This window comes from Sphaerospermopsis torques-reginae ITEP-024, assembly GCF_019598945.1.
GTDB lineage: Bacteria > Cyanobacteriota > Cyanobacteriia > Cyanobacteriales > Nostocaceae > Sphaerospermopsis.
This window is the reverse complement of record NZ_CP080598.1, coordinates 865,073-980,415: the sequence shown is the minus strand read 5'-3', so window position 1 is coordinate 980,415 and position 115,343 is coordinate 865,073. Positions and strand designations below refer to the sequence as shown.

At 38.5% G+C, this 115,343-nt stretch carries 109 protein-coding genes, 2 tRNA genes and 1 pseudogene (1 of these 112 cut by a window edge); 44 read left to right on the top strand and 68 right to left on the bottom strand.

Annotation, left to right across the window (positions count from 1 at the left end):
- Positions 1-18 precede the first annotated feature (18 nt).
- Positions 19-516, bottom strand: a complete 498-nt coding sequence (locus K2F26_RS04590; RefSeq protein ID WP_194057234.1) for a bifunctional nuclease family protein — start codon at positions 514-516, stop codon at positions 19-21.
- Between the two features lie 643 nt (positions 517-1,159).
- Here K2F26_RS04590 and K2F26_RS04585 point away from each other — a divergent pair.
- On the top strand, positions 1,160-1,816 hold the full coding sequence (locus K2F26_RS04585; protein ID WP_220610527.1) for a riboflavin synthase: 657 nt from the start codon (positions 1,160-1,162) through the stop codon (positions 1,814-1,816).
- Between the two features lie 35 nt (positions 1,817-1,851).
- Here the strand turns inward: K2F26_RS04585 and K2F26_RS04580 are convergent, their stop codons facing one another.
- The 3 genes from K2F26_RS04580 to K2F26_RS04570 form a co-directional block, all read right to left on the bottom strand.
- Positions 1,852-1,995: a hypothetical protein gene (locus K2F26_RS04580; RefSeq protein WP_220610526.1), complete on the bottom strand. Its 144-nt coding sequence runs from the start codon at positions 1,993-1,995 to the stop codon at positions 1,852-1,854.
- A gap of 27 nt (positions 1,996-2,022) precedes the next feature.
- Positions 2,023-3,639, bottom strand: a complete 1,617-nt coding sequence (locus tag K2F26_RS04575) for a peptidoglycan DD-metalloendopeptidase family protein (protein WP_220610525.1) — start codon at positions 3,637-3,639, stop codon at positions 2,023-2,025.
- An 88-nt stretch (positions 3,640-3,727) separates the two neighbouring features.
- Complete coding sequence (locus tag K2F26_RS04570; protein ID WP_096572149.1) at positions 3,728-4,528, bottom strand: biotin--[acetyl-CoA-carboxylase] ligase; 801 nt, start codon at positions 4,526-4,528, stop codon at positions 3,728-3,730.
- 77 nt (positions 4,529-4,605) lie between these two features.
- On the opposite strand from K2F26_RS04570, the gene pgeF reads away from it, so the two are divergent.
- Positions 4,606-5,382, top strand: coding sequence for a peptidoglycan editing factor PgeF (pgeF, locus tag K2F26_RS04565; RefSeq protein WP_096572868.1), 777 nt, complete (start codon positions 4,606-4,608; stop codon positions 5,380-5,382).
- Positions 5,383-5,611: 229 nt separating this feature from the next.
- On the opposite strand, the gene K2F26_RS04560 is transcribed toward pgeF, so the two are convergent.
- Positions 5,612-6,190 carry a Uma2 family endonuclease gene (locus K2F26_RS04560; RefSeq protein ID WP_096572148.1) on the bottom strand — a complete coding sequence of 193 codons (579 nt, stop codon included), beginning with the start codon at positions 6,188-6,190 and terminating at the stop codon, positions 5,612-5,614.
- 82 nt (positions 6,191-6,272) lie between these two features.
- On the bottom strand, positions 6,273-7,310 hold the full coding sequence (csaB, locus tag K2F26_RS04555) for a polysaccharide pyruvyl transferase CsaB (protein ID WP_220610524.1): 1,038 nt from the start codon (positions 7,308-7,310) through the stop codon (positions 6,273-6,275).
- Between the two features lie 230 nt (positions 7,311-7,540).
- On the opposite strand from csaB, the gene K2F26_RS04550 reads away from it, so the two are divergent.
- The 4 genes from K2F26_RS04550 (at position 7,541) to K2F26_RS04535 (ending at position 9,311) form a co-directional block, all read left to right on the top strand.
- The gene (locus K2F26_RS04550) at positions 7,541-7,876 is read left to right on the top strand and encodes a DUF2499 domain-containing protein (RefSeq protein WP_194057221.1); all 336 of its coding nucleotides are present in this window, start codon (positions 7,541-7,543) and stop codon (positions 7,874-7,876) included.
- Positions 7,873-8,166 carry a DUF3593 domain-containing protein gene (locus K2F26_RS04545; RefSeq protein WP_220610523.1) on the top strand — a complete coding sequence of 98 codons (294 nt, stop codon included), beginning with the start codon at positions 7,873-7,875 and terminating at the stop codon, positions 8,164-8,166. Before K2F26_RS04550 ends, K2F26_RS04545 begins: the two co-directional genes overlap by 4 nt.
- A gap of 110 nt (positions 8,167-8,276) precedes the next feature.
- Positions 8,277-8,741 carry a hypothetical protein gene (locus tag K2F26_RS04540; RefSeq protein WP_220610522.1) on the top strand — a complete coding sequence of 155 codons (465 nt, stop codon included), beginning with the start codon at positions 8,277-8,279 and terminating at the stop codon, positions 8,739-8,741.
- A 15-nt stretch (positions 8,742-8,756) separates the two neighbouring features.
- Positions 8,757-9,311 (top strand): glutathione S-transferase family protein, encoded by a 555-nt coding sequence (locus K2F26_RS04535; RefSeq protein WP_220610521.1) that lies wholly within the window; start codon positions 8,757-8,759, stop codon positions 9,309-9,311.
- A gap of 419 nt (positions 9,312-9,730) precedes the next feature.
- Here the strand turns inward: K2F26_RS04535 and K2F26_RS04530 are convergent, their stop codons facing one another.
- From K2F26_RS04530 to ebsA, 5 genes are all read right to left on the bottom strand, one after another.
- On the bottom strand, positions 9,731-10,222 hold the full coding sequence (locus tag K2F26_RS04530; protein ID WP_220610520.1) for a YajQ family cyclic di-GMP-binding protein: 492 nt from the start codon (positions 10,220-10,222) through the stop codon (positions 9,731-9,733).
- A gap of 133 nt (positions 10,223-10,355) precedes the next feature.
- On the bottom strand, positions 10,356-10,775 hold the full coding sequence (locus K2F26_RS04525) for an MAPEG family protein (RefSeq protein WP_220610519.1): 420 nt from the start codon (positions 10,773-10,775) through the stop codon (positions 10,356-10,358).
- Positions 10,776-10,913: 138 nt separating this feature from the next.
- Complete coding sequence (locus tag K2F26_RS04520) at positions 10,914-11,417, bottom strand: DNA recombination-mediator protein A (protein ID WP_194053021.1); 504 nt, start codon at positions 11,415-11,417, stop codon at positions 10,914-10,916.
- A 247-nt stretch (positions 11,418-11,664) separates the two neighbouring features.
- Positions 11,665-12,759: a phosphotransacetylase family protein gene (locus K2F26_RS04515; RefSeq protein ID WP_194053023.1), complete on the bottom strand. Its 1,095-nt coding sequence runs from the start codon at positions 12,757-12,759 to the stop codon at positions 11,665-11,667.
- Between the two features lie 255 nt (positions 12,760-13,014).
- Positions 13,015-13,383: a type IV pilus biogenesis protein EbsA gene (gene ebsA, locus K2F26_RS04510; protein WP_220610518.1), complete on the bottom strand. Its 369-nt coding sequence runs from the start codon at positions 13,381-13,383 to the stop codon at positions 13,015-13,017.
- Positions 13,384-13,958: 575 nt separating this feature from the next.
- Between ebsA and K2F26_RS04505 the strand changes: the two genes are divergently transcribed.
- Positions 13,959-15,362 (top strand): glycosyltransferase family 2 protein, encoded by a 1,404-nt coding sequence (locus K2F26_RS04505; RefSeq protein ID WP_194053026.1) that lies wholly within the window; start codon positions 13,959-13,961, stop codon positions 15,360-15,362.
- 124 nt (positions 15,363-15,486) lie between these two features.
- Here the strand turns inward: K2F26_RS04505 and K2F26_RS04500 are convergent, their stop codons facing one another.
- The 4 genes from K2F26_RS04500 to K2F26_RS04485 form a co-directional block, all read right to left on the bottom strand.
- Positions 15,487-15,774 (bottom strand): hypothetical protein, encoded by a 288-nt coding sequence (locus K2F26_RS04500; RefSeq protein ID WP_220610517.1) that lies wholly within the window; start codon positions 15,772-15,774, stop codon positions 15,487-15,489.
- Positions 15,737-16,096, bottom strand: a complete 360-nt coding sequence (locus K2F26_RS04495; RefSeq protein ID WP_220610516.1) for a DUF6972 family protein — start codon at positions 16,094-16,096, stop codon at positions 15,737-15,739. Before K2F26_RS04495 ends, K2F26_RS04500 begins: the two co-directional genes overlap by 38 nt.
- A gap of 122 nt (positions 16,097-16,218) precedes the next feature.
- Positions 16,219-20,808: a tetratricopeptide repeat protein gene (locus K2F26_RS04490; RefSeq protein WP_220610515.1), complete on the bottom strand. Its 4,590-nt coding sequence runs from the start codon at positions 20,806-20,808 to the stop codon at positions 16,219-16,221.
- Between the two features lie 87 nt (positions 20,809-20,895).
- Entirely contained in the window at positions 20,896-21,222 is a 327-nt protein-coding gene (locus tag K2F26_RS04485) for a hypothetical protein (protein ID WP_220611774.1), read from the bottom strand.
- A gap of 116 nt (positions 21,223-21,338) precedes the next feature.
- On the opposite strand from K2F26_RS04485, the gene K2F26_RS04480 reads away from it, so the two are divergent.
- On the top strand, positions 21,339-21,698 hold the full coding sequence (locus K2F26_RS04480; RefSeq protein WP_220610514.1) for a VOC family protein: 360 nt from the start codon (positions 21,339-21,341) through the stop codon (positions 21,696-21,698).
- Positions 21,699-21,967: 269 nt separating this feature from the next.
- Complete coding sequence (gene purH, locus K2F26_RS04475; protein WP_220610513.1) at positions 21,968-23,503, top strand: bifunctional phosphoribosylaminoimidazolecarboxamide formyltransferase/IMP cyclohydrolase; 1,536 nt, start codon at positions 21,968-21,970, stop codon at positions 23,501-23,503.
- 448 nt (positions 23,504-23,951) lie between these two features.
- Here the strand turns inward: purH and K2F26_RS04470 are convergent, their stop codons facing one another.
- Positions 23,952-24,635 (bottom strand): lipoate--protein ligase family protein, encoded by a 684-nt coding sequence (locus tag K2F26_RS04470; RefSeq protein WP_220611773.1) that lies wholly within the window; start codon positions 24,633-24,635, stop codon positions 23,952-23,954.
- A 107-nt stretch (positions 24,636-24,742) separates the two neighbouring features.
- The gene (locus K2F26_RS04465; RefSeq protein WP_220610512.1) at positions 24,743-25,222 is read right to left on the bottom strand and encodes a YbjN domain-containing protein; all 480 of its coding nucleotides are present in this window, start codon (positions 25,220-25,222) and stop codon (positions 24,743-24,745) included.
- A gap of 196 nt (positions 25,223-25,418) precedes the next feature.
- Between K2F26_RS04465 and K2F26_RS04460 the strand changes: the two genes are divergently transcribed.
- The gene (locus K2F26_RS04460; protein ID WP_220610511.1) at positions 25,419-26,492 is read left to right on the top strand and encodes an aromatic ring-hydroxylating dioxygenase subunit alpha; all 1,074 of its coding nucleotides are present in this window, start codon (positions 25,419-25,421) and stop codon (positions 26,490-26,492) included.
- 171 nt (positions 26,493-26,663) lie between these two features.
- Here the strand turns inward: K2F26_RS04460 and K2F26_RS04455 are convergent, their stop codons facing one another.
- Entirely contained in the window at positions 26,664-27,740 is a 1,077-nt protein-coding gene (locus tag K2F26_RS04455) for a PIN/TRAM domain-containing protein (RefSeq protein WP_220610510.1), read from the bottom strand.
- Between the two features lie 295 nt (positions 27,741-28,035).
- Here K2F26_RS04455 and hemW point away from each other — a divergent pair, with 295 nt between their 5' ends.
- From hemW to mtnA, 3 genes are all read left to right on the top strand, one after another.
- Entirely contained in the window at positions 28,036-29,205 is a 1,170-nt protein-coding gene (hemW, locus tag K2F26_RS04450; RefSeq protein WP_220610509.1) for a radical SAM family heme chaperone HemW, read from the top strand.
- A gap of 1,072 nt (positions 29,206-30,277) precedes the next feature.
- Positions 30,278-32,299: a cation:proton antiporter domain-containing protein gene (locus tag K2F26_RS04445; RefSeq protein ID WP_220610508.1), complete on the top strand. Its 2,022-nt coding sequence runs from the start codon at positions 30,278-30,280 to the stop codon at positions 32,297-32,299.
- A 563-nt stretch (positions 32,300-32,862) separates the two neighbouring features.
- Positions 32,863-33,900 carry an S-methyl-5-thioribose-1-phosphate isomerase gene (gene mtnA, locus K2F26_RS04440; protein WP_194053099.1) on the top strand — a complete coding sequence of 346 codons (1,038 nt, stop codon included), beginning with the start codon at positions 32,863-32,865 and terminating at the stop codon, positions 33,898-33,900.
- A 42-nt stretch (positions 33,901-33,942) separates the two neighbouring features.
- Here the strand turns inward: mtnA and K2F26_RS04435 are convergent, their stop codons facing one another.
- Positions 33,943-34,284 carry a type II toxin-antitoxin system HicB family antitoxin gene (locus tag K2F26_RS04435; protein ID WP_220610507.1) on the bottom strand — a complete coding sequence of 114 codons (342 nt, stop codon included), beginning with the start codon at positions 34,282-34,284 and terminating at the stop codon, positions 33,943-33,945.
- On the bottom strand, positions 34,274-34,540 hold the full coding sequence (locus K2F26_RS04430) for a type II toxin-antitoxin system HicA family toxin (RefSeq protein WP_220610506.1): 267 nt from the start codon (positions 34,538-34,540) through the stop codon (positions 34,274-34,276). The genes K2F26_RS04435 and K2F26_RS04430 overlap by 11 nt, the downstream gene beginning before the upstream one ends.
- Before the next feature lie 108 nt (positions 34,541-34,648).
- Here K2F26_RS04430 and K2F26_RS04425 point away from each other — a divergent pair, with 108 nt between their 5' ends.
- Positions 34,649-35,494 (top strand): hypothetical protein, encoded by an 846-nt coding sequence (locus K2F26_RS04425; protein ID WP_220610505.1) that lies wholly within the window; start codon positions 34,649-34,651, stop codon positions 35,492-35,494.
- Between the two features lie 184 nt (positions 35,495-35,678).
- On the opposite strand, the gene K2F26_RS04420 is transcribed toward K2F26_RS04425, so the two are convergent.
- Together K2F26_RS04420 and K2F26_RS04415 are read right to left on the bottom strand one after the other, a co-directional pair.
- On the bottom strand, positions 35,679-36,776 hold the full coding sequence (locus K2F26_RS04420; RefSeq protein WP_220611772.1) for an ABC transporter ATP-binding protein: 1,098 nt from the start codon (positions 36,774-36,776) through the stop codon (positions 35,679-35,681).
- Positions 36,777-36,924: 148 nt separating this feature from the next.
- On the bottom strand, positions 36,925-37,638 hold the full coding sequence (locus K2F26_RS04415) for a GUN4 domain-containing protein (RefSeq protein ID WP_194053054.1): 714 nt from the start codon (positions 37,636-37,638) through the stop codon (positions 36,925-36,927).
- Between the two features lie 351 nt (positions 37,639-37,989).
- Between K2F26_RS04415 and K2F26_RS04410 the strand changes: the two genes are divergently transcribed.
- From K2F26_RS04410 to K2F26_RS04400, 3 genes are all read left to right on the top strand, one after another.
- Positions 37,990-39,411, top strand: a complete 1,422-nt coding sequence (locus tag K2F26_RS04410) for an NADP-dependent isocitrate dehydrogenase (RefSeq protein WP_194053055.1) — start codon at positions 37,990-37,992, stop codon at positions 39,409-39,411.
- Positions 39,412-39,582: 171 nt separating this feature from the next.
- Positions 39,583-40,131, top strand: coding sequence for a Uma2 family endonuclease (locus tag K2F26_RS04405; RefSeq protein ID WP_194053057.1), 549 nt, complete (start codon positions 39,583-39,585; stop codon positions 40,129-40,131).
- Positions 40,132-40,200: 69 nt separating this feature from the next.
- The gene (locus K2F26_RS04400) at positions 40,201-40,776 is read left to right on the top strand and encodes a Uma2 family endonuclease (RefSeq protein ID WP_194053059.1); all 576 of its coding nucleotides are present in this window, start codon (positions 40,201-40,203) and stop codon (positions 40,774-40,776) included.
- Here the strand turns inward: K2F26_RS04400 and K2F26_RS04395 are convergent.
- The 4 genes from K2F26_RS04395 to K2F26_RS04380 all read right to left on the bottom strand — a co-directional run bounded on the left by K2F26_RS04395 (position 40,773) and on the right by K2F26_RS04380 (position 44,792).
- Positions 40,773-40,985 (bottom strand): hypothetical protein, encoded by a 213-nt coding sequence (locus K2F26_RS04395; protein WP_220610504.1) that lies wholly within the window; start codon positions 40,983-40,985, stop codon positions 40,773-40,775. The genes K2F26_RS04400 and K2F26_RS04395 overlap by 4 nt on opposite strands.
- Entirely contained in the window at positions 40,986-41,477 is a 492-nt protein-coding gene (locus K2F26_RS04390) for a PIN domain-containing protein (protein WP_220610503.1), read from the bottom strand.
- Positions 41,461-41,715, bottom strand: a complete 255-nt coding sequence (locus tag K2F26_RS04385) for a UPF0175 family protein (protein WP_220610502.1) — start codon at positions 41,713-41,715, stop codon at positions 41,461-41,463. Before K2F26_RS04385 ends, K2F26_RS04390 begins: the two co-directional genes overlap by 17 nt.
- Positions 41,716-42,338: 623 nt before the next feature.
- On the bottom strand, positions 42,339-44,792 hold the full coding sequence (locus K2F26_RS04380) for an AAA family ATPase (RefSeq protein WP_220610501.1): 2,454 nt from the start codon (positions 44,790-44,792) through the stop codon (positions 42,339-42,341).
- 504 nt (positions 44,793-45,296) lie between these two features.
- On the opposite strand from K2F26_RS04380, the gene K2F26_RS04375 reads away from it, so the two are divergent.
- On the top strand, positions 45,297-46,019 hold the full coding sequence (locus tag K2F26_RS04375) for a superoxide dismutase (RefSeq protein ID WP_220610500.1): 723 nt from the start codon (positions 45,297-45,299) through the stop codon (positions 46,017-46,019).
- A gap of 16 nt (positions 46,020-46,035) precedes the next feature.
- Here the strand turns inward: K2F26_RS04375 and K2F26_RS04370 are convergent.
- The 3 genes and pseudogenes from K2F26_RS04370 to K2F26_RS04360 form a co-directional block, all read right to left on the bottom strand.
- Positions 46,036-46,592: pseudogene (locus K2F26_RS04370) on the bottom strand (N-acetylmuramoyl-L-alanine amidase family protein); the annotation flags it as partial.
- A 192-nt stretch (positions 46,593-46,784) separates the two neighbouring features.
- Complete coding sequence (gene rsmG / locus K2F26_RS04365) at positions 46,785-47,534, bottom strand: 16S rRNA (guanine(527)-N(7))-methyltransferase RsmG (protein ID WP_220610499.1); 750 nt, start codon at positions 47,532-47,534, stop codon at positions 46,785-46,787.
- Between the two features lie 91 nt (positions 47,535-47,625).
- Positions 47,626-48,297: an ABC transporter ATP-binding protein gene (locus K2F26_RS04360; protein ID WP_220610498.1), complete on the bottom strand. Its 672-nt coding sequence runs from the start codon at positions 48,295-48,297 to the stop codon at positions 47,626-47,628.
- A gap of 330 nt (positions 48,298-48,627) precedes the next feature.
- On the opposite strand from K2F26_RS04360, the gene K2F26_RS04355 reads away from it, so the two are divergent.
- From K2F26_RS04355 to K2F26_RS04335, 5 genes are all read left to right on the top strand, one after another.
- On the top strand, positions 48,628-49,536 hold the full coding sequence (locus K2F26_RS04355) for a Sll0314/Alr1548 family TPR repeat-containing protein (protein WP_220610497.1): 909 nt from the start codon (positions 48,628-48,630) through the stop codon (positions 49,534-49,536).
- 119 nt (positions 49,537-49,655) lie between these two features.
- Positions 49,656-50,108 (top strand): DUF3531 family protein, encoded by a 453-nt coding sequence (locus K2F26_RS04350; RefSeq protein WP_194053068.1) that lies wholly within the window; start codon positions 49,656-49,658, stop codon positions 50,106-50,108.
- Positions 50,109-50,138: 30 nt separating this feature from the next.
- Positions 50,139-50,570 carry an NUDIX hydrolase gene (locus K2F26_RS04345; RefSeq protein WP_220610496.1) on the top strand — a complete coding sequence of 144 codons (432 nt, stop codon included), beginning with the start codon at positions 50,139-50,141 and terminating at the stop codon, positions 50,568-50,570.
- Positions 50,571-50,829: 259 nt separating this feature from the next.
- Positions 50,830-51,396: a Uma2 family endonuclease gene (locus K2F26_RS04340; RefSeq protein ID WP_220610495.1), complete on the top strand. Its 567-nt coding sequence runs from the start codon at positions 50,830-50,832 to the stop codon at positions 51,394-51,396.
- Between the two features lie 57 nt (positions 51,397-51,453).
- The gene (locus K2F26_RS04335) at positions 51,454-52,014 is read left to right on the top strand and encodes a Uma2 family endonuclease (protein WP_220610494.1); all 561 of its coding nucleotides are present in this window, start codon (positions 51,454-51,456) and stop codon (positions 52,012-52,014) included.
- Between the two features lie 79 nt (positions 52,015-52,093).
- Here K2F26_RS04335 and K2F26_RS04330 read toward each other — a convergent pair whose 3' ends face one another.
- The 3 genes from K2F26_RS04330 to K2F26_RS04320 all read right to left on the bottom strand — a co-directional run bounded on the left by K2F26_RS04330 (position 52,094) and on the right by K2F26_RS04320 (position 53,277).
- Complete coding sequence (locus tag K2F26_RS04330; protein WP_194053075.1) at positions 52,094-52,426, bottom strand: hypothetical protein; 333 nt, start codon at positions 52,424-52,426, stop codon at positions 52,094-52,096.
- Complete coding sequence (locus K2F26_RS04325) at positions 52,426-52,827, bottom strand: hypothetical protein (RefSeq protein WP_194053077.1); 402 nt, start codon at positions 52,825-52,827, stop codon at positions 52,426-52,428. The genes K2F26_RS04330 and K2F26_RS04325 overlap by 1 nt, the downstream gene beginning before the upstream one ends.
- Before the next feature lie 144 nt (positions 52,828-52,971).
- The gene (locus tag K2F26_RS04320) at positions 52,972-53,277 is read right to left on the bottom strand and encodes a small RNA NsiR4-regulated ssr1528 family protein (protein ID WP_220610493.1); all 306 of its coding nucleotides are present in this window, start codon (positions 53,275-53,277) and stop codon (positions 52,972-52,974) included.
- Positions 53,278-53,468: 191 nt separating this feature from the next.
- Between K2F26_RS04320 and K2F26_RS04315 the strand changes: the two genes are divergently transcribed.
- Positions 53,469-53,852 carry a hypothetical protein gene (locus K2F26_RS04315; RefSeq protein WP_220610492.1) on the top strand — a complete coding sequence of 128 codons (384 nt, stop codon included), beginning with the start codon at positions 53,469-53,471 and terminating at the stop codon, positions 53,850-53,852.
- A 128-nt stretch (positions 53,853-53,980) separates the two neighbouring features.
- On the opposite strand, the gene K2F26_RS04310 is transcribed toward K2F26_RS04315, so the two are convergent.
- The 3 genes from K2F26_RS04310 to K2F26_RS04300 all read right to left on the bottom strand — a co-directional run bounded on the left by K2F26_RS04310 (position 53,981) and on the right by K2F26_RS04300 (position 57,832).
- Positions 53,981-54,232, bottom strand: a complete 252-nt coding sequence (locus K2F26_RS04310; RefSeq protein WP_096572847.1) for a hypothetical protein — start codon at positions 54,230-54,232, stop codon at positions 53,981-53,983.
- Between the two features lie 130 nt (positions 54,233-54,362).
- Positions 54,363-57,392 carry a phosphoenolpyruvate carboxylase gene (ppc, locus tag K2F26_RS04305; RefSeq protein WP_220610491.1) on the bottom strand — a complete coding sequence of 1,010 codons (3,030 nt, stop codon included), beginning with the start codon at positions 57,390-57,392 and terminating at the stop codon, positions 54,363-54,365.
- A 215-nt stretch (positions 57,393-57,607) separates the two neighbouring features.
- The gene (locus tag K2F26_RS04300) at positions 57,608-57,832 is read right to left on the bottom strand and encodes a hypothetical protein (protein ID WP_220610490.1); all 225 of its coding nucleotides are present in this window, start codon (positions 57,830-57,832) and stop codon (positions 57,608-57,610) included.
- Between the two features lie 217 nt (positions 57,833-58,049).
- Between K2F26_RS04300 and K2F26_RS04295 the strand changes: the two genes are divergently transcribed.
- The 3 genes from K2F26_RS04295 to psbA all read left to right on the top strand — a co-directional run bounded on the left by K2F26_RS04295 (position 58,050) and on the right by psbA (position 64,057).
- Positions 58,050-61,076 (top strand): SGNH/GDSL hydrolase family protein, encoded by a 3,027-nt coding sequence (locus K2F26_RS04295; RefSeq protein ID WP_220610489.1) that lies wholly within the window; start codon positions 58,050-58,052, stop codon positions 61,074-61,076.
- A 98-nt stretch (positions 61,077-61,174) separates the two neighbouring features.
- Complete coding sequence (locus K2F26_RS04290) at positions 61,175-62,674, top strand: MBOAT family O-acyltransferase (RefSeq protein ID WP_220610488.1); 1,500 nt, start codon at positions 61,175-61,177, stop codon at positions 62,672-62,674.
- Positions 62,675-62,974: 300 nt separating this feature from the next.
- Positions 62,975-64,057, top strand: a complete 1,083-nt coding sequence (psbA, locus tag K2F26_RS04285) for a photosystem II q(b) protein (RefSeq protein WP_220610487.1) — start codon at positions 62,975-62,977, stop codon at positions 64,055-64,057.
- 268 nt (positions 64,058-64,325) lie between these two features.
- On the opposite strand, the gene murA is transcribed toward psbA, so the two are convergent.
- Positions 64,326-65,672 (bottom strand): UDP-N-acetylglucosamine 1-carboxyvinyltransferase, encoded by a 1,347-nt coding sequence (gene murA, locus K2F26_RS04280; RefSeq protein WP_246605516.1) that lies wholly within the window; start codon positions 65,670-65,672, stop codon positions 64,326-64,328.
- Between the two features lie 314 nt (positions 65,673-65,986).
- Here murA and K2F26_RS04275 point away from each other — a divergent pair.
- Both K2F26_RS04275 and K2F26_RS04270 read left to right on the top strand, forming a co-directional pair.
- Positions 65,987-66,068, top strand: a tRNA-Leu gene (locus tag K2F26_RS04275).
- A 57-nt stretch (positions 66,069-66,125) separates the two neighbouring features.
- On the top strand, positions 66,126-66,917 hold the full coding sequence (locus tag K2F26_RS04270) for a TrmH family RNA methyltransferase (RefSeq protein ID WP_220610486.1): 792 nt from the start codon (positions 66,126-66,128) through the stop codon (positions 66,915-66,917).
- Here the strand turns inward: K2F26_RS04270 and K2F26_RS04265 are convergent.
- Positions 66,914-67,165 carry a hypothetical protein gene (locus K2F26_RS04265; RefSeq protein ID WP_220610485.1) on the bottom strand — a complete coding sequence of 84 codons (252 nt, stop codon included), beginning with the start codon at positions 67,163-67,165 and terminating at the stop codon, positions 66,914-66,916. The two genes, K2F26_RS04270 and K2F26_RS04265, sit on opposite strands and share 4 nt — an antisense overlap.
- Before the next feature lie 417 nt (positions 67,166-67,582).
- Here K2F26_RS04265 and K2F26_RS04260 point away from each other — a divergent pair, with 417 nt between their 5' ends.
- Both K2F26_RS04260 and K2F26_RS04255 read left to right on the top strand, forming a co-directional pair.
- Entirely contained in the window at positions 67,583-68,152 is a 570-nt protein-coding gene (locus K2F26_RS04260) for a thermonuclease family protein (protein WP_220610484.1), read from the top strand.
- Between the two features lie 62 nt (positions 68,153-68,214).
- Positions 68,215-68,871: a polysaccharide deacetylase family protein gene (locus K2F26_RS04255; protein ID WP_220610483.1), complete on the top strand. Its 657-nt coding sequence runs from the start codon at positions 68,215-68,217 to the stop codon at positions 68,869-68,871.
- Between the two features lie 282 nt (positions 68,872-69,153).
- Here the strand turns inward: K2F26_RS04255 and K2F26_RS04250 are convergent, their stop codons facing one another.
- The 4 genes from K2F26_RS04250 to K2F26_RS04235 all read right to left on the bottom strand — a co-directional run bounded on the left by K2F26_RS04250 (position 69,154) and on the right by K2F26_RS04235 (position 73,064).
- A complete protein-coding gene (locus K2F26_RS04250) occupies positions 69,154-69,930 on the bottom strand; it encodes an ABC transporter ATP-binding protein (RefSeq protein WP_220610482.1) in 777 nt (258 codons plus the stop codon).
- A gap of 46 nt (positions 69,931-69,976) precedes the next feature.
- Positions 69,977-70,975, bottom strand: a complete 999-nt coding sequence (locus tag K2F26_RS04245) for a FecCD family ABC transporter permease (protein ID WP_220610481.1) — start codon at positions 70,973-70,975, stop codon at positions 69,977-69,979.
- Between the two features lie 164 nt (positions 70,976-71,139).
- Entirely contained in the window at positions 71,140-71,364 is a 225-nt protein-coding gene (locus tag K2F26_RS04240) for a type II toxin-antitoxin system HicB family antitoxin (RefSeq protein WP_220610480.1), read from the bottom strand.
- Between the two features lie 161 nt (positions 71,365-71,525).
- Positions 71,526-73,064, bottom strand: coding sequence for a phytoene desaturase family protein (locus K2F26_RS04235; protein WP_220610479.1), 1,539 nt, complete (start codon positions 73,062-73,064; stop codon positions 71,526-71,528).
- Positions 73,065-73,151: 87 nt separating this feature from the next.
- On the opposite strand from K2F26_RS04235, the gene K2F26_RS04230 reads away from it, so the two are divergent.
- Complete coding sequence (locus K2F26_RS04230) at positions 73,152-73,955, top strand: ABC transporter ATP-binding protein (RefSeq protein ID WP_220610478.1); 804 nt, start codon at positions 73,152-73,154, stop codon at positions 73,953-73,955.
- Positions 73,956-74,137: 182 nt separating this feature from the next.
- Complete coding sequence (locus tag K2F26_RS04225) at positions 74,138-75,739, top strand: MlaD family protein (RefSeq protein ID WP_220611770.1); 1,602 nt, start codon at positions 74,138-74,140, stop codon at positions 75,737-75,739.
- A 78-nt stretch (positions 75,740-75,817) separates the two neighbouring features.
- Here K2F26_RS04225 and K2F26_RS04220 read toward each other — a convergent pair whose 3' ends face one another.
- On the bottom strand, positions 75,818-76,114 hold the full coding sequence (locus K2F26_RS04220; RefSeq protein ID WP_220610477.1) for a DUF3288 family protein: 297 nt from the start codon (positions 76,112-76,114) through the stop codon (positions 75,818-75,820).
- Positions 76,115-76,359: 245 nt separating this feature from the next.
- Here K2F26_RS04220 and K2F26_RS04215 point away from each other — a divergent pair, with 245 nt between their 5' ends.
- Together K2F26_RS04215 and K2F26_RS04210 are read left to right on the top strand one after the other, a co-directional pair.
- Positions 76,360-78,810 carry an ATP-dependent Clp protease ATP-binding subunit gene (locus K2F26_RS04215; RefSeq protein ID WP_220610476.1) on the top strand — a complete coding sequence of 817 codons (2,451 nt, stop codon included), beginning with the start codon at positions 76,360-76,362 and terminating at the stop codon, positions 78,808-78,810.
- Positions 78,811-79,129: 319 nt separating this feature from the next.
- Entirely contained in the window at positions 79,130-79,768 is a 639-nt protein-coding gene (locus K2F26_RS04210; protein WP_220610475.1) for a histidine phosphatase family protein, read from the top strand.
- A 75-nt stretch (positions 79,769-79,843) separates the two neighbouring features.
- Here K2F26_RS04210 and K2F26_RS04205 read toward each other — a convergent pair whose 3' ends face one another.
- The 3 genes from K2F26_RS04205 to K2F26_RS04195 form a co-directional block, all read right to left on the bottom strand.
- Positions 79,844-81,700 carry an AAA family ATPase gene (locus K2F26_RS04205; protein ID WP_220610474.1) on the bottom strand — a complete coding sequence of 619 codons (1,857 nt, stop codon included), beginning with the start codon at positions 81,698-81,700 and terminating at the stop codon, positions 79,844-79,846.
- 54 nt (positions 81,701-81,754) lie between these two features.
- Positions 81,755-83,623, bottom strand: a complete 1,869-nt coding sequence (locus K2F26_RS04200) for an ArsA family ATPase (protein WP_220610473.1) — start codon at positions 83,621-83,623, stop codon at positions 81,755-81,757.
- A gap of 66 nt (positions 83,624-83,689) precedes the next feature.
- On the bottom strand, positions 83,690-84,370 hold the full coding sequence (locus tag K2F26_RS04195) for a GvpL/GvpF family gas vesicle protein (protein WP_220610472.1): 681 nt from the start codon (positions 84,368-84,370) through the stop codon (positions 83,690-83,692).
- 172 nt (positions 84,371-84,542) lie between these two features.
- On the opposite strand from K2F26_RS04195, the gene K2F26_RS04190 reads away from it, so the two are divergent.
- Positions 84,543-84,860: a gas vesicle protein gene (locus K2F26_RS04190; RefSeq protein WP_220610471.1), complete on the top strand. Its 318-nt coding sequence runs from the start codon at positions 84,543-84,545 to the stop codon at positions 84,858-84,860.
- Positions 84,861-85,032: 172 nt separating this feature from the next.
- Here K2F26_RS04190 and K2F26_RS04185 read toward each other — a convergent pair whose 3' ends face one another.
- The 9 genes from K2F26_RS04185 to gvpA (K2F26_RS04145) all read right to left on the bottom strand — a co-directional run bounded on the left by K2F26_RS04185 (position 85,033) and on the right by gvpA (K2F26_RS04145) (position 90,742).
- On the bottom strand, positions 85,033-85,425 hold the full coding sequence (locus K2F26_RS04185) for a gas vesicle protein GvpG (protein ID WP_220610470.1): 393 nt from the start codon (positions 85,423-85,425) through the stop codon (positions 85,033-85,035).
- A gap of 89 nt (positions 85,426-85,514) precedes the next feature.
- On the bottom strand, positions 85,515-86,255 hold the full coding sequence (gene gvpF, locus K2F26_RS04180) for a gas vesicle protein GvpF (RefSeq protein WP_220610469.1): 741 nt from the start codon (positions 86,253-86,255) through the stop codon (positions 85,515-85,517).
- Between the two features lie 52 nt (positions 86,256-86,307).
- On the bottom strand, positions 86,308-86,805 hold the full coding sequence (locus K2F26_RS04175) for a gas vesicle protein K (RefSeq protein ID WP_220610468.1): 498 nt from the start codon (positions 86,803-86,805) through the stop codon (positions 86,308-86,310).
- 109 nt (positions 86,806-86,914) lie between these two features.
- Positions 86,915-87,475: a gas vesicle protein gene (locus K2F26_RS04170; protein ID WP_220610467.1), complete on the bottom strand. Its 561-nt coding sequence runs from the start codon at positions 87,473-87,475 to the stop codon at positions 86,915-86,917.
- Complete coding sequence (gvpN, locus tag K2F26_RS04165) at positions 87,472-88,674, bottom strand: gas vesicle protein GvpN (RefSeq protein WP_220610466.1); 1,203 nt, start codon at positions 88,672-88,674, stop codon at positions 87,472-87,474. Before gvpN ends, K2F26_RS04170 begins: the two co-directional genes overlap by 4 nt.
- A 313-nt stretch (positions 88,675-88,987) precedes the next feature.
- A complete protein-coding gene (gene gvpC / locus K2F26_RS04160; RefSeq protein WP_220610465.1) occupies positions 88,988-89,662 on the bottom strand; it encodes a gas vesicle protein GvpC in 675 nt (224 codons plus the stop codon).
- A gap of 208 nt (positions 89,663-89,870) precedes the next feature.
- Entirely contained in the window at positions 89,871-90,086 is a 216-nt protein-coding gene (gene gvpA / locus K2F26_RS04155) for a gas vesicle structural protein GvpA (RefSeq protein WP_057178839.1), read from the bottom strand.
- A 112-nt stretch (positions 90,087-90,198) separates the two neighbouring features.
- The gene (gene gvpA, locus K2F26_RS04150; protein ID WP_057178839.1) at positions 90,199-90,414 is read right to left on the bottom strand and encodes a gas vesicle structural protein GvpA; all 216 of its coding nucleotides are present in this window, start codon (positions 90,412-90,414) and stop codon (positions 90,199-90,201) included.
- A 112-nt stretch (positions 90,415-90,526) separates the two neighbouring features.
- Positions 90,527-90,742 carry a gas vesicle structural protein GvpA gene (gene gvpA, locus K2F26_RS04145; protein ID WP_057178839.1) on the bottom strand — a complete coding sequence of 72 codons (216 nt, stop codon included), beginning with the start codon at positions 90,740-90,742 and terminating at the stop codon, positions 90,527-90,529.
- A 1,277-nt stretch (positions 90,743-92,019) separates the two neighbouring features.
- On the opposite strand from gvpA (K2F26_RS04145), the gene K2F26_RS04140 reads away from it, so the two are divergent.
- Together K2F26_RS04140 and K2F26_RS04135 are read left to right on the top strand one after the other, a co-directional pair.
- Positions 92,020-92,286, top strand: a complete 267-nt coding sequence (locus K2F26_RS04140; RefSeq protein WP_220610464.1) for a hypothetical protein — start codon at positions 92,020-92,022, stop codon at positions 92,284-92,286.
- Between the two features lie 277 nt (positions 92,287-92,563).
- Positions 92,564-92,713: a hypothetical protein gene (locus K2F26_RS04135; RefSeq protein ID WP_220610463.1), complete on the top strand. Its 150-nt coding sequence runs from the start codon at positions 92,564-92,566 to the stop codon at positions 92,711-92,713.
- A gap of 16 nt (positions 92,714-92,729) precedes the next feature.
- Here K2F26_RS04135 and shc read toward each other — a convergent pair whose 3' ends face one another.
- Positions 92,730-94,634: a squalene--hopene cyclase gene (gene shc / locus K2F26_RS04130; RefSeq protein WP_220610462.1), complete on the bottom strand. Its 1,905-nt coding sequence runs from the start codon at positions 94,632-94,634 to the stop codon at positions 92,730-92,732.
- A gap of 33 nt (positions 94,635-94,667) precedes the next feature.
- Here shc and K2F26_RS04125 point away from each other — a divergent pair, with 33 nt between their 5' ends.
- The gene (locus K2F26_RS04125; RefSeq protein ID WP_220611769.1) at positions 94,668-95,828 is read left to right on the top strand and encodes a glycosyltransferase; all 1,161 of its coding nucleotides are present in this window, start codon (positions 94,668-94,670) and stop codon (positions 95,826-95,828) included.
- 127 nt (positions 95,829-95,955) lie between these two features.
- Here the strand turns inward: K2F26_RS04125 and K2F26_RS04120 are convergent, their stop codons facing one another.
- The 3 genes from K2F26_RS04120 to K2F26_RS04110 all read right to left on the bottom strand — a co-directional run bounded on the left by K2F26_RS04120 (position 95,956) and on the right by K2F26_RS04110 (position 96,886).
- Positions 95,956-96,369 (bottom strand): hypothetical protein, encoded by a 414-nt coding sequence (locus tag K2F26_RS04120; protein ID WP_220611768.1) that lies wholly within the window; start codon positions 96,367-96,369, stop codon positions 95,956-95,958.
- A gap of 198 nt (positions 96,370-96,567) precedes the next feature.
- Positions 96,568-96,651, bottom strand: a tRNA-Leu gene (locus K2F26_RS04115).
- Between the two features lie 91 nt (positions 96,652-96,742).
- Positions 96,743-96,886, bottom strand: a complete 144-nt coding sequence (locus tag K2F26_RS04110; RefSeq protein ID WP_220610461.1) for an alpha-hydroxy-acid oxidizing protein — start codon at positions 96,884-96,886, stop codon at positions 96,743-96,745.
- Between the two features lie 238 nt (positions 96,887-97,124).
- On the opposite strand from K2F26_RS04110, the gene K2F26_RS04105 reads away from it, so the two are divergent.
- Positions 97,125-98,177, top strand: a complete 1,053-nt coding sequence (locus tag K2F26_RS04105) for a D-alanine--D-alanine ligase family protein (protein ID WP_220610460.1) — start codon at positions 97,125-97,127, stop codon at positions 98,175-98,177.
- Positions 98,178-98,496: 319 nt separating this feature from the next.
- Entirely contained in the window at positions 98,497-98,856 is a 360-nt protein-coding gene (locus K2F26_RS04100) for a hypothetical protein (protein ID WP_220610459.1), read from the top strand.
- Positions 98,857-99,384: 528 nt separating this feature from the next.
- Here the strand turns inward: K2F26_RS04100 and K2F26_RS04095 are convergent.
- The 3 genes from K2F26_RS04095 to K2F26_RS04085 all read right to left on the bottom strand — a co-directional run bounded on the left by K2F26_RS04095 (position 99,385) and on the right by K2F26_RS04085 (position 101,870).
- Positions 99,385-100,332 carry an alpha/beta fold hydrolase gene (locus K2F26_RS04095; protein WP_220610458.1) on the bottom strand — a complete coding sequence of 316 codons (948 nt, stop codon included), beginning with the start codon at positions 100,330-100,332 and terminating at the stop codon, positions 99,385-99,387.
- A gap of 70 nt (positions 100,333-100,402) precedes the next feature.
- A complete protein-coding gene (locus K2F26_RS04090) occupies positions 100,403-100,906 on the bottom strand; it encodes a DUF4112 domain-containing protein (protein WP_220610457.1) in 504 nt (167 codons plus the stop codon).
- Between the two features lie 70 nt (positions 100,907-100,976).
- Positions 100,977-101,870, bottom strand: coding sequence for a YihY/virulence factor BrkB family protein (locus K2F26_RS04085; protein WP_220610456.1), 894 nt, complete (start codon positions 101,868-101,870; stop codon positions 100,977-100,979).
- Between the two features lie 359 nt (positions 101,871-102,229).
- Between K2F26_RS04085 and K2F26_RS04080 the strand changes: the two genes are divergently transcribed.
- On the top strand, positions 102,230-102,748 hold the full coding sequence (locus K2F26_RS04080; RefSeq protein WP_220610455.1) for a hypothetical protein: 519 nt from the start codon (positions 102,230-102,232) through the stop codon (positions 102,746-102,748).
- Positions 102,749-102,793: 45 nt separating this feature from the next.
- Positions 102,794-103,375 carry a Uma2 family endonuclease gene (locus tag K2F26_RS04075; RefSeq protein ID WP_194057852.1) on the top strand — a complete coding sequence of 194 codons (582 nt, stop codon included), beginning with the start codon at positions 102,794-102,796 and terminating at the stop codon, positions 103,373-103,375.
- 84 nt (positions 103,376-103,459) lie between these two features.
- On the opposite strand, the gene thrC is transcribed toward K2F26_RS04075, so the two are convergent.
- Positions 103,460-104,551: a threonine synthase gene (gene thrC, locus K2F26_RS04070; protein WP_220610454.1), complete on the bottom strand. Its 1,092-nt coding sequence runs from the start codon at positions 104,549-104,551 to the stop codon at positions 103,460-103,462.
- Between the two features lie 495 nt (positions 104,552-105,046).
- On the opposite strand from thrC, the gene K2F26_RS04065 reads away from it, so the two are divergent.
- On the top strand, positions 105,047-105,235 hold the full coding sequence (locus tag K2F26_RS04065; RefSeq protein ID WP_220610453.1) for a hypothetical protein: 189 nt from the start codon (positions 105,047-105,049) through the stop codon (positions 105,233-105,235).
- Positions 105,236-105,255: 20 nt separating this feature from the next.
- Here K2F26_RS04065 and K2F26_RS04060 read toward each other — a convergent pair whose 3' ends face one another.
- The 6 genes from K2F26_RS04060 to K2F26_RS04035 all read right to left on the bottom strand — a co-directional run.
- Positions 105,256-105,579, bottom strand: coding sequence for a hypothetical protein (locus tag K2F26_RS04060; RefSeq protein WP_220610452.1), 324 nt, complete (start codon positions 105,577-105,579; stop codon positions 105,256-105,258).
- An 832-nt stretch (positions 105,580-106,411) separates the two neighbouring features.
- On the bottom strand, positions 106,412-107,611 hold the full coding sequence (locus tag K2F26_RS04055; RefSeq protein ID WP_220610451.1) for a 4-hydroxy-3-methylbut-2-enyl diphosphate reductase: 1,200 nt from the start codon (positions 107,609-107,611) through the stop codon (positions 106,412-106,414).
- Positions 107,612-107,832: 221 nt separating this feature from the next.
- On the bottom strand, positions 107,833-108,663 hold the full coding sequence (locus K2F26_RS04050) for an SGNH/GDSL hydrolase family protein (RefSeq protein ID WP_246605515.1): 831 nt from the start codon (positions 108,661-108,663) through the stop codon (positions 107,833-107,835).
- Positions 108,664-108,936: 273 nt separating this feature from the next.
- A complete protein-coding gene (locus tag K2F26_RS04045) occupies positions 108,937-110,304 on the bottom strand; it encodes an ammonium transporter (RefSeq protein WP_437441052.1) in 1,368 nt (455 codons plus the stop codon).
- Between the two features lie 510 nt (positions 110,305-110,814).
- Positions 110,815-113,049, bottom strand: a complete 2,235-nt coding sequence (locus K2F26_RS04040; RefSeq protein ID WP_220610450.1) for a CHASE2 domain-containing protein — start codon at positions 113,047-113,049, stop codon at positions 110,815-110,817.
- Positions 113,050-113,395: 346 nt separating this feature from the next.
- Positions 113,396-115,343 carry the 3' portion of a WD40 domain-containing protein gene (locus tag K2F26_RS04035; RefSeq protein WP_220610449.1) on the bottom strand. 1,613 nt of this gene lie beyond the right edge of the window, so 1,948 of the gene's 3,561 nt are visible here — the last part of the coding sequence; its start codon lies beyond the right edge, outside the window — the gene reads right to left on this strand; the stop codon is at positions 113,396-113,398.

Sequence of the window (115,343 nt, the reverse complement as noted above, 5' to 3'; positions counted from 1 at the left end):
CAGTCCCCAGTCCCCTATTTAACCATCACTATTACCGAATCGCTTGATTAAATCTTCAGGACGAAGATTAGAAACGAACTCCCGGAAAGCTTGTTGTTCAGCTTCATCAGCATCACGATCAACGGGAATAGAAGCATCTGCTACCACTTCTTCCATTACCCAAATCGGTGCATTTGTCCTTAAAGCAATGGCGATCGCATCACTAGGACGAGAATCTATTTCTTTTTTTACCTCTCCTTGCTGCACAATTAAAGCAGCGTAGAATGTATCCTTTTGCAAAGAATGAATTATCACCTTTTCTAAGGTCATATTCCATGCTTCCAAAACATTCACCATCAAGTCATGAGTTAAAGGTCTAGGGGGTTTTTGATGCTCCATAGCACCCATAATCGCCCTAGCTTGATCCTGACCGATATAAATTGGTAAAGCCCGACGATCTGAACTATCTTTCAGGAGTACAATCGGACTACGGGTTATGGCATCTAAAGCTATACCAGCGACTCTCATTTCAATCATTGGCCAACCCTCTAAAATCCTTTTATTGCTTGAGTGCTATGTGGCAAAAAATACCCTTGATTGGGTTTTTCTAGAACAGAAGTAAACATAGGGCTTTTCTTCTTTATAATCGCTTCTATTAAACTGCTACATAAAACCCAGATAATCTGGACTTTACTCCTGATTTTATTGGCAATATGAGAGCAGTGATCCCTCTTTCAGCTTAAACGCTTATCCTTTGGGAAGCGATTTATAGCCAAATACGAGCAATTATTGTCCGATATGTGGCAGTATATAAGGCTTTATCGGAATATAAATCTCCACCCGATGACTCCGAACTTGTAGTAAACACCAGAGTACGTCAAAATGCTCTCCTCAAATCATAATCGTCTTATCCAAGTATGCCTTGAGATTGATGTTAATGTGTGACTGTTCAGCAATCAAAAAAAAACTTCAGAAATTGTCTTTAAATGTTTTACCTTTTTGTGCGGAATTATCAGTTAATTTCAGCCAAAATTAAGCAATAGGTGATTGGGGACTGGTGATTGGGAACTAGTGACTGGGGACTGGTGACTGGGTAATTAATCATATTTTTCCCAATTACCCATTACCCATTACCAATTCTTAGCAAACTTGTAAATAGAGTTAATTTGGTAGAAAAATCATGTTTACAGGATTAATTCAAGGATTAGGTAAAATTAAACCCTTATCTAACAATTTGTGGCAGATTACTTTTGTTAGCCACTCGGATGCCATTATGCAAGATTTGACTTATGGCGATAGTGTCGCAGTAGATGGCGTATGTCTGACGGTGGAAGAAATTTTAAAAGACGGTTTTATTGCCACTGCTTCACCAGAAACCCTGCGTCGTACCACTTTAGGGAGAGAAGAAACCCAAGCCGGATATGTCAACCTAGAAACGTCGCTGCGAGTGGGGGGTAAGGTAGGAGGTCATTTTGTCATGGGTCATGTAGACGGGATGGGAGAATTAATTTCAGCGGAACAGACAGCGACCTCTTGGGAAATGACCTTTGTAGCACCGGAGGCGATCGCTCGCTATATCGTCCCTAAAGGTAGCATCGCCATCAACGGTATCAGTCTCACCGTAGCCACCTATCAACCCGAAAACTCCCAGTTTACCGTCGCAGTCATTCCCCTTACCTACTCGGAAACAAACCTGAGTTGTTTAAGTTCTGGTAGTTGGGTAAACTTAGAAGCCGATATCCTGGGTAAATACGTGGAAAAATTCATTTCCCCAGGCAAAACACCACATCAAGAGGACATTACACCCGCATTCTTAATAGAACACGGGTATTTATAGGCAGGAGTCAGGAGTCAGGAGTCAGGAGTCAGGAGTCAGGAGTCAGGAGTCAGGAGGCAGGAGGCAGGAGGCAGGAGTTCAGGAGAAAGAAGAATTGAAGAATAAAGAACTAATTTTTCTCCCCCTGCTTCCCCTGCTTCCCCTGCTTCCCCTGCTTCCCCTGCTCTCTTCACTGTCACCTGTCACCGTGGCGTAGCACCTGTCACCTACCTTGCCTGTGCTGTTCTGTTGTTGTACACCAAGTTATTCAGTCCTGCTTGTAACTTCACACCAGGGTCAACAGCAACCCAACCGTTGGGTGTGAGGTGGCGGACTTCAAAGTGTAGGTGAGGACCAGTGGAGTTACCAGTGCTACCCACACGACCGATCACCATTCCTGGTTCTACCCACTGACCAGGACGAACTAAGATGTCTGACATATGAGCGTAGAGAGTTTGTTGGGCAGAACTGTGATTAATAATCACGGTTAAACCGTAACCACCAATCCAGTCAGCGGTTTCTACTTGACCTCTGGCTGCTGCTAAAATTGGTGTACCTGTGGGCGCTCCTATATCTGTACCTGCGTGGAAACGGCGATCGCCAGTTATAGGATGTATCCGCCAACCAAATAAAGAAGTTACAGGCGCAGCAAAAGATAAGGGAAAAGCTACTCCCGAACTACCACCACGGTAAGCATAAGCAAAGGTGTTACTGTAAGGAACTTGTGGTAAAACCGCTGCCAGAGCAAAATCATAAGATACATTACTTGGACGTGGTGCTATATTATCCTCTGCCATTGGCGCGGGTAAACTGCCAAAGCTGGGGGCGATGGGTGTAGCATTGACGGTTGTAGTTGGGGAAAACTCGCTGGGTTGAGGAATAAACCGATTCGGACGATAGGCGGTTTTTGTAGAACTGCTAGTATTTGTTTGGGCAGTACGCCAACTTTGATTATTATTGACAGCACCAGCAACCGTTTTCACCACACTCTGGGGTTCTGAGTTAGACTGAGCAGCTACTGGTTCTGAGTTAGATTTAGTGGCTACTTGCGGTGTTTTTGGCGTTTTTTCTAAACTAGCGGTTTCACTTTTTTTGATCCAAGTAGGTGCTGATTTTTTGGGTGCATCAGCTACAGTAGGGGTATCAGTGGCTTTTTTACCACAAGCACCAGCAGCAATTTCTCTTTTAGAAAAAACCGCTTCACAACCGCTAGACCTTTCTGTAACAACTACAGAACTGGGTGGTTCATAGTTGCTAGTTGCAGTCCCATTGTATTCGGTGGGGTCAATCTGGGTGTTATTGTAATCTTTGGTTTTCCTCGCTGTGGCGCTGCCAGTATCCCCAGCATTATTATTTGCTGGTTTAGCTACTTCTGCGGGTTTCTCAGGTGCTGAGTTAACAGAAGTCTCTGGTTTTTTCACCTGTGACGTTTCCGCTTTCGGTTGAGAAGTTTTAATGATGACAACAGGTTGAGAATTTTCTGCTTTTGGTTGAGACTGTCTCAACGGTTCTGCTGTTTGGGAAACTTCTTTATTGTTGAGTTTCTTTTTCAGTCTGGCTCTGCGTTCAGCAAAATCTGGTGTTGATTTTACTGCTTCTGGGGCAGCAGTTTCTTTTGTTCCTGTCTCTGCAACTGCTGTCGGTTGGGAACTTTCAATAGTGGGAACAATGTTATCTACTGATGATTCCGTTTGAGCCAACACAAAACCACCACTTAACAGGCTAACACTACTCAACCAAGTCAGGGCTTGGGCTGGTAATGTAGAAGCAAAGCGTTTTGTTGTTAAACTTTGAGTTCGCTTATTATTCAAGCGGTTATGGGCAGATTTATGAGGCTGCGTCATTTTTTCTCTCAGTTGTGTGTAATAAGTTTAAAGAAGATGATGTGCTTAAAAAGTTAAACAGAAATTAAACAGAAATTAACACCGAAGATTAAGAGTAACCCAAACTGATTGTACCGGGTTCTACAGAAATTTCTGCTTTTATCAGTTCTGTCCTATTATATTCAGCCATTTGTAAGCGGAGATTTCCTTCGGGTGTCACCCCAACTACAGTGCCTAAGAGATTATTGACATACACATGATCACCGATGTTTGTCAGTAAATGCAGATAACGAGACAGTAGTATGCTTATTCCTTCGTTGTTTAGACACTCTAGACCGGACTGTATTCCCAGCAAAACTTGAGCAGTGAGCATTTCTAGCCCAGAAATAGCTTGATCATTCTGGGTAGTTTGCCAGGATTTTAAGTTGATGCCAGTTTCTGGTACTGGGTTAGCCCAGTTTATACCAACACCAATCACAGCTTGGGTAATATGCCCTTGAAAAACCCTGGTTTCTGTTAAAATGCCGCCTAGTTTGCGACGATTTAATACTAAATCATTCGGCCATTTTATTCCTACTGTTATGCCACACTTTCGTAAGTGTGAAGCAATTCCCCAAGCACTAGCTAAGGTTAGTTGATAGCTATTGGTGACTTCTAGTTGAGGAGCGATCGCCATTGAAAGGTATAAACCACCCGCAGGAGATAACCATTGTCTTCCCCATTGTCCCCTACCTGCGGTTTGTTGGGTGGCAATCACTACAGATCCTGGTTTTGCTCCTTGGGCGATCAAGTCCCATACCATTTGATTAGTTGACGGGAGACTGTCAAAAATGTGTAGAGAAAATGGTATACATGGTTGCTTACGCCCTAAGTGTAAGAAATTTTCTAAAAGTTGCCGATCAAATTCCACAGTTATTCCCCTAAATCCCGTTGATCAAGTTAGCATTGATTGGCGGTTTTGTATTTTTTGTTTGGGTTTGTTTGAAAATGCACACTTGGCACTGGCACAATTGGGAAGGTCTACCTTACCTGACTTGTAATCTTTTGACACCTTGGCCTCATGGTTTTTTTACCCAGCAGTTTTGGCCACGTCCACCGCAGGAGTTAACACAGGTACTGCAACCAGAAGCTGCTGCTTATCGTTTAAAACAAGTTCACGGTAATACTGTTTTGACTCCCCAAGAGGTAGATGAACATTTAAACAACAGCAATGATGAGTTGGCGTTAGCAGATGGTTTAATCAGTGAAAAACCTTTACAGGCTGTTTGGGTGGCTTCTGCTGATTGTACACCGGTGCTGATTGGGGATGTCAAAATCGGACAGGTAGCGGCTTTACACGCGGGTTGGCGGGGTACAGCAGCGCAGATTGTTCCCCAAGCCATTAAAAAGATGCAATCTCAAGGTAGCAAACTGGAAGATTTACGCATTGCTATGGGTCCTGCGATCGCAGGTGAAGTTTACCAAGTTTCCGTGGAAGTGGCTGCGGAAATTGGAAGCACTATTATACCACATAATGACCCAGAAAAAATAGTTGCTGCTTTACACGATTTACCTGATTCACCTTTATTACCGGATGCAGAACCGGGAAAGGTGCGTTTAGATGTGCGTCGTGTTAATGCTTTGCAGTTAGAGCAGTTGGGGTTTAGTGGAGAACAAATTGCGATCGCTCCTTACTGTACCTATCAATCTCCTGAACACTTCTTTTCTTATCGTCGAGAAAAGGAGAAAAAGGTGCAATGGTCAGGAATTGTTAGTTTATCTTAATTTCCTGTCAGTAGTAACATAATGTTTGATGTGTTACCGTTGTATTGAGCATGGCATTAGCATTTCTATTTAGGGTTTGCTGAAAAAGTTATCTGTGAAAGCTAGGTGACAGGTGACAGGTGACAGGTGCTACGCCACGGTGACAGTTTCAAGAGTTGGATAGGAACGATTTTTTCTTTAAGAGGGTTTTGTGTTACCCTGCTTTCTTCTCTAGTATCTGTCACCTAGTTTATCCCCAAACTATTTGCAAATTCAAAACAAACCCCGGTAAAACATCTTCACCTGATAATTCTTGAGGAAATTCTAATACTTCCACTGGTTTACCAAGACGATAAATTTCCACTTGACGCATTTTACGATTAATCAACCAACCTAATCTTACTTCATTATTGATATACTCCCGCATTTTTTCCTGAGTTTCTTCTAAACTATCACTGGGTGACATTAACTCTAAAACAAAATCGGGTGCGATTGGTGGAAACTTTTCCTGTTCTTCCAGTGTGAGTGCATCCCATCTTTCTTTTTTTATCCAAGCTACATCAGGAGAACGGTTTGCACCATTAGGAAGTTTAAAACAGGTGGAAGAATCAAAACAAACTCCTAATTTATTTTGACGATTCCAAAAAACAAAATCTGCCGAAATTTCAACATTACGTTTTCCTGTTCCTCCTCCTGTGGGTGACATAATCTGTATTTCTCCTTTTGCATTTCTTTCAAATTTAACTTCAGGATTTTCTCGACACAATTGATAAAATTGATGGTCTGTGAGTTGGATAATAGGATTTAAGTTGACGGTGATCGCTGTCATAATCATCTCTGGTTATATATATCAACTCGTATCTCAATAATAAATGAACTTGGTATGATTTGGTTATGCTATTTAAGAAAATTTACTTTAAAGCATCCTTTAATAAATCCCGATGCAAAAATGCCCCATTTACCAAAGATTGTATTTTTTCGGATGACAAAGCATTACCATTTTGATAAAAATCCAACCAAGTTTTACTAATTAAATCTACATCATCGGGGATATTTTCTAAATCCCATCCAGGTATTTGTAAATCTTCCATTAATCTGTTTATCTTGGGATCATAACTCAATGCAAAACAACGACAACCTTCACTAGCAGCCATAATTAAACTATGTAGACGCATTCCAATAACCATATCTACACCCTGAAATGCACCTTTTAAAATTTCCGGTGCTTCTAAACAAAGAATCTGACTATTATCTGTTAATTGCAGTTGAATTTTTTCGGCAATTCCTAAATCTTCGCTTTTTTGAAATGGTAATATTAAAATAAAGGCTTGGGTAGCTGTTTGTAACTCCACCAAAGCACGAGTTAAATTTGCTAATCTAGTTTCTGTAAGTTGGGGATGATTTCTTAAAGTAACTGCAATTCTTGGTTTTGGTAAATCTGCTAATTCTGCTACTGACTGCGACTTTAATGCCCAAACTGGATCAGGTGCAAGAATATGTGGTATATTCCAATTTGATAATAAAGCCGAACTAGAGCGATCGCGTACACTGACTTGAATACAACCAGCAAAATTTCGCTTTGCTAACCAGCGAGTTTGCGGACGCAATAAAGGTCCTATTCCCTGTCCCCAAGCTATAGTTTTTAATTTTAGGACTTGAGCGATCGCCATTAATCCGCCATAATAAAAAGGGCTAATGGTACTAGTCACATCCTGCATTAAACTACCACCACCCCAGATGAACACATTACAGGAACGTAAAGCTTGAATTACCTGTAAAAACGCCATGCGGTTGTAACTTTCCACACCATAACGCCGACTCGTTTCTTCAGGATTTCCAGAAAGCACTACAGGGGTGACATGAGGTGGTAACATTTGCAAAAGTGTAGCTAACAAAGCTTCATCACCACCATTACCTTTACCGTAATACCCAGATAATAAAACACGCATCTTCAATAATTTTGGATTTTGGATTTTAGATTTTGGATTTTAGATTTTGGATTTTGGATGTTGGACTTACGCTGTGATCATGGAAAAATAAACCGCAAAGGACGCAAAGGACACAAAGGAAAGAGGTTTTCAGAGGTATGGTACGTAAGTCCTGATATTTTAGATTTTGGATTACCAATTTTTTTAATGGTTATCTACCACTGACAACTAATAACTGATTACTGACTATTATGCACGCCCTTTCGATTCCCACCTGGATTATTCACGTTTCTAGTGTCATTGAATGGATAGCCGCTATTTGGTTAATCTGGAAATATGGTGAACTGACAAAAAACCGTAGTTGGTGGGGATTGTCCTTTGCCATGTTACCAGCTTTAATCAGTGCTATGTGTGCTTGCACTTGGCATTATTTCGACAACCCCGAATCCCTAGAATGGTTAGTCACCCTCCAAGCTACCATGACATTAGTGGGTAATTTTACCCTTTGGGCGGCAGCAGTGTGGATTTGGCGTTCTACCAAGTCTGCAACCAAAATTGAAGCAAAAACCATCAAATCAGAACCATGATATCAAAAGAAACCCTCTTTGCCCTGTCTCTGTTTCCCTATTTGGGTTTCTTGTGGTTTATTAGCCGTAGTCCGCAAATGCCACGTTTAGCCCTATATGGATTTTACGGTACTTTAGTATTTGTCGGTATTACCATTCCCGCCGGCATCTATGCCAAAGTTGCTTATGGAGAAGCTTTAGCCAATATAGACTGGTTACATGGCGGCGCTGAAGTATTTTTAACCCTCGCTAATATTTTAATCGTCTTGGGTTTTCGTCAAGCTGTGCAAAATTTAGGGAATAAGGAATAGGTGACTGGGGACTGGGAACCCTTGACTGGGGACTGGTGACAGGTAACAGGGAAGTTACCCAATGCCCAATGCCCAATGCCCAGTACAATTTAATTTTGAGTAAATTTCCTATGACAACAACAATTTCTTATCCAGATGCTTCAGACCTTACAGCCGATGATTACATTGTGATCGGCTTGGCAACGTGCTTTTACAAACAAGATGGAGAAGTACACCAAATCGAAGTTATAGAGCCTATTCCCTCAGCAGCATTAGAAGCAATATTAAAAGGCATTCCTACTTCATATAAACTTGCCTGTGCAACTACTTTGGGAAGTATCTTGGATGGTGATAAGCTGTTATTGCCTGATGGATTTCCTGATTCAGCACAGTTTGCAGATGAATTTGTACAACGGGCATTTTCAGCAGCTCGCACCTACAAGCGTCGTGAATCAGCCCAAACCCTGATTCCCGCAGGAACAACCAAAACCGATTTTAATTATTCTACAGAACGCAAACGGGTGCTAAATGCCGCTAGAGTTGTCACTAAAGACGACAACGTTAAACAACATTCTCACACTCACAAAGTTCTTTGATTTTAAGCAGTTATTATGTTGAAACTTTACGGTGGCGCTTTTAGCCGTGCATCAATTGTTCAGTGGTATTTAGAGGAACTACAAGTTCCCTACGAGTTTATTCTTTTGGATATGAAAGCAGGTGAACATAAACAACCTGAATACCTAGCCATTAACCCAATAGGCAAAGTTCCAGCAATTGTTGATGGTGATTTGAAACTTTGGGAATCTGGGGCAATTTTGCTGTATATTGCGGAAAAATATGGTAAAAATCCGATTTCCCTAGAGGAACGTGCCATATTTTCCCAATGGGTATTATTTGGTAATTCTACCTTGGCTACAGGAATTTTTGTGGAAGCCAACCGCGAGCGAGAAATGCCCCGCCTATTAACTACCCTGAATGAAATTTTTGCGCGGCAACCTTTCTTACTTGGTGATCAATTCACTGTTGCCGATGTGGCTGTGGGATCTATACTCGCTTATATTCCCATTATGCTCAAGCTTGATTTGAGTGAATATCCAGCCGTTGTGAACTATATTCAGAAAATTTCTGAACGTCCAGCATTTAAAAACAGTATCGGTAAAAGGTGATTGGGGACTGGTGATTGGTGAACAAAATTTTAGATTTTAGATTTTAGATTGGAGTTAATAAAATACAATCCAAAATCCAAAATCCAAAATCCAAAATTGAACCCCACATTCCGCACCCCCCAGTGTCACAATCGGTAATTTCGTATTTTTTAACCAAGTTGAGGATAATTTTGATACAATATGGTCGAAATCTTAGATGGCGATCGCCAATCTCAAATCCCCAAACGACCAATTTTCGTTGTGTGACAGTTTAGGGTGCGGAAGGTGGGTTTCAAGAGTTGGATAGGAACGATTTTTCCTTTGAGTAGGAATTAAATGCAAGGTTTTTAAGTTTCCACCCCATAAAAGCTTGCACTTTTTGAAAGTCAAAATAGCTACAACCCTTTACCTGTAAAGTTTTCGGATTTATTCAGCAAGCCCTAACGATAATTGGTAAACTGCAAAGCTACAGGAAAATCTTCTTGTTTGACTCGTTGGATCACAGCTTGTAAGTCATCTTTCGCTTTGGCTGTCACCCGCACAGCATCACCTTGAATTGAGGCTTGCACCTTTTTAAATTCATCACGAATCAATTTGGAGATTTGTTTGGCAATGTCTTGACTAATGCCTTTTTTGAGGGTGATTTCTTGCCGCACACGGTTGCCGCTGGCAGATTCAACTTTACCAAAATCAAATATTTTCTGGGAGAGGTTGCGTTTGGCTGCTTTTTCCCGCAATATGCCATGTACAGCCTCTAAAGTCATATCGCTGTCGGTGTTAATAGTAATGCTGTTTTCGCCTAACTCGACAGTTGTTTGTGTGTCTTTGAGATCGTAACGGCTTTTGATGTCTCGCACCACTTGATCAACAGCGTTCACTAATTCTTGACGGTCAAAGTCGCTGACAATATCAAAAGAAAACGTAGAAGCCATAAAGAAAATTGAATGTGAAATGTTTAATTTGGTGATTGGTGAGCCAATTTTGGATTTTGGATTTTGGATTTTGGATTGTATATAACCAACTGCAATCTAAAATCTAAAATCTAAAATTTTGTTCACCTATCACCTATCCTGAAACTTTCATGATACTCAAATAGAAGAGAGTGCCAGAACTAAAAGAGCCAATACCAAACATGAGCGATCGCAAAATGGGGATATTGGCAATATAAAAAATAGAGTATAGTAACCGAGCGGGGATAAAGGCGATCGCTGCCATTGCTGCTAAAGGAGTATTCACCCCACAGACATAAGCCATTAGAGATGCAGCACTGAAAATTATGAATGCCTCAAAAGAATTTTGATGCGCCCAGGTAGCTCTTTGGGCATAAGGAGGCAATTTATCAAACATGGCACGAGGGGCAGATAAATCAAAACCAACCTGCGCCCGACCGTAAGCTACGAATAAAAACGGTACATAAATGAGAACTGCGGCGGCAGCAATAGAGTACAAAAAAATAGCAGGTATAGGTAGTTGCAATAGGGACATTAACCTAATAAATACTGGTACTGGTAGTAGTTTTTAGTGAGCGCAAAGGAATACTGAGTAATTTAGATAAAACATTACCCAGTACCCACTGGTAATTACCCATCTCTATCATTAGCGGTGTGGAGACTGCGTTTCACTTTAATCAAAGTAGAACAGTGTCACCACTTTTCTTTGTTCTTCTGCTTCTCCACAGGTTTGTAGCAGGGTGCGACTGTCGTGGAAAGCAAAGCAGATGAGTTGCTGACAACGGGAGACAATCTCCTTGTTGCACAGGTAGCTGGCCTCAGCCAAAGATAGATTATCATTACTGGGATTTTCGACTAGATGCATAACCTGCTCTAGTTGTTGGCGTGATTCATGGGGCTGACGTTCCAGGCTTTGGGGTAGGATGACCGTCAATAAGTTCGGGTCAGCCCGTGTTGCGCCCTTGATGGCAGCAGAATTAGTACCTGTAGCACCGGAAGTAATGATGCGATTGCCCGATAAAACTAGGGCATAAGTCATCATTTCAATGAGATTTTGATGAGTAATTGGCACATGACGAGAACCCAACAAGGCGATTCGTTTGGAACCTGTTTGCTGGATTGTCGCCAGTTCCTGCGCTAATGTATCAAGGTTGATGAGTTCTGTTGACTGGCTCAAAGATGGAGGTGATCAGATTAAACAACCTAGATATTCTATCAAACAGCGTGTAAGTAAGAAGCCAACTAGAGTTACAGATTTCTCTGTTTTCTTGATTATTTTGTTAAGTAACAAAAGATTGTGTTGATGGCAGTGCTTTAACAAAATAGGTAGTTGGAAAAAATTACTGTTCACTGTCAGGCTTTGGAAACAGGCAATGGTAGGATTTACGCTGGTGATTAACTGGTAATTTGGGTCAATAATCCGACTAAGATAAAGCGGCTGCTGGTTTGACTCCTAGTTGAGATAAGAAACGGTTAATGTCAAAATGTTCGGACATTAATTGGCTAATGCACTCTACTTTGAGAGGTTCGTGGACACGAACTTGTCCGAAAGTGCGGTCAACAATTTCCACTGTGGTTAAGGTATCGAGGTCAACAGATAAAATTGGTATTTCTAATTCTTCGGCGCGATTGAGAATAAAGGCGGGAGGGGGTAGTTGTCCGGTGAGGATCAGGCATTGGGTAGAAGTTTCTAAAGCGGCTTGTTGAATTTCCACGCGATCGCCTCCTGTGACTACTGCCTTGTTACGGCGTTTGCGGAAATATTTAACGGCGGCATTGACATTCATCGCCCCAATGGCCAAGGTTTCCACTAATAAATCTAGGCGATCGCTGCGACAGAGAACTTCAGCCTGTAATTGTTTTACCAGTTCTCCCACGCTGACGCTACGGAGCAAGTCGCTTTTTGGCAACATTGCTAATACAGGAATGCCTTGCTCTTCCAAAAATGGACGTAAGAGATTATGACCTGCTTCTAATTGTTCGGTGGGAACTTCATTAATAACAACACCAACTAGGCGATCGCCTATCAATTTCTTGGCAGATAACAACGCCTCTACCGTAAGCAGGGATTTATAACGATGTACCAATAGCACACCCCCATCTAAAACTTCAGCCACTTCCAGTAAGGACAAGCCAAATAAATTACCTTCTGGTAAATCACCTGGTCCTTCCAACAGCATCAAATCACCCCGTGGTATTTGTAAATAATGCTGTACCAGTGACTGCTGATAATCAGTTTTGTCTTCACCACGTAAACGTTTTTGGACACTGACCTCATTTAAAGCCAGTAAGGTGGGTGCAACACGATTTTCTGGCAGTTTCAAGCTGTGAGAAATAAACTGGACATCTTCTTCCACTAAGCTACCATCGGCGGACTGCACACAATTACCTAAAGGTTTACCGTAGGCTATATCCAATCCTTTTTGCTTTAGCTGATGAGACAAACCCAAAACAGTTGCGGATTTACCACTGTAAGTCTCTACTGATCCAATCAGCAAATATTTAACAGATGTTGGCACGCCATGCACTCCTAATTTCAAACGTCTGTTGAACCCAGCCAGGTGTTTCCTAATTTTAGCTGAAGCAACAGAAATCGCTGATTTTGGGGATTGGGGATTGGGGACTAGGGACTGGGGAAGAAAATTTTAGATTTTAGATTTTAGATTTTAGATTGGAGTTAACAAAAACAATCCAAAATCCAAAATCCAAAATCCAAAATCCAAAATACATAACTTCTGCCTCCTGCCTCCTACCTCCTGTATGCTGATTTACTCTTATATCCGCAGTAGTTTGCGGTAAAAAGCTGTAGAAAAATCACTAACTTTTTGGCGTTTATAATTTTCTATAAGTTCAATCAAAAAATTAATAAACTCATAACTGGCCATCATTACTTCATAACTTAATTCAGCATTGCTATCAAACTGAATACGGCAACGGGTGAGGTCTGAGGGTAATGTCCCAACGTTCCAGGTAGCGATGAAAGGAATATTGTCACTACCTTCTATTTTGCGATGTCCTTCAACAAAGCCTTTTTGATAAAGACTGATGGCATAAGGCAAGAAATTCCGTTTGCTTTGCTGGATGTAAGGCAGATAGAGAGTAGCTTGCTGTTGACTCACAGGTTGAAGTTGGTCGATAGACATCGTTGACAATTCCTCAACTTAGCTAGGTTTATGGGATATTGAGTTGTAATCAATATCCCATAAGTATGTGATTTCACACACTTTAAGAAAAATATTTGCTGTAGCAAGAGGCAAGAGTCAGGAGTTGTCAGTCAAACCTCTTGTAGTCATATTTTTTTGATCTGCTATATAAAACCTAGACAAAGCTAGACTTTACTTTCTACTTCAACGGGAGCATGGGAGCGGTTATCCCTCTGTAGACTTTCACGGTGTAGCCCAACGCGATTGTGTTCCAATTAACTTTCTGAAAAAGACTACCACCATCATTGCTTGGTTTTCGCGTCGGCAATAGTCTCAATTCAATACTTGATATCACCGTATTATATATCAAGTAGTTGATTTTTTCCTGAAAATATATTGATTTTTGTCAATATAAGTATAGTTTTGTCTATTAAATTGTCAACTTAGGACAAGCTCAAAAAGCGACAGGTTAAATCAGTCGGGATAAAGCGCATTGCTAAATACCTAATTGTGGGTTTTCTGCTGTAAAAACTGTAAACTTTAAACAAATAGTGGTTTTTTACTTAAATTAAACTATGCCAGCGAATTCCTGGCCGGAAAACGACGCTTACAACGAAAATTCTGACCCTCTTAACTCCCTGCTGTCTGACCTTTCAACAGAGGAGGAGTTAACGGAAGGGATCAAGACTGTTTATTCTTCATCGCGCTTTCAAGGACGTAGACCCAAAGCTGCCCTCATGTTAACTGTGGTTTGGGGTGGAACTATTGCTTTACATTTGGTTTCCTGGGGTTCTATTTTTATTCTTGGATTGACGGCAATTTTAAGCATTCATGCTTTCAGGATTATTTTTGCTAGACCCCGCCACCATCATAAAGAAATACAGGGAGATTTACCCCGTGTTTCTGTGTTGGTGGCTGCCAAAAATGAAGAAGCGGTCATAGGCAGATTAGTGAAAAATCTTTGTAGTTTAGAATATGCTAATGGTGAATATGAAGTCTGGATTATTGATGATCATAGTACGGACAAAACACCACAGTTATTAGCAGAACTACAGGAAGAATACAAGCAACTCAAGGTTTTCAGACGTTCTGCTGATGCTATTGGCGGTAAGTCTGGGGCTTTGAATCAGGTATTACCTATGACTAAGGGCGATATTATTGCGGTGTTTGATGCGGATGCCCAAGTTAACCCAGATTTATTGTTACAGGTTGTGCCTGTGTTCCAAAGGGAACAGGTGGGGGCGGTGCAGGTGCGAAAGGCGATCGCCAACGCTAAGGAAAATTTCTGGACTAAGGGACAAATGGCGGAAATGGCTGTTGATACTTGGTTTCAACAACAAAGAACCGCTATTGGTGGACTGGGTGAACTGCGGGGAAATGGTCAATTTGTCCGCCGTCAAGCTTTGGATAGCTGTGGTGGTTGGAATGAGGAAACTATCACCGATGATTTAGATTTGACTATCCGTTTGAATTTGGATCAGTGGGATATTGAATGTATGTTCTATCCCCCTGTACAGGAAGAAGGTGTAACTACTGCGATCGCCCTTTGGCATCAACGTAACCGATGGGCTGAGGGTGGTTATCAACGTTATTTAGATTACTGGGATCTAATCCTCAAAAACCGCATGGGAACGCGGAAAACTGTGGATTTACTGATTTTTCTGCTGATTATGTATATTTTACCGACAGCAGCAGTACCCGATTTATTAATGTCTGTAATTCGCCATCGTCCACCCATTTTAGCCCCTATTACTGGTTTATCAGTAACGATGTCTTTTGTGGGGATGTTTGCTGGGTTACAGCGCACACGCCAAGATCAAAAAACATCTAATTATTTGGTGTTACTTCTGCAAACCATTCGCGGCAGTATTTATATGTTGCATTGGTTGATGGTGATGAGTAGCACTACTGCCCGGATGTCGGTTCGTCCTAAAAGGCTGAAGTGGGTGAAAACTGTACATACTGGGGCTGTACATTAAGAAAAGCAAGATAGGTAGGGTGTGTTAGTAACGCATCCTACAATTTTTTTACTAATTTTTTTTAAACGAACCACATCATCTAAGGATTTCAATGTTTTCAAGGGATTCACTTTCTCTTTTAATCTTAATCATCAGAATCTTGTTGTAAAATACGACTATTCAATCGCTCATATTCATCCTCTAGTAGCCACATTTTAGCGGCTTCATAATTGTCACTGCTAAAGATAATTTTATAGTTTTGTGCAGGGTTATGAATACAGAATTTTCCTGATTGTTCTTTGACTAACATCAGAATATAAGGAGGAGATATTAGAGTATCTACCCAGATTTCTGCAAACTCCCATTCAGTTTCTTGTTCTGATATTTGAGTGATTTCAGTAGGTTGTACGGGGTTTTGTGCGAGGTATGACATGATACTTACCTGTAGTTTTCTTAATTTTTATTTCACCGTAATGCAGGGGGATTCGAGTACCGTCTGCTTTTAGTATATAACCAATTGGTTCAGTAAAATATAATCCATATCGCTCATATTTATCTTCTGTATCTTCTATTCCTGTTGGTTCTCCTCTAAGTTTTATCTCAGATGCAACTCTTTCCATTGTTTGTTGATCGTTAAAGAGAAAAGCTAGTCCTTCGGTTTCAAGTTCTCTTTGGGATTTTTTTGTTCCGGGAAGATGTTTTTCAATCAGACTGGTTCTGGTTTCTAGGGTAATTTCACGATCAATTCCGCTCATCTTAATTTGTTATTGCTGGCGATAAAATTATACTATAAAGTGTTATATCTTCATCGCAAATTGACTGATAAAACGCAGATTTTTTACAGCATTATCAAAATTTGGAAGTTTAATAAAATACCTTAACTCTTTGCCATTTGTTGCACATCGTTGATAATTCCCCTCACTGTCTCAGCATGGGGAGATTTGATTTGCTGCAATATCTCTAAAGACTGGTGTAAATATTCAAGTGCAGTCACAAAATCTTTTTTTTGTGCTGCAATCAAGCCTAACATTGTTAATTTTAACGGTTCAGCTTGGACATCACCAATACTTTCATTGATTTCTACGAACTGCTGAAAGAGGGCGATCGCTTCATCTCTTTTACCTGTGTCCGCGTAGATCCTAGCTAAATTGTTCAAAGTTGCAGCTTTAGTTTTGACATCCCCAATGCTTTCAGTAAGCTTTAAAGACTGTTGGTAGAGGGCGATCGCTTCTTCGACTTTGCCTGTGTCCGCGTAGATACTAGCTAAATTGTTCAAAGTAGCGGCTTTCCCTTGCACATCCCCAATGCTTTCAGTAAGTTGTAAAGACTGTTGGTAGAGGTCGATCGCTTCTTCGATTTTGCCTGTCTTGGTGTAGATAATAGCTAAATTGTTTAAAGTAGAGGCTTTTCCTCGGACATTCCCAATGCTTTCATTGATTTTTAAAGACTGCTGGTAGAGGGTGATCGCTTCTTCGATTTTGCTCGTCTTGGCGTAAGTACGTCCTAATCCTTGCAAATTAGCGGCTTTTCCTTGCACATCGCCTGTGCTTTCATTGATTTTTAAAGACTGTTGGTAGCAGGCGATCGCTTCTTCGATTTTGTCTGTATCCGCGTATATATAACCTAATTTGTGCAAAGTTGCAGCTTTTCCTTGCACATCCCCAATGCTCTCATTGATTTCTAATAACTGTTGGTAGCAGGTGATCGCTTCTTCGATTTTACCTGTCTTGGTGTAGTTAATAGCTAACTTTTTCAAAGTTGCAGCTTTAGTTTTGACATCCCCAATGCTTTCAGTAAGTTTTAAAGACTGTTGGTAGAGGGCGATCGCTTCCTCTATGTTACTTGTGTTGGTGTAGATACTAGCTAAATTGTTCAAAGTTGCAGCTTTAGTTTTGACATCGCCAATGCTTTCAGTAAGTTTTAAAGAGTGTTGGTAGAGGGCGATCGCTTCCTCTATGTTACCTGTGTTGGTGTAGATACTAGCTAAATTGTTCAAAGTTGCAGCTTTAGTTTTGACATCGCCAATGCTTTCAGTAAGTTTTAAAGAGTGTTGGTAGAGGGCGATCGCTTCCTCTATGTTACCTGTGTTGGTGTAGATAATAGCTAAATTGTTCAAAGTTGCAGCTTTAGTTTTGACATCCCCAATGCTTTCACTAAGTTTTAAAGACTCTTGGTAGAAGGTGATCGCTTCCTCCATATTACCTGTGTTGGCGTAGATATAACCTAATTGGTGCAAAGTAGTAGCTTGTCCTTGCACATCCCCAATGCTTTCACTAAGTTTTAAAGACTCTTGGTAGAAGGTGATCGCTTCTTCGATTTTGCCTGTGTTCTCGTAGATATAACCTAATTCGTGCAAAGTCGAGGCTTTAGTTTTGACATTGCTAATGCTTGTATTGATTTTTAAAGACTGCTTGTAGAGGGTGATCGCTTCTTTGATTTTGCCTGTGTTCTTGTAGATAACACCTAATTGGTGCAAAGTCGAGGCTTGACCTTCGAGATACCCAATGCTTTCAGAGATTTCTAAAGACTGATGATAGAGGGCGAGTGCTTCCTCTATTTTTCCCGTGTCCACGTAGATACCAGCTAATTGGTACAAATTAGTGGCTTGACCTTCGAGCTTGCCAATGCTTTCATTGATTTCTAAAGACTGCTGGTAGAGAGCGAGTGCTTCCTCTATGTTTCCCTTGTCCACGTAGATACCAGCTAATTGGTGCAAAGTTGAGGCTTTAGCACCAGCTAATTGGTCCAAGAATAGTGAAGACTGGGGATAGTCAGCGATTTCATCCTCTATTTTTTTATGGATTTCTAAAGACTGCTGGTGGAGGGCGATCGCTTCCTCTATTTTTCCAGTTTTGGTGTAGATACGAGCTAAATTGCTCAAAGTCGAGGGTTGACCTGGGAGATTGCCAATGCTTTGATGGATTTCTAAAGACTGCTGGTAGAGGGTGAGTGCTTCCTCTGTGTTTCCCTTGCTGGCGTAGATATTAGCTAAGTTATTAATAATTACCGCTTTTGTGGTGTTATCTGTTGGTAGACAGAGTTCTAATGCTTGTTGATAATGTTGCTGTGCTTGTTGAGTGTCTCCAAGTCTTTCTTCAGATCGTGCTAGTTGATGCAAAATGTTATAGTCTCTAACTATGTTTAAGGTAGAGTTGCACAGATTTAAGGTTTCACGAAATCGCCTAGTATTCATCCACTTCTGTGTTAAAACCATTCCTACTCTTGAAGCAATTTCCCCTTGTTCCCCTAACAACCCTAACCGATGAATTTCTAGGCATTCTTCCTCTGTTGAAGTTTCTGCTTCTTCCAACCACAGACGATACAACACCTCAGCCGCTTGTTGATGCAGGGTTTTTACATGAGTGGATAACGTCAACGGCAAAATTCTCGGTACTCGCAATGACTCATCAGGACTAACTTCCAATAATCCCAACGCCACCGCCCGATTGATATAATTTTCCAAATAGGGGATATTTTCACAAACTGCGGTTAATGCTTCCCTGGGGACTGGTAACTCAAACACCAAACCCTGTGACAACATTTCCCCCATCGTTGCATCCATTTGTTGCAGCAAAGCTTCAGCTAAAACCTGTTCTCGCAACTCCACCGCATCAACTTCTAAACGATTGAGAATTGCAATTTGGTCAACTGTGGAATTTTGCAAAATCTTATCCAGCCATTCCAACAAGCGAGGATTTCCGTCTGCTAACCTCCGCGCTTGAGATTTCAACGCCTCATCTACCTGCGAGGATGTTTTAAAAGCCTCAAGACGACTACACTTTTTTCTTAAATCTGCCCCCCGCATTCCCTCCAAGGGCTGTTTATAGAAATACTGCAACTGGCTAAATTCAAAATCATAACGACAGGTGAGAATTAAACGATGTTTGGTGGATGTTTCCCGAATTGCCCAAACCAAAGCTGTTAAAACCTCTACCGCTGATGTTTTCAGGACAAAGCTATCTTGACGCGGTTCTAAATTCTCCTCAAAATCATCCAACACCAACAAAAACGGCTTTTCCCCAGCGTCCCACAACTGCTGAAATATCCGCTTTAATCTAAATCTCAATTCCTCATCAGGATTTTGTAGCCGTTTCCGTTGTTCGTCATCATCCAAGTCTTTCACTAACAGATCAACTAAACTCGGTTCATCAATTCTCCCCATCAAGACAACAGGCTTAAAAATCGGGAGTCTGTCACAAAGTCTAGCTGCTAAACTACTTTTACCTAAACCACCCATCCCATAAATTAACACCCCTATTTCTTCCGTTGATTGTGTCAGCGTCCTTAAACAACTTTGCAACTGACGACGACGACCGACAAAACTTTCACGGGTGGGGACTTTCACTTTTCCCGCAGGATCTAAAAATTCCGTACTTACAGAAAGCGGTGGTGCAGGTTTCCTTCTCGGAGTCCGCAATGGTGTCACCAATTCCCCTGGTAAACTATCCGCCGCATATAATCGTAATAAATGCCAATCCCGCGCCTTATTTTTGATTAATGTTTTATAGGTAATTGCCACCGCTTCGGTGATTTGCTTTCCGGCGGCTAATTCTCCATATAATGTCGCTGCTGCTTCTGTTGCTTCAACTGCTGAAACTGCTTGTCCCCATCCTAAAACGGCTTTTGCACCAGCATTCAGCAATTCTTCCGCCATTGAAGGTACAGAACCATAATTAGCATCCTTACTTCCAGCTTGTCCAGTGCGACAACCAGAAAGGAAAATCAATTTGGGTAATCGGAATTGTAGTGCTTCTTTAATATCTTCTGCACTAGCATAATCAGCTTCTCCGGTTTCCGTTTCGGTAATAAATTGGGGTTGTCCATCGCTAATTGTGGCATGACCGGTAATATGGAAAATATCAAAATAATCTTTTCCGTAATCATCCACTAAATAACCCAACTCAGATAAACAACCGCTTTCTTCTACTGTCAAAGCTAAAGGTTGTCTTTCCGTCGCTTCCAGAATTCGCGCTTCTTCTGCTTCATAATCTAATATGGGTTCTACTCCTTGGGGAGAAGTAGCCATAAATAAAACTTGTAAAGCGCGGTTTTCTGGGTTGTTCTCCACAGACAATGTTTTTACAGAGTCCGATGATACCCACCGCACAGGAATAATTGACTGTTGAACGAGAAAGGTTTTACCATCGTGCAGGACTTCCCAAGGTAAATGGGCGAGTTTTTCGGCTGTTGAAATGGCTAAAATGATTCCTTGACGCTGATATTGATTGATGAGTTTTTGTAACCATCTGTCAGTCCCATCTAACCAGTTATACAGCCTTAACCCAGTCACTGCATAATCTTCAGCAAATGAGGAAACGTAATAATCTCTTTCTGCTAACTCAATTAAATCGGTAATTTCGCCCAGAAGGAGTGTGCGGTTTTCGTATTGGTTGTAATTATTAGTAAAGTAGCGTAACTCTACATAATTACCGACAACGGCTTTCAGGTCAAGGTGAAGAATCTGCACGATGTTATAATTCTCAGAATTTAAAGATAAACGAACCGCAGAGGCGCAGAGAACACAGAGAAATGAGGGTTTGAGAGATATTTCTGTTTAAGATTCTAAAATTTGGCGAATTTGCTCAATTGTAGCATTTTCTAACAATAATCGTCTACCGTTGCGGCCGACAATCAGAACTTTAGCAATCTTTTTACCAGATTGTTTTTGTTTATACTCTTGATACCATTTGCGAATTTGTTCAGCAATGGCCAGAGTTCCACCCACAAGACCAATTATAGTGGCTACAGTGGTAATTACTGCCTCTTTTTTCACCTCTTCTGAATTTACGGTATAGTTACCAGTTATGCCCTCAATTGCCAAAAGTTCCTCTGTAGCTTGGATGGCATCTTCACCTTCAATCGCAAATTTAATTTCCGTCATAATTGCATCTACAATTGCTATATTAATAGTTTTTATCACAAAACCAAAATCATAATAACACCTACTTGATAATCAAGCTCCATAAATAAATATACCCACTATCATATCACCCAAAAATGCAAATTACCCAAACTCTCCACACCGCCATCCTCGTCACCGACTTAGAACGCTCAGAACACTTTTATGGCACAATATTAGGACTAGCAAAAATTGACCGCACCCTTAAATATCCCGGTGCATGGTATCAACTCGGTAACTATCAAATACATTTAATAGTATCCCCATCCGTCCCCACAGAAAACCAAAACGAAAAATGGGGACGTAACCCCCACATTGCATTTTCAGTTGTGGACTTAGAAGCAGCAAAAACAGAATTACAAAGTCATAATTACCCATTTCAAGAAAGTGCTTCCGGTCGTCCTGCCCTCTTCACAAAAGACCCAGATGGAAATATTATTGAATTGAGTCAACAATAATATTATTAGGAGTCAGGAGTCAGGAGTCAGGAGTCAGGAGTCAGGAGTCAGGAGTCAGGAGTTAGAATATTTGGTGATATCAGCAATATATAGATATTAATTACGCAAAATCTCTCTTATACCCTCTTCTCTTCGTGTTCTTCGTGTCTTCGTGGTTCATTTCTTCCTCTTTCCTCTGTGGTTCGTTTTTCCGTATTTCCCAACAGCACCCCATTAGGTACAATAATCATCTATTTGCAAAACTGTAATCCAAAATAAACAGGGGAACTATGGCGCGTCTAGCATTGCTGAGTGTATCTAACAAAACTGGTATAATTGACCTAGCCCGCAGCTTGGTTGAGGAATTTGGCTTTGATATCATCAGCAGTGGGGGAACAGCCAAAACCCTGAAAGATGCGGGAATTACTGTTACCAAGGTTTCAGATTATACAGGCTCACCAGAAATATTAGGCGGTCGGGTAAAAACACTCCATCCCCGCATACATGGCGGTATTTTAGCACGGCGCGATGTTGAGCAAGATGTCAAAGATTTAGAAGATAACCAAATTCGTCCTATTGATCTCGTCGTCGTTAACCTTTATCCTTTTGAAGAAACCATTGCTAAACCTGGTGTCACCTTAGCAGACGCAGTAGAACAAATTGATATTGGCGGTCCGGCAATGTTACGCGCTTCATCAAAAAACTTTGCCCATCTCACAGTATTATGTGATCCGGCTCAATATGATGAGTATTTACAGGAATTACGCCAAAATGGTTCTGCTTCTTTAGAATTTCGTCAAAAATGCGCCTTAAAAGGATTTTTGCACACTGCAAGTTATGATAACGCCATTGCAGCTTATCTAGCGGGTACGCAAAGTGAAGGTTTACCAGAAACTTACACCGTTTCCGGTACACAAATTCAACCTCTGCGTTATGGAGAAAACCCCCATCAACCCGCAGCTTGGTATCAAACCGGAACTAAACCCACAGGTTGGGCAGCAGCAACTAAACTGCAAGGTAAGGAACTCAGTTATAATAATTTGGTAGATTTAGAAGCTGCACGACGCATTATTGCTGAATTTACCGCAAGTCCAGCAGCGACAATTATTAAACACACTAACCCCTGTGGAACTGCGGAAGCAGAAAGTATTTTCGACGCTTATCAAAAAGCTTTTAATGCTGATTCTACCTCAGCTTTTGGTGGTATTGTGGCTTTAAACCGGGCTATTGATGCAGCCACAGCGACGGAATTAACGAAGACATTTTTAGAATGCGTGGTTGCACCGAGTTGTGATCAAGAAGCCCAGGAAATTTTAACTAAGAAAGGTAATGTCAGAGTTCTGATTTTACCAGATTTGCTCACTGGACCCAAAGAAACTGTAAGAGCGATCGCTGGCGGTTTCCTAGCGCAAACTGCGGATGATATCGTTGCAGATACCGCTAAATGGCAAGTTGTCACCAAACGTCAACCCACACAGGCAGAATTAGCAGAATTGTTGTTTGCTTGGAAAGTTTGTAAACACGTTAAATCTAATGCTATTGTCATCAGCAAAGACCGGACAACTTTAGGCGTAGGTGCGGGACAAATGAACCGGGTAGGTTCGACAAAAATAGCAGTTGAACAAGCAGGAGAAAAAACCCAAGGTGCAGTTTTAGCCAGTGATGGTTTCTTCCCCTTTGATGATACCGTGAGAACCGCAGCCGCAGCGGGAATTACTGCTATTGTGCAACCAGGGGGAAGTCTGCGAGATAAAGACTCTATCAAAGCTGCTGATGAACTGGGTTTATTGATGGTTGTAACTGGTGTGCGGCACTTTTTACACTAATTAGGAGTTCAAGGAGTCAGGAGTCAGGAGTCAGGAGAGATGCGGAGATGGGGAGATGGGGAAGAAAGGGAAGTTAATAACCCAGTCCCCAGTCCCCAGTCCCTAACATTAGTGCAGTTTTGAAAGTGTCACTCACAATACTTGTTTTTTAAATTAGCAGTGATAACTTAACCATTGTGTGTGAGGAGCAATGTTGAATATAAAAAACGCTTGGGGTGGAAACACGGTAACACTCCCAGGCGTTTTTTATTTGGCTGTATTTTCCCTGCAAACGATATATTTAATTTACTAATATAAAATTTCCAAGAAAACTCTTGCTATTCTATTGAACCAGTGATATATTCTAGTTGTGTGTGAGGAGCAAAGTTCAAAAAGCGTCTGGGGTGGAAACACGGTAACACTCCCGGACGTTTTTTGCATGAGATGAAATATAAAAAAACAATATTTATTAATATTGTGCTTTTGCTAAAATTTCTTCCCATTCAATTTCAGAAAGTGGTTGTATTTCAACCTGCATATTAAAACTATCAGAAGCTGCATCAGTTAAAGTATTAATGATCGTTTCTTGATCTAAATTTTCAGGTAGTTTCACAGGTGTAAAAGTATCTTTCCCAAATACTTGTTGAAATAAATCCCCATTTGGGTGTAAAATTATAGAACCATGTTGTAAGATTGCCTTTCCCCGTCGCAGTTGGGCGCTACCAATTAATTTACTGCCATCTGCTAAAATTAAATCTGCACCTGTAGCAGTTGCAAAACAGTTAGGGTTGTGAATATAACCACGGCCAGCTTGACCGTAGTTTAACTCTACACCGAGCGATCGCCATCCAGCAATCAAAAATTCACAAATCTTGGTATAAGCTTGTAACCGACTACCCGGTATTCCCGAAGTGATGACTGCGTAAGTTAAATCACCTTGGTGTAAAACTGCTCTACCACCACTAGGACGACGTACCAAATCAAGTTTATCACCATTCTCAGTGAAATTAGTGGATAAATTTTCCCAAAATTCCGGGTATTTTTTTTGATGATAACCCAAAGAAATCGCAGGAGGCGACCAAGTATAAAACCGCAGAGTGGAAGGATGTTTTCCTGACTCATGCTGTTCTAGCAACCATCTGTCAACTGCCATTTGTATTTTACCAGCAGCCGCAAAACAAGGAATTAGTCGCCAAACCTGTTTTACCACAAAATCTAAAATCCAAAATCTAAAATTCAAAATCTAAAATCTAAAATTGCCTATGCTATACCATAATCTGCAATCAAAGGCTCATCATAATTATCGGCGATAGTGGCCACAATAGTAATGATCCGGGAAATTTCCCCTGGTGACAATTCTGCTACAGTGCGTGTGGAAATGACAACTACTTGGTTTTCAATTATGCCAAAACGAGCTTCCAAGGTAACAGTACAGTTCAACTCTAACAGATAACGCATTAATTTGGGTTCATCTTTAGCGGGTAATTTCAGCACCCCAGCCCAAACCGTGATAGTATCTTCATCACTAGGACCTGTGAGTTGTACGAATACTTCCACTGTTCCATATTTAAATTTCCACAGATAAGCGCCATCTGGTGAATGGCTAACCATTGCGCTTTTATCTTCTTCTAAGGTGCTAATGACATTTTCAATTAATTCTACATGATTAATACTGGATGTTTCGGCAATGAGTTCATCAACTAATTCATCAGGAGTGAGAGTTTCTTGGTAGCTTGTCATACAGATTTTTTCCTCAATATAGTTACTGCTTTAATCTACAACTACTTTATCGTTTGTAGGCAAAATTGGCTTTTGTCAGAAGTTTAGGGAACAGGGAACAGGAAAGAAGAAATAAAGGTTTGTCTAGTGAGTGAGAGCAAAAATCAAATATTATTTTTATATTATATCTTGGAATATACCTAAATATTAATATTTTATGCAACAAACAATACCTGAAACAAACGCATCTATTTCTCCATTGTTACCAAAAAGTGTCCGCCAATTAGGAATTAACCCTAATCATTGGTATGTGGTTGCACGAAGTTACGAAGTTACAAATAATTCTTTAGCTGTAACAATTTGGAAACAGGCGATCGCACTTTATCGAGATAGTACAGGAAAAATTCACGCTTTAGAAGACCGTTGTCCCCATCGTCAAGTTAAACTTAGTCATGGGCAAGTAATAAACAACGAATTAGAATGTGCTTATCACGGTTGGCGGTTCAATAGTGAAGGTGAATGTGCAGCAGTTCCCTATTTAGCAGATAATCAAAAATTACCAACTTGTAAAATTCGCCGTTATCCTGTGAAAGAACAAGATGGTTTTATTTGGTTATTTCCGGGAAATAAAGAACCAAATAAAGAACCAATGGGTTTACCAGAATGGGATAATTTAAATTATATTGCCACAGTTTCCACCATTCAAACACAAGCTCATTATTCTTATTTAATTGAAAATTTGATGGATATGTATCACGGACATTTGCATCAAGATTTACAAGCTTGGGCGGAAGCATCACTGCAAAATATTGATGAAGATGAAAATAAAGTTCATGCCCATTATACAGCCCAAAGTTATTATAAAATAGATAAAATTTGGTCAATTTCTCAATTATTTTTTCCTGCTTTGCGTCGGTTGCATCCTGAACCATTAGACGTGAGTTATGTTTATCCTCATTGGGTGTCTACCTTGGGTAAAGATTTTAAAATTTACTGTTTATTATGTCCAGTAAACGAGACAGAAACCAAAGCTTATTTAATTCATTTTACCTCACTCAATGCTTTTTGGAGATTACACAAATTACCAGTATGGTTTCGGAAGTTTATTAAAGATAGCTTATTTGGTGCAGCGCAGAAATTACTTGACGGTTTGGTGGTACAAGATGTAAAAATGATAGAAGAAGAACAACAAGCTTTTTTACAAAATCCAGAAATCAGAAATTATGAATTAAATCGAGCTTTGGTAAGTGTGCAGAAATTGATGAAAACTCAAGTTGAAAAATCAAGTTGAAAAATTGGGATGGTTCCAAGGACATGGACTTATACCCAATTTTTTTAATCTAAAATCTGAAATCTAAAATCTAAAATCTAAAATTCCCGTACAGGAGTCAGGATTAAAATACAAAATCCCTGACTCAAGAAATCAGGGATGGGAAAACAGCTATTTTCTTTAGCATTTTCCTCACGCTAAAGCGGAAGCTTGAGGTTTAGCAAAAATCATTCTCCCTGCTGAGGTTTGTAAAGCACTGGTGACAACTACACGCAGTTCAGCACCCACAAAACCGCTTCCCTCTTCAACAACTACCATTGTTCCATCATCAAGATAACCGATACCTTGAGTTGGTTCTTTACCTTCTTTGAGAATTTTCAAATCAATATTATCACCAGGTAAATAAGAAGGACGCACCGCATTTACTAAATCATTAACATTCAAAACTGGGACTTTTTGCACACTAGCAACTTTTGATAAATTGTAGTCATTAGTTAATAGTGTTCCGTTAATTTCTTGGGCAAATTTTACCAATTTTGCATCAACTGTATGAATCTCTTCATAGTCTACAGGATTAATCAAAATCCTTTCTGGGTAAGTTTCTCGGATGCGGTTGAGAATGTCTAAACCTCTTCTACCTCGCACCCGTTTTACATCTTTACTTGCGTCAGCTACTTGTTGTAACTCTTGCAAAATAAACCGGGGAACAATTATTACTCCTTCTAAAAATCCCGTTTCTAACAATGCTTCAATGCGGCCATCAATAATGCAGCTAGTATCTAAAACTTTAGTATTTGCAGGTTTGAGAGTTCCTTCCACTACTAAAGTTTCCACAGTGTTAGGATTAATTAAGCGTAATAAACCCCGTCCGTGGGTATCTGCTAAATTCATACCCGTTACGGAAAGTATGATACTGCCAACAACAGCTACTATAGGTTTAATAAAGCTGAAATCTGCGGGAATGGGTAATAAAAATAGCGGGGCTAACATTAAATTAGCCAGTAATAACCCAATTACTAAACCAATGGCACGAGTTAAAATGACTTCTAGAGGCATTTCTTTCACTTGTGCTTCTAAGCGGCGGTAGGTAGTCTGGAAACTTAAACCCACTGCACCACCGATGATAGCAGCAAAGACAGCAACAACTAAGCGTAAAGCGTCTAGGTTGGTTACTCCGTCAAGAGTTCCAGAGGGGAGGAGGTCGGTACTGAAATAACCGATTCCGGCAGATGCGATAATAAATGAGAGAATGATAGTGAAATCAAGCATGATAATGTTTCCTGCGACTGTGTTTACCCATTAGAGTAAGGTATTTTTTATTTCAACGGTGATTGCTTGGGAAATATGAACTTACACTATAGGTTTACCAGTTAATACAATTATGCAAACATTATACCCAAAGACTTTTCCTTGCATAATTATTATTATTTTTGTTATCAAAAGATGAATTGTTGTAAAGAAACTGAGAATGGGTAATTGGTAATTGGTAATTGGTAATTTATCACCTAATCCTAATTTTGAGATCAAATCAATCTAAAATCTAAAATCTAAAATCTAAAATATTATGAGTTTTTCTGTTCCTACTGCTGCTTATGTACATATTCCTTTTTGTCGTCGGCGGTGTTTTTATTGTGATTTTCCGGTGTTTGTGGTGGGCGATCGCTCACGGGGTGAAACATCACATACAATTAGTCAATATGTTGAGGCAGTTTGTCAAGAAATAAACTCTGCACCCACTTTTAATCAACCTTTAAAAACCATTTTCTTTGGTGGTGGTACACCTTCGCTGTTATCTACAGAACAATTACAACAGATTTTAACAACATTAGAAAAGCGTTTTGGCATTGTATCAAGTGTAGAAATTTCAATGGAAATGGACCCCGGTACTTTTGATTTAGCACATATCACAGGATATAAAAATGCAGGTGTGAACCGGGTAAGTTTGGGTGTGCAAACGTTTGCAGCAGAATTGTTAAAAATTGCAGGGCGATCGCACTCAGTTGAAGATATTTTTGCAGCTATTGATTTAATTCACCAAGTCGAAATACCCGAATTTAGCATAGACTTAATTTCTGGTTTACCACATCAGTCTTTAGATCAATGGGAAAATTCCCTAACTAAAGCGGTAGAAATTTCGCCAACACATATATCTATTTATGATTTAACCATAGAACCGGGTACAGCTTTCGGACGTTATTACCAACCAGGAGATCAACCCCTACCGACAGATGAAACCACTGTCAAAATGTATCAATTAGGGCAAAAAATATTAACAGATGCACGTTATGAACATTATGAAATTTCCAACTATGCCAAAAGCGGACATCAATGTCAACATAATTTAGTTTATTGGCAAAATTTGTCTTATTACGGTTTCGGAATGGGTGCAGCTAGTTATGTACAAGGTAAACGCTTTACCCGTCCTCGTAAAACCAAAGAATATTATCAATGGTTAGAAAATGGTGCAATTATTGATTGTGAAATCACACCTATAGAGGAAGAATTATTAGAAACTTTAATGCTGGGTTTGCGTTTAGCATCCGGTTTGAATTTAAAGACATTAACCCAAAAGTTTGGTACAGAAAAAGTAGCAGAAATCAAACAATGTTTGTATCCTTATTTGGGTAAAGGTTGGGTACAAATTATGGGGGAAAAATTGCGGTTAACTGATCCTGATGGGTTTTTATTTTCTAATGTGGTATTAGCAGATTTATTTGAAAAGATGGGAGAGTAATATCAATTTTGAGTAAGCATTCAGCTATCAGTAATCAGCTTAAACGTGGGAGTGGTGATAAGACTATCAAAATTTAGCGGTTAGAATAATCTAAATCAGAACACCCGTAGGGAAGTCAAAAGTCAAAAAGTTATTGATTTCGAGGATTTAAGGATTTACAGGATGGTTTTTGAAGATTGATCTAAGTTTTCAGAAATTGTATTTTGTCTGAATCAGGATAACCAGGATTAAAGGATGTACAGGATGAAAACAGAAAATCTCTCTAAAACCTCTTACCTTCGTGTCCTTTGCGTTCTTCGTGGTTCATTCTTCTGTGACTTGTGCGTAACCAACCATCATCAAACAACATCCTGAAAATACTCAAATCTTGGACATCCTGATTCAGACAAAAAAATGCTTATACTTGAGTCAGAGACTCTAAAATGGCATTCCCAGTCTCAGACTGGGAACGATAACGAGAAGAAGGTTTGAAAAATTATGATAGTTGTATTTAGTGGTGCTGGACTTTCCGCAGAAAGCGGTATTCCTACTTTCAGAGGTACTGTATGATGTATTAGATGGGTTTACTGTCCTTGAGGGTAAGGCTACAGAACATTTACCAGCTTTAGTAGCATCTTTAAAGGAAAAACTTACTTAATTTCCGGTAAGTATTCAGCCGTCAGTTATCAGCTTTCAACGCTAAAATACAAAGAACAATAACAAATGCACAGAGGGAGCATCTTAAATGTGTAAATTTATTTTTATCCATGGAAATAATATGCACCCAAGTCTTGATATGATTGAACCGCAAAGGACGCAAAGTACACAAAGTTAAGAGAGTTGAGGGAGAGTTTTTGGTGTGGCTGTGTTTATTTTTTTCAAAATTGGGATGCTCCCTACACAAAGTGTAAATTTCCTCAATTAATGCTGATAAATTTTTGTTTTTGCTGTTATAAGCTGATTACTGATTACTGATAGCTGAATGCTTACGATTTCCGAAAATCTATCTCAAAATAGCTACTAAAGGCATTTGTATTTTCAGAAATTAATAGATATTTTAGTCGAATGCTAACTTCCTACCTGAGAAATATCTATGTTCATAGATGCCATTAATTTTTTATTGCCGACTGTGGTTTCTGCGCCTATTAAAGAACCTGTACCTGTATTTTTGACAATTTTAGGGATAATGCTAATTGCACCCCTATTATTTGAAAAAATCCGCCTTCCAGGTATCGTAGGTTTAATTTTGGCTGGGGTGATAGTTGGTCCTCATGGTTTCGGACTTTTAGCCAGAGATAGCACTATTGTCCTTTTGGGTACTGTTGGTTTGTTGTTTTTGATGTTTATGGCAGGTTTGGAAACGAGCCTCGATGACATGAAATATAACGCGGATAAGGCGTTAATTTTTGGGTTGTTGACATTTGCTATTCCGATGATCTTGGGTACGGTGGCAATGTTAGCGATAGGTTATGGTTTTTTACCTGCTATTTTGGTGGCTTCTTGTTTTGCTTCCCATACATTATTGGCTTTACCGATAGCGAGTAAATTGGGAATTATGCGATCGCAAGTTTTAACTACTACTCTTGGCGGTACTTTAATTACTAATATTTTAGCACTGTTAGTATTAGCGGTAGTTGTCAGGGCGCATCAAGGTAATTTAACCTTACAGTTTTGGTTATTTTTAATTCCTTCTCTGATTATTTACACTTTCCTGACTCTTTGGGGTGTTCCCCGTTTAGGAAAGTGGTTTTTTAGAAGATTTGGACATGATGAAGGGGCAGAGTTTACTTTTGTTCTCGCTACGTTGTTTGTAGTTTCTTACGGTGCTGATATCGTCCAAATAGAACCGATTATTGGCGCTTTTTTAGCGGGAGTTGCTATTACCCAATTAATCCCCCAACTTAGTCCGTTAATGAATCGGATTCAATTTATTGGTAATACTTTATTTGTACCATTTTTCCTCATTTCTGTGGGAATGTTGGTAAATCCCAAAATTCTGATTCAAGAACCAAAATCTTTAATAGTATCTGGTGTAATGGTGACGGTTGCCATTATTGCTAAATATCTTCCTGCTTGGGGTGCAGGTAAATTATTTGCTTTTAACCATGATAAAATTATGGTGATATTTGGGTTGTCAGTAGCTCAAGCTGCTTCTACCTTAGCTGCAATTACTGTTGCTTATAATATCAAATTGGTAGATCAATTAACCGTAAATGGTACAATAGCTATGATTTTAGTTACCTGTATTGCTTCTCCTTGGGTGACAGCAAAATGGGGAAAAAAAATCAAACCAGAAGATGCTACTACTCAAAAACCTCAAGGTGGAAAATTAGGCGATCGCGTTTTAGTTCCTGTAGCTAACCCCAAAACTGAAGATAACCTGTTAAAGTTAGCAATGATCTTAGCTAAGTCTGCTGCTGGAACTTTATTACCTTTACACATTTTAATAGAAGAAGGTGAAGCAATTTCACCCGCAGATAAAGCTAGACAAAATCAATTACTTTCCACCGCAGAAATGATCGCCCATGCCGCAGTTACTAAAGTTTTACCTATTGGCAGAATTGATGAATCAATTGATAAAGGAATTGCTAGAGTAGCAGAAGAAAAACAAGCTAGTGTGATAGTCTGTGGTTGGAAAGGTTATTCCACTTACCAAGAAAATTTATTTGGTGGTGTGATTGATAAAATTGTGCAACGCAGTTCTGTACCAGTTTTAGTCAGTCGTTTTCCTTTACCAATTGAACATACATCACGAGTATTTTTAGCTTTTACTACCCAACAAGCACAAGCTATTTCTTTTACCCAAAATATTAAACTAGCTAAAACTTTAGCCACCGAATTAAAAGCATCTTTACAACTTTTGCAAGTCGTCAGTAGCAAAGGAGTAGATATTGATTTAACAGATGGGATCATACCAGCAGATATCCCTGTACAAAAATTGCAAGGTAATTTTGTCAGAGAAGTATCACGGTTACTCAAACCTAATGACTTATTATTGTTAAATGGAACTGTAGCACAAAAAAGCCAGATATTTTCCCTACTTGGTCATATTCCCGAGGCGATCGCTCATCATCATCCCAAAGTTGCAATGATGATTCTTTATTTTCCCCAGTAGTGGGTGATTGGTGATTGGTGATTGGTGATTGGGGACTGGGGACAGTTTTACTATTACCTATTACCTATTACCAGCCCCTATTAATTTAAATCAAATATCCCATTTATTCAGATGAAAGCTGAAAAATTTATCTGCGTTTATCTGCGTTCATCTGCGTTTTCTATTCTATATTATAAATTCCAATAAAAAATCTGATCCAGTGGAAATTTCAGTTTTTGGGTATATAAAACCCTTGGATTATCTTCAAGACTATCATAACACAACCCTGTCAGAAGTCAAGACCCTTGAAATTACGTTGAGTCATTCGCAACCATTCTCAATAATTTGAGGGTAAAAACGAGTGTTGAAACTTTTTTGGGATTTTTGGGTCAAAATCATGTTAAAAATTGTTAAGCAAAAAACGCAGATGGTAAAAAATATTTGCGATCGCTCATAATCAACCCAATGTTGCTATGATGATTCTTTATTTTCCACAATGTTAGGTGACAGGTGACAGGTGACAGGTGATAGGTGACAGTTTTGCTATTACCAATCACCAATTACCCATTACCCATTACCAATTTATGCTTTATCCCGTTGTTTGGCAGAATAACTCAGTTTTACTCATAGATCAAACCCGTTTACCAAATGAGTATGCAGTGGTAGAAATTAATCGTAGCGAAGACATGGCCGAGGCCATTATAACTATGATAGTTAGAGGTGCGCCGGCTATTGGTGTTGCGGCTGCTTACGGAATGTATTTGGGTGCAAGAGAAATTGAAACGAGCGATCGCACGGAATTTTTAAACCGTTTAGAACAAGTCGCCCAGTTATTGCGTTCTACCCGTCCCACTGCGGTAAACTTATTTTGGGCAATTGGGAGAATGATGAAAACTGCTTATGAAACTTTGGGAACTATCCCAGAAATTAAACAAAATCTCCTAGAAACTGCCCAAACTATCAACGCTGAAGATATCCAAACCTGTGAAAAAATAGGTGATCACGGTTTAAATGTTTTACCCAAAACACCCGAAAAATTAATCATATTAACTCACTGTAATGCTGGTGCTTTAGCAACCGCTGGTTATGGTACTGCTTTAGGTGTAGTGCGTTCTGCTTGGAGAGAAGGAAGACTCACACGAGTATTTGCAGATGAAACCCGTCCTCGTTTACAAGGTGCAAAACTAACCGCTTGGGAATGTGTACAAGAAGGAATTCCCGTTACAGTTATTACTGATAATATGGCCGCCCATTGTATGCAACAAGGTTTAATTGATGCGGTGGTTGTCGGTGCTGATAGAATAGCTGCCAATGGAGATACTGCTAATAAAATCGGTACTTACAGTTTAGCCATTGTTGCTAAAGCTCATAATATTCCGTTCTTTGTCGCTGCACCGATTTCTACCATTGATTTTACCTTAGCTAATGGTAGTCAAATTCCTATTGAAGAACGTCATCCTTCAGAAGTTTATCAAGTTGGTGATACTGTTTTGACACCTTCAGGAGTAGAATTTTATAACCCTGCTTTTGATGTTACTCCCGCAAAGTTAATTACAGCCATTATTACAGAAAATGGTGCTTTTGCTCCAGGGGATTTGGTAAAGTGCCATAATCATTCTTAATTATTAACTCACCCATAAATGTGGGTGATTTTTAACTGATTTTTAACTTTGAATATAACCAGATTTACTTGTATACTCAGACAAGCATTTTTCTATCCAAGAATTTAAACTTTTACCTTCTTGTTTAGCTCGATTTGCAATTCTTTGGTGTAATTGGGGATTAATTCTCACCATTAATTTACCTGAAAATGGTTGCTCAGGTTCTTCACCACGTTCTTTGCAAAATTCTAAATAATCATCCACAGAATCGTGAAAAGCTTGTTTCAACTCTTCCACGCTGCTACCTTGAAATGTAATCACATCTCTAATATTAATAACTTCACCATGAAAAATATCAGCTTCTTCGTCAAATTCAACTATTGCTTCATAACCTTTATATTTCATCGCTAACTCCTGCTTCTAATAAAAAGCGACGCATAGATTTTACAGCACCTTTATCTGTTTCTTTTTGAGGATGAGGTCTGTGAAAAACAGCTTTTACATCATTGAGAGCAATTCTCACCCGTGAACCAGAACCTTCTGTTATTTCTGCTCCCAGTGCTACCAGCATTCCTTCAATATCATTCCACGGAATGTTTGCTCTCACTGGATTTTCAAATATAGCGTCAAGGGTTTTTTTGTGTTTAGTATTCAGTTCCATTATATAATATCATAAGTTGATAGTATTATCTACTAAACTTTGACATAAACAACATATTATGTCAAAAAAATTAATTGAGTTTTGACAAAACCTCATAAATTACCACCCATGAAAAAATTAATCACCATAATCACTTTAATTCTATCTTGCATTTCTTTGGTTAGTTGTAATAATACACCAACCGACACAACGAATACAAACAACCCAACCACAGCAAACTCAACTAATAATACTGTAGAATCTCAACCAGAAAATTCACCCACATCTGAAACAGAAAAGGAAGATCAAACAGAAACAGAAACAGATAAACCAGAGAAAATAAAATCTACACCGCAAACAGTCAGCAAAACCAATATCAAAAATAAATCACCGCAAGTTGGTACAGTTAAAGAATTAGTCAATGGTGATTTAATGTGTTATGTCACCTTAGTAAATGAAAAAGGTGGAGAAAATCAATTTGGGGCAAGTTTTGATATTTGTGCAGAAGAAGGAAAATTTTTAAATAAAAAAGTCCGTGCGAGTTTCACAGTAGAATCAGTGAATGATTGTGAAAGTGCAGAACCTTGCGGAAAAACTCGTCAAGAATCTATAATTACTAAAATGGAGGTTTTAGAAGATAAAACAACAACAAAGACAGAAACAAAACCTCAAGCAAATAAAACCCAAACCATCAGTAACGGAGAGTGGACAATTACTATTGGTAATGGTGATTCTTGGACAGGAGTTAATAATACAGGAAACTTGACATATAAAGGATGTGATACAAAAAGTAACTGTATTGAATTAACAGGTGGTAAAGTTTCTTGTCGTGATGGAAAATGTGTTACCGGGTGGAGAAATGGAGATTATGTTTACATCATAGAACAACCGATTACAGAAAATGGAAATGCGGATTCAACTTTAATAGTGAGAAAAGGTGATCAAGAAATTCTCAAAGCGACAGGATTAAAATAAATAGTAGGTTAGGTTGACAAAAGGAAACCCAACATTACTCATTCTCTTACTTTGCGTACTTTGCGTACTTTGCGTACTTTGCGGTTCATTAATCGAAAATTTTGGAAACTACACCGAGAAAACATGAATAAATAAAATGATCTAACTTCTTGTTGGGTTGCGCTGTCGCTTAACCCAACCTACATTAAACGGGAAAAATTCTTTCTCCACTACCTGGATCAAAAATAAACAAATGATTTAAATCGAAATGCAAATGCAACTTTTCACCGGGATGTAAACGCAAACCCCCACCCACCTGAACATTCATAAACCCAGAAGAACCAGGTAAACTCACACGAATTAAAATTTCCCTTCCCAAAGGTTCAACAACTTTAACTTCTACTGCAAGGGTTGAATTTTCTGGTTGAATTTCTGATTTACTAATACTAATATGTTCAGGACGAATACCCAAATTACAAATTTGTTCAGGATGCAAATTAAAAGCTGCTTTGATGTTTTCAGGAATAGCTAATAATTGACCACTAACATCAAAATGATCACCTTTATAAATAGCCGCTAAAATATTCATGGGAGGATTACCCAAAAAAGTTGCTACCATTTCATTAGCAGGTAAAGCATAAATACTTTGAGGATCACCAATTTGTTGAATACGTCCCCGATTTAAAACTACAATTTTATCAGCCAAAGTCATAGCTTCAACTTGGTCATGGGTGACATAAATTGTAGTAATCCCCAATTCTTGATGTAGTTGTTTTAATTCTGCTCTAGTATCATCTCGTAATTGAGCATCTAAATTAGATAAAGGTTCATCAAGTAGAAATAGTTGTGGTTGACGGGCGATCGCTCTTCCTAATGCTACCCGTTGTTGTTGTCCTCCAGAAAGTTGTTTAGGTTTTCTGTCTAACAAATGTTCCAAAGACAGCGATCGCGCAACCGTTAATACTCGTTCTTGAATAGTGTTCTTATCCACCTTTCGCATTTCCAAACCAAAAGCGATATTTTGAGCTACCGTCTTATGGGGATAAAGGGCATAATTTTGAAATACCATTGCTACATCACGCGCTCTGGCTGGGATATCATTAACCAAGCGATCGCCTATAAACAAATTTCCAGAAGTAGCAGTTTCCAAACCTGCGATAGTTCGTAAAATTGTAGACTTACCGCACCCCGAAGGACCAACTAAAACCCAAAACTCACCATCAGGAATTTCAAAGGTGATATCCTCAATCGCGGTGACATTGTTAAATTTACGTTTAATTTTATCTAAAACAACTTTAGCCATTTCTAATAATTGATAATTGACAATTGATAATTGATAATTGGGCATTAGGCATTGGGCATTGGGCATTGGGCATTGGGTTATTAATCTTCCCCTGCTCCCCCTGCCTCCCCTGCCTCTTCCCTGTCACCTGTCACCTGTCACCTGTCACCTAACCCCACGCAGGATGAGATAAAAGAGAAGCCATTACCCGCACCCCGCGCAGTTGGTTAGAAAGGGGTAGATGACCTCTAGGGGCGCTTAAATCCCAGGTAAACTCGTTGGGGTAGCGAGTCCATTTATTACCGTCCTTCCAGCCGATTTTTGGCCATAAAGTTTCCCAGTTTCTACCCACCCCCAACCAAATTTCTCGCTGTACAGAAAAACCAAACTTGCCTTCGGAGTGGACAACCCAAAGATGATTAATTGTTTGTAAATCTTTAATGGGAAAATTTTCCACTTCAGTAAAATACAACCATTTTCTTTGTACTGCTTGGGGTCCTGCCATTTCGCACATTTTTTGAATTGTCAGCAGGTCAGCAGCTTGAAACTCCTGCTTGATGAGTAATTCTTGCAAAGAATTGTAACTGATCCCACGATCTGATTTTAGAGGTACAATTCCTTCAGGAAAGTGAGTTTCTAGAAATTCCTTAGCCGTAGGTGCATCAGAATTATAGATGACTTGGTAAGCTTTACCATCAATCCAAGTTGCTGGAGTGTCACGACGTTTCAACAAAAATTCCTGCAACACCTCTAAACCCTCATTACCCAAGTTAGCTAATTGTGGGATGATTTGTTGTTGGACTTTTTCGGACCCAGCGATTAACTTTTGGCGCAGGGAGTCGATGTCATTAGCAGTGCCTGATACAATCATTGGGTCTGTCATGCCATTACTCGTGTTAGCGTTTCAGTGAACAAACGAATCAGCTATTGGGCATTCTACAAAATGAAGCACAGATAGCGAAAAGTAGTTTACTATTTTTGACTGGACAAAGTAGCGCCGGTTTAACTGCAATCTACGTCTGAGCTACCAATAATTTACCAGGTAACGCAGGGGATGATCTGCGCCTCAAAGAAAGGGCAGGGGAAGCAGGGGAAGTAAGGGAAGCAGGGGGAGAATATTAACTTTTGCCTTCTGTCACCTGTCACCTGTCACCTGTCACCTGTCACCTGTCACCTGTCACCTGTCACCTGCCTTCTGACTCCTTGAAATTATTCTATTTGGAATGTGTTAACTATGTACGACAAGATTACCCCCCCGACAACTGGCGAAAAAATTACCTTCAAAAATGGTGAACCTGTTGTTCCTGATAATCCTATTATTCCCTTTATTCGTGGTGATGGCACAGGTATTGATATTTGGCCAGCTACAGAAAAGGTGCTGGATGCTGCGGTAGCAAAAGCATACAACGGCAAAAGAAAAATTAGCTGGTTTAAGGTTTATGCTGGTGATGAAGCTTGTGATTTATACGGCACTTATCAGTATTTACCCCAGGATACTCTTACCGCTATTAAAGAATATGGCGTTGCGATTAAAGGACCTTTGACTACTCCGGTAGGTGGTGGGATTCGGTCTTTAAATGTGGCTTTACGTCAAATTTTTGACCTTTATGCCTGTGTGCGTCCCTGTCGTTACTATGCGGGAACTCCTTCACCTCATAAGAACCCGGAAAAATTGGATGTGATTGTGTACCGGGAAAATACGGAAGATATTTATTTGGGGATTGAATGGAAACAAGGTAGTGAAATTGGCGATCGCCTCATTTCTATCCTCAACAATGAACTTATTCCCGCAACACCAGAACATGGTAAAAAGCAAATTCCTCTCGATGCAGGTATAGGAATTAAACCCATCAGCAAAAGCGGTTCACAACGTTTAGTTAGACGTGCCATCAAGCACGCTTTACAACTGCCCAAAGCCAAGCAACAAGTAACATTGGTGCATAAAGGCAACATCATGAAATACACCGAAGGCGCTTTTAGAGATTGGGGTTATGAATTAGCAACCAGCGAATTTCGTAATGAATGCGTTACCGAAAGGGAATCTTGGATATTAGGAAATAAGGAGAAAAACCCCAACCTTTCCTTAGAAGAAAACGCCAGAATGATCGATCCTGGTTTTGATGCTTTAACCCCAGAGAAAAAAGCCCAAATTGTTAAAGAAGTGGAAACAGTTCTTAACTCAATTTGGGCAACTCATGGTGATGGAAAATGGAAAAATAAAGTGATGGTAAATGATCGCATCGCTGATAGTATTTTCCAACAAATTCAAACCCGTCCAGATGAGTATTCTATTCTGGCGACAATGAACCTCAATGGTGATTATTTATCTGATGCTGCTGCCGCCATTGTCGGTGGTTTAGGCATGGGTCCAGGGGCAAATATTGGTGACTCCTGCGCCGTTTTTGAAGCTACTCATGGAACAGCACCCAAACACGCCGGTTTAGATAAAATTAACCCCGGTTCTGTGATTCTTTCCGGTGTAATGATGCTAGAATATATGGGATGGCAAGAAGCCGCAGATTTGGTTAAAAAAGGATTAGGTGCAGCCATAGCTAATGGTGAAGTTACCTATGACTTAGCGCGGTTAATAGAACCACCTGTAGAACCTTTGAAATGTTCAGAATTTGCTGAGGCAATTATCAAACATTTCGGTTAATTTGGGTTAATTACTATTAACTAAAGGGGCGGGTTTTCCCGTCCTATTTGTCTGAATCGGGATATCCAGGATTAAAGGATGAACAGGATTGGATTGAGAAAATGTATAAAAATTATATTTGAGTCATAATATCAATAATATCAAAAGTGTTGAAAAGGAGAATAGATGATTATGGTAATGACACCAATTAAAGAAGAGGTATTAAAAAATTATTCGCTAGAAAATTGGATACAAAATTCCCCAGAGGGTACAGAATGGGTAAATGGGGAATTATTGGAGAAAAAAGAAGTGACACTGAAACATAGTCGGGTACAAGCAAAACTAGCTACTTACTGGAGAAATTATAAAGATTCTAGTGAACAAGGTGGAGAAGTTTATACAGAAGCACCCTGTCGCACTCATCAACAAGGTCGTCGTCCTGATGTTGCTTATCTTACTCCAGAATTGATACAGCAGTTTGGTGAACCTGACGTTTTACCTCAAAGTTTTCCCCTCGTAGCAGAAATTATTTCTCCCACAGATTTAGCAGAAGATATGATTGCTAAATCTCAAGAATATTTGCAATCAGGAAGTGAGGAAGTTTGGTTAGTTTTTCCTGAAAATCGTTGGATTATTGTAATTACTAAGAATCAACGTCTTGTGTTTATTGCTGGTGAAATAGTGAGGACTCAAACTGTATTACTAGGGTTTAATATTACAGTAGATGAATTATTGGGGTAAGACAGAAAATAAACACTTTAAATCAGATTAAAAAGCAATTAAATTAGTATTGCAAATAGGTGATTTTTTATGGTTATCAGTCCTTTCAAACTAAACTTAGATACTGTTAATTTAAGCGATGAACAGTTTTATCAATTATGTCAAAAAAACAGTGATTTACAATTTGAACGTACATCTACCGGAGAATTAATTATTATGCCACCAGTGGGAGGAGAAAGCGGAAATAGAGAAGCAGAATTTATTATAGATTTAGGTGTTTGGAATCGGCAAACAAAACTAGGTTATACTTTTAGTTCTTCCACTATATTTAAGTTACCAAATGGGGGCGATCGCTCTCCTGATGCAGCTTGGATTAAAAAAGAAAGATGGGAAGCATTAACACCTGAACAAAGGCGAAAATTTCCCCCTATTGCACCGGATTTTGTGATTGAATTAAGGTCAGCAACGGATAGTTTAGACACTCTGCGTCAGAAAATGCAAGAATATATGGATGCAGGGGTAAAACTGGCATGGTTGATAAATCCTCAACAGCAGCAGGTAGAAATTTATCGTTTAGGAAAAGATGTAGAATTACGCAATTTACCCACAGAATTATTAGGGGAAGAAATATTACCAGGATTTAGTTTGAGTTTAGATTGTTATTAAAATACACAATTTTCAGCACCAACTAACCGACTCAGATCATTATCCACAGCACCTAAAGGTAAAATTTGTGCCATAATGAACCTTAAACGGGGGAAAAATAACTTCCAGGGTACAGAGTGGATCTTGGATATTGCAAAAGCTGTTTGAGTTTGTACCAGGGCAATTGATACCCCTATCAGTGCGGCTGGAAGTGTGTATTTATAATTCATTTATTTTGTCTCCTCTTTCAAAATCTGAGATAATAAATTAGGTGCAATATGAAAACCAGCTTCTTCGCGTAACTGGTTAATCACCAATGGCAGTGAAGAAATCTGTCCATTACGTGATGCACGTATAACTACACCTAATATTCCTGTCACTTGTAACCCAAAACTTTTGGCAATTCTCCTCCCATCTCGTTCATCTAAAATTATCCAGTCTGCATCCAGCAATAATGCAAGTGCAATTGCTTCTGATTCACCTCTGTCTAAATCTCGCTGTAATAGCTGTACCAAAGATGGATTATTAACCTCCCGCACTTGAAGCCATCCTCCAACTAGGGCTTCTCGCAGGTGATCAGAACCTGGTAGTATTTCTTCTACCCGCAATTCCTCCAATACAGCCTTTGGTATCAGTATCTCGCCAAATTGTTGGCGTAATAAATCTAGCTGATCTATGATTGCCAGATTCAATAATGGCGAAGTATTACTGACCACTGGCATAGTTTAAATCATCCTCCAATTCTGCCAATTCATAGTGCCTATTAATTCCTCGTTCTCCTAATAATTTACCAAATTCATATTTTCCCATGGAAGCTAACTCTCTAGCCTTACCAAAGGATAATAGTTCTTGGCTATAGAGAGCTAATGCTAATTCAACCAATAACTCCTGTTCTATACGTTTTTCTGGTAGGCGAATTGCTGCAATTACAGAATCGGGAATAGACAGTTGCACACTCATAATTGTTTACCCATCAATTAATTCAATTGCTGATATTTTTATAGTCTAGTGAATTATAATTAGGCAGTTTTTCTGTGATTAACGTGATAAGGTTATAACTACAATTATAACTGATACTTACAGAAATTTACAGGATAGGGTTTTGTCGAATTGGGTGCATAAACTTGATCAATAATCTAGGGGAAGTAAAACTCACCATTTCCCAAGATATTTTTGCAGTTATGATCTAAAACAATGTGTAAATCTACCAACTGCAAAAAGACTTATAAGTTTAAATTGTCGTCATTTCTTGGTTTTACTGGGTGCTAGTGCGGGTGCTTTGCTTCTCGATATTTTTGCTTCCGCTGAAACATATCCCCGAAAAACATCAACTATTGAACTACCTCCCTTACCCTACCCTTAGGATGCACTATAGCAATCCTATTTGATTTATGAATGGATTTTTTAAAACGAACCGATCCAGACGCAGAGAGGGCAGAGGTATGGAGAAAAGGTGTTCATATCTTATTTAGGATTGCTATAGATCGCATTATTTATCCTAAATATTACTGTTAATAATATATTTTATCAATCTATGTTCCTAATGTGCAATTAATTTTGCATCGGTACTTAAAATACACAATTTAAGGATGTGATTTCTTAACCCAACGCCGAAATAACTCTACAATAATTCTCCAACGTCCTTGATTTTTGACAATCACATCATGACGTTTTAAAGTATCTAAAGCTTTCTGTAAATTACTTTCATCTATTCCCATCAACTCAACCAAATCATTTAAATTTAATCCCTGGGGAGATTTTGCCAAATGACTTAAAATTACTTGTTGAGTATTATCATTATTTTCCCCAGCTTGACTCCAAACACCATTAAAATAATTACTGCCTCTGGTAAAAAATTCTGGTTTATTGACAATTGTGTCTATATCTTCCACTGTAAAAACAGGGTCGCGGTTTCTTCCTTGTTCAAACACAAAATCATTATATAATCGCACTAAATGAAAACCTATTAACTGCACTAAATAAGGTTGTCCGTAGGTTAAATCATAAATTTTATCTAGTGCTTCTGGTGTGTAGTCTAATAAAAATTCTTCAATAGCAGGGTTAGCGAGAATTTGACCAGTTGCACCACGACTGAGAAAACCTACACGAATATTAATCACGCTACCAAAAAAGGGATGAAAATAATCTGCGGTCATTTCATCTAAAGTGTGCAACCCTGCAAAAGCAAAAGCAACTTGAGGAGATTCTTGTAATAAACCTCTCAAGAAGTCCATAAAATTAGCAGGAATTTTTTGGTTTTTGATTAAATCTTCAATTTTTTCAAATTCATCTAAGGCAATGATTAACCCACCAGATAAATTTTTAATTACTTCTTTAAAATAGCGGTTAAAAGTGGGGAAAGGAAGTTTTAATAAATCATCATCATTGGGAAGGGGCATATTCACAACTTGGGAAATTTCATCACTAATAAACATTAATACCTCACCTACACCTTGAGTGACATCTCCTAACTTTAATAAATTCACATAAGCAACTTTGACCTGATTCTCTAAAGAGTTAGCAGCATTGCGTAAAATGGAAGTTTTACCCATGCGTCTATGACCATAAATTACAACTGACTGGAGTTGAGGACTTCTTAACCAAAGTTCTTCTAATTGTCTAATAATATCTTCTCGAGCAACAAACAAATTACCCATTACAGGGTCGCCGATAACATAAGGATTATTTACAGGTTTATTAATAACAACTTCCCCAACTTCCCCAGCAATTTGTAATAATTGTTGTTGCCAGTTTTCAGCAATATCTATAATTAATCCCTGTTCTGCTTTGGCTAAGGTGTCGGCTGTATTTAAAATAGTTGTCAGTTCACCTAATGCGCGATTTAAAGCTGAAGAACGCGAGACACGGGATACACTGCGATTGATGATTTTTACATCTTCAATTACTCGCAGAAATCTATCTAATGTTTGCCAAGTGTGAGGACGTAATAAACCTGATGTGGGGAATGTAGGTAATTGTAGGTTAGTAATAGAGTTTAATTCTTCAGTGTCGTTAAATGCTGCTAAAGTTTGGGCAAGAATATACATTTCTTCTCCATAGAGAAGAGAACGCACCACAGCAAAAGCTTCTGTTGCTTTAGTGGGTTGTTTTTCATGCAGATACCAAAAACCAGCCGCAGCAGCACGATGGGGTTTTTTGGTTGAAGGTTGTTTTAAATCTGAAATACGTTTTATTAATTGCCAATCAAAAGGATTATTTGCTAATTGAGAAACAGACCAAATAATTTGTTCTGGTGGTTTTCTCTTCAATGCCTTATTCACTGCTTGGATGACAGGAATAAATTGCAAAGTATATGCTAAGAGTTGATTAACATTATGTACGCCATTTTCCCAGTCCTGTAATAACCAGTTGTTTAAACGTGAATTAAGGTAAGGTAAGGGTATAATAGTAAGGCGGGGAAGTAAAAAACTACTATTTCTGAGATAACGTAAGTTGAAAGGTAGGCCAATTAACCAACTTTCAAGACGTAAAGTCACCACACCGAACGCCACACCTCCCGGCACACCGAACATCACACCTACCGCCACACCGTAAGCCACAACGAACGCCACACCGTACGCCACACCGAACGCCACACCTCCCAGCACACCGAACGCCACACCGAACGCCACACCTACCGCCACACCTACCGCCACACCTCCCAGCACACCGTACGCCACACCTACCGCCACACATACCGCCACACATACCGCCACACCGAACCAATCAATACGTAAACCTAATAATTCTAAAAATAAACCTATTAATATAGGTGCAATTATTGTTAAAACCACACCTTGAAATAATAATTGACGCTGAATAGAGTTTTTACGTAATATCTCTATTCCTTTACTCCAGTTCATTTCCTTTGTAGGAATATAACCCCCGCCAAAAGTATCAACATAACACCGCAAAGCCTGGGGAAAGTAAAACACCCAATACAGTAACCGTAGGTAATCTAAAGGATTCGACAAAGAGAGAGGACGGCGTAATTTAGGGGCTAAATCTAAACGAGGTACAGGTGATTTGGTATTCATAATATAGATTTTTAATTATTTGATTCAGAATATTTTTTATACAAGTTATAACAAAGTTGTGTCAATTTTTGTGGATCTCCACCACTTTCTTGAATCAGTTGTTGAATATCGGCTTCTGTAAAAGGAATGTTGGTTGGTTTTAATCGCTTGGCAATAAAATCACGGATAGTTTTTTCATTCCAGGCTTTAATATCTATTTGTTGACAAATATCTTCTAATGGTGATGTGTTACCATTACTTTGACTATCATTAAATAATGTTTTTAAAGGTTCATTGGCAGCAACAACTAATTTTAAACAAGCATTTTCACCTTCAGATAAACCCCGTAAATAGACGACTTTTGCTATGAGACTCCGAATTAATTCGGAGGTGGATATTACTACTAATGCAACATCTCAGGAACTCACCTCATACTGTGGAGAGGTACAATTCATCATTCCCTAATATATTTTTGCAGTTATGATCTGAAAAAAGTGTGTAAATCTACCAACTGCAAAAAAACCTATGAGTTTAAAACGTCGTCATTTCTTGGTTTTACTGGGTGCTAGTGCGGGTGCTTTTGTTCTTGATAGTTACGCTTCTGCGGAAACATCCACCCCCAGAACATCAACTATTGAACTACCCCCTTTACCCTACCCTTACGACGCACTAGAACCGCATATTGATGCTAGAACCATGCAGTTTCATCACGATAAACACCATGCAGCTTATGTGAACAACTTAAATAAAGCATTGGACAAATACCCAGAACTGAAAAACAAAACCGTTGAAGAACTACTGCAAAATCTGGATAATGTCCCCGCAGATATTAGAACTACAGTCAGAAATAATGGTGGTGGTCATGTTAACCATTCCATGTTTTGGAAAATCATGAAACCTAATGGTGGTGGTGAACCGACTGGAGAAATAGCAACAGCAATTAATGATAATTTTGGCAATTTTGCGGATTTCAAAAAACAGTTTAATGAAGCTGGTGGTGGTCGTTTTGGTAGCGGTTGGGTTTGGTTAGTTCGCAATAAGAATGGTAAGTTAGAAATTACAACTACAGCAAATCAAGATAGTCCTTTAATGGAAGGTAAATATCCCATTTTTGGTAATGATGTTTGGGAACACGCTTACTATCTAAAATATCAAAATCGTCGTCCTGAATATTTAGATGCTTGGTGGAATGTGGTTAACTGGGATGAAATTAATCAACGATTTGCAGATGCAAAGAAATTAGGGTAGTTAATTTCTCTGTTTTTTAGTCCTGAGACTGTCTAAACCATTCTGTAATTGCTTCAGCTAGTACAACGGCTAACTTTTTTTGTTCCTGGGGATCAACTATCCACTCAAATTCTTCAGGATGGGTCATAAAACCCAATTCTAACACTACTGCTGGTACAATTTCTGGACGAGTTAGAGCTAAGTTATTCCAGATTTACGTCCTAATTTATTCACTAAATAGTGATGTATGATTATTGCTAAACTATGGGATTGAGGATGATACCAAAAACTTCTCACTCCCTGAGTTTTTTCTGTATCACCATCACTTTCTACAGCAGTATAATGTATAGTAATCGCAATTGTCGGTTCTTCTTGATTAATGATATTTTGACGTTCTAGTAAAGATATTTCTTGATCATTTTCCCTGGTCATAACAACTGTAGCACCTCGTTTTTGTAACTCAAGACGCAGTAATTTAGAAACTATTAAATTTGCATCTTTGGCTAAAAATCCAGTCGCACCAGCAGTACCAGTTTCTTTACCTCCATGTCCTGGATTAACTAAAATTTTCATACCAGATAAAGGCTGATATTTTTTGGTTATTTTTTGATAGTCAGCAACTTGTTTTAACCTTGGTAAAGGTTCTACTGTGGCTAAAACTGGTGAAGATTTCAATACTGGAAATAAACTAACCGCAAAGGGCGCAAAGAACACAAAGGAAAGCAGGGATAAAGAGGTTTTTGGGGTCATTCTTGTGTATTTTTGCGAAATCGGGATGCAGTCCTGTTAAAGAGGTTTTTGTGTTGGTATACCCACAGGACGAGGAAAACTTACAGGTGTATTTTTCACCTTCCTTAAATATAAACAATGACGAATACTATTACTTAAAGGAGTTGTAAATTCTTCAATTAATTCAATTTCTCCTCCTAAATGATGTACCGCATTTTCTAAACTTTGATTTTCTTCTTTTGTCCAACTTCCCCGATAAATAACTGCTAAACCACCTTTTTTCACTAAGGGTAAACTATATTCAGCACAAGCAGAAACACTACCCACTGCACGAATAACAGCTAAATCATAATTTTCCCTGTGTTTACTTTCCTGTCCAATTTCCTCCACTCTCCCGACCATTGTTTTAGCATTTGTGAGAGGAAGATCATTTAAAACAGAGTCAATAAAATTAATTTTCTTGCGAGTAGAATCTAACAAAGTCACCTGAGAATTAGGGAAAATAATGGAAAGCGGTAAACCAGGAAAACCCGCACCAGTACCAATATCAATTACCGATGCACCATGATTTAAAATATCAATAAAATGCTGTTTTGGTGCAACTCCTCTTAACGAATCCCAAAGATGTTTTTCCCAAAATTCTGATGCTTCAGTAATGCGCGTTAAATTTACATAACGATTAGCTTCAATAACTAATTCATAGAGTTTTTGCAATTGATTTTGTTGATCATTTGTTGGTTGCCAATTTAACGTTTCTTGCCAAACTTCTAGCATTTCTGGTAAACTAGATACAGACTCTAAACTCATATTTACTCAATTAATTATCTCAAACTCTTTGCGTTCTTCTCTGCGCCTCTGCGCCTCTGCGTGAAACATTTTAATTTTTAATTCAAATGTTTCACTTCCCAACAGTTTCTGCAATTTTCTTTTCTAAAGTTTTAGGATCAACAGATTCTAAAACACCATGATTTAAAGTCCAACAACTATCCGCTATTGGTAACATATCTCCAGCATCATGTGTAACAACTAACAAAGTCCAATCTTTTTTCAATTTCGCTAATAAATTTACTAATTGACGACGAATAGACCAATCTAAACCGGCTGTAGGTTCATCTAATAATAATAAATTTGGTTGGCGAATTAATTGAACTGCTAAAGCTAAACGTCTTTGTTGTCCACCGCTTAAAGCATGGGGTGAGGTAGAAAGTGATAAATGATCTAATCCTACTTCTCTAAGTGCTTGATGAACTCGTTCTGTACCTAATTCGGGATGTCCTAAACGCAATTCTTCCAAAATTGTACCACCGCAAAAGTGCCTTTCGGGAAATTGAAAGACTATTCCCGCTAATTGTTGCAGTTGTTCAGCTATTAATTCCTGTTCTCTCCAAAATGCTGCACCGGAGGTAGGTTCAGCTAATCCTGATAAAATTTCTAATAAGGTGCTTTTACCTGAACCACTAGGACCTATGACTAAACCTAGTTGCTGTGGTGGTAATTCCAGGTTAATAGATTTAAGAATTGCTGTGGGACAAGCTGTGGGGTGATAAGTTAAATTTCTCAGATAAAGCATTTGTTAAAATTACCAGATAGTCAGCGAACAAGTAGCGAACAACTGATGGACTAATGATGGACTAAAAGCAAAGTTCCGTAACCAAAAGCTGATCCAGCAGCAACAAACATTCAACTTTTTCTATTTTGACAGAATTACACAAAAAATCGCTACAATCAGCGAGGAAACCTCATGAATTTTCAAGAGTCTAGATAAATTTGATTTTTTTGGGATTTTTTTGGGATTTTTTTGGATTTTTTTTGCCAATACAGAAGCGTTTTTTGGTTAAGCATTTTTTGATTTTCAGTAATACATACGACAAGTTCAATTGTAATAATTCTGTGTTTTATTATGTCTAAACATCTTTTGGGTTTTCCTCTGGTTTCTAAAGTTGCTTTTGCTACTACGTTAATCTTAAATTTGTGGGTAAATCCCTCATTAGCGGGTGATCCATTTCGCAGTAGTGAACCTCATAAAATTGGCGATCGCACGGAAGCAGCGTTTACAGCGATTTTCCAACAAGGAAATTATCCTGTTGCAGAGGATCACCTGAAAAAAGCGATCGCTGATGAACCCGATGAACCTTTAGCTTATGCTTTAAAAGCATCTTTAGCTTATACTAATCAAGATTTGGTTAATTTGGAGAAGTACAGCAAAAAGACTTTAGAAGCTGGACAAAAGTTGATTGCTACTAACCAATTACGTGGTAATTTATACACTGGAGTAGGCAATTTTTTAGAAGGTGCTGTTATTCTTACCCGTGAAGGTACGGTTAATGGTGCATCAAAGGCATTTACTAGGTTAACAAGAGTGTATGAATATTTAGATAGAGCAGAAGCCATTAATGCCAATGATCCAGAGTTAAATTTAATTAAAGGCTATATGAACTTAATGTTAGCCGTGAATTTGCCTTTTATTAGTCCTGATCAAGCGATTGAACAACTGGAACAAAATGCAGCACCTGGATATTTAGTAGATAGGGGTATTGCTTTAGCGTATAGGGATTTGAAAAAATATCCCCAAGCATTAGATTATGTAAATCGTGCTTTGAAAAACACCTCTGACAACCCAGAAATTTATTATCTGAAAGCGCAAATACTGTACTTACAAGGTAAACAGGATAAAAGTCAGAATTTGGTTAAAGAAGCGATCGCATATTTTGAAAAAGCGTTAACCAAAAAATCCCAACTTCCTGCTAGTCTAGTCAGACAAATTGAATCCGAACGCAACCAGGCTAAAAACCGACTAAATAATATATGATAATTTAGTCATGAGTAATTAGTTATTGGTTATTAGTCATTAGTGATTACAGTAATAATTTGTCCCAATCACCAATCACCAATCACCAATCACCAATCACCAATCACCAATCACCAAAAATGTACATTCAATTCCGCGAATTTAATCCCTTTGACGTTTGGTTCTGGATCAAATTTAGTACCATTCCTTCCCAACAAGAAAAACAATATGTAGAAGAAGTGTTTAACTCCTGGTTTTATTTAGGTAAACTAGGAGGTTTCAACGCTGAAAACTTGCAAGTTCAAGAAACAGGTTTGGATTTAAGCTACATGGATTATGACAACCAAGGTTATGATCAAAGTATGTTAGCTTTAATGCACAACATGGGAGAATTTGAATATGAAGGGGAATGGGGAAGATGCTGGTTTGATTTAGGAACAAGTGATGCGATCGCCTTAGATATTCTCATCAACGCCCTCACTCAATTAAGTGAAGAATACGTCACCATAGAAGCATTATATTTAGGTGGTGAAAACGAAGATTGGCCAGTAGAAGATAGTGAAACTCGCGCTTATTCCATTTACGATAATTAATAATTCAAATAACAACAATTACTCACAACAATGAATAAACCAGGTGAAATTAGAGTCATAGTTTTAGCATTAATTAAAGACGGTGACAGAATCTTTGTTTCTGAAGGATATGATCCGACAAAACAATCAACATTTTATCGTGCTTTAGGTGGAGGAGTAGAATTTGGTGAAACCAGTCGCATAGCATTGGAACGAGAATTTCAAGAAGAAATACAAGCTGATTTAACCAACATTCGTTATTTAAATTGTATCGAAAACCTGTTTATATTCGATGGTAAACAAGGACATGAAATCATCCAACTTTATCAATGCGACTTTGCAGATCCGAAATTTTACCAAATTGAAAGTTTAACTTTTTCCGAAACACCAGAAAAGAAACATCGCGCTTTATGGGTAGAAATTGAGAAGTTTAAATCAGGAGAATTAAGATTAGTACCAGAAGTATTTTTTGATTATTTGTAAGCATTTAGCTATCAGTAATCAGTAATCACTAATCAGCTTTCAGCAAAATCAAAACCTTTCCAGATCCCTGAATTATGAAATCAATCGGGGATCTATCTCTTAAAAAACCAATAAATGCTAGAATTGATATACCGTTTCCTATTCTAATGAAGTACAAAATTATCTGCGTTTATCTGCGTCCATCTGCGTTTAATTACTAATACTTGTACTTCACTTGAATGGAAATTACTATAAATATCACCAAAAAAGAGAGTGAACTATGTCTACTAAACTATTAACCAGACGTTTCACAGTTGAACAATATCATCAAATGAATGCAGCAGGAATTTTAACAGAAGATGATAGAGTAGAATTAATTAACGGAGAAATTATTGAAATGTCACCCATTGGAAGAAGACACGCAAGTTGTGTAAGAAGATTAATTAGTACATTGTCTCAATTGTTGCTTCCATTAGCAATAGTTGATTCTCAAAATCCCGTCAATTTGAATAATTTTTCCGAACCCCAACCAGACATAGCATTACTTAAACCCCGTGAAGATTTTTATGAATCTGCACATCCTCAACCATCGGATGTATTATTATTAATAGAAGTTGCAGATAGCAGTTTTGAATATGATCGAGATATAAAAATTCCACTTTATGCAGCTAATGGTATTGTAGAAGTTTGGTTAGTGGATATCATCGAACAAAAAATCATTGTTTATCGTCAACCTACAGAAAATACTTATAGTAAAATCAAAACCTTTCAACGTGGTGAAATTTTAGATATTCTCGCATTTCCAGAAATTAAAATTACCGTTGATAGTATTTTAGGAACAAAATAATTATAGAAACAAATTATAGCAATAATTAACCAATATCATCAACAAAGAGAGTGAACTATGTCTACTAAATTATTAACCAGACGTTTCACAGTTACAGAATATCACCAAATGAATGAAGCAGGAATATTAACAGAAGATGATAGAGTGGAATTAATTAACGGAGAAATAATTGAAATGTCACCAATTGGAAGAAAACACGCATCTTGTGTAAATCGTTTAAACTCTATTTTTTCACAGTTACTAGGTAAAAGAGTAATTGTTGCTGTACAAAACCCCATAACTTTAGATAATTTTTCCGAACCGCAACCAGACATAGCGTTACTGAAACCCCGTGAAGATTTTTATGAATCTGCACATCCCCAACCATCGGATGTATTCTTATTAATAGAAGTTGCAGATAGTAGTTTTGAATATGATCGAGATATCAAAATTCCCCTTTATGCAGCTAATGGTATTGTAGAAGTTTGGCTAGTTGATATCATCGAACAAAAAATTATCGTTTATCGTCAACCTACAGAAAATACTTATAGTAAAATCAAAACCTTTCAACGTGGTGAAATTTTAGATATTCTCGCATTTCCAGAAATTAAAATTACCGTTGATAGCATTTTAGGCTAGAATCAATTACCAATTGTCAATTATCAATTACCAATTACCAATTACCAATTACCAATTGTCAATTATCAATTATCAATTATCAATCATATCTATCCTTTTTCAACTTAATCACCAGCATCACATTATCATGATGTTGACCATTAATAATATCTTTGAGGTGAATTTTTCCATCAATATATTGTAAATGAATCCGCCACCCTGATATTTTATTAATATCCGCACGGTAAATAGCTTGTTTAATACCCGCTACCTTATGTAATCTAGTTTTTGGAAAAGTTCTAGTTCTGTGACATTCATTATCTTCTAACTCAGCTAAAGCTTCCAGAAAATCAATTTTCAGATATTCTGGAAGAATTTTCATTGCTTCATGAATGACACCATATTCATCTAACAGAGGTTTAATTTGTGCCATTAACAACACTGAATTTCTAAATCTTGATTTTCTTCTACCGTGAAATCTTGATAAATCATCTCTGTAACTGCATTGTAAGCTTTTTGGGCATTTTCTCGATCCACTAATCTAAATAAAGTAATTAAAATACACCCAAAAATCGGATCATCATCAATAGTTAAAATTATTCTTTGTTGATCGTTAATTTTGAGACAATATATAGTAGAATCATAGTCATGATTTAGTTTAATGTTTCTGAGTTGTTCGCTATGTTCATAAAAAGAATTATTTAAAGAATTATTATTAGATGAAAGAAGTTCAAAATTCCGATTCATTTCCTTAATAATTCTAAACTTCTCTGTATCGGTAAATTTTTCTAAATCAGCTTCAAAATCCTTTGTCGATTCAATGAGTATATCCATCAATTAAACTCCTGAGTCGAAAATATAAGATTACTTTAAATTTACCCTAATTCCAGAAAATTGAAGATAGCAATAATTGTGATTATTATAAATTTTTGTAGAGACGTTCCATAAAACGCCTCTTGCTTTTATCAACAGGAAAAATTACTTACCGCCATAGAAAAAGGCAATTTCTTTTTCTTTCAAAGGAGCAAAACCAGCAGCAACCAGCTTTGCGTCTAACTCAGCTTGGGGAATATGCTTTGCACCAATGCGAACGATACGAGAACGCATAGTATTAGATACACCACTGCGTTGTCTACCAGCTTCTAAGCCCATGACTTGATTATACAGTTCCAACTTAGCAGCAGGAATAGGAGAACCATCAAAATCAATTCCTTGTGCGATCGCCACATCAACAGCATCAGCACCTGTAGTAGCTTGATTTTTTACATTAGTTTCAGTCGTCATGGCTATTAAATTCTCAAGTTTATAGGTATATATTACCAGGTCATTGGGCATTGGGTTATTAATCTTCCCCTACCTCCCCTGCCTCTTCGCTGTCACCTGTCACCTGTCACCTGTCACCTATTGAGACTTGCCACTTTGGGAAATTTTAGTTTAATCTCGAACCAGCGGTATAGCCATTTTTAGGTGATGCTATGTCTGATGCCCACACTCCTCGTAACAAAGACCGCAGCCTCGAACAAGCTCTAACTAACAAAATTATCGACGATTACTTCGAGAATTCTGAAAGTTGGCTGAGAGCAATTTTGCGGATGTGTATTTTCTCCCTCGCTAAAATCAATGGAGAATCCGTTTTTATCGTAGAATGTCCGAATCAAGCCGTAGCAAAGCGCCTGAGTCGTAAAACTTATCCATTTCGAGGAATGGTATATTTTTTAACTGATAATTTTGATGACCGCGATCGCACGTTATTTTGTTATAAAGACGAACGGAAGGGAAATTGGCGATGTTTTGATACTAGCACCAATACTTGGCAATCTTTAAGCAGTCTGCAATCATCTACTACTCCAATGGAATAGGGACTGGGGACTGGTAGGGACTGGTGACTGGTGACTGGTGACTGGGTAATCAATTTTATGTTTTCCAATTACCAATTACCAATTACCAATTACCAATTACCCATTACCCATTACCCATTACCAAATTACTAATAACTTTTACGTACTATTGACCCGCCAACAAACGCCCCTAATATTGTACCTGTCCATATTCCCGCTATACTACCCTGCCAAATTGCTCCAGGTGTGACTACTACATTACAAACTTGCTGGAAACCCCAGCCTTGAGTTTGACATTTTTGGTTATGCAACATGGAAGTAATTTGTGCCGCCATCAAACCACCAAAAAAGCCGGATGATAGGGCTACAAAAGTACAAATTAGAATGCGTTTTTTAATCATGGTGTTTGGGGACTGGGGACTGGGGACTGGGGACTGGGGACTGGGGACTGGTGATATGGGGGGATTGGGATAAGTAAAAATATCTTCTCTTACACTCTTTCTTTCTGTCACCTGTCACCTGTCACCTTCTTCAGCCTGTATTTCTCATTCCTGCGGCAATACCATTAATAGTTAACAATGCTCCTCGCAGTAACTCTCCTTTACTGTAACGAGAGTGAATTACTCCTGGGGTGGTGCTGTTCTTGTACTGTCTAAGCCGTTTAAGTAGAGAAACTTGGATAAATCCTAACGGTACAATAGTTCCATTACGTAACTGTACTGAACGCTGCAAAATCGGATCACCGTCTAAAAGTTTTTGGTGTCCAGTGATTTTTAAGACTAAATCCCTGGTGAGATAGAACTCACTAGCAATTTGCTCAAACACTTTCTCAAAGCGAGGTTTGTCTTCTGGGTTAGACAATTCCTGTACGTAATGACGCGCCATTTCTATGTCTACTTTTGCCAATGTCATTTCTGCTTTAGAAATCACCATTTTGAAGAAAGGCCATTTGACATAAAAGTAACGCATTAATTTTAAGTGTTCTTCCGGTTGCTCGTTCAAGAACTCCTGTAAAGCTGTACCCACACCATACCAGGAAGGTAACAAAAATCGGGTTTGTGTCCAACTAAATACCCAAGGAATTGCTCGTAAACTGCTTAAATCCTTTTTACCAGATGGTCGTCGCGCTGGACGGGAGCTAATTTGCAGTTGGCTAATTTCTTCGATGGGGGTAACTTGATGGAAGAAGTCGATAAAATCGGGTTGTTCGTAAATGAGCGCCCGATAATGTTGACGCGACGCATGAGCTAATTCTTCCATAATCTCGTTCCAAGGTTCAATATCATCAAACCCGGTTTTTAACAAACTAGCTTGGACCACTGCGCTGGTAATAGTTTCAATGTGATACAAAGCTAGATCCAACAAAGAATATTTAGAAGCTAAAACTTCCCCTTGTTCAGTAATCTTGATCCGTCCATTAATACTATGTCCTGGTTGAGCCAAAATTGCCTCATAAGCAGGTCCACCACCACGACCTACCGATCCACCCCGTCCGTGGAAAATTCGCAGGTTTAAACCGTATTCTTCGGCGATTTTTTGCAGTGATTTTTGGGCTTTATGAATTTCCCAGTTACTGCTTAAAAACCCTGAATCTTTGTTACTGTCAGAATACCCTAACATTACTTCTTGTAAGTTGGGGTTGAGGGTGGTATGGGAAGAGGTATTTTCTGGGTTGGTTGCTTCATAACCTCCAGCTAAAAAGGCACGATACAATGGTAGTTCAAACAATTGCCGCATCACGCTTCTAGAGCGTTGTAAGTCTTCTACAGTTTCAAATAGCGGTACAACTCTGATAGTTCCTACAGCGATCGCTGGATCAAATAACCGCGCTTCTTTCGCTAACAGCAGAACTTCCAAAACATCGCTAACTTCCCGGCACATACTGATAATGTAAGTTTGGCAGATGTTAATGCCAAATTCTTGTTGTAGCGATCGCACCACCCGGAAAGTTTCAATTACATCATTAGTTTTTTCCGAAAATGGTAATTCTGCGGGAATTAACGGCCGTCTGGTTTGCAGTTCTCCCGTTAACCAAGCTACCCTTTGTGCTTCGGATAGTTCGTGATAAGATTGGGGTAAAATCTGCAAGTATTCAAGAATCTCATTGAGCGCATCAGAATGACGAGATGATTCTTGACGAATATCTAACTGGGTAAGATTAAAGTCGAAAATTTCTACCTGACAGATGAGATGATCTAATTCTCCACAACTTAAACCTGTTTCCGTCAAATTGCGTTGAATTAATCGCAGTTCCGCTAAAAATTCCGCCCCAGAACGATACATGGGAGAATCTTCATTGCTTGGTGTTTCCCGATTATATAAAGCCAGATTGCGATCGCGGGTATTTTCCAGCCTTCTTAACACATAAGCCAATTTTAAGCGATAAGGTTCTTGACGATAACGCAAAGCCAGCGCATCGTAGACATCACTCAAAATAGATTGATCTAACTCTAACGACTCCAACAAATCTGGAAGTACATCACTCCAGTGCATTGACACACTTAACAATTCAATCAGTTGTTTCACTGATTGAATGTATCTTTCCAAAACCATCTTCCGCTGATAACAAGCGGTTTTCCAAGTTACTTCCGGTGTTACCGATGGGTTTCCGTCTCTATCTGAACCTACCCAAGAACCAAAAGAACAGAAATTTTTACTGGGTGGTTCTAACCAAGGAAATGTTTGTTTTAGAGAGTATTTGAGGCGTTTGTAAAGTTGGGGAATACCATCAAATAACACTTCTTGAAAGTAGTGTAAAGCATAATCTACTTCATCCAATACAGTTGGTTTAAACTGATGTAATTCATCAGTGCGCCACCATAGACGGATTTCTTCTAATAATCTCTCTTTTACCTCTGCTGCTTCCCAAGGATACCCACCAGAACGGGTTTCCACATTATCCAACTGTTGCAGAAGACTTACTACTTGTCGCTGCTTATCCCGGATCGTGTGGCGGACAATTTCTGTGGGGTGTGCAGTGAAAACCAACCGAATATCTAGTTGCGAAATTAAACGCTGAATTTGCTGGGGTGGTACATTCAGTTTGAATAATAGAGGAAATAAAGCTGCAAATGTACCTTTTTGTGTAGCTGGTGTTGTATCAGTCCAACTGTGAGATATGGCATTTCCTCCCCATGACTTAGTAACGGGTAAGTCGTCTTCTCGTTGGTTAGTCGAATAAACAATATTGGGAATATTTTCCTGATCTATGCTGTCTGAGTCAGAATAGCGGCTTAACTGTTGCTTTTGTTCATATTCCTGCTCAATGATATTAATCAATTGAAAATAAAGAGCAAAAGCACGAGCAGCACGAATGGCCTCGTTAATATTTAGCTGTTCAATCAGTTCCACAGCTGACGAGGCTTGATCATTGGTAGCTTGTCCTTCCGGTGAACACAAATCACGCAACTGCCGTAATAGATCCACCATTTTTTGGCCGCATTCTTGCCGCAACACCGACTCCCACAATTCTTCTACTATCTGTAGACGATGACGTAAAAATAATTCAGACATAGGGTAGATATTCGCTGATGGCGAGGAAGAGTATAAAATAGAACTCATATTCTTTGCTCTAGTAAAGCCAATTAATGCCTACAATTTTAGTTTTTTGGTTGTTGCTGTAGGGGGTGATTGGGGACTGGTGACTGGTGACTGGTGACTGGGGATACAATTTTGGATTTTGGATGAAAGGATTTTGGATTGTTTTTGTCCACTCCAATCTAAAATCTAAAATCTAAAATCTAAAATCTAAAATTATTCTGCCTCCTGCCTACTTATCATTCCTCTTGATCTGGAAAGTTGAGAATAGGGAGGCGATCGCCTCTAAATACCTCTTCACTAGCTTCTCCTAAAGCTGCTAGTCCCTGACCTGTTGCTTTATCTGCTACAAGTAGCAGTAGCATAGATACTGTAGCTATTTGTAAGAGACCAGATTGGGGAATACTAAAAAAGAGCAAATTTAATCCGGGGGTGGGTGATGGGTGTTGGGTTACAGATGACATTGCTAATTCTTGATGATGGCCAGATGAGTAAAATAGACGCAAAACTCAATCTTGAGAGGACGTGCAACCTTGTAAGACTATCTTTGCCGATTTTGCAAGCTCCAATGGTAACAAAATTGTTAAAAAAAAACTGCAAAATGTGATAAATCTATGGTTCTAGTTTACAAGTACAGGCAAAATCCCCCAATACTCGCTTCCTGTTAAAGTTAACTTCATAATGAAAACATTATTACTAGATCGCCAGCAAACCTTAGTGCAGTGGGTAAGCCAAGCAACAGGAATCAGCACTTTCGGGGTGAAAGTCCGGTTGCTAGGAAACGACCTGCATATCCTTTGTGAAGGTACAGATTGTCCAAAACGTTGGCACACACTCTATGACTTGTTGCAAGCACTTGGACAAACAGATTTAGATAGTCTCACAAATGAGGAACAATCCTCAATATACCAAGTATTGGTCTATGGTCGAAAGAAAGGAGAACATCGTCCTCAATGGTGTCATAGAGTCTATTTAAATCAATTAGATCGACATCTAGAGCAAGCAGAACAAGCACTTTTATTAGAAACCAAAAAATCCAGACTACCTGGTGGGGCGCTGATCGTCTCTAATGAAAGTTTGGCACGTCAAGGCAACCCCGATGCGATCGCTCGTTATCTGAGTGAAAATTTGAGTAAGTTGGGTGTAGCAGTACAAGTTAAAAGCAAACCCTACGAGTCTAAAGCCAAATCCCAGAAAACAGGTAATCGTCTCTGGATATTTTGCCAATCAACTTATAGTCCTGATGCTACATTATTAGCTGAACCAGTAGCCCAACAGTTGCGACATCTCAAGCTGGCAGGTTATCAAGATGCTGTTATTGTCTCCCAAGTTAGGGGTGAAAGTGAGCCAGATTGGCGGTTAAGGGTGGATTTAACCCCACCGGAAACCATGCTCAAAGAATGGGCGCGTTGGGGAGATATACAAGCGATCGCTCGTTTGTTAACTGAAGTTTTATTAGATTTCCAAGTTACCGTTCAAGCTTCTTTAAAAGAATTTACCTTACATATCTTTTGTACTCCAGCAGTTGATCCTTTAAAAAATTCTCCTGCACCAGAAAAGGAAGCTTGTTTACCTTTAATTATCTCTCAGTTAGAAAAAATCGCCCCCCAAGGTATTCTGGCCGCTGCTGTCTACGGACAAAAAACAGAAGATAAACAACCTGCTTGGGTAGACTGGTTATCTTTACCCGCTGCACAACATACCGCTTTAGCAACACCCACCCTAGAATTAGGTACTGCTGGAGACGAACCAGCAATCATTTTCCTACTGGAACGCCTGTTAAATCAGGATATGGATTGGCGGTTAAAAACAGGCGGCATCCGCGTCCTCTTACTGCCTAAGGGTGATTTACTACACATTATGTGTGATGCGCCCAATTGTCCCAAACGCCAGCAAGTAGCCAGCAAAGTCACCCAATTTATTCGTCAACTCAGTATTGTCGGCGTTACTGGTGTGAGAGTTTATGGTCGTCGTGCCGGTGATACTGAACCTGTTTGGCATCACGGGGTTGATTTTGGACATCGCCACAGATTAGTACCAGAAGCTACACCCGAATTTGCAGCTACGGTAGAATATGTCAGTGATTTACTGCCTAAGGAAACCAACGAGCCAATTTTGCGTCCTGATTTAACAACTCAGGAATTTCAAAACTTGGTAACTGAAGTAACACAAGATTGGCTGGAAACCGCTCATCAACAAGTCAGAAAGTTACTTTTAGCAAGCCAACTGTTTACAGCAACTAACCAATCAACTGAGCAAAATCCCGATGAACAAGGACTCTGGGGAAGTCTCATCTGGGTAGCTTTGGGATTAATACTCGTAGTCAAAAGTGATTGGATGTTAGGTTACGTTACTACTAAGATTGGACAAAATACACCCAAAGTTACTGGTGTTTTAACATCACCATCCTCACAGTCTCCGGTCTCTTTAACATCAGAAAAAAATCAAGGTCAAAGAACAACATTTTTTACCAGCAATAACAACGCAACATATTCTCAGTTTGGTAATTCTGCTTTTAATGCTTCTGCATTTACCCAAGCTGATGATACCCCATCAACAAATCTCTCAGCCTCTCCATTAAAACTAAAAGCCAATGCTACTGCTATTCTCTTAGCCGCAAGATCAAATTTACCCAGTTTTAATACTAGGCAATTAGATGAACAATTCGCACTTTATAAACAGCGTCTAGCAACAGATGGAAAGCCACCAGATGTCCTAATTATCGGTTCTTCTCGTGCTTTGAGAGGAGTTGATCCTGTTGCCCTTTATCAAGCCTTGGCCGCTCAGGGTTATCCCAAAGTTGACGTATTTAATTTTGGTGTTAATGGTGCTACAGCCCAAGTTGTAGAATTTATCATTCGTCGACTTTTACAACCCTCGGAATTACCAAAAATGATTATTTGGGCAGATGGTTCTAGAGCTTTCAATAGTGATCGTGAAGATATCACTTTTAATGCTATTGCTGCTTCCAAAGGCTATGAAGCAGTATTGAAAAGAGCCACACAGCCTGTCGACAATCATTCATCCAATCAAGCAGAAAATTCAGAAAAAAATGAGCAAATTCAAGATACATCAGTAAATTTTAATAGTTATCAAGCAGCTAATGATTTTTTAAATCAAGCTTTAGTTGGTATATCTGCCAGCTATGAAAATCGGGTACAAATCAAGGCTTTATTGCAAAAACAACTTAACTATTTACCAGTTATTAATAACTCTCAGCAAGTCAACTCAAAAACCGAATTGACCAGCGATACACAGGATCAAAATTCCCAGGCAGCAGTTGATTTTGATGGATTCTTGCCCTTATCTATTCGTTTTAATCCTGCTACATATTATCAAAACCATCCCAGAGTAGCTGGAGCTTATGACAATGACTATAAAGATTTTCAATTAGCAGGTGAGCAAGACGAATCCTTAAAATCAATGATAGAGTTTACCAAGGATAAACAAATATCATTAGTATTTGTCAATATGCCCTTGACAGGAGATTATTTAGACCCAGCACGGTCAAAATATGAGCAGGAATTTCAAAAATATATGTTAGATGTTTCCACTACTAATAGCAATTTTATCTACCGCGATTTAAGCCAAATCTGGCTCAAAGCACATGACTACTTTTCTGACCCCAGTCATCTCAACCGCTATGGGGCTTATGAAGTCTCTAAAAGGTTGGCTATTGATCCGATGATACCCTGGAGTTTTAAATAATTGGTGATTGGTGATTGGTGACTAATAAATAATAACTAATGACTAATAAATAATAACTAATGACTAATAAATAATAACTAATAAATAATAACCAAAAAATGAAATTTATATCACCTTTTTACGCGCTTTTTTTGCTGAGTATCCTGGGGATTTACTGGACTGTAAGCGAGCAAAAGTTAAGATTATGGACAATACTTATAGCTAGTATTCTATTCTACTCATCTTGGAATATTCAATACCTGCCTCTACTGTTGGTACTAACTTTTCTTAACTTTCGTATAGGCTTGGAAATAGGTAAAAATACCTCACCAGGTAAACATTTCCAAGACTGGCAACTTTCTAATGAAGAGTGGCAAATTGCTCAATCTGATTGGAATCTTAACCGTCTGAAAATTTTATGGTTTGGAATTATTTTAAATGTTGGTTTGTTATTAGGTTTTAAATATCTACCTGTCATATTTAAATGGATATTTGATATCAATTTAAATTCTCCAGATGCACCATTTAAATTAGTGACACCCTTGGGAATTTCCTTTTTTACCTTTGAGTGTATTGCTTATTTAATAGATATTTATCGTGGTGCGCCGGCTACTGAACAATTTTTGAAATTCGCTGCCTATAAATTATTTTTTGCTAAATTAATTTCTGGACCAATTACCCGTTACCATAACTTAGCAGTTCAACTTAATACTCTAAAATTGCCTAATATTGATAGACTATCAGAAGCTTTATGGTTAATCGCTAGGGGTGCTGTTAAAAAAGGTATTATAGCTGATAATTTGGGAATTTTTGTAGATTTATGTTTTGGTAATTTACCAAGAGCAGGTAGCACAGATTTATGGTTAGCTACCTTTGCTTATGGCTTGCAATTATATTTAGATTTTAACGGTTATGTAGATATTGCCCGTGGTACTGCTTTACTATTTGGTTTAGTTTTACCAGAGAATTTCGATTCTCCTTACTTCAGTACCAGTATTGCCGGTTTTTGGCGACGTTGGCATATAACTTTGGGTGACTGGTTACGTAACTATCTATACTTTCCTTTGGGTGGTTCTCGCCGTGGTTTGATGCGTACCTGCTTAAATTTATTTATCGTGATGATAGTAGCTGGTATTTGGCATGGTTCTGCGTGGGGTTTTGTAGTGTGGGGTGCGTTGCATGGTTTGGCCTTAGCTGTTCATCGTCTCACAGATGCTATGAGCGATCGCTCAAAAATTCTTTACCTATTTTGGCACAACCCTGTCGGTATAATTTTCGCTTGGTTGTTAACCCAGTTGATGGTTTTCACCTCTTGGATCTGGTTTCGTCTCCCCAACATCCAAGATTCTGCTTTAGTTATACAAAACCTTTGGGGTCATAGTGCGGATGCACAGTTTATTGAAAAAGTCTATGTCGAAGCCTTAAACAGCACTCCTCACCAACTAACATGGTCATTGGTGTTGATCGCTGTTGTCATGAGTATAGCTTATGGCTTTAAACGAGGCATGAAATTAGAGTTGAGTTGGCCGATAAAACTTGTTTTTGTACCTTTATGTTTCTACGCCGTTTGGTTACTAGCTCCTGAAGGCAGTTTACCTTATATTTACTTTGATTTTTAGGGACTTACAAGTGCAAACACTAACAAAGGGCAAGCTTTTTTAGGCTCACAGTACCTAAAACCTTGCACAATTTTAATTTTCACCATCCTCAATCCATTGATTTATCTAGATTTTACATTTATTCAGCATCCCCTAATTAAACAAATCTCAAGTTTTGTACACTTAATAAGTAAAAGTTATTACTTTTATAAATTTTAATAAAATAATCAATGTTACAAAACTCGTAAACTTATGCTAAGTTTATAGCATCAGGAAAAAATTACCTGTGTTTTTAAATAACGAAAACATCGCACTCATAAAATGACCACAACCATTCAACAGCGCCAAAGCGCCAACGTATGGGATCGTTTTTGTGAATTTATCACCAGCACCAACAACCGCCTATATATCGGCTGGTTCGGTGTATTAATGATCCCCACCTTGTTAGCAGCAACCACTTGCTTCATCATCGCATTCATCGCTGCTCCTCCCGTTGACATCGACGGCATCCGTGAACCCGTTGCAGGTTCTTTAATCTACGGAAACAACATCATCTCTGGTGCAGTTGTTCCTTCCTCTAACGCTATCGGTTTACACTTCTACCCCATTTGGGAAGCAGCTTCCTTAGATGAGTGGTTGTATAACGGTGGTCCTTACCAGTTGGTAATTTTCCACTTCTTGATCGGTGTAGCTTGCTACTTAGGTCGTGAATGGGAACTTTCTTACCGCTTGGGTATGCGTCCTTGGATCTGTGTAGCTTTCTCTGCACCTTTGGCAGCAGCAACCGCAGTATTCTTGATCTACCCCATCGGTCAAGGTTCTTTCTCCGATGGTATGCCTTTAGGTATCTCCGGTACATTCAACTTCATGATCGTGTTCCAAGCAGAACACAACATCTTGATGCACCCCTTCCATATGTTAGGTGTGGCTGGTGTATTCGGTGGCTCACTGTTTTCAGCAATGCACGGTTCTTTGGTAACATCTTCCTTGGTTCGTGAAACAACCGAAACCGAATCTCAAAACTACGGTTACAAATTCGGTCAAGAAGAAGAAACCTACAACATCGTTGCAGCACACGGTTACTTCGGTCGCTTGATTTTCCAATACGCTTCATTCAACAACAGCCGTTCCTTACACTTCTTCTTGGCTGCTTGGCCAGTAGTTGGTATCTGGTTCACAGCGTTGGGTGTAAGCACAATGGCGTTCAACTTGAACGGTTTCAACTTCAACCAATCCATCATTGACTCTCAAGGTCGTGTAATCGGTACTTGGGCAGATGTAATCAACCGCGCTAACTTAGGTATGGAAGTAATGCACGAGCGTAACGCTCACAACTTCCCCTTAGACTTAGCTGCTGGTGAAGTTGCTCCCGTTGCTTTGACTGCTCCTGCAATCAACGGTTAATCTGAAACTGGTTTTAATAAACTTAGTTAAATAAGAAAATACCCTCCAGAAATGGGGGGTATTTTTGTTTTGGGGTAAGCATTCAGCTATCAGTTAACAGCAAGCGGAATTTTTGGCTTTTTTACCCTGGAAAGGGGAGTTTTCAGCCTGGAATGAAACAATTGTCAATTGTCAATTGATAAGTATAGCTTTGTCTAGAAAATCGTTAGCTTAGGAATAGCTCAAATATTCTGACTCCTGACTCCTCCTGACTCCTGACTCCTAGACCCTAGATAGATGCAGAAGCTGACGAAGTTTGATTATTTGAATGTAATTCAGCATCTGCCGATACTTCATTGACTCGAATAATTTTTGCTCCCAGTTGCTGTAACTTCATATCTAATCTGTCATAACCACGATCTAGGTGTTTTAGTCCTTGAATAGTGGTTTTTCCTTCTGCTGCTAGTCCAGCTATGACTAAAGCTGCGGATGCTCGTAAGTCTGTACCTATGACTGGTGCGCCGGATAACATTGGCACGCCGCGAACAAAGGCAGTATTACCTTTAACGCGAATATCTGCCCCCAAGCGGTTTAACTCAGAAGCATGGCGCAGACGATTTTCAAACACAGATTCGTTAATGATACTGTCACCTTCAGCTAAAGTCAGCAATGCCATAAATGGCGCTTGCATATCTGTGGGAAATCCCGGATGGGGTAAAGTATCAATATCTGTAGCTTTGAGTTTTTCGGCTGGTAAAACTCGCAAACAGTCTGAACCTTCCTCAATAATAGGTATGCCAATATCCCGCAACTTGGCAATGACGGGAATTAAATGATCCGGTGCTACGGGAGACAGTAACAGTTCTGAACGAGTGATTGCGCCAGCGACTAAAAAAGTTCCTGTTTCAATGCGATCAGGAATAATACTATAGTCGGTAGAATGTAATTTTTCCACACCAACAATGGTAATGGTACTTGTACCTGCACCTTGAATTTTTGCTCCCATTGAATTACAGAAGTTAGCTAAATCCACCACTTCTGGCTCTCTGGCTGCATTTTCAATAATGGTTTCCCCATCAGCCAAGGTAGCTGCCATCATTAAGGTTTCGGTTGCACCAACGCTGGGAGTATCTAAGTAAATTTTCGCTCCTTTCAATCTGTTATTGCTACCGGGAACGTAGGCATTACAAATACCATGCTCAATTTGCACCTCTGCCCCCATTGCTTGCAGTCCTCGGACGTGCAAATCAACTGGTCTCGCACCAATAGCACAACCCCCCGGTAATGGCATTTGTGCTACACCCAGTCGCGCCAAAATTGGACCGATCGCAAAAAAACTGGCTCGCAGTTGGGTAACTAATTCATAGGGTGCTTTAGATGTAGTTATATCCTTGGCATTGATATCTAAAATATCCCCTTGTCTGGTCAAGGACAAACCTAAAGCGGATAAAACTTGACCCATGCGTTCTACATCCGCTAATAAGGGGACATTGCGAATCCGACAATCTCCTGAACAAAGCAAAGCTCCAGCCATGATCACTAATGCTGAATTTTTTGCCCCGCTGATTCTTACATGACCTTGCAAAGAATGTCCACCACAAATTTGCAAGACTGAGGAGTCTGCTTCAGGTGACAACTTGCCATCTGGTAAGCTGCTAGAAGAATTAATAAATCTACCTCCAAAAAATAAGTAACAATAAAGGTTTGAAGTTGGTTTCGATTCTACAGTAAAGAATTGACTTGTCTACATTTTCTTTCTGTGGGCATTGGGCATTGGGGATTGGGCATTGAGTATTGAGTATTGAGTTATTAATCTTCCCCAGTCCCCAGTCCCCATTCCCCAGTCCCCATTCCCCAGTCCCCAGTCACCTATTCCCTATAAAGAATTATATTGACAATTTTCAAGATTTACGCAATAATAGGAAATTGGTGATAAAATAATAAATGCCAGCGGAACTGGCGGAATTGGCAGACGCGCTAGATTCAGGTTCTAGTGCCGCAAGGCTTCCGGGTTCAAGTCCCGGGTTCCGCATTATCAACATATTGGGTTTTAGATTAATCTAAAATCCAAAATCTAAAATCTAAAATCGTGTTGACCAGTTTACAAAATCCCCTAGTTAAGCAGATTCGTAAGTTGCACTCTACCAAAGAGAGGCATAAACAACAATTATTTTTATTGGAAGGGACCCACTTGTTAGAAGAAGCTTGTGCGGTTAACTATCCTTTAGAAACTGTGTGTTGTACTCCGCAATGGGAACAAGCACATCCTCAATTATGGGAGGTGGCTTGTAGTCGGTGTAAACGGGCAGAAATTGTGATTACAGAAGTTTTAGCAGGGATGGCAACCACAGTACAACCAGATGGTGTTGTAGCGACTGCAAAACGGGGTGAACAGGAAAACCAAGTTCCTGTGAGGGGGTTAGTTTTGGCTGTGGAAACTTTGCAAGATCCTGGTAATTTGGGAACGATCATTAGAACTGCGGCCGCTGCGGGTGCGTCTGGTTTATGGTTGAGTGATGATAGTGTTGATTTAGATAACCCTAAAGTTTTACGTGCTTCTGCGGGGCAGTGGTTTCGCTTAAATAAGGCAGTAAGTGAAGATTTAAAAGCAACAGTCCAACAATGCCAGCAAGGGGGAATGCAGGTAATTGCTACTTTACCAACTGCCAGTTTAACTTATTGGGAGGTAGATTGGCAAAAACCGAGTTTAATTTTACTGGGAAATGAAGGTGCTGGTTTGTCAGATGATTTAGCCGCAATGGCAGATACTCAAGTTAAAATTCCCCTTAGTCCTGGAGTAGAATCCTTGAATGTGGCGATCGCAGCAGCTTTAATGTTATATGAAGCCCAGCGACAATTAACTCATAGGTTAACAATTTAATTTTTCGGTTTTTTGTCCTTTTGTGCTAAATATTTTTCAATATCGGCAACTGCATCTTCTAAAGCAGCTAAATCAATATTGTCTGTGTCGTCACTGTTGTTATCGTTGGTAGTGTTACTAGGAGCAACTTCAGAAATCACTTGATTCTCAGAGCAGTTTGCTTGTAAGATATCTTCCAACTGAGTGAGGCATTCCTGAAACTCTTGATCAGCCTCGTGACGCTGATGGTGATGACCCGGATTTCTCACCAAGATCCTCAAACCCTTATAACATCTGGATTCTGGGTTTTCACACTGTGTCAAAAATTAGCCCTATGAAAAATGCCCGAAACCGCTTCTCTATAAGGATTCTATAGATTGCGATCGCATTGTTTGTGAGAAATGCGGGATGAATAGGTTTCATAATCTTATCTTGATATGAAAGTTATGATTTAGTGGCTGAATCGTAGATTGCAGTTGCTAATACCGTTGATTTGAACCATATAAAATTATGATGATAACTATCTGCTCACAACGATTCATTTAGTATCAAATTTATACATTAACAGCCGGGATTGCCAAATCAGTAATATTGCTATGCACGAGACAAAAGGCAAAAGACAAGAATTTTTTAATTACCTTTTCCCTGTTACCTTATTCTGATAACTGAATAGTTTGGTGAGAGAAATGAATAAATTAATTAAAAAAATTATCATTGCTTTAAGTGCAGTTCTCATTGTTGTGAGTTTGATGGGATGTAATATTCTATTTGCTGGCTCTGGTGAAGTTGTAGAAAGGGTAAGTGATGGTGATACATTGGTGTTAAGAGGTGCAGATGATCAAAAATTTACAGTTAGATTTGCTTGTGTGGATGCACCAGAAATACCTCACACCAACAAAGAAAAAAATAGTAGGCGGGTTCGGGATATAAATCAATTTAATTGGGGAGTAAAAGCACAAATACGGGTACAAGAATTGGTGAAACAGTCAGGCGATCGCGTGAAGTTGGATATTATAGAAAGCGATCGCTATGGTAGAAAAGTTGCAGAAGTGCGATTAAAAAATGGTACTTTTATCCAACAAGTTTTGTTAGAAGAAGGTTTAGCTAAAGTTTATCGTCCTTATTTAAGCAAGTGTCCCAGTAAAGATATCATCCAACAAGCAGAAGCACAAGCACAACAGCAAAAGCTAGGAGTTTGGAATGATAGAAAATTTGTTGATCCTTGGGAATATCGGAAGTTTAGCAAGGCTAATTAACATGATGATAATTGAAAAAAATTAAATCTTAATTACGAATTATCAATTATCAATTATCAATTATGCAATTTGCACCTCTATTTCCGATAGTTTACCGCATACTTCAACCGACTTTTCCCCACTGTCTTTGGTGTGGAGATAGTAATAGTAAAAATATCGCACTTACTTTTGATGATGGACCCCATCCTCAATACACACCTCAAGTATTGAAAGTTTTAGAACATTACAACATTACAGCTAGTTTTTTTTGGTTAGGTGCTTGTGTTAACCGTTCACCCGATATTGCTAAAGCTGTTAAAGATAGAGGACATTGGATAGGGTTACATGGTTACGAACATCATTCATTTCCCACCCTGTCAGAAATTCAACTGAAACAGAGTTTAGAAAAAACCCAAATTGCAATTTATAATGCTTGTGAATTACAACCGCAACAACTGAGAGATGTACGTCCCCCTAACGGTTTTTTCACACCCAAAACATTACAATTATTTCAACAGTGGAATTATAGACCAGTAATGTGGAGTGTTGTTCCAGAAGACTGGGTGCGTCCTGGTATTTCTATTGTTGTTAACCGAGTTTTAAAACAAGTCCAAAATGGATCATTAATAGTATTACATGATGGAGTTTGTGGTGGACAAGATGTAGCAGAAACTATCAAAATTTTGATTCCCCAACTATTACAAAAAGGCTATGAATTTGTAACAGTTGATAAATTATGACAGTTATAGCAGGAGTCAGGAGTAGAAGAGGAAATAGGCAATTTTTTATTTTCTATCCTAGAAAGGAGAGGTTTGAAAACTGGGAGCATCCCAAATGTGTAAGTTTATTTTTTGTGCGAGGTAAAGACGTGAAATGAACGAACCACGTTCTGCGAAGCAGTTCCCGAAGGGAAGAAGGAAAAAGAGAGTTTTTGGTGTTGCTGCGGTTATTTTTTCCAAATTGGGATGCTCTCTTAAAAATTGAATACAATAATTGTCAATTATCAATTTTCAATTGTCAATTTATAAAGATGAAACTGCACAAACCTGTAAACCGACAGGAGTTTGAATAATTAAAGATTCAACACCAAAAACTTCAGAAATATTATTTGGATTTAACACATTTTCCGGTGTACCAACTTCCCAAATTTGACCTTGTTTTAATAAAGCAATTCTCGAACTATAACGAGCAGCTAAATTTAATTCATGTAAAACAGTGACGATAGTTAATTGTTGTTGGAGATTGAGATTTTTGAGTAATTCTAATAACTGAAGTTGATAATTGATATCTAAATAAGTTGTCGGTTCATCTAATAATAAAACCTTGGGTTCTTGTGCCAAAGCTAAAGCTAAAAAAGCCCGTTGTCTTTCACCTCCAGAGAGATTTTCTACTAGGCGATCGCTAAATTTTTCAAGTTGTGTTTTACTAATAGCAGATTCCACAATTTCCCGATCATTTCCTGTTAACTCCCATTGCCACCATTGTTGATGAGGAGTTCTACCCAAACTCACTAATTGACGCACAGTTAAACCAGCAGGAACAGGTTGTTGTTGTGGTAAAAAAGCTAACTTTTGAGCAACTAAATTAGGGGGTTGAGAATGAATAGCTTTACCATCAAGTAAAACCACACCACCTTGAGGTAAAAGAATACGACTAACTAACTTTAACAAAGTAGACTTACCCGAACCATTAGCACCAACTAAACTTAACCATTCTCCAGTTTGCAAAGACAAATTCACATCTTTAACAATGGGTAAAGCGGTGTAACCACCAGAGAGATTTTCTAATTCTAAAGGCATAGTTTTTAATTGATAATTGATAATTGATAATTGATAATTGGTAATTCTAACCTAAACCACCGGAACGATGATAAAGCAACCAAATAAACAGAGGAGAACCCAACAAAGCAGTTACCGAACCAACAGGAAGTTCCACCGCACCGAGTCGCGCTAATAAATCTGCAAACATCAATAACCAAGCACCAGCTAAAGCTGAAAAAGGTAAAACAAAACGGTTATCAGTTCCCACCATTAAGCGTACAGCATGGGGAACAAGTAAACCCACAAAACCAATTAAACCAGCAATACTCACAGCACCAGCAGCTAATAAAGTAGCCACACCACCAATTAATAAACGAGAACGTAATAAAGAAACACCCAAACCCACAGTTAACTCATCACCCAAAGCCAAAACATTGAGCGATCGCGCTAACAAACAACCACATAATAAAGCTACAATAATATAAGGACTAGCAGTAGAAATTTCTTGCCAACCGCGACCATTTAAACTACCAACCAACCAACTCAAAGCAATTTGTACCTGACCATCTTCAGCCATTAATAATAACGTACTTTGCACAGAACCAAACAAAGCACTAACAGCAACACCGCCCAAAATCAACCTTTCTACAGAAATTCCTCCCGGAGAACGACCGAGAAAAATTACAAGAGCAGAAGTCAAAATTGCCCCCAACCAAGCAGCAAAAGGAATAGCAATAGGGAACACCTGCAAAACAATCATAATAATCACAATTAACCCAGCACCCGCAGAAATTCCCAAGATAAAAGGGTCAGCCAAACTATTACGCAACATCCCCTGTAACAGTGCGCCAGACATACCCAAAGCCGCCCCTACAACCATCGCTGCAATAATTCTCGGAAGTCGTAAATCCCAGAGAATAGTTTGTTTAATCGGGTCGCCTTCTCTAATTAATGCTTGGTAAAAATCAACAAGATTGAAATTAACAGCACCTTGAGAAAGAGAGATAAAAAAAGTCAATCCCAAAGCACCAACCATAAAAATAATAGACCAGAATAGACGATGTTTAGTAAATAGATTCTGCATTGTTAGTAGTAAGGACTTCAGTCCTTTTATATTTTACAATAAAAGTATATCGAACCAAAAAATTAAACTCTTACTCTCTGCACCTCTGCGCCTCTGCGTGAAACAAAAAATTAATCAATGTTGGGTTTCATCACTTCAACCCAACCTACATATAAATTATTGAATTATGCCACCTTTAAAGACTTACCTAAAACCTGCGGTTCAGGAAGCGGTTCACCATCAGCCAAACAAGATTCAACCAACATTTCTAACACCTCCTGAGCATTTTTTAAAGCCTCCTCGTAAGTTTCCCCATGAGTACAAGGCTGCATTATATTAGTAAAATCAGGCAGTGAAACTACATAACATTCATCTTCTTGTGACCATTGAATAATAATCGTATATTTCATTCCTTTGCTTTATTTCCTTGAAACAAACTTGTTAATTTTGCATTTCTCTCTTTTTGCGCCTTTGCGTCTTTGCGTGAGAAAAATAACCCATCATCACCCACCCAAAATCTCTCTTAAATCTCTTTTCTCTGCGTTTTCTGCGTCTCTGCGTGAAATAAAACCTACAAAACCTCCAAAACCAGCCCCACATCAACCAAAGTATTCGCACACAAAATACCCGAAGCAGCAACAGCAGGAACACCAATACCCGGTAACGTACTATCACCAACCCGGTACAAACCCTTAACAGGAGTAAACATACTTGGAAACATCCCCTTACCAGCAGCTATACCAGGACCATAAGTACCCCGATAACGCCGCAAATAACCCGCATGAGTTAAAGGAGTACCAACCAACTCCAAAACCACACGCTCCCGAACATCAGGGATAACACGCTCCAAAGCTCGGTATAAACTTTGCGCCTTTTCCCGCTTCCGATTTTCATAATTATCATCCCGTTCCCATCCCGCAAAAGGTTCTAAAGTGTAAGCATGAATTACATGATTTCCTTCAGGTGCTAAAGACTTATCCCACACACTAGGAATAGAAATCATGCAAGTATTTCCAGGAACAGTAATATCCTGACTGCTATCATGCATGACCACATGATGACCGGTTAAATTTTCCAAACCATCAGCTTTAATTCCTAAGTGTAAGTGCATAAAACTATCAACTGCTGGTGTATCTAAAGCAGCTTGGCGATAACTTGCAGGTAAATCTTCAGGACGTAGCAAATTATTATAAGTATCCCAAAGAGTCGCATTAGAAATAACTATAGGCGCTCTTAAAATCTCACCCCTCTCTTCATAACTCATAGCCCCCCTTTTTAAGGGGGATTGGGGGGATCTCAATTTTACACCTACAGCTTTTCCCCCTTCCACCAAAATTTGCTCAACATGACAACCCAAACGCAACTCCCTACCAAAACGCTGTAAACCCCGTACCAAAGCATTAACAATAGCTTTACTACCTCCCACGGGATACTCAACCCCAGCGCGGGATCGTTCACTGAGCATAAAAGCTACTTCAGGGGCAATTGTTCCTTCAGCCTTTAAACCTGATAATAAAAAGCATTCCAGGTCAATTAGTCGCCTTACCCAAGGGTCTTTGATGGTAGCATCCATCACACTACCAACAGAACTTTGCACAATGGGCAAATTTAACAACATTTTACCCAAAGAAGGTAAATAACGTTGTAACAATAGAGGTATGACCTGCCAATCAGCCCGCAATGCTATGGTGGGAATATCTTTCATTGCGTCGTAAAGTCCCAAAAGACGCTGTTCAAACTGTTGAAATTCCTTAGCACCAGCAGGGGTGATTTTTTCTAATTCCTGACGGTAACGTTCAGCATTACTATAAACTGCAAAAGTGCCTTCAGGAAAATGATAATGTCCTAAAGGATCGTAAGGTATAACTGGGAGAGATTCGCCGATCGCATCGAGAATTTGTTTGAGAGGATTTAAACTTTGATCACCACTTAAACCACAATAAAAGGAGGGACCAGAATCAAACTCAAAACCACGTCTTTTAAAAGTGTGCGCTGCACCACCGGGAATAGTATGACTTTCACAAACTAAAACCCTTTTTCCATAACGTGCCAGTAACGCGGCCGCAGATAAACCACCGATACCACTACCAATTACGATAATATCTGTCATTAGTCATTAGTCATTAGTCATTAGACTATTTATATAATATCACCAATTACCAATTACCAATGACCAATTACCAATCACCAATCACCAATGACCAATCACCAATCACCCAAAAAAGAACCATTAATTGAACTAAGAGGTATTTCTAAATCCTTTGGTAAAAATAAGGTTTTAGATGATGTTGATTTGCAAATTTACAAAGGAGAAGCAATAGGAATTATTGGACCTTCGGGAACTGGTAAATCAACGATTTTAAGAATTATAGCTGGGTTATTACAGCCGGATGAGGGAGAAATTTATATCCAAGGGGTAAAGCGAGATGGTTTAATAGAAGATGGTGCTGATCCGGTAGGTATTGGGATGGTATTTCAGCAAGCAGCTTTATTTGACTCCTTGAATGTAGATGAAAACGTCGGTTTTTCATTGTATCAGAATACAAAATTGGAGCGATCGCAAATTCGCAAACTGGTTAACGAAAAATTAGAAATGGTAGGTTTACCAGGTATTGGTCATCTTTATCCCTCAGAACTATCGGGAGGGATGCGAAAACGGGTAAGTTTTGCGCGTGCAATTATGTCTAATCCCGAAAATCCCAAAGACAACCCAGAAGTTTTATTATACGATGAACCTACAGCCGGACTTGATCCTATTGCTTCAACAGTAATTGAGGATTTAATTCGCAATTTACAACATACACAAGGAGTCTGTAGTACCTACTGCATCGTTACCCACCAAGATAGTACCATTCGCCGGACATCTGACAAGTTGATATTTCTTTATCAAGGAAAAGTGCAATGGCAAGGTAAAGTAAGTGAAATAGATCATACTGAAAATTCTTTAATCAGACAATTTATGAGTGGTAGTATACATGGTCCAATTCAAGTTGCTGGTTGATAATATATTTCAGGAGTCAGGAGTCAGGAGTTCAGGGAGTCAGGAGTTCAAGGAGTCAGGATTCAGAATAAAAATAATTATTTCCTATTTTCTATTCCCAGTATTTACAAATTACAAATTACAAATTACAAATTACCAATTACCAATTACCAATCAGGACTATTTTTATGGAGCGCGAAAAAATGCGAGGTCTAATTAGTGGCTTCACTTCTACACGAACTTTTAGAGAAGGATCGGTAGGTTTATTAATCTTACTAGGTTTAGGAGCATTTGGGGTAATATTGCTATGGTTAAATAGAATCACGCCCGGAAGCAGTTCTTATAAAGCTGTGGTTGAATTTGCTAACGCTGGAGGAATGCAAAAAGGCTCACCAGTTCGTTATCGTGGTGTGAAAGTGGGTAGTATTTCTAGTATCAAAACCGGGGCAAATGCTGTTGATGTAGAAATTGAAATCAACGATCCTCAATTAAAAATTCCTGCTGATTCTAAAATTGAAGCAAATCAAAGTGGATTAATTAATGAAAGTATCATTGATATTACTCCACCACCTAATGCACAAGTTCCTCAAGATATTGCCAGACCATTAGATAAAGATTGTAATCCTAATTTGATTATTTGTAACCAATCTGCTAAATTAAAAGGTGAGATTGGAATTAGCGTTGATGAACTGATTAGAGAATCATCTGATTTTGCGGCTCAATATAATAATAAGGAATTTTACGACAACGTTAATCGTCTTTTAGTAACTTCTGCGAATGCGGCTGATAGTATTGCTAAACTCAGTCGAGAAATGCAAAGTGTCAGCAGAAGTTTTCAAGGACAATTAGGCACATTTTCTAATACTGCTGTCACCATACAAAGAGCAACAAATGAACTGACAACCACAACAACAAAAACCGCAAATCAATTAGGTGCAACAGCGAATGATTTTAGTACAACTGCCAAACAAGCAAGTAGATTATTAAATAACTTAGATGAGTTATTAACTACAAATCGTGCTGCTTTAGTTGGGACTTTAAATAATATTACCCAAACCAGTAACCAACTACGTCAAACAGTTGGTAGTTTATCACCTGCGGTTAATCGTTTAACAGAAGGAGAATTATTGAAAAATTTAGAAATTCTCTCTGCTAACGCTGCGGAAGCTTCTGCTAATTTAAAAGATGCTTCTAAAACTTTAAATGATCCGCAAAATATTGTGCTTTTGCAACAAACTTTAGACGCTGCTAGGGTGACTTTTGAAAATACCCAAAAAATTACATCTGATTTAGATGAACTGACAGGAGATCCGAAATTTCGGCAAAATCTTTTACAGTTGGTCAATGGTCTAAGTAAATTAGTATCTTCTACAGAAAATATGCAGCAACAAACCAAGGTAGCTTTTACCTTAGATGCTCTCAAAACCTCTATGAAGCAATCTGAAAATATCACACCTCAACCTACTCTCAAAGCTGCTTTACAGACACCTAAAGAAATTAAAAATAACACTAAAAATATCACTGCCACCCCAGAAATAAAAACTGTTGAAAAAAACAACAAAGTAGTAATTTTTAAACCCTCACCAACCACAGAAATAATCAAATTAAACACTCAAACAGAGTTATTACCACCTGTAGTTACTTCTGAACCATCTTCTCAAGAAAAAGCCTTAACTCCCACCTTACCTGCTGCTGTGGAAAGTTCTGAAAACATCCCCCAAAACCCCATTACACCTACTCCAAACTTATCCCAAGAACAGTTATTACAAAAGTTACGGGAGCATAAGGGGACAGGTGACAGGTGACAGGTGACAGGTGAAGAGGCAGGGGAGCAGGGGAGCAGGGAGCAGGGGAGAGTAAAAACCCAATTACCAATTACCAACTTAATTCCAATCTTCCTCTTCCTTCTTACCCCGACTTTTATAAATGCCTCCAACCTGATGTATTTCGCGGGTTTTGGCAAAAAGTTCCGCTTCCGTTAAACCCCAACGTTGCAAAACTTGATCTAAGCCTTGTTGAATGTCCCGTGCGCCAGGAAAGCCTTGATAGCGTATTCTCATCCGAGCTAATTCAGCTAAATTGTAATCTGTTGGCTCTTGAGAGAGTAAAATATCAATAAGGGGGCGATCGCGGTTGTAGAGTGGATGCTGTTGGTCTTTACTTGCGGAAGATTCTGTCATAAATTTTACCGATGATAGGATTTCACTTTACCCAAGTTGACAGGCTCAACAGTTGCCAGAATAGCCAAATTTTTAGCCATAACTGGCAAATGACGGCTACTACACCTGAGCTAATTACGGCTCTCACCACTGTCATCCAAGTTTAAATAAAGATACATTATCTTTAAGAAAATACAAGAAACTTTAGATCAGGGTGAACCTTTAAATCACCCAAAGTCCAAGCAGCAAGGGAGCAAGAACCCGCTATGTTTGAACACTTCACGTCCGAAGCCATCAGGGTAATTATGTTAGCTCAGGAGGAAGCACGCCGCCTGGGACATAACTTTGTCGGTACAGAACAAATTCTCCTGGGTTTAATGGGAGAAGGAACAGGGGTTGCTGCTAAAGTGCTGGCTGAGTTAGGCATGAACCTGAAAGATGCGCGTCGGGAAGTAGAAAAAATTATTGGTCGGGGTTCTGGTTTTGTCCCACCGGAAATTCCTTTTACACCAAAAGTCAAGAGTCTATTTGAGCAGTCCTTTAGAGAAGCTCATAGTCTTGGACACAATTACATAAACACTGAACATTTATTGTTAGGTTTAACTGAGGCGGGGGAAGGAGTAGCCGCCAAAGTATTGCAAAATCTCGGTGTTGACCTGCAAACTATCCGCAATGCCGTGATGAGTGTGTTAGGTGAAGATAACACGGTTTTTGCTGGTGGCGGACGCAATACCAGACGTAATCAAAATCTGAGTATAGAAGAATTTGGGCGTAATCTCACCAAATTAGCTCAAGAAGGTAGATTAGATCCGGTAGTGGGTCGGCAAAATGAAATTGAGCGCACTGTACAAATTCTCGGTCGTCGTACCAAAAATAACCCGGTGTTGATCGGTGAACCTGGTGTTGGGAAAACTGCGATCGCCGAAGGTTTAGCTCAACGGATCATTAACCAAGACGTTCCTGAAGTATTACTGGACAAAGAAGTAATTAGTCTGGATATGGGTTTACTGGTTGCAGGAACTCGCTTCCGGGGCGACTTTGAAGAACGTCTGAAAAAAATCATGGAGGAAATTCGCTCCGTCGGTAATATCATCCTGGTAATTGATGAAATTCATACCCTTGTCGGTGCTGGTGGTACAGAAGGCGGTTTAGATGCAGCTAACATCCTCAAACCAGCATTAGCTAGGGGTGAACTGCAATGTATTGGTGCAACTACCTTGGATGAATACCGTAAATACATTGAACGGGATGCAGCTTTAGAACGGCGTTTCCAACCGGTTTTGGTGGGAGAACCATCTGTAGAAGAAACCATTGATATTCTCTACGGTTTGCGCGGTGCTTATGAACAACACCATAAAGTTACCATTGCCGATGATGCAATAATAGCAGCAGCACAGTTATCAGATCGTTATATTAGCGATCGCTTCTTACCAGATAAAGCCATAGACTTAATAGATGAAGCTGGTTCTCGTGTGCGTTTACGTCACTCCCGCATCATCAACAACAAAGAAATGAAACTGCAACTGAAAAACGTCAGCAAAGAAAAAGCAGAAGCAGTCAGAGTTCAAGACTTTGGTAAAGCAAGTAAACTGCGTCAAGAAGAAATAGAACTGCAAACCAAACTCGATCTAGAAGAAAACCTGCAAACTCTCAACATTCCCAGCGTTGACGAAGAAGACATTGCCGAGATCGTCGCTTCTTGGACAGGTGTACCAGTAAATAAACTAACTGAATCTGAATCAGAGTTATTACTACATTTAGAAGACACCCTACACACACGCCTGATCGGTCAAGAACAAGCAGTTACAGCCGTTTCTCGCGCTATTCGGCGCGCCCGTGTGGGTTTAAAAAATCCTAATCGCCCCATCGCCAGCTTTATCTTCTCTGGTCCTACAGGGGTAGGAAAAACCGAACTAGCCAAAGCATTAGCGGCTTACTTCTTCGGTTCTGAAGATTCTATGATTCGCTTAGATATGTCCGAATACATGGAAAGCCATAATGTTTCCAAGCTCATCGGTTCACCTCCAGGTTATGTAGGCTACGACGAAGGCGGACAATTAACGGAAGCAGTGCGGCGCAAACCCTACACAGTGCTACTTTTCGACGAAATCGAAAAAGCGCACCCCGATGTATTTAATATGCTGCTGCAACTTTTAGATGACGGTCATCTTACGGATGCCAAAGGTCGGAAAGTAGACTTCAAGAACACCTTAATTATCTTGACATCTAACATTGGTTCTAAGGTAATTGAAAAAGGTGGTATGAGTTTAGGGTTTGAATTTGATAACCAAGCTAATGCAAGTTATCAACGTATCCGCAACTTGGTAAACGAAGAACTAAAGAATTATTTCCGTCCTGAGTTCTTAAACCGTCTTGATGAAATTATCGTCTTCAGTCAGTTGAACAAGGAAGAAGTCAAGCAAATTGCTGACATTATGCTGGGTGAGGTTGCTAACCGCTTAACTGAAAAAGGCATCAAATTAGAAGTCACAGCAGCCTTTAAGGAACTGGTGGTGAGAGAAGGTTATGATCCTAGTTATGGTGCTAGACCTTTACGCAGGGCTATTATGAGACTTTTGGAAGACTCCTTAGCTGAGGCTATTTTATCTAGTCAGATCATCGAAGGTGATACAGCTATTGTGGATGTTGATGATGATGGCCAGGTGAAGGTGAGGAAAGCAGAAACCCGCGAGTTACTGTTAACTAAAGTTGGTTAATTTTGAATAACATATTGACGTTATTCCGTTAATGGGGTAAAGGGAAAAGGTAAAGAAAAACCTTTAACCTTTACCCTTTATATATTGATAAGCTGTTACACAGCTAAATTGTATAATCATAATATTATGAACTCTTGTGGAACAGGCATCTTGCCCGCCAATCGTGTACCTCATTACAAAGGAAAGTGCTGTATATTGCTATTAGTCTTAAATTGACTGTTTTAACTAATCACTTTGTCCTGGTGTCACATATTCAATTGCAAGATTGATGGTAATTTATTTTTGCACAAATTCCTGATTACCAATTGCAATCAAACCTATGGCACTCAATTTATATTTACTGCGACATGGGGAAACAACTTTTAGTCAAAATGGCAATTTCTGTGGTGAAACCGATGCAGAATTGACAACCGCAGGAATACAGATGGCAGAAAGTTTTGCCGATGTTTATAAACAATTGCAATGGAAAGGGGTTTATGTTAGTCCCATGAAACGCACCATTGCCACTGCCAAACCATTTTGTGATGCGGTGGGAATAGATATGCAGGTGAGAGAAGGACTCAGAGAAGGTAGTTATGGTGCATGGGAAACCAAAAGTAAATCCTTTGTACAAGAGAACTACACAGAAAACTATATCAAATGGTTGTCAGAACCTGCTTGGAATGCTCCTCTAGGAGGAGAAACAGCCGTAGAAATTGCTAACCGGGCAATACCCGTGATTACTGAAATTATAGACAAACACCCAGAAGGTAATGTTTTAGTAGTTTCCCATAAAGCCACAATTCGGATTATACTTTGTAGCTTACTAGGAATTGATTTGGGATGTTATCGCTATCGAGTCAATATTTTAGTAGCCTCAGTCAGTAAAGTGAAATTTGATGTTAATGGTCCATTGTTGGAGATATTAGGCGATCGCTACCATATACCTGATCATATTCGCTCACGTCCAGGAACATAAACACACCTTACTTCTGACTCCCGGAGGTTAACAAAAAAAGTAGGGGCAATCCCCCGTGGTTGCCCCGATTTGCCTCTAGCTAACGGTTCGCTGCTCCATTAGAATTTGATAAGAATACTGGAAATCATCAAGAGTAATCCTAATAGCAGCCGGGTCTGTTTCCCCTTGGTCTCGAAAACGGCGAATTGCTTTCACAGCAGCCTGATTACACAGCAAAACTAAATCTGCTCCGTTCCAGCCCTCTGTCGCCTTAGCCCAATATTCTAGATCCACATCTAATAGAGGTCTGCCCTCAGTGTAGACTCGCAAAATTTCTAGACGGCTGGCTAAATCAGGTAAATCAACCTTGAGTTGCAAGTCTAATCTTCCTGCCCGTAATAAAGCAGGGTCAAGGGCATCAGGACGATTAGTAGCGCCAATCACTAAAATATTAGTTCCCGTCTCTAAACCATCCAATTCAGTGAGTAATTGCCCGACTACGCGGTTACTAACTCCCGAATCACCGGTGTAAGTTCCCCGTGCTGGAGCTAAGGTATCAATTTCATCAATAAATATGACACAGGGATCAGCTTGCCTGGCTTTAGCAAATAATTCTCGCACAGCTTGTTCACTAGATCCCACCCAACGAGTAAGTAACTCTGGACCATTGATACCAATAAAATTAGCTCTGGCTTGGGAAGCTACGGCCTTAGCTAATAAAGTTTTACCAGTTCCTGGAGGACCCCAAAGTAAGATGCCCCTGGGTGCTACGGCCTTGGTTTGGCGGTAAAGTTCTGGATACAGTAAAGCTCCTTCGACGGATTCCTGTAGGGTTCGCTTAATTGTCTCCAAACCACCAATATCTTCCCATTCCACATGGGGGACTTCAACTTCCATGCTACGAAGCACTGCTGGTTTGATTTCTTTGAGTGCTTGTATAAAATCCGATTGATTCACCGTCATAGTGTCAGGAACTTGCACATCAATCGAAGGAACTTGACGGCGTAAAGCGATGTAAGCTGCTTTTTGACATACGGCTTTTAAGTCAGCACCTACAAATCCAACAGTGCGATCGCTGATAAATTCCAAATTCACCGTATCATCCACAGGCATATTACGAGTCAGAACTTGTAATATTTCTTTGCGTCCGTTGTTGTCTGGAATGCGAAACTGAATTTCCCGGTCAAATCTTCCTGGACGACGTAGGGCTGGATCAAGATGGTCAGGGCGGTTAGTAGCTGCTAGAACAATCACCCCTTGAGTTTGGGTGAAACCATCCATCAAGCTTAATAACTGAGCAACTAAACGTTTTTCTACTTCCCCTTCCACTGCACTGCGATCTGGGGCGAGGCTATCAATTTCATCAATAAAAATAATACAGGGAGCATTTTTGGCGGCTTTTTCAAAGATACCTCGCAGTCTTTGTTCTGCTTCTCCGTAATATTTGCTGATTACTTCTGGTCCGACTAGAGCAATATAGTTAACTCCTAATTCCTCAGCCAAGGCCCTGGCTGTCAGAGTTTTACCGGTACCTGGAGGTCCTACCAACAGTACGCCATGTGTGGGTTCTAGTCCCAATTTAACCAGCAAATCAGGGCGTTTTAAAGGAACAGCAATTAGTTCTTTGAGTTCTTTGAGAACTTCACTCAGTCCGCCGATATCTTTGAGGGTCATACCGGAATTAGAATCAGGTGGTATGATCGGCTCTGATGAACCTGCATTAGCGGCTGGAGAGGAAGGAGAAGGAGAAGCAGAAGGAGAGGAAGGAGTGCGGATCCGACTAGTCCCTATATTGCTACTACTCCCACGGGGAATATTGCCTGTTCTGGGAATACTACTGAGGGATCTTGTGTTAAACTGCACATCAGTTTTCACTTCTCCACTGTCAATTTTTTCTTCTAACGTCTTGACCAATTCTATGAACTGCTCAAATCCTTTGAATAAATCACTCATGACATCCCTTTCTAAAATGAACTTGCAAAAATATTGTTGCGGCTAAATTGTTCTTTAATTGGAGGTTAGTTCCTCAAATGCAAATAAAAGATCAGCCGCGCCTTTAATTCGGTCTATTGGTTCTACCGACCTGGGTAATTGAGGCAAACGAATAATCGTTTGTTCTGAAAATAATCCCTGATTGATTTCTGAATTTTGAGTGTAGCGATTTTGCACCACATAGCGTTGTTGAATTCCCATTTTTTTCAGAGATTCTGTTAAGCGGATATGTTCAGCTATAATTGCTTCCTCTGCCTGAATTACACCTATAAATTGGGTGTGTTTGGGGTCTTTCAATTTCTTTTGAGCTTGGATAACTTGTTGGCGCAGATTACGTAGCCGTCCAATGAAATCAACTCGACCCAAAACGTCTTGATATTTCATCCATAGCTTAAATATCCAAGATAACCAATCTCCTAAAGCTGAGGGCATTGCTAAGAATTGTAGCAGATGACCTGTAGGAGCAGTATCTAAAATAATCAAATCTTGCTGGTTACTTTCTAATAAATTTATAATGGTAATTAGGGATAGCATTTCATCAATTCCTGGTAAAGCTTGAGACATGATCTGTCTCCAAGCCTCTGGCAGATAAGCCATATTGACATTTGTGTCTGTTGCTGTTCCTTCACCACTAATCATATCCGCTAATTCCCAAAGATAATCAGTACGAAACTGATCTAATATTTTGTCAGCATCAATTTCTTGTCCGCTTAAATTAGGAGCTAATAATTTGGCCTGATGCCCTAATTTTTCTCCAAATGCATCTCCCAAAGAATGAGCAGGATCTATGGAAATAACACGAATTTTTTGCTCAGGATAATGATTGGCAAAAGCCCAACCCATTGCTGCTGATACTGTGGTTTTGCCGACTCCGCCTTTGCCGCCGACAATAATTAGTTGACATCCTGCTGCTAAAAAATCACTAAAGCTTGGTGGTATTCTCACTGGCCATGTAATGACTGGAGCCGATACTAGTTCAACTTGCTCAATTTTTTGAATTTGTGCGGCTAGATGATCTAATTCTAAATTACCTAATGGGGCTGATGGCTGTTGTGGGACAATAAAAACTGGTTGATTTTGGGAAATATTTAAGAACTTTTGTAGGTATTTTTCCTGCTCTGCATAACGATCTGGATCTATATTGGCATCTGTCAAAATTCGATTGATTAATATTCCTGAGTAGGGAACATCTAAGGTTTTTAACTGTTCTAAAAATCTCTCTGTTTCTGCCAAACACATCGGTTCAGCAATGGCAATTACTAAACAACCTGTAAAGTGATTATCTTGTAGTAGTCTTCTACCTTCTGATAATTGAAATTTGAGATCAGCTAAAAAGTTGTCAACTTCATCACGGGTATAACTACCTGTGAAAGTTTCTGTGATCACTTGATGCTTCTTTTGGAATAATTCTAATGAATTTAAAATTACATCTAGAAAATCCTTTAAGCGCAATAAATTCAAGGTATGTCCAGAAGGTGCCATATCAACTACTATGCGATCAACGCTTTTGTCTGATAGTAACCTTTGTATTTCTAGTAATCCCATCAGTTCGTTTAAGCCGGGCCAGTTTAAATCCCAAACTGGGGCTAAATCTTCTCCATCAGCTAAACTTCCTCTTTCCACTAATAGTTCTAAAAATTGACTATATTTTGCCCTAAATTCTAATAGCAGTTTTTGAGCATCTAAAGCCTGAATACTCAAATTGGGTAAATCTGCTATTGGTGCAGCATCATCTGTCACTTTTGCAAGTAATACATCTCCTAAAGAATGTGCCGGATCTGTGGACAATAATAAGATTTTTTCTTCCGGGAACTTTGTCGCCCAATAACGCGCAAAACAGCAAGACATGGTGGTTTTACCGACTCCGCCTTTGCCGCTAAACATAAGTAAATTAAGTGAATCGTACTGGTTCATAATTTTCAAAATCAATCAAATAATAGTTAATAAGCATTAAATAAAGTGGTAAGGTGGAAGACTATCTCCCAAAGATAAATCCCAACGTGGGCAAGCTTTTTGCCAACTTAAAAATTGTTCTAAAATTAATTTTTTATCTGGAGAGCTAACCAAAATATAAATTCTTACTTCTTCTTGCTTGTCTTGAATAACTATTGGCAATTGATGTACATTTCTGATGACATCAATTAAGTTCTGTTTTTCTATATCTTGAGCAATAGCAAAGTTTTGTCTATTTTGATATTGTTGTTTTTTAGCTAAAAAGTAATTCCTGCCTTTTTCCGTAAATGGTTCTGTTTCAGGTAAGGAATTAGGAATTAGTTTTAAACAAAATTCGACTTTACCTTTGATTTTTGCTAGCTGTTTGCGATATTCTTGACTATGCAATTCTAGATAGTTAAGTAGTTTCGTTTGAGACTTAAAACAAGTGCCAAATCTTAATGGTAAAATTGTAATTTGCTCAAAAATTTCACAAATAACTCGATCATGACATAAAGCCATCTGGATAATTTCAGCATCATTTTTTTGGCAAGAGTCTAAATATATCCCAGGCTCGACAATAGCAGAAAGTTGAGTACCATTAATCAAAACTACTTGACTAGCAATTCCTTGTGGTAAGGTTAGGGGAAAGCTAGGAGTTTCTAAAAAAGCATAAGTGTAAAAGTTTTCTAATTCCATCTTTTTTCCATAGAAACATACAACCAATTACTGACAAATTTTTAATAATTATTAAAACCTTCTTAAAACTTTATATTTTCTGAATTTATAAAAAAAATCTATTATTTGAGTATTTAGGCGTTTACAATTGAATAAAAATAGTTATAATGTTGAAAATATTTAGGTACTTTTCATGAAAAACATTCGCAATCGTGGTTTGATCAGGGCTAAAGTTAGTACGATGCCTAGAAATAAATCAGATGCTTCAAGTCAATTAGAGCTTTATAAAATGGTGACTGAAAAGCAACGTATCCAACGAGAGTTATATGGAATTAAAGAAAGAGTGTTTGTACTCCAACAACGGTTAGATGTTCTAAATCATCAGATCGAAGAAACGGAAAAAACCATTCATAAATTACGTCAACCTCACTCAACAACTGTTCAAAATATATCTCAGAAAAAGGAAACTAGTGAACCGCATAATTACCACACTTTTGAGATTGAATATTAATTTTTGTTTAATTTTTAACCCGCTAATGCGGGTTTTCTACTCTTATCTTCAAGATAATTGCCAGGTAAGTAGACGTTGTCATTACCAGTAAAGGGTTTGAAGATTGTCAGAGATTATAGCAGGTAAACAATAATCTATGCAATCTAGCCATCATCAGGATTGTACTGATAATTTAGACAAGCTGTAATTCTTCAACTTCAGCATCTCTGCTGGCTTCCTCTTCCAACGCTTGAATTTTTAAAAGAATTTCCTCTTCTTGAGCCTCAAATTCTTCTTCACTAATTTCGCCGAGATCGAAGGCAAGCTGTAATTCTTCAGCTTCAGCATCTCTGCTGGCTTCCTCTTCCAACGCTTGAATTTTTAAAAGAATTTCCTCTTCTTGAGCCTCAAATTCTTCTTCACTAATTTCGCCGAGATCGAAGGCAAGCTGTAAACTTAATAATCGTTTATGCAAATTTTCTTGAGCATCAAACTCTGTATTTGTACGCTCTTGGATTTTCTCTGCAATCCAGACAACTCCACTAATGGGTCCAGTTATGGGTGCTAGTAAAATTTTCATTAACATATTGATAAATCCTATTGAGTTGTTAAGTTATTTTCAGCAAAAATCAACTTTTTAACATCACAGTTTTGGGCTGCCAGAAATTAGGTTGGCTACTCAGAAACAAGCTGTGCGAATGTGTAGGGAGCAGTAAAATTATTGTAACGAATACGTAGGCGATCGCCAAATTTCTGATCAATAGCTTCCACGCGCTCACTAAATACAGATTCGCTGTTCCAAGGAATGAGAAATGCAGCATTGTATATCATTTCTTCATTCATCGGTTCACTTTCTATCACCTCTGTTGCTAAAGGATTTAATTCCTCCAAGAAAGCTTGAATTACAGCTTCTTTACGAGCCTGCAAATTACTTTCAATTAACTGCCCAATACCAATAATCTCTTCCATGCTTAAGTTTTTCCCTTCCATCTTGTCCCGCTGCTGTTTTAAATCTGGATTAGATTCCATCATTGCTTGGACTTCAGACTTAGTATTCCAAAGAATCTTAATACTTACTTCTCTTTGTCCTGCTAACTTGCTAAATAATTCTTCTAACTGCTGCTTATATAGTTGAATAAGTTGTCTATTAATTTCTTCCCAATCTTTAACAACTAATCCAAAGCGCAAAGGTAGAAGCGTATGAAATCCCGCCTTCATTGCTTCTTCTAAAACTCTTTCATGAGCCAATAAATTTCGGCGAGAAGCTAAATATTTTTCTTGACAAGCTTCTGAATATAAAAAAGTAAATCCATCAACTACTTGACTCTGAACAGTTTGTCCATCTAATCCTTTAAGTTCCAGAGAATTAGGAATTGATTCAGGGAAAATACCGTACAAATAAAGACCAAAATTCATAATCTGCAAATTAATTAAACTCTATTTAAACTTAAACTCTATTTTACGAATCCTATGTTTCTTCTGATTTAATTGCTCCAATTGGTTTGGAGGTCAGAACTAACTGCAATTTAGCATGAATCAGATCCAACTCAGCTATACCTATATCTATTTCACCCTCTACAACAATTCCCGTATTTAAAAGCCGATCCAGTAATTCCAATATAGAAGGATTGTTACTAGGTTCTCCTGGATAATAAGATCCTGGAGGAGGCAAAAGAGTACCAAAATCTCCTAAATTTACATTTAACTCATCTGGATTAATTTCAAATATTTCACACAAATGTAAAATTTGCTCTTCCAACTTTTGTAAACTTTCTGCTGCTCGCTCCAACTCTGATTCGCTCAAGCATTCTTGTTCCATCCGCCGAATTACTTGAGCTTCCATTAGTTGACGCACCAATTCTAGTAACGTCAACAATAAAGGAGCTAAACCCGCTTCATTCTTGGATTTAGAACCAGTAGTTAGTAAATCTTGAGAATTATTAATTGGAGTGTCAACCATGTCCATGATGTCATCTAAAACTTTAAGTTTTTTTCACTAAGTTTTTTCACAATGATTAAAATTTCAGGAGTTCCAGTTTTGATTAATCTAAATTTGGATAACTCCTAAATTGCAATTAGACATCAACGGGGGGATCTATGGATAACAATGATATACTTTCTTGCTCTATTTCCCCAGAAATATTTTCCGTATTAGCTAAAGTCAATTGCTCCTCTTCTATGACAGATTCCTCCTCTTCTTCTATGGTGTTATCTATGGATAATGGTATCACTTTTTGCTTCTCTTCCTCAAAACTAGCTTCCGTATTAGCTAAGGTTAGTTGCCCTTCTTCTATTGCTGATTTCATTACGTTCATTTGCGCTTCCAAGCTCTCTAGGCGCTGTTGGAGTCGTTGGTTTTCTTCAACCAGACTTTGCGCCTTAGTGCTGAGATAAGGGTCATTTTCCCACCAATTGATACCCATCTCTTTAGCTTTATCAACGGAGGAAATTAACAAGCGAATACGAATATGTAGAAGTTCGGTAGAAGCAATAGATACAGATATATCACCAGCAATGACAATACCTTTATCTAAAACTCTTTCGAGAATGTCCGCCAAAGTCGAACCTTGGGTAGATGTGGTAATAGTTCGACTTGGGTTTGTTTGACGTGTTGGCAATATTGGGGTAGAAGTCACGAGTGATTCAACTCTTGAATAGTATAAAGACCATTAACTTTGTTAACCAAAGACTTTTGCTTTAAAGAATGAAGAGCATTGAATATTACATTCTTGTCTAGATTCAAAGCTTTTTGCAGTCCATTTATTCCTTCACTTTTATGCTCAGTTAAGTAATGATAAACTTCCTTCTCAAAAGGAACTATATTTTCTAAATTTTCTAAATCAGTGTTAGGCTGGGAAACTTCATTTAGAGAATTACCGTTATGAAACTCCTCATCTACATTCATAATCTCTAAAGCCTGGGCTACGCTTGTAGAAGTCTGATTCAGCAAATCTACCAAAATAGATGTACACTCGCTGATAGATAAATTTGTGCGGTTGAATAAAATATCCATAGCAATATCCCGAAAATTCTCATTTTCTGCTGTTGCTACAATACCGTTATCTGCACAAACTTTACCAATCATTAAACAAGACCGCAAGCCGGAAGTTTTTTCAGCCCCTGTAGCCTGACGAAATGATTTAACTAAATGCACGATAAAATAAGCAGATTCTCTATCTAGATTCGTTTTCTGAATTAATATCTCAGTTTGAGTCAACTCGTCTGGTTCTGGCATATTAATAGTTACCAGTCTATCCATTAAAGCATCTTGTGTAGAGTGAACGCCGCAATACTCTTCTGGATTAGAGGTAAAAATTACCCGAAACTGGGGATTAACATTTAAATATTCTGGTTGATTACTACTAGGGGGAAGACTGATAATTTTTTCTTCTAAGGCTGAAAGCAAAACGTTATTAACTTCAGGACGTGAACGATTAAATTCATCATATACCAATGTAAATCCTTCCCGACAAGCTAAAGTTAGTCGAGAATCTACCCAATTCTGTCTGAATTCGTCTTCGATTTTTACAACACTGTGAATATAATTATCGAGTAACTTTTTGTGAGTGTATCCTGATTCACTTCCAATCAAATCTGAACTCTTAAATTCGTCATCTCCAAACAATAACATTACTGGCCTGTCTAAACAATGAGCCAAATGCAGAGCTAAAGTAGTTTTACCTGTTCCAGCTGGACCCCGTAAGTGAATAGGAAAACCTGACTTGAGATAAAGTAAAGCCCGAGATGCTACTTTTTCAATAGCAGGTGTCACCACAAACTGCCCTGGGCGAACTCGAAGAACTGCTCTTTTCTGATTCATATTCATGATAGTCATAAATTCACGATAGTTGGAAAATAACTTGGAAAGAAGGGAAAAAGATTGCTATCTTTTTTAATTGGAATGTGCTAGAGTTAATCTATATAGTTTCCAGCAGAGAGCTTAGTTATATAACTGTAGTCAAGTTATTTTTCCAGTAGCTGTTGTTTTTAGCTTGACTAAGGTGTAAACTGAGACTATCATTGTTTAACGCCAAAACTCATTGTTGATTTTTATTATTCACCCCCTGATCTTCACAGTTTTACAACTATTGGATTAGGGGGAATTACTATATAGCCCAATTATCTAACAGTCAGAGGGATTGTGAGTATTAATTATGACGGGAATTGCCAATAACACTCGCAAATAAATCCTGACGGAATTGACGCAGATACTGCTTTTGTGCCTCAGCTTTAGCAATACGTTCTTTAGTCGTATTTGCTAAAAATTTATCGGTGGTTTGCTCAAGTTGCTGATGGAAATCACTCAACTCTTTCGCTTGTGCCTCAGCTTTAGCAATACGTTCTTTAGCCGTATTTGCTAAAAATTCATCGGTGGTTTGCTCAAGTTGCTGATGGAAATCACTCAACTCTTTCGCTTGTGCCTCAGCTTTAGCAATACGTTCTTTAGCAGCATTTGCTAAAAACTCATCGGTGGTTTTCTTGAGTTGCTGATAGAACTCATCCAACTCTTTTGCTTGCTGGTTAGTTTGAGCAATGCGCTTTTTGGCAGCATTTGCTAAAAACTCATCGGTTGCTTGCTTGAGTTGCTGATAGAACTCGTCCAACTCTTTTGCTTGCTGGTTAGTTTGAGCAATGCGTTCTTTAGCAGCATTTGTCAAAAACTCATCGGTTGTTTGCTTGAGTTGCTGCTGGAATTGACGCAGTTCTTCCGCTTGTTTTTTTGCTTGAGTAAACCGATTGCTTTTTGTCTCAGACAGGAATAAATTCACTTCCTCAAATATTGAGTTATTCCCCTGCCGGATTCTTTCCATTAAAGCCGCCATGAAGTTCTCCTAGAAATTAGAAGCTGGTATCAACTACATTCACAGGAGTTTTTTTACTCAGTGAATGTAGTTGCAGGTGTTTCTGCTTTTTTAATAGATATGCTTTCATTAAAACTATATTCCCGCATATCAAATTCATTAAAAAAGCAGTGATGATACTAGAATTTAATACTAATTAAATTCTTAATCTCGGACATCTACTTCAAAATTAAGCAGGTACCGCAGCAGATTGGGTCAAACCTACAGCTTCTGCATATTTCAGGTAGGTTTCTACAGATGCAATCACGATTCTAGCTTCTACTGCTAGTAATTCAATACCAACTAAGGAAACACGAACCCAAGCATCTACAACGATACCTTTGTCTAGGATTCTATCAATAACTTCTGCCAAGCTGGAGGAAGAATTAGTTTTTTCAACTGCCATTGTTTTGCACCTTAATTCACTGTTGTTGATTTTTTTGGCTTTGCCAAGTTTAGCAGAATCATCATCTTGATTCTTTGATAATTATTCTGCTCATTGCATATCTACTTCAAAATTAAGCAGGTACCGCAGCAGATTGGGTCAAACCTACAGCTTCTGCATATTTCAGGTAGGTTTCTACAGATGCAATCACGATTCTAGCTTCTACTGCTAGTAATTCAATACCAACTAAGGAAACACGAACCCAAGCATCTACAACGATACCTTTGTCTAGGATTCTATCAATAACTTCTGCCAAGCTGGAGGAAGAATTAGTTTTTTCAACTGCCATTGTTTTGCACCTTAATTCACTGTTGTTGATTTTTTTGGCTTTGCCAAGTTTAGCAGAATCATCATCTTGATTCTTTGATAATTATTCTGCTCATTGCATATCTACTTCAAAATTAAGCAGGTACCGCAGCAGATTGGGTCAAACCTACAGCTTCTGCATATTTCAGGTAGGTTTCTACAGATGCAATCACGATTCTAGCTTCTACTGCTAGTAATTCAATACCAACTAAGGAAACACGAACCCAAGCATCTACAACGATACCTTTGTCTAGGATTCTATCAATAACTTCTGCCAAGCTGGAGGAAGAATTAGTTTTTTCAACTGCCATTGTTTTGCACCTTAATTCACTGTTGTTGATTTGAGTGTTTAACTCATATATTGTAATAGTTTCATGGTAAATATGACTACAGTAAGGTTTATAAAGATTTATCTTTTATTTACTAGGCTATACAGAGACAACTTTATATATGTAGTTAAACCACTATATAGTTAGTCTCACTAGGAAATCGCAGTTTATCTAGTCCCAGAATTTTCTTATGTTAACCTAGCTTACTGGAGTCATTGAACATTTACAAGATAGTAAGTTATACACTCGATTGAACTGTTTATACTAATATCACTAGTTTTACTATTTGTAAATAGCCTGGCAAAAAAATCAGTATTAGAGAATAAAGTCAGTTAGTATTACTAAGTTGTGATTCAATCTAAGTTGTGATTCAATATGTAAAGCATTGTAACGAAAATTAAATTCGCCCAAAACCTTTCTCTTGAGTCTCTTCCCTGATTCTTCTTGACTGTGATAATGACAATTTTTAATGCCAAACTGGCTAAAAAACTAAAAATCAAGAAATTTATGGCTAAGGAAATTATGTTTTTGTCCTTACGTGGAATTGCCTTTAAGTGATGATTTTTACTCTTAAATTACATTGATCACAAATATTTACGTAAATTTTATTATCAAAAAAATGTTCTAATTATAAGTTTTGTTAAAAATAATGTTACAAAAATAAATATATTAGGAGTAAACTAGATTTTTTGTAACCTACCTTAATCTACACATACCAGTATCTGTGATCTGTAAATAGCCAAAACTTTGTATAATAAAAAACATATTTTTTTTAAATTTATTCTGGTTTCGTGAGCAAAAATTATTTAAGTATAATCAATTCAGATTAATCAATCTCAAAAGTATTTGTTTCCGCTTAAAGGCTTAATTGACTAATATATATTGAGATTTCAACTTATATAATCAGTATTGTTATTTAAGAGGTTGTTTGAAAAGTCTAAATTCATACATCCCTTGGCGATTATAAATCGCGTCTACACAGACCAAACCCACCTTCGTGGTTTCAAAAGCCTTGATTTTTCATTAGTCCACTAGTGGACTTCGTTTGTATAGTAGCGAATTATATTCGCCGATAGCGTAGCGTGGCGTTAGCTATAAACTTTTAAAACATCCTCTAAGTAAATTACGAGGAATTATTAAGGCTGGCATTCCCAAGATGTAGGTACTGAGTAATTTAAAATTACTGAACAATAGGAATGGAAATATTAGGTGAAATCTATTATTATAATTAGTCAAATTCAATTATTTCTCCCTAAATTATGTCTATAGAAAATACTTCTGCTTCTGTGTCACAGCAAGCCTTAGCCGCTCTGATTGATGCTTTAGTGCAGCAAGGTCATCCACCTCAATATGCTCAAGCAATGGCAACATCAATAATTTTTCAGACAGACTTAGATTTACGGAACGCGCAGCTTGCTAGACTTTTAGCTTGGCTGAAAGAAGAGCATAATAGTATTTATCCATCTGCTCTTGCTATAGTCGAAAATACTTGCAACGAATTTGAAAATCGAGTTACAAAAGGCTAAATATAAACAAATTTGTGCTTAGTTAAGGTTAACTTAGAAAGAAGCCATGTGATCTGAAAACATCACCCACGGTTTTGAAGCCGAGCATGAGGGGTTACAAGAAATAGTGGGAAGTTTGAAAGCCCACCAGTAAAAGCCTGAAAAGCCAAAAAGTTTTCAGGCTTTTACGTCCTTTAGAGGTAGGATGAAAAACGACTCAAGCGGCTTTAGCCGCAGTAACATCTTGCATTAGTTTTTTGTTTACGCTATAGTATGGGGCGTAAGCTAATCCTTGTCTATGCTAGTATACGAGTTCAAGTTAAAGGGCAAACAGCAGCAGTTCAATCTCATTGATGAAGCGATTAGAACTGCTTTATTTGTCCGTAGTTCTTGTATTCGTTGCTGGATGGACAACCAAAAAGTCGGTAAATACGACCTGAGCGCATAGTGCCTTCTCCTGACTACTAAATTCTGCTGTATCTTCCCAAAGCAATTAAGGGAAAATACTGTTGATAAAGGTGATACTTGAGATAAAAATGACAAGGAAAACCTGTGCCTGTAAAGTAAGATTCATCCCAAGTACCATCTGAACTTTGAGTTTCTAACAAATAATTAACCCCTTTTTCAAGACTCTGAAAATCAAATTTTCCGGTAGCTTCACCCGCTGCTATTAACCCAATTATCGCCCAAGCTGTTTGAGATGCGGTACTGTCTCCTTTACCTTTTAAACTCGGATCATTGTAACTAAAACAAGTTTCACCCCAACCACCATCAGCGTTTTGCACTTTCACTAACCAAGCTGCACCTCGTTCTATTTCACTGCGATATTTTTGGGGGTTTATTAATGCTAACGCTGATAAAACTCCGCTAGTTCCATAAATATAATTTACTCCCCAACGTCCAAACCAACAACCTTCTGTTTCTTGTTCATTGAGAAGATAATTCAACGCTTTTTCTAACTTATCTGCGGGAATTGATAAGTTACAAGCGCCCAACATTTCTATTACTCTAGCGGTGACATCGGCGGTATTTGGATCTATCATGGCTTTTAAATCACCATAGGGAATAGCATTGAGCCATTCTTGATTATTATCAATATCAAAAGCTGCCCATCCTCCCGGTTGACACTGCATTGAAGCTATCCAATTTAAAGCCCTTTTTATAGCTTGTTTTTTCAGGTTTTCATGGGGTAATTTTGCCTGATGTAAAGCCATGACAACTACAGCGGAATCATCCACATCGGGATAAAAGCGGTTATCAAATTCAAACGCCCAAGCACCGGGTTTTCCTTGTTTATTTTTGACGAACCAATCACCATAATCAAGTATTTGTTTGTCTATTAACCATTGTCCAGCTTTTACAATTACTGGATAATCTGCCTCAAAACCTGAATCAATTAAGGCGCGAATTGCCCACGCTGTATCCCATACAGGAGAAACACAAGGTTGAACGCAGTAATTATTTTCTGTTTCAATAGCGAAATTATCAACTGCTTTTAAACCACGGTAGACAATTGGATCGTTAGCATCGTAATCTAGACATTTTAAAGCTAACAAAGAATTTAACATTGCGGGAATAATTCCCCCCCAATCACCTGTAGCTTCTTGTCTGTCTAAAATCCATTTTTCAGCGGCTTTGATTCCTTCTTCTCGAAAAGGTACAAAATTTAAACTTTCTGCTAATTTAAACCCATCATCCAAAATGGTAAATATATCAGACCAATCATTATTTTTCGGTAATTCCCATTTGACATTATTCACACCTTCGGTATATAATTCATTTAGGTTGATGGGGCTGTCAATTTCAAAGACAGGTTTCTGATCAAAGACTATTAATAATGGCACGGTGCTAGAACGCGCCCAGCTAGAAAGTTCATAAATATTGAAGGGAAAATTTTCAGGTAATAGCATTACCCAAGGTGGTAATGATGGCAGTCCACGCCAATTATAACAACCAATTAATGCTAAATGTAATTTAGTAAAAATGCGGGTTTTGCTAATTCCACCTTTTTGGAGAATTAAAGATTTAGCTTTTATTAGTGCTGGATCTGTTGCAGGTACACCTAACAAACGCAAGGCCATGTAAGCTTCTACAGTGGTGCTAAGTTCTCCCCCATCACCATAAAATAGTTCCCATCCACCATGCTCTTTTTGTTGCGATCGCAAATAGTTTTTAACTTTATGCAAAGGTCGAGTTTTATCTGTTCCCCAAATTTTATGTAACAGTACAGCTTCCGCAGTGATGGTAACATTTGATTCTAATTCCGCCCACCAGTAACCATCAGGTTTTTGAATTGACAGCAGATGTTGTTGACTAGCGGCGATCGCTTCTGTAATTTCCTTGACTTTTACCCTGTCTTGTGTTTGCATAAAATCCTGACCTCAGCAGTTATGGTAGAAGTTATGGTAGAAATTTTAGCGGGTTTGATGGTTTTATCTTTAACAATTTGGTTATTTTTATTGTTATTGTGGGGACAGTTTTGGCGAGTAGATCAACAGTTAAAAACCACAACCAATAATTTAAAATCCTTACCTACGGTGTGTGTAATAGTTCCAGCTAGGAATGAAGCTGATGTGATTCCTGTGAGTTTGCGATCGCTCCTTTTACAAGACTATCCTGGTAATTTTCATGTATTTTTAGTAGATGATCACAGTACCGATGGTACAGCCAATTTTGCCCAAGGAGTAGCTTACGCAGTTGATAAACTCGAACAATTACATATTATTTATAGTGCAGATTTACCTAATGGTTGGACTGGTAAACTGTGGGCGATGGAACAAGGTGTACAAAAAGCCAATCAATTACAACCCGACTATTTATTATTAACAGATGCTGATATAGAACATGATATGGGTAATTTACGGCGATTAGTTGCCAAAGCAGAAACAGAGAATTTAGATTTAGTATCTCTCATGGTAAAACTGCGGTGTGAAAGTTTTTGGGAACAATTATTAATACCTGCCTTTGTCTTTTTCTTTCAAAAACTTTACCCGTTTCGTTGGGTAAATAATCCGAAAAAATCAACTGCTGCTGCTGCTGGTGGTTGTATTTTAATTCGTAGAGAAACCCTAGAAAAAATAGGCGGACTACAAATAATTCGTCAAGCATTAATTGATGACTGTTCTTTAGCCAAAGCCGTGAAATCTCATCAAGGGAAAATTTGGTTAGGACTAAGTTCTTTAACTTATAGTTTACGTCCTTATGATTCCCTAGAAACTATCTGGAATATGGTAGCTCGTAGCGCCTACACACAACTAAATTATTCTCCTTTGTTGTTAGTGGGAAGTGTGTTAGGAATGTTTATAGTTTATATGCTGCCAATTTTAGGAATTATCTTAGGTTTAATCATAGGAAATTTACTAATTATCATCACAGGTTTACTCATATCGCTATTAATGGCATTCGCATATTTTCCCATGATCGCCTTTTATAAATGTCCCCTTTGGTTAGCTTTCTGTTTACCTATCATTGCCTTTTTATATACTTTAATGACATTAGATTCTGCTAAACGACATTGGCAAGGAAAAGGAGGTGCTTGGAAAGGTAGAGTTTATCAAAATTAGAATTATTAAAAAGTCAGAAGTCAGGAGTTCAAGGAGTCAGGAGTTCAAGGAGTCAGAATTTTATCTCTCTCGTTTTATCTCGTTCCCAGTCTCAGACTACGAACGAGAAATTATCAATTATCAATTGTCAATTGTCAATTGTCAATTGATAACTATGCCAAATTGATGGTTTATCGTTATTAGTTTTTTCAGGAAGTAGCAAACGCCAACTTTTACCTTCTCGTTGAATTTGTAAATAAATATCAAAAGGTTTTTGTGGTTGGGTGATTTGTTTTTTGGGTAATTTAACAGTTAAATCATAAGTTCCCTGGACATGATAAGCTGGTAAATATTCAATGGTTAAAGGTTCTTCTTGCGTAATTACTACTTGCTTAATCTCAAATTTTTGAAAGTCTAAATCTAGCTTTTTTTTAAGTTGCTGTTGAGTTTGTTCTAGTTGAATAGCAATGGCTGTTTCAACTAATTCATAAGTCGGTTGCAATGCAATACTACTACAAGCTGTTAATAAAATCAAAATTCCTATTAAAATTAACCGCATCATGTATTTTATATAATACATTATATTAAGATTATATACACTGACTAGGTAGATATCCTAGCTTGTAGCCAAAAATATCACGCGATCACACAAGTAAAACTTATCAATCCAAATCCCTACTTTTTCTTAATGCTAGAAAAGTGGTAGATTTTACAGCTAGAGAATTTATCAGTTTTACCAAAAAATCTCTAGAAGTCTTAATGGGCAAGAGGAGAATCGAACTCCTATGACCGCAAGGTCGCCACATTTTGAGTGTGGTGCGTCTACCAGTTTCGCCACTCGCCCTTGGTAGCAACTTTCCTATTATAACCTATTCTTCTATTTTGGCAAGGGTTTTGGAAAAAAAATTTTTTTGCCCTTTTTTTTCCCACAACCACTAACGACAAATCACCAAACTAGAATCAATATCCTCTAGTCTAGCACAACCACTGAGAGCCATTGCTGTGCTTAGTTCCTCTTTGAGTAGGTTGATAATCTCCGCTACTCCCGTTTCTCCAGCTACCGCTAATCCCCATATCACAAATAACCTACAATTCTTATTCTATCGTTATTCCTACCGCTTCATAGCTTTAGTATTTATACTCGCCACCAATTATGGTGTTATCAGATGTTTCGTGGTTGTCTTACCATTGTCTTTATCACTCAACTCAGTAGGTGGAAAGACAACTTACAAGGGTTAGTAGCAGGTGAGGAATAACGATAAAATAAGGATTGTAGGTTATTCGCTATCTGCTTTAGATAGTGTAGAGGTACAGAAGATGTCTAAACTGCGGGTGGGGTTGCTGTTTGGTGGACGTTCTGGAGAACATGAAGTATCAATAGTTTCTGCAAGGGCGATCGCAAATGCTTTGAGTGCAGAAGCAAATAGTCAGAAATATGAAATTGTGCCTTTTTACATCCAAAAAAATGGTGTTTGGCAAGGGGGAGAAACTGCACAACAAGTTTTAAAATCTGGTGTAGCCACAGAAAATCCCGCCATAACCCCTAATTTATGGCAATTTCCTGCAGAAACAGCAGAAATTGATTTGTGGTTTCCCATACTCCACGGACCCAATGGCGAAGATGGAACAATTCAAGGTTTACTAACATTAATACAAGTTCCCTTTGTTGGTTCTGGGGTGTTAGGTTCAGCCACCGGCATGGATAAAATCGCTATGAAAACCGCTTTTGCCCAAGCAGGTTTACCCCAGGTAAAATACAAAGCAATAACGAGGGCGCAAATTTGGTCAAATCCTTGTATATTTCCTAAATTGTGTGATGAAATAGAAGCAACATTAGGCTATCCTTGTTTTGTCAAACCTGCTAATCTGGGTTCATCCGTAGGAATAGCCAAAGTGCGATCGCGTCAAGAATTAGAAACAGCTTTAGATAACGCTGCAACCTATGACAGACGCATCATAGTCGAAGCCGGAGTAGTTGCCAGAGAAGTAGAATGTGCTGTTTTAGGCAACGACAACCCCAAAGCCTCCGTTATTGGTGAAATTACCTTTGATAGCGATTTTTACGATTACGAAACTAAGTATACTGAGGGTAAAGCAGATTTATTAATACCTGCTCCTTTACCAGAAACAGTAGTTCAACAAATTCAAGAAATGGCATTACAAGCCTTTGCAGCCGTTGATGGTGCGGGTTTAGCGCGGGTAGACTTTTTCTATGTAGAAGCGACTGGAGAAATTTTGATTAACGAAATTAACACCTTACCAGGGTTTACATCTACAAGTATGTATCCGCAACTTTGGGCAAATACTGGTATTTCTTTTACAGAATTAGTAGATCAATTAATTCAACTTGCCATTGAAAGACATAAGTAGGTTGGCGTTGAAAATTGTCATTATGGCAAGGCAAGAGGCAAAAGGCAAGAGGGAAGAGACTTTTAGCAAATTTACATTTTGTTACATACCTCTGTTTTTTAACATTGACTTACTTACTAATTCTAAATTGAAAGATTCAGTCAAGTAATTTGCAGATAATGGGGAAAAAGTAGCATAATATCCAATTTTTTGGAAATTTTTGGTAAAAAAACCGCTATTTTGCCAAAAAGCTACTTTCAACCCCCTTTATCCTACTGTTAAATAACACTTATGTCTTCTAGTACAATAAACTACTAGAGGATGCAAGTGGAAATGAATCATGAACAGTCACAATGCAAAACCAGAACCAACCACAAATGTAAAAAGCACTTCAGAAGAATTAAAAAATACATCTCCACTTAAGAAACTGTTGCTAAAGCATCCTTGGTTATGGTTTGTGGGGTTGTTAGTTATTCCCCTGGGAGTGGGAATATTTGGCCATTACCAGCTAATTTATGTTGGCTACGTTCCCAAAATAGAACCCGAAAAACCCCCAGAAGTAGTCAGTCAAAAAGAAAACACCCAAGCGGCTAATATCAGTAATCCTACACCTTTATGGTTAATGTTGGCGATCGCCCTCAGTTGTGCATCTGGTTGTTGGGTTATTTATCGCATACTCAAACTTCCCCAACGTATTTAAAAAAGGGTGTCGAGGAATAGGTGACAGGTGACAGGTGACAGCGAAGAAGCAGAGGAGAAGATTTTCCCCAATGACTAATGGCTAAAAACAAATAACAAAAAGTGCCAACTTGGCAACCAATCTGTAAGCAACCCAGTTAAATTATTAAAAGATAAACGACTTCAATGTTGTGGTTATCAGGTGTTAATACATAAAATAGCTTCTTCTTAAAAAGGCTGTTTCACAAATTTTGATTATGAACGAACAAAGCAATCTACTAACATTTTGTTGGGCTATTAGTTCAGCAAAAAAATAATAAAAAATCAAAGAAATCAAAAAGAAATCAGGTTTAACATTTGCTGCAACAGGAATACTCACATCATCTAGACACTATCGTTGAAATACCTAGCCCCCTAAATAACGGATAGCGTCTATCAACACATATTCCTGAACGCCCCAGCAGCAAATGTAGAGTGGGAGAAAAAAGGCGCTTGATATGCCTTCTCCCACTCTTATTTTATCAATTGATAATTGATAATTGATAATGGTTTAAATTACAGTTGAACAGAAATTAGTATCCTGCAAAAATTTCATAATTTCTCTATTCACTACATCACTAGCGCCAGTGGATGCGTCATGATAACAATTTTCTATAATTTTCAACTGTGAATGAGGAATATAATGATGTAATTTTTCACCGTGACTAACAGGAAACCAACTATCTTGATCACCCCATAAAATTAAAGTTGGACATTCAATAGCACTGAGACTATTTTGAATTTCAGTTAACATATTTGGTTTTTTAGCTTGTAAATTCTCAATTTCTCTAGCTGCTATTTGTAATTCTTCCGCAACTTTCACTAAAGTTCCTGGAATTTCAATAAAAGGATAAGTTATCCAATAAACATCTTCCTCTGTGAGAATAGAAGGATTAAATAACACTTTTCTTCTTTCCATACCCATGACTTCCCTAACTAAAGGTGCAAACACATAAGCAAGACGTAAAAAATCAATTGTGTGGATAATTTCTAATGGTGTTTGTGCTAATAAACCCATTGCCCAATGAGGCAAGGTTTCGGTAAAAATGGGCGCATTCATAACTACTAAACGCCCAATTAATTGAGGATTTTTAGCCGCTAAGGCTAAAGAAACTAACGCACCTAAAGATTCAGCGACAATGACAGGAGGTTCATCACATAAAGATTGAATCAAACGTTCTAATTCAATTATTTGATGACCACTTTTTTCTCTACGGTAAATAGGTTTTTCCGAAAAACCATAACCTTTAGCATCAAAACAAATTACCCGAAAATATTGAGATAATGGTTCAATACTATATCGCCAATTATAACTCCAACTCCCCAAACCATGTAATAAAATTAATGGTTTACCTGTACCTTTTTCGCCATAAGCAATTTTGATAGGATAGCCATACGCATCAGTAATAATTATATTTTGTTGACCTTGAGGAAAATGAAATTGCCACCAGTTTTTCATATTATTAGGGATTAGGGAATAGGGAATAGGGAATAGAAAATAGGATATGTTGAGTTGGTTAATGATTCATTTACCCCCCATTTAAAACTTTCCAAATCATGCCTATTAATATCACAGGTAATGCAATTAAAACAATACCAAGTACAAACAAACCTGCAAAAATAGTAATGATAAAACCTTGATCAGCCTTCTTTTTTTCACCAGGAGATTTTAAGTAATCTTCCAATAAAATCAGGTTGTAATTATTTGCTCTCCAGGCAAAATCAAATAAATCTCCCAACATCGGTATAGCACCGACTAAAGCATCAATGATAATATTAACTATCATTCTACCTAATGTTGCTTTTGATATACCTAACTTTGCCGATTCAATGATAATATAAAGAGAAAACATCAATCCCAAAACATCACCACCAACAGGTATTAATCCCAAAATTGGATCTAAACCAATACCTACTGGAGTTCCAGGAATGGTAATAGCATTATCTAACAGTTTACTAATTTGTTGTAAACGTTTTAATCTCGGTGCATAACCATCAGATTCAATGTAAATTTTATTGTGAGAGTTAGACATTTTATATAATTGGTAATTGGTAATTGGTAATTGGTAATTGGTAATTGGTAATTGGTAATTGGTAATTGGGTTATTTACCTTCCTTGTTTCCTGTTTTCACTGTCATAGATTCACCAACAATTACATTTAATTGGTTGCCAACCAGGAGAACAAAGGCGCTCATCCACAACCATAACATTAATACTATAAAAGTTCCCACTGTACCATAAACTTTATTATAATTTCCAAAGTTGGTAACATAAAGGCGAAATAATGCCGAAACTAGCGCCCAAAATATAGCTGCTAAAACTGCTCCTGGCATTAATGGTGTAGCTGGTTTCCACACACTTGGTCCATAACGATAGACTAAGCTAAATGTAGCAGCAACAATCACCAAGGATAAAGGCCAAATTAACAGTTGCCAAATATGCAACAAGAATACCAAATAACCATTACCACGCACCAACATACTCAAAAGTAAATCACTAATAAATACTATAAAAGAAGCCAGCAGTAAAAGTAATATAGTACCAATTGTTAAGCCTAAAGAAATGAGTTTAGCTTTCCAAAAGGGGCGGGTATTTTCTGGGGAAATTTGTTCTATTTGATCAAAAGCAGTCATAGCGGTACTAACTGCACCAGAAGCTGTCCAAAGAGCGATCGCAAAACTGAAAGAAAATAACTCAGAATTTTTAGATTCAGCAATTTCTTGTGTAGCAAAATCACTAATTAAAGTCCATGCTTCTTGGGGTACAACCTGACTAAGTTGCACTGTGAGTTGAATAAAAGTATTTCGCAAAGATTCTGCAAACAAACCAATGGCTGTAAGCACAGCTAGAATTGCTGGAAACAAGGATAACATAGCATTAAAAGCGATTTCTGAAGCCAGTCCTAAAAGTCTTCTTTCTATAGTTCTGGCAAATGTTTTTTTCAGTGTACGCCAATTGAGGTGAAGAAAGAACCTGATCCAGCGATGCTTGAGCATATATATCCAATTAAAAATTAAAAATTAAAAATTAAAAATGCAAGATTTGAGATCAATATTGACAATACTTGTTAGTGCCTGGGGGAACAGGGGGAAGAAAAATCTTTACCCTTTACTTTTGAATCTTTTCCTAGAGTAACCGAAAACTTCCAACCTCACAAAGTGAGTATTATTCAGGTGTGTTTAATTTGTTTATACGGTAAAATTTTCTACTATAGCAGTAGTCAGGAATCAGGAGTCAGGAGTCAAGAGTCAGAAGGCAGAAGAAAAATATCTATTCCCTGTTCCCTGTTCCCTGTTCCCTGTTCCCTGTTCCCTGTCTACACAGATAACTTTTTCAGCAACCCCTAACTAAACTAATGACTGACAATATTGATAAAACAGCCTATTTAACACAACAATGGTTATCCGAAATTCAAGCTTTAAAACAGCAGATGGCTGAACTGCAACAAAAACGTGATGAAGCTTGGGAAAGTTCACAAAAATGGCGACAACTCTATAACACTGAATCAGAACAACGTCGCACCGATGCCAAGATGTATCAACAAGAAATTGCATCTTTAAAAGCTGAACTTTGGAAACTTCAATGTATTAACACTGATACCATTACAGAAACGACCACAACGGCTATTGAGTCAGAACTAACCGAACACACATCTATAGAAGAATTAAAAAATAAACTGATCGCTGTGACTCAAGAACGCGATCGCCTCATTCAAGCATTAAAAACAGAACAGGAAAACCACGAGCAAACCCGTAAAAACCTAACGACGGTTTTAGGTGATGCTATTGATAGTTTGACACAGTTGAGAGCAGCCACAAAGGCAACAGAGGAGACAGAGGAAGCAGGGGAGGTGGGAGATAACGCAAGTCCCTAGTTAGCAACTTGGGTTAATATGTACTAAGAGAATGGAATTATATTTATGGTTCAAACTCCTCAAGCACCAGTCAATTATTTTTCCTTTGAAGATTACTATGCCTATGATGATGGCACTGGAAATCGCTATGAATTAGTAGATGGAGAATTAGTTTTAATGCCACCAGAATCAATTTTTAATTCTGATATATCAAGACGACTTTTATTTGCACTTTCTAAATGCGTTCCTCTTTATATGTTAGCATACAAAGAAATTATGATTGAGGTAAGTGGACGTAGAGCAAAGGTAAGAATCCCCGATTTATTAGTCTTGGGTGAAGAATGTCGCACTGCTTTAGAAGCGACAAAAAAAGGAACTATTACCCATGAAATGCCACCACCATTAATAGCTATAGAAGTGGTATCACCTGGTACTGAAAATGAAGTTAGAGACTATCGCTTCAAGCGTTCTGAGTATGCCGCTAGGGGAATTTCTGAATATTGGATTGTTGATCCTGTACAAAACAAAATTACGGTTTTATCTTTAGTAGAAGGCTTTTATGAAGAATTTATTTATACAGGTGATGAATTAATTAAAAGTGAAGTATTGCCAGAAATTAAGATTAAGGTCAGTGATATTCTGGTTTAATAGATAGCTATTAAAATCAGAGGAAGCAGGGGAAACAGGGGGGTAATTATTTGTATTTTCCCAATCACCAGTCCCCAGCCTTCTTTAAAAACCCATAGCCTCAGCTACCGCTTGCAAATCTGCGGGTATACCCTGTTTAAACTGAGCATGACTGTGTTTAATGGCTGTATCTGGATCTTTCAAACCATTACCAGTGAGAACACAAACCACTGTCGCACCAGTAGGAACTTGATCTTTCACCTTTAACAACCCAGCTACAGAAGCGGCGCTGGCAGGTTCACAGAAAATACCTTCTGATGACGCTAAAAGTCGATAAGCGTCGAGAATTTCCTCATCTGTAACAGCGTTAAAACTACCTGTACTAGCGGTTTGAGCGGCGATCGCCTTATCCCAACTCGCAGGATTACCAATTCTAATCGCAGTTGCTATAGTTTCAGGATGTGCCACTGGTTGACCATTTACCAAAGGTGCAGCACCAGCAGCTTGGAAACCCATCATTTTCGGTAAGCGATCGCATTTTCCTGCCTGATGATATTGACAAAAACCCATCCAATATGCTGTGATATTTCCCGCATTTCCCACGGGAATACACAACCAATCAGGAGCATTACCCAACGCATCCACCACTTCAAAAGCCCCTGTTTTCTGACCTTCCAAGCGGTAAGGATTGACAGAATTTACCAAAGTAATCGGATAATGATCCGCCATTTCCCGGACAATTTCTAAAGCCCGGTCAAAATTTCCTTTAATAGCTAAAACTTCCGCCCCATATAACAAAGCTTGAGCCAACTTACCCAAAGCCACATAACCATCAGGAATCAATACAAACGGGCGCATTCCTCCACGTTTAGCATAGGCAGCAGCAGCAGCGGAAGTATTGCCTGTACTAGCACAAATCACAGCCTTAGCACCAGCTTCCTTAGCCTTGGTAATAGCCATAGTCATACCCCGGTCTTTAAAACTGCCAGTGGGGTTAAGACCATCATATTTAACAAATACCTGCACCTGCTTACCAATACGTTCAGCGATCGCTGGTACAGGAATCAAAGGAGTATTACCTTCCAACAAAGTCACCACGGGGGTACTTTCGCTCACAGGCAAGTATTCACGGTAGGCTTCTATTAGCCCCGGCCAAGGTTGGCGATGAGATTTAGCAACAGACAAGCTCAAAGTCACAGGATTCTAAACTTCTTAACTAGGGATTAGGAGATGAGAAAAATAGATTTTTTTGATAGTGTCAATCACTTTACCATGCAATCGGCGATATCTAGCAACAGATCAGGCAGGAAGCAGGACTCAGGAGTTCAAGGAGTCAGGAGAATGGCTTCGCCACGCTTCGCGAACGAGGAGTTGTAGGGGCGAAGCATTCGGGCGACCAATTATCAATTTTTTTCCAAGGCTATTTTCCGAATGCTTCGCCCTTCAAGGAGTCAGAAGTTCAAGGAGTCAGGAGTCAAGAAGTAATATCTTATTCTCCCCAGTCACCAGTCACCAGTCACCAGTCCCCTATGTACATCAGGAACACACTCACCATTATCGCAGTCACTTATGATTTAGCAGGAAACCTATTAGAGTATGTAATTAAAAGTATACTTGATTTTAAGAAAGGTTAAGATGACTTTATTATAATATCTCTAATGGTGTGAGTTTAGTTTCGGAAAGAACATAACTATGTCAACTTTATCATCCAGTGTTGCCAGTTGCGAATCTCATAGTGAGTTAGTTAAGAAGCTCACCAAAGCCTACTACCAAGACGAACAACAAGAAAAATTTATTGACCTGCAAGCAGAAGTAGATTCTCTGCTGCAACAGTTACAGAAGCTCAAAAGCCAAAAACTAGAAGCTTCTAGCCACGAATAATAAATTAACCAGCGTGATCATTATTCCAGGCGCTGATTAATTTCTGACCAGCGCCTCAAGCTATATCCATCAGCAGTTTCCACTAGCAAAGCTAGAAATTTGTCACTGTGGAGTTGAGCGATCGCTGTTAGGATTTGTTGTGATTTGGTATAAAAATCAGTATAAATCACCTGACCATTACTGGAAAAAATCATAGTTAGGGGACGTTTCTGCTCTTCTCCATTTACCAAATTTTCATTTCCAGCTTGAGTCAAAGACGCTATAGCTGAACCAGAAATAGTCAAAACCACATCAGAGTTACCATCATTGGTAAGATCAATCATCTGTACAGACCAATCACTCATTTTGATCTTTATTTCCTCAAAACTGGGAACATATAACTTATAGCAGGGGGCAGGAGGCAGGGGGCAGAAGGCAGGGGAAGCAGGGGAAGCAGGGGAAGAAAGGGAGGTTAACCCAGTCCCCAGTCCCCTGTTCCCTACCTACCAGATGTAGAGATCCTGGCAAAGCTGAAATTCTCAATGTTGACACACAAAAAAGGTTTGGCGGTTAACCAAACCTCAATATAAATCCAGTGCATAACAACATCCCAAAGTAATTTAACCTGTCTGGTTTTGTGGCTGCATCTTCCCAGAGGATGTATGCAAATATGCGAAAAACTGATAATAGATGATCCGGTTGCCAAAAATTCAGTTGTTACCCCAAATAAAAAAGGACGGGGGTTATCCCGTCCGCACTAATAGCTTGAAAGTGGCAATACACCTTGGAATATGAAAAAATAGTAGAAATAACATTCAATAGGTTGTCAGGATTTTCAATGACATCAACAATCAAAACAGTAATTTAAACTGCGTAAATTGTTTGATTCATTAATCTCTGCAATTTTGATCAATATAGCACAATTAATTTTTCAGTTTCTGCCAAAATGGCAAAGATTACAATGGCAAAAGAGACGGGTTTTCACCCGTCCACGGTATAATAATGAAAAACATCTTGGTAATTTCTGTAATATATCAGGTTACTTTAGTAGATGATTGCCAAAATGCCAAACAGCTGGGGATTGGTGATTGGTGATTGGAAACTAACGTAATATCCAGATCCCCGACTGCTGTCAGAAGTAGGGGATCTAGCTTGTCAACATTTTATGTTTTTTTATGTTTAATTATGTTGACCTACTTACCAGTTTGCTTTAAAAGCAAAAATTTTCTCAATGATATCTTCTACAACTTTATCAGGTGTAGAAGCTCCAGAGGTAACACCAACAACTATTTCTCCCTCCGGTAGCCAGTTTTCTGCTATTGTCAATTCTCCAGTTAATTGCCGATGTTCGATGGCGTTAACAGAGAGAATGCGCCCAACTCTATCAATGTGATAGGAAGGAATATTTCGGTCAAAAGCTATCTGTTGTAATTGTGTAGTATTTGAAGAATTAAATCCACCAATTACTACTATTAAATCTAAATTGTGTTCGACTAATTCCAACATGGCATCTTGTCTTTCTTGGGTAGCGTCACAGATGGTGTTGAAACTTTGAAAATGTTGATTTAATGCGGCAGGTCCATATTTCTGCATCATGGTTTTCTCAAAGAGTTTACCAATTTGTTCGGTTTCACCTTTGAGCATGGTAGTTTGGTTAGCAATACCGACTTTTTCTAAATCTTTGTCAGGATCAAATCCATCCGAAAAAGCTTTAGCAAACTTGGTTAAAAATTCCTCACGGTTGCCACCATTGAGAATATAGTTGGCCACATATTCGGCTTCTTGTAAATTCAAAACAATCAGATATTTACCTGCAAAAGAACTGGTAGCAACGGTTTCTTCGTGTTTGTATTTACCGTGAATAATTGAGGTAAATTCGCCTTTTTTGTGTTTTTCAACTGTATTCCAAACTTTGGAAACCCAAGGACAAGTTGTATCAACAATTTGGCAACCTTTATCATGTAAAATTTGCATTTCTTGGACGCTGGCACCAAAGGCGGGTAGGATGACTACATCACCTTGATCCACAACAGAAAAGTCTTTTTTGTTGGCTTCAACAGGAATAAATTGGACTTCCATTTCTTGCATCCGTTGATTCACAGAAGGATTGTGAATTATTTCGTTGGTGATCCAGATGCGTTCTGTGGGGAAGTGCTGACGAGTTTCATAGGCCATTGCTACGGCACGTTCTACACCCCAGCAAAATCCAAATGCTTGTGCTAGTCGGATAGTAACATTACCTCTTTGAAGGATGTAGTTGCGATCGCGTATCTCTTGAATTAAGCTACTTTGATACTCAGACTGCAACTGAGTGGACACTTCTGCTTTATGTCCAAATCCTTTCCGATTGTAATTTTCTGAATGTTGGAGGCTGCGTTTAAAAGCTTTGGTATCCATTTGGTGTTGTCTGCTAAAATCAATATTTCTTATTTTCTCTTGATAGGAGACAATTCAGTTAATGTGGTGATGGGTGATTGGGGACTGGGGACTGGGAAAGAAGGGAATAGGGAACAGGGAACAGGGAACAGAAGGCAAAAGGCAAAAGGCACTCATGCAAAAGTTAATATTAACCCCTTGCACCCTGCCCCCTGCACCCCTGCTTTCTTCACTGTCACCTGTCACCTGTTACCTGTCACCTGTTCATTGTAAATCTGTAATGCAGTGCGCCAGACTGTGTAACCTTGGGGATTGAGATGTAAACCGTCGGTGCTAAATTCTCGACGCAGATCACCTTGCTTGTCAGTGAACAAGGGATGTAAGTTGACGTATTTAATTCTTTGTTGATTCGCTATTTTTTCTAGTTCCTCATTTAACTTGCGAATACGACTGTTAGGAATAGCTAATAGTTTTTCTCTTCCTTCCCAAGTTGCTTCTTCTCCCCCATGTGGCAAAATCGACTGTAGGATAATTTTGGCTTTGGGGTGGGTTCTCCTGAGATAACGGATAATTTGTTTTTGATTGGCTAAAATTTCTTCATCACCTACCCCGCGAATCAGGTCATTAATACCAATCATGACTAAAATAACTTCTGGTTTGGTACGGTCAAATAAATCTAATCTTTTTAATAATCCTTCGCTAGTTTCACTAGAAATTCCCTGATTTAACCAATTTTTGCCTTCTGGCAATAAATCAGGTGGAAACCATAAACTTAAAAAGTCTCCAGCTAATATGGTTAATTTTTCTGGCGGTTTTTCGGCGGCTACTTTGGCTTCTTGTTTAAGAATATCTAGCCATTGCTGATAATTGAGTTTATGGCGTGGTCCTAACTCCGGTACGAAAGCTTGGTTTGGAGGGTTGATATTGGTTGGTTGTTGGGGAGTGCTAGTTGCAAAAGCAGTAGTCAATTTCTGCTGTCGCCAAATCAGCAAAATGATGGCTAACATCAGGATAACGTTTGTCACCAGTAAGAAAAATCCCCAGATTGGAAATGGTTTTGCGGAAGTGGACACGATTCAAAAATTCAAAATTCAAAATTCAAAATTCAAAATGCGTTCTGTGGTCAGTTAATGCCGAGTAAGTTAAATTTACATCAAGTTTACAAAAATTTAGTAATTTTGCCTTTGAATCTTAAATAATAAGTTCCCCAAATTCTTTAAGAAGCTGGGGATCTCACGGACTTGCAAATAAAAAATAACCAATTGTTGAGTAACCAGGGGAGGTGGAATGATGGGGAGATGGGGAAGATTAATAGCCCAGTCACCAGTCACCAGTCACCAGTCACTCTAAACGTTAATGCGATCGCCAAACTCGGAGTTATAACCTTCTTCTCCATGTTCGTGGATATCTAAACCTTGGTTTTCTGCTTCCTCTTTTACACGCAGTCCAATGGTAGAATCAATGAATTTGAGAATGATCCATGTACCAGCAGCCGCGATGATATAAGCTATGGCGATCGCTGCCAATTCAACAAATAATTCCCCAAAATTACCACGTAATAGCCCATCTTTCCCGCCTGAGTTGACTTCCGTAGTAGCAAAGATGGCGGTTAAAATAGCTCCTAGTGTTCCACCCACACCATGTACAGGATAGGTGTCTAAGGCATCATCAACATTCAGCTTGTGCTTGAAACTTACCACATAGAAGCAAACAACAGAAGTAATGAAACCTATTAATATCGCTGCTAAGGGTGTGACAAATCCTGCGGCGGGAGTAATACCAACTAAACCTGCTACTGCACCTGTAGCAGCACCTACGGCGGTGGGTTTTCCTCTCAGGGTTGCTTCTAAAATTAGCCACATTAACGCACCTGCGGCGGCTGAGGTGTTGGTAGCAACGAAAGCGACTGTGGCAATACTACCCGCAGATAAGGCGCTACCAGCGTTAAAGCCAAACCAGCCAAACCAAAGTAAGCCAGCACCCAATAAAATGAAGGGGACGTTGTGGGGTGGACTGAGACGATCTGGGTGGTTTTTCCTTGGTCCGAGAACTATGGCGGCCACTAATGCAGAAACCCCTGAACTAATATGTACTACTGTACCACCAGCAAAGTCAAGAGCGCCTAAACCACCGTATAAGCCCAAAAATCCACCTTTTGCCCAAACCATGTGCGCTAGGGGTGTGTAGATAAAGGTTGACCACAATAGCACAAATAGGCAATAGGCGCGGAAACTCATCCGTTCGGCGATCGCCCCAGAAATTAAAGCTGGGGTAATAATTGCAAACATGGCTTGATAGATCATGTATGCTTGATGCGGTATTGTTCCCGCATAGGAAACCACATCTTCCGGGGCTGAACCTTGCAAATATCCGCTGGTTTCTAAACCGACACCGTTTAACCCTAGCCACTGTAAGCCACCGATGAAGGGTAAACCAGGAGCAAAGGACAAACTATAACCCCACAAAACCCAGCTGACTCCGACAATGGCCATCAACACAAAACTCATCATTAAGGTGTTGAGGATATTGCGCGATCGCACAAACCCACCATAAAAAAATGCTAATCCAGGTGTCATCAACAATACCAGTGCCGATGAGATCAGCACAAATGCCGTATCTCCAGTATCAGGATCAGGTGGTGTACTTGTTCCTTGGGCTAACGCATTACCCATGAGTGGGAATGCTAACAAACATAGGGTTAAAACCCCAATCATCACAAATTTCTTCAACACTTGTTTTTGTTCCTATGCAGCGAATTACTTCACATTATTTATTTGAATAACGTGATTTTTGATACCATTTATGTTTTGAAAGTTACTCAAATTTCCTTTTGGGAGAACCTTAACAAAAAAATAATATTCATTATAGTTCCTAATCGTAAACATAGAAATTTACTTATGTATTATTTGCATAGTTTAATGTAAAAATTTGCCTTATATATTTATATATATTTACACAAGACTTAGACAAGATTTACACAAGCAAAAGTATAAATAATAACTTCTAATATATACAAAGTAGTAATTCATAATTACGAATTACGAGGCAGCATCCCAATTTTGAAAAAATAACCACAGCAACACTAAAAAATCTCTTAAACTCTCTTACCTTTGTGTCCTTTGTGTCCTTTGCGCCCTTTGCGGTTCAATCATATTAAGCCTTGGGGCATATTATTTCCATAGATAAAAATAAATTGACACATTTGGGATGCTGCCAATTACGAATTAAGAATTACGAATTATTAATGACTTCAAATCTTGAATAACTGCGGTAGCGGACTGATAGCGATCGCCAAAATGATAACAAACCATTTTATCTAAAATTGCTGCTAATTCATCGCTAACATTAATTCTGTTTCGCCACATAATATTACCAGTTTCGGGATTTGCTGGTAGTTCTTGGGGTGGTATACCAGTAATAGCTTGAATCCCAATCATACCTAAAGCATAAATATCACTACATAAGCGTGGATGACCGGCAAATTGTTCTGGTGGTGAATAACCTCTTGTGCCGATAGCAACAGTAGCTAATTCCGTTTCTCCTTCTATTCGTGGTTGAATTAATTTGACAGCACCAAAATCTATTAACACCAAGCGATTATCTTCTGTACGTCGCATAATATTTGTAGGTTTAATATCCCGATGAATTACACGGTGTTGATGAATAAATGATAAAATTTCTAAAATTTTTTTCAACATATCTACAACATAAGCTTCACTTTTAACACCTGTTTCTGGGGGTAATTCTTCACTTAAAGTATGTCCAATAATATATTCTTGAACTAAATAAAATTCTTGATGTTCTTCAAAAGAAGCAAACAATTCAGGAATTTGATCATGTTTTCCCACTACTGCTAAAATTTCCGCTTCCGTATTAAATAATCTACGGGCAACGTCCATAAATCTTGGATCTCGACGGGCGGGCATTAATTGTTTAACTACACAAATAGGATTACCTTTTTGTTGTGTATCTTCTGCCAAATAAGTACATCCAAAACCACCGGAAGCAAGAGTTTTTAAAATTTTGTAACGTCCAGCTAACAATAAATCATCTGTTGGGAATTTTGATATTTCTGAAAAATCAAAGTTGTTAAAATCCGATGGCAGTTGTGTTGATTGATCCAATAGTAAGCTGATTTGAGCAATAGCTTCTTGTTGTTGTTCAACTTGTAGCCGAATCTCTTGGTTTTGTTTTTGGGTTTGATAAGTCGTGTAACCCATGACAGCAACACTACTAATAACTAAAGCTAAAGAAGGTGTAAATAATGGTATCCATATTGCTTGCAAATACAACCCAGCCGCAATTCCTACAATACCAACAATAATGAAAAACTCTACTGTTATTAACATTAAAGGATGTCGCCATTGCCATGCTAAAATAGCACCAATACAAGCACAAACCCAAATCCACAACCATTCAAAACCGTCTTGCCAATAAGACATTAAAGGTCTACCATCGATCACTGTACTAATAATTTGACTGGCTATTTGGGCATGAATAAAAACACGAGGCATTCTCGCTGGTTGGTCTGATAAACTGCTATAAGGTGTATAGTAACCAGGATGTACACTAGCGGCAGTAGTTCCAATAATTACCAAGCGATCTTGTACCCAATTGGGGTTAACTTGATCTGTGAAAACTTGTGTGAGAGTAACTTGTTTTGCTAAGTTATTCGGGTGACGATAATTTAATAAAATTTGATAGCCATCGTCATCTGTATCTTGATAATTACCTGCGTCTTTATATAAGCGGGAAAAGATAGTTTTACCTATTTGTAATTCTTGTTTTTCAGTAAAACTATATTCAATACCTTGTTTTTCTAAATAAATAATAGCTAATAAAGCAGCAAAGGAAAATCTAGTTTTACATTGACGATCTTCTGTTGTATAATCAACAAATAATAAACCGCGACGAATAACTTGATCAACCGCGTTATCAGTAACTACATCATCAAAGCCGATATTATCTATAGGAAAATTGGGAGGTGGGGCAACTTCTGATCTACCAATGTTACTTAATAAACAAGTGGCAATAATTTGATTTGGCTTTTTGAGATTAGCAGCTAAATTTTTTTGCTCATGTCGATAAATATTTAAACCAATGACACGGGGTTGATAAGACTCTAATTTTTTTAGTAATTTATTAATAGTTTGATCTGATAAAGGCCATTTTTCCCTCTTCAGATCCTCTTGAGTAATTGTCACTAATAAAATTCTGTTATCAGGAGGTTCTTGAGGGCGCGATTTTTGCAAAACGCTTCGCGAACGCAACATCTGATCATAAATGCTTAACTCCCTAGTTTGTAACCATTTGAGTTCACTCACTCCCCAAACTAAAGCTGTCACTCCTGCACTAGTAAAAAGAATAATTGATAGGAAATTAGGGACACTAAAAGTTAAAGGTGAACCTTTATCTTGCAGCAGAAAAGCACGGATTTTTACTAAAATTTCATTAATCACTGTGGAAATAACCTAGTTTGTTGACACTCTCTGGGCTAAAGCCAGGGAGATTATACATTGTACGTCAGAATTTGCTCCCTTCAACTTTAAATACTGTGGCTGATTTTAGATAAGAACTTTTGTATTATCAATAGACATTTTGTATTTCTAATCACTAATTTTAGTATTACAGCAGTTTTCATGTATTTGTACCACATCCTTCTTGTTATCTTCCTTTCTTCCTTTGCGCCTTTGCGTGAGATTAAAAAATGTGGTTCATTTACCTGAAAATCGCTGTAATTTAGATTTACAAACATCCTCTTATCAACTTCTAGAAAAACATATCCATACCATAAAAACCAAGCAATCAACTGTTTGATGATTCTCTAGCACCCAGAGCTATTATTGTCTCTTTTTGGGCTTGACTGAAACCCGTAGCATTAGTGATATTCATAGCTTCGTATAGTCTGTGAATTTTCAGAGTTTTTCGACACTCTCCTGTTTGTAAATCCCAAATTTTAATTGTTTCATCTTCGCTACTACTAGCTAAAACTGGATCTTGAGAACTGAAAGAAATTGATTCTACACCTTGAGTATGTTCTGTGAAACTGATGGTATTTCTGAGTGTCAAATCCCATAATCTAATAGTTTGGTCGTCACTACTCGTGGCTAATAGTTGATCATCAGGACTATAGGCGATCGCTCTCACAGCGCGACAATGTGCCTTAAACTCCTGCAAAAATTCCCCCGTATTCACATCCCAAAGCCTCACCATGCCGTCATCACTGCCACTGGCGAGAGTTTTGCCATCCTGACTAAAAGCCACGGCTTGTACACGCAAGGAATGTCCTAGACAAATATGCTGGCATTTTTGACTGTCAATATCCCATAACCTAACTTGAAAATCATCATCACCAGTAGCCAAAATTTTACCATTAGGACTTAATGCCATAGACCAGATCCAACTACTTAAAGGTTGCCATGTTTTTAGGCATTCTCCACTATTAGCATCCCATATTTTCACGGTTCTATCATCACTACTACTGAACAAAATTTCACCATTAGGACTGAAGGTTAACCACCATATCCAATCTTTATGTCCAATTAGCGTTTTCAGACATTTTCCACTAACAACATCCCATAACCTAATAGTTTGATCATTACTTCCACTAGCTAACTTTTGACCATTTGGACTAAAACTAACAGTGCGTACCCAACTGGTATGTCCTCTCAAAGTTATCAAACATTCCTCTTTATGAATGTCCCATAATCTCACAGTTTTATCATTACTTCCACAGGCTAATTTTTGACCATCTGGACTAAAACTAACAGCGCGTACCCAACTCGTATATCCTCGTAAAGTTCTCAGACATTTGCCAGTATGTGTATCCCACAGTTTTAAAGTTTGTGTATCACAACCACTTACTAATATGCTTTCATCAGGACTAAATGCAACACAACGAACTCGATGATTATTGTCGTGTAAATTTTCTAATAAATCCCCAGTAGTAGTATGCCAAATTTTCACAGTTTCATCACCACTACCACTAGCCAATTTATTACCACTAGGACTAAAAGTAACAGACCAAATTCTCCCACTATGACCTTTTAAAATATGCAAACATTTTCCCTTATTAATATCCCATACTCTAATTGTCTGGTCATCACTACTACTAGCCAATATTAAATTATCAGGATGAAAAGCAACAGACCAAACTCTACCTGTATGTTCTGCTAAAACTCGCTCACATTTACCAGTATTGATATCCCATATTCTGATAGTTTTATCTTCACTTCCACTGGCTAATTTTGTGCCGTCAAAATTAAAAGCTACAGATTGAACTTGTTGGGTATGTTCTGGAAAAATGCGACATTCTTGAGTTTGTAAATTCCAGATTCTCACAGTTTTATCATTACTACCACTTGCCAATTTTAACTCTTTAGGACTAAAACCCACAGACCAAACTTCATCAGTATGTCCTGTTAATGTTTGCAGACATTGATAATTATTGATGTTCCATAATTTTATAGTTTTATCTTTACTTCCACTAGCTAAAATTGTACCATCTGGACTAAAAGCTACAGACCTAATCCAATCTTGATGTGCTTGCCAATTAGCGAGTTTTTTACCAGTTGTAACTAACCACAAACTAATTTCACCATTAGTATCACCAGTGGCCAGTATTTCACCATTGGGACTAAACACAACTGTTAAAATTCGACTTAATGTTTCTGCGAAAACAGATTTAGATAAATCGCAATGACTAAAATTAACAGAATGTAGACTGGTATCTTTTAAATATGCTTGCCATATT

Excerpts from the sequence above, each read along its gene's own strand:
- K2F26_RS04045 (WP_437441052.1), bottom strand. The coding sequence starts at position 110,304 with ATGATTGGGGTTTTAACCCTATGTTTGTTAGCATTCCCACTCATGGGT.
- shc (WP_220610462.1), bottom strand. The coding sequence starts at position 94,634 with ATGCAAACACAAGACAGGGTAAAAGTCAAGGAAATTACAGAAGCGATC.
- K2F26_RS04335 (WP_220610494.1), top strand. The coding sequence starts at position 51,454 with ATGTCTACTAAATTATTAACCAGACGTTTCACAGTTACAGAATATCAC.
- K2F26_RS04590 (WP_194057234.1), bottom strand. The coding sequence starts at position 516 with ATGATTGAAATGAGAGTCGCTGGTATAGCTTTAGATGCCATAACCCGT.
- K2F26_RS04240 (WP_220610480.1), bottom strand. The coding sequence starts at position 71,364 with ATGAAATATACGATTATTATTCAATGGTCACAAGAAGATGAATGTTAT.
- K2F26_RS04350 (WP_194053068.1), top strand. The coding sequence starts at position 49,656 with ATGTACATTCAATTCCGCGAATTTAATCCCTTTGACGTTTGGTTCTGG.
- K2F26_RS04060 (WP_220610452.1), bottom strand. The coding sequence starts at position 105,579 with ATGAGTGATTGGTCTGTACAGATGATTGATCTTACCAATGATGGTAAC.
- K2F26_RS04225 (WP_220611770.1), top strand. The coding sequence starts at position 74,138 with ATGCGAGGTCTAATTAGTGGCTTCACTTCTACACGAACTTTTAGAGAA.
- psbA (WP_220610487.1), top strand. The coding sequence starts at position 62,975 with ATGACCACAACCATTCAACAGCGCCAAAGCGCCAACGTATGGGATCGT.
- K2F26_RS04100 (WP_220610459.1), top strand. The coding sequence starts at position 98,497 with ATGAACAGTCACAATGCAAAACCAGAACCAACCACAAATGTAAAAAGC.
- hemW (WP_220610509.1), top strand. The coding sequence starts at position 28,036 with ATGAGTTTTTCTGTTCCTACTGCTGCTTATGTACATATTCCTTTTTGT.
- K2F26_RS04210 (WP_220610475.1), top strand. The coding sequence starts at position 79,130 with ATGGCACTCAATTTATATTTACTGCGACATGGGGAAACAACTTTTAGT.
- K2F26_RS04260 (WP_220610484.1), top strand. The coding sequence starts at position 67,583 with ATGAATAAATTAATTAAAAAAATTATCATTGCTTTAAGTGCAGTTCTC.
- K2F26_RS04320 (WP_220610493.1), bottom strand. The coding sequence starts at position 53,277 with ATGACGACTGAAACTAATGTAAAAAATCAAGCTACTACAGGTGCTGAT.
- K2F26_RS04175 (WP_220610468.1), bottom strand. The coding sequence starts at position 86,805 with ATGGACATGGTTGACACTCCAATTAATAATTCTCAAGATTTACTAACT.
- K2F26_RS04190 (WP_220610471.1), top strand. The coding sequence starts at position 84,543 with ATGAAAAACATTCGCAATCGTGGTTTGATCAGGGCTAAAGTTAGTACG.
- K2F26_RS04355 (WP_220610497.1), top strand. The coding sequence starts at position 48,628 with ATGTCTAAACATCTTTTGGGTTTTCCTCTGGTTTCTAAAGTTGCTTTT.
- K2F26_RS04540 (WP_220610522.1), top strand. The coding sequence starts at position 8,277 with ATGACAACAACAATTTCTTATCCAGATGCTTCAGACCTTACAGCCGAT.
- K2F26_RS04205 (WP_220610474.1), bottom strand. The coding sequence starts at position 81,700 with ATGAGTGATTTATTCAAAGGATTTGAGCAGTTCATAGAATTGGTCAAG.
- K2F26_RS04535 (WP_220610521.1), top strand. The coding sequence starts at position 8,757 with ATGTTGAAACTTTACGGTGGCGCTTTTAGCCGTGCATCAATTGTTCAG.
- K2F26_RS04315 (WP_220610492.1), top strand. The coding sequence starts at position 53,469 with ATGTCTGATGCCCACACTCCTCGTAACAAAGACCGCAGCCTCGAACAA.
- K2F26_RS04200 (WP_220610473.1), bottom strand. The coding sequence starts at position 83,623 with ATGTTTAGCGGCAAAGGCGGAGTCGGTAAAACCACCATGTCTTGCTGT.
- K2F26_RS04420 (WP_220611772.1), bottom strand. The coding sequence starts at position 36,776 with ATGGCTAAAGTTGTTTTAGATAAAATTAAACGTAAATTTAACAATGTC.
- K2F26_RS04410 (WP_194053055.1), top strand. The coding sequence starts at position 37,990 with ATGTACGACAAGATTACCCCCCCGACAACTGGCGAAAAAATTACCTTC.
- K2F26_RS04055 (WP_220610451.1), bottom strand. The coding sequence starts at position 107,611 with ATGGATACCAAAGCTTTTAAACGCAGCCTCCAACATTCAGAAAATTAC.
- gvpA (WP_057178839.1), bottom strand. The coding sequence starts at position 90,414 with ATGGCAGTTGAAAAAACTAATTCTTCCTCCAGCTTGGCAGAAGTTATT.
- K2F26_RS04550 (WP_194057221.1), top strand. The coding sequence starts at position 7,541 with ATGCACGCCCTTTCGATTCCCACCTGGATTATTCACGTTTCTAGTGTC.
- K2F26_RS04480 (WP_220610514.1), top strand. The coding sequence starts at position 21,339 with ATGCAAATTACCCAAACTCTCCACACCGCCATCCTCGTCACCGACTTA.
- K2F26_RS04085 (WP_220610456.1), bottom strand. The coding sequence starts at position 101,870 with ATGCTCAAGCATCGCTGGATCAGGTTCTTTCTTCACCTCAATTGGCGT.
- K2F26_RS04295 (WP_220610489.1), top strand. The coding sequence starts at position 58,050 with ATGAAAACATTATTACTAGATCGCCAGCAAACCTTAGTGCAGTGGGTA.
- pgeF (WP_096572868.1), top strand. The coding sequence starts at position 4,606 with ATGCACACTTGGCACTGGCACAATTGGGAAGGTCTACCTTACCTGACT.
- K2F26_RS04345 (WP_220610496.1), top strand. The coding sequence starts at position 50,139 with ATGAATAAACCAGGTGAAATTAGAGTCATAGTTTTAGCATTAATTAAA.
- K2F26_RS04585 (WP_220610527.1), top strand. The coding sequence starts at position 1,160 with ATGTTTACAGGATTAATTCAAGGATTAGGTAAAATTAAACCCTTATCT.
- csaB (WP_220610524.1), bottom strand. The coding sequence starts at position 7,310 with ATGCGTGTTTTATTATCTGGGTATTACGGTAAAGGTAATGGTGGTGAT.
- K2F26_RS04140 (WP_220610464.1), top strand. The coding sequence starts at position 92,020 with ATGTCTATAGAAAATACTTCTGCTTCTGTGTCACAGCAAGCCTTAGCC.
- K2F26_RS04215 (WP_220610476.1), top strand. The coding sequence starts at position 76,360 with ATGTTTGAACACTTCACGTCCGAAGCCATCAGGGTAATTATGTTAGCT.
- K2F26_RS04230 (WP_220610478.1), top strand. The coding sequence starts at position 73,152 with ATGACCAATCACCAATCACCCAAAAAAGAACCATTAATTGAACTAAGA.
- gvpC (WP_220610465.1), bottom strand. The coding sequence starts at position 89,662 with ATGGCGGCTTTAATGGAAAGAATCCGGCAGGGGAATAACTCAATATTT.
- K2F26_RS04360 (WP_220610498.1), bottom strand. The coding sequence starts at position 48,297 with ATGCTTTATCTGAGAAATTTAACTTATCACCCCACAGCTTGTCCCACA.
- K2F26_RS04380 (WP_220610501.1), bottom strand. The coding sequence starts at position 44,792 with ATGAATACCAAATCACCTGTACCTCGTTTAGATTTAGCCCCTAAATTA.
- K2F26_RS04065 (WP_220610453.1), top strand. The coding sequence starts at position 105,047 with ATGTCAACTTTATCATCCAGTGTTGCCAGTTGCGAATCTCATAGTGAG.
- K2F26_RS04505 (WP_194053026.1), top strand. The coding sequence starts at position 13,959 with ATGCCAGCGAATTCCTGGCCGGAAAACGACGCTTACAACGAAAATTCT.
- K2F26_RS04500 (WP_220610517.1), bottom strand. The coding sequence starts at position 15,774 with ATGTCATACCTCGCACAAAACCCCGTACAACCTACTGAAATCACTCAA.
- K2F26_RS04120 (WP_220611768.1), bottom strand. The coding sequence starts at position 96,369 with ATGATGCGGTTAATTTTAATAGGAATTTTGATTTTATTAACAGCTTGT.
- K2F26_RS04250 (WP_220610482.1), bottom strand. The coding sequence starts at position 69,930 with ATGCCTTTAGAATTAGAAAATCTCTCTGGTGGTTACACCGCTTTACCC.
- K2F26_RS04125 (WP_220611769.1), top strand. The coding sequence starts at position 94,668 with ATGGTAGAAATTTTAGCGGGTTTGATGGTTTTATCTTTAACAATTTGG.
- K2F26_RS04195 (WP_220610472.1), bottom strand. The coding sequence starts at position 84,370 with ATGGAATTAGAAAACTTTTACACTTATGCTTTTTTAGAAACTCCTAGC.
- K2F26_RS04090 (WP_220610457.1), bottom strand. The coding sequence starts at position 100,906 with ATGTCTAACTCTCACAATAAAATTTACATTGAATCTGATGGTTATGCA.
- K2F26_RS04395 (WP_220610504.1), bottom strand. The coding sequence starts at position 40,985 with ATGAATTATAAATACACACTTCCAGCCGCACTGATAGGGGTATCAATT.
- purH (WP_220610513.1), top strand. The coding sequence starts at position 21,968 with ATGGCGCGTCTAGCATTGCTGAGTGTATCTAACAAAACTGGTATAATT.
- K2F26_RS04575 (WP_220610525.1), bottom strand. The coding sequence starts at position 3,639 with ATGACGCAGCCTCATAAATCTGCCCATAACCGCTTGAATAATAAGCGA.
- K2F26_RS04405 (WP_194053057.1), top strand. The coding sequence starts at position 39,583 with ATGGTAATGACACCAATTAAAGAAGAGGTATTAAAAAATTATTCGCTA.
- K2F26_RS04075 (WP_194057852.1), top strand. The coding sequence starts at position 102,794 with ATGGTTCAAACTCCTCAAGCACCAGTCAATTATTTTTCCTTTGAAGAT.
- K2F26_RS04425 (WP_220610505.1), top strand. The coding sequence starts at position 34,649 with ATGAAAAAATTAATCACCATAATCACTTTAATTCTATCTTGCATTTCT.
- ebsA (WP_220610518.1), bottom strand. The coding sequence starts at position 13,383 with ATGTCTATCGACCAACTTCAACCTGTGAGTCAACAGCAAGCTACTCTC.
- K2F26_RS04525 (WP_220610519.1), bottom strand. The coding sequence starts at position 10,775 with ATGTCCCTATTGCAACTACCTATACCTGCTATTTTTTTGTACTCTATT.
- K2F26_RS04330 (WP_194053075.1), bottom strand. The coding sequence starts at position 52,426 with ATGGCACAAATTAAACCTCTGTTAGATGAATATGGTGTCATTCATGAA.
- K2F26_RS04415 (WP_194053054.1), bottom strand. The coding sequence starts at position 37,638 with ATGACAGACCCAATGATTGTATCAGGCACTGCTAATGACATCGACTCC.
- K2F26_RS04255 (WP_220610483.1), top strand. The coding sequence starts at position 68,215 with ATGCAATTTGCACCTCTATTTCCGATAGTTTACCGCATACTTCAACCG.
- K2F26_RS04290 (WP_220610488.1), top strand. The coding sequence starts at position 61,175 with ATGAAATTTATATCACCTTTTTACGCGCTTTTTTTGCTGAGTATCCTG.
- K2F26_RS04435 (WP_220610507.1), bottom strand. The coding sequence starts at position 34,284 with ATGAAATATAAAGGTTATGAAGCAATAGTTGAATTTGACGAAGAAGCT.
- K2F26_RS04135 (WP_220610463.1), top strand. The coding sequence starts at position 92,564 with ATGCTAGTATACGAGTTCAAGTTAAAGGGCAAACAGCAGCAGTTCAAT.
- K2F26_RS04390 (WP_220610503.1), bottom strand. The coding sequence starts at position 41,477 with ATGCCAGTGGTCAGTAATACTTCGCCATTATTGAATCTGGCAATCATA.
- ppc (WP_220610491.1), bottom strand. The coding sequence starts at position 57,392 with ATGAGTTCTATTTTATACTCTTCCTCGCCATCAGCGAATATCTACCCT.
- K2F26_RS04095 (WP_220610458.1), bottom strand. The coding sequence starts at position 100,332 with ATGAAAAACTGGTGGCAATTTCATTTTCCTCAAGGTCAACAAAATATA.
- K2F26_RS04530 (WP_220610520.1), bottom strand. The coding sequence starts at position 10,222 with ATGGCTTCTACGTTTTCTTTTGATATTGTCAGCGACTTTGACCGTCAA.
- gvpF (WP_220610469.1), bottom strand. The coding sequence starts at position 86,255 with ATGAATTTTGGTCTTTATTTGTACGGTATTTTCCCTGAATCAATTCCT.
- K2F26_RS04445 (WP_220610508.1), top strand. The coding sequence starts at position 30,278 with ATGTTCATAGATGCCATTAATTTTTTATTGCCGACTGTGGTTTCTGCG.
- K2F26_RS04470 (WP_220611773.1), bottom strand. The coding sequence starts at position 24,635 with ATGGCAGTTGACAGATGGTTGCTAGAACAGCATGAGTCAGGAAAACAT.
- K2F26_RS04245 (WP_220610481.1), bottom strand. The coding sequence starts at position 70,975 with ATGCAGAATCTATTTACTAAACATCGTCTATTCTGGTCTATTATTTTT.
- K2F26_RS04375 (WP_220610500.1), top strand. The coding sequence starts at position 45,297 with ATGAGTTTAAAACGTCGTCATTTCTTGGTTTTACTGGGTGCTAGTGCG.
- K2F26_RS04080 (WP_220610455.1), top strand. The coding sequence starts at position 102,230 with ATGACTGACAATATTGATAAAACAGCCTATTTAACACAACAATGGTTA.
- gvpA (WP_057178839.1), bottom strand. The coding sequence starts at position 90,086 with ATGGCAGTTGAAAAAACTAATTCTTCCTCCAGCTTGGCAGAAGTTATT.
- K2F26_RS04495 (WP_220610516.1), bottom strand. The coding sequence starts at position 16,096 with ATGAGCGGAATTGATCGTGAAATTACCCTAGAAACCAGAACCAGTCTG.
- K2F26_RS04310 (WP_096572847.1), bottom strand. The coding sequence starts at position 54,232 with ATGATTAAAAAACGCATTCTAATTTGTACTTTTGTAGCCCTATCATCC.
- K2F26_RS04485 (WP_220611774.1), bottom strand. The coding sequence starts at position 21,222 with ATGACGGAAATTAAATTTGCGATTGAAGGTGAAGATGCCATCCAAGCT.
- rsmG (WP_220610499.1), bottom strand. The coding sequence starts at position 47,534 with ATGAGTTTAGAGTCTGTATCTAGTTTACCAGAAATGCTAGAAGTTTGG.
- K2F26_RS04185 (WP_220610470.1), bottom strand. The coding sequence starts at position 85,425 with ATGTTAATGAAAATTTTACTAGCACCCATAACTGGACCCATTAGTGGA.
- K2F26_RS04460 (WP_220610511.1), top strand. The coding sequence starts at position 25,419 with ATGCAACAAACAATACCTGAAACAAACGCATCTATTTCTCCATTGTTA.
- K2F26_RS04385 (WP_220610502.1), bottom strand. The coding sequence starts at position 41,715 with ATGAGTGTGCAACTGTCTATTCCCGATTCTGTAATTGCAGCAATTCGC.
- K2F26_RS04465 (WP_220610512.1), bottom strand. The coding sequence starts at position 25,222 with ATGACAAGCTACCAAGAAACTCTCACTCCTGATGAATTAGTTGATGAA.
- K2F26_RS04560 (WP_096572148.1), bottom strand. The coding sequence starts at position 6,190 with ATGACAGCGATCACCGTCAACTTAAATCCTATTATCCAACTCACAGAC.
- K2F26_RS04220 (WP_220610477.1), bottom strand. The coding sequence starts at position 76,114 with ATGACAGAATCTTCCGCAAGTAAAGACCAACAGCATCCACTCTACAAC.
- mtnA (WP_194053099.1), top strand. The coding sequence starts at position 32,863 with ATGCTTTATCCCGTTGTTTGGCAGAATAACTCAGTTTTACTCATAGAT.
- K2F26_RS04300 (WP_220610490.1), bottom strand. The coding sequence starts at position 57,832 with ATGTCATCTGTAACCCAACACCCATCACCCACCCCCGGATTAAATTTG.
- K2F26_RS04235 (WP_220610479.1), bottom strand. The coding sequence starts at position 73,064 with ATGACAGATATTATCGTAATTGGTAGTGGTATCGGTGGTTTATCTGCG.
- K2F26_RS04430 (WP_220610506.1), bottom strand. The coding sequence starts at position 34,540 with ATGGAACTGAATACTAAACACAAAAAAACCCTTGACGCTATATTTGAA.
- K2F26_RS04545 (WP_220610523.1), top strand. The coding sequence starts at position 7,873 with ATGATATCAAAAGAAACCCTCTTTGCCCTGTCTCTGTTTCCCTATTTG.
- K2F26_RS04455 (WP_220610510.1), bottom strand. The coding sequence starts at position 27,740 with ATGCTTGATTTCACTATCATTCTCTCATTTATTATCGCATCTGCCGGA.
- K2F26_RS04340 (WP_220610495.1), top strand. The coding sequence starts at position 50,830 with ATGTCTACTAAACTATTAACCAGACGTTTCACAGTTGAACAATATCAT.
- gvpN (WP_220610466.1), bottom strand. The coding sequence starts at position 88,674 with ATGACTATCATGAATATGAATCAGAAAAGAGCAGTTCTTCGAGTTCGC.
- K2F26_RS04105 (WP_220610460.1), top strand. The coding sequence starts at position 97,125 with ATGTCTAAACTGCGGGTGGGGTTGCTGTTTGGTGGACGTTCTGGAGAA.
- gvpA (WP_057178839.1), bottom strand. The coding sequence starts at position 90,742 with ATGGCAGTTGAAAAAACTAATTCTTCCTCCAGCTTGGCAGAAGTTATT.
- K2F26_RS04400 (WP_194053059.1), top strand. The coding sequence starts at position 40,201 with ATGGTTATCAGTCCTTTCAAACTAAACTTAGATACTGTTAATTTAAGC.
- K2F26_RS04325 (WP_194053077.1), bottom strand. The coding sequence starts at position 52,827 with ATGGATATACTCATTGAATCGACAAAGGATTTTGAAGCTGATTTAGAA.